Here is an 83,917-nt window from a genome sequence, read left to right as displayed (position 1 = left end):
CCACTTCTCAATTTATTGAGTTAGTGGTTCTTATGCAAGTGCAAAGGCACTTGTAAACCCAAGCTGATACTTCTCAATTTATTGAGATAGTGGTACTTATGCAAGTGCTCTGGCACTTGTAAGCCCAAGCTGATACTTCTCAATTTATTGAGTTAGTGGTTCTTATGCAAGTGCAAAGGCACTTGTAAACCCAAGCTGATACTTCTCAATTTATTGAGATAGTGGTACTTATGCAAGTGCTCTGGCACTTGTAAGCCCAAGCTGATACTTCTCAATTTATTGAGTTAGTGGTTCTTATGCAAGTGCAAAGGCACTTGTAAACCCAAGCTGATACTTCTCAATTTATTGAGTTAGTGGTTCTTATGCAAGTGCAAAGGCACTTGTAAACCCAAGCTGATACTTCTCAATTTATTGAGATAGTGGTACTTATGCAAGTGCAAAGGCACTTGTAAACCCAAGCTGATACTTCTCAATTTATTGAGATAGTGGTACTTATGCAAGTGCTCTGGCACTTGTAAGCCCAAGCTAGAGCTGCTCAATTTATTTTCTTCATATTGCTTAATCTATAAACTTTAATTGCTGAAAGTCATTGATTTCATACTGACATGGCTACTTTTGATTATATTTTTGAGCGCGGCCACATTTATTGAATGATGAAAGTTGTTTATAAAGGTTAACTGCAAAAAAAGTTGACTTTAATTATTTACAAGTCTTTTTGCACTTTGTGTTCAAATTTAATATAATGTAATAATGATTATGGATAAAGTTATAGAACTTAGAACTACGAGGTTGTTAAACAAAATGATGCGAAATCTTTTGAATTACTTGTTCTTAGTTTTTATGATATAGAAAGGATTTTGTAGAGTGAATGAAGAACAAAGAAAAAGTACTTCTATTGATATCTTAGCAGAACGTGAAAAAAAGACTAAAGATTATAGCAAGTATTTTGAACACGTGTATCAGCCCCCGAGTTTAAAAGAAGCACGAAAACGTGGTAAAGCGGAAGTTAATTATAATGACGATTTTCAAATAGATGAAAAGTACCGAAACATGGGACAAGGCAAAACATTTTTGATTAAAACATATGGTTGTCAAATGAATGCGCATGATACAGAAGTCATGGCAGGCATACTTGGAGCATTGGGTTATACACCAACGGAAGATATTAATCATGCAGATGTTATATTAATTAATACATGTGCGATTCGAGAAAACGCTGAGAATAAAGTATTTAGTGAAATAGGTAATTTAAAACATTTGAAAAAAGAAAAACCTGAAACGGTCATTGGTGTATGTGGTTGTATGTCACAGGAAGAGTCTGTGGTCAATAAAATATTAAAATCTTATCAAAATGTTGATATGATATTTGGAACACATAATATTCATCGTTTACCTGAAATTTTGGAAGAAGCTTATCTTTCAAAAGCAATGGTTGTTGAAGTATGGTCTAAAGAAGGAGACGTCATTGAAAATCTTCCTAAAGTAAGAGAAGGTAATATCAAAGCGTGGGTTAATATTATGTACGGTTGTGACAAATTCTGTACATACTGTATAGTGCCTTTTACTAGAGGTAAAGAGCGAAGCAGACGACCAGAAGATATCATAGATGAAGTCCGTGATTTAGCGCGCCAAGGCTATAAGGAAATCACATTATTAGGTCAAAATGTTAATGCTTATGGTAAAGATATTGATGGCTTAGCATATGGTTTAGGAGATTTATTAGAAGACATTTCAAAAATTGATATTCCGAGAGTAAGATTTACGACGAGTCATCCATGGGATTTCACAGACAGAATGATTGAAGTCATTGCAAATGGTGGAAATATTGTGCCACATGTCCATCTTCCTGTACAATCTGGTAATAATGCAGTGCTTAAGATTATGGGACGTAAATATACACGTGAAAGTTATTTAGATCTCGTTAACAGAATTAAGACACATATTCCTAATGTTGCACTTACAACTGATATTATAGTTGGTTATCCAAATGAAACAGATGAACAGTTTGAGGAAACTTTAACATTATACGACGAAGTTGAGTTTGAACACGCATATACGTATATATACTCACAAAGAGATGGCACCCCTGCAGCTAAGATGAATGATAATGTGCCATTGGATGTAAAAAAAGATAGATTACAGCAATTAAATAAAAAAGTTGCGTATTATTCTGAACGTGCAATGCAACAATATGAAGGACAAACAGTTCAAGTATTATGTGAAGGTGTAAGTAAAAAAGATGATACGGTCTTATCTGGTTATACCTCAAAAAATAAATTAGTGAATTTTAAAGCTCCTAAATCAATGACTGGAAAAATAGTTAATGTATATATTGACGAAGCTAAACAATTTTCACTTAATGGTACGTTTATCAGTGTGAATGATAAAACGGTGGTGACACAATAATGTATGAAAAAGATGATATTTTAGCTGAAGCAGAACGTTTGAGTGAACGTATTAAATCTCTAGATACTGTCAAAGAATATCATAAAGTAGAATCACAAATTCATCATAATGAAAATTTAGAACAACGAATGAAAGAATTAAAGAAAAATCAAAAGCAATCGGTCAATTTGCAAAATTACGGTAAAACACATGCGTTACAGGCCTCGGAAGAAAAGATTCAAGACATCGAAGAAGATATCAATATACTGCCAATTGTAGAAGAATTTAGAGAATCACAAGCAGAAGCCAATGATTTATTACAAATGATGATTCACACAATGTCCGATAGATTAAATAAACACCAAGAATAAGCAATTTTTTATTGCACTTATGGAAAGGGTTTGAACACTATGAAGACTAAAAAGTTAACATTAACAGCAATTTTTATTGCTATAAATGTTGTGTTAAGCAGTATAATTGTGATTCCACTAGGTCCTATAAAAGCAGCACCTATGCAGCATTTAATTAACGTACTTTGCGCTGTATTTGTAGGTCCTTGGTTTGGACTTGCTCAAGCTTTCATTTCATCAATCTTGCGCATGATTTTTGGTACCGGTAGTTTCTTTGCCTTTCCAGGTAGTATGATTGGTGTATTACTCGCTAGTGGTTTTTATTATTATAGAAAGCACCTATTTATGGCAGCTGTGGGAGAAGTGATTGGCACTGGAATTATCGGTAGCATCATGTGTATACCACTTGCTTGGGTCCTTGGTTTTTCAAATCTTGCAATTAAACCATTAATGCTCGCTTTTATTGTTTCAAGTGTAATTGGGGCAATTATTAGTTATATCATTTTAATGATATTGAAGCGAAAAGGCATTTTAAAACGCTACTTATAAAACACTATTATTATGAGATTGAGACATATTATTTTAATCAATAAGTAAATTTATGAAGTTAACTTGTAATCGTTAAGGTCATTTATTACTTAAAGATAAAATAAAGTGTCTTAATCTCTTTTGTTATATATGGGAGTTGGATTATGAAATCTCTATTAGAAAATTTGATTTCTGTCCCGCTCCCATTGAATTTTTAATATGATGAGAAATGTTTAAATTTAATAAACAGGCGTAAATTGAAAACTTATGTTAAAATTTAAGAGTTAAATTAGCTAGAAAAGCTGAAAATCGTGTGGTTATTAAAACAAATTTCAAACAATATAACGAGATAGTAAAATGATATTAGATGTAAGTACATCTCTTATAATCAATGTAGGATGAGATGCAAAAAGACAAAACTTACTTTCTATGACTAAATCAATGAACTAAGTGAAAATAAGAAAAATAAAAGGATTGTGAAATATATTTATGACAAACCAAACCCCAATGATGCAGCAATATTTAAAAATAAAATCACAATATCAAGATTGCCTATTGTTTTTTAGATTGGGTGACTTCTATGAAATGTTTTTTGAAGATGCTAAAGTAGCATCGAGAGTACTAGAAATTACTTTGACAAAACGTGATGCAAAAAAAGAAGACCCGATTCCAATGTGTGGTGTGCCATATCATTCAGCTGATGGCTACATTGAGACATTAATAAGTAACGGTTATAAAGTAGCCATTTGTGAACAAATGGAAGACCCTAGACAAACTAAAGGCATGGTTCGACGTGAAGTTGTTCGTATTGTCACCCCTGGTACAGTAATGGATCAAGGCGGTGTAGATGAAAAACAAAACAATTATATTCTGAGTTTTGTTCAAAGTGCATCAATGTATGCATTGAGTTATTGTGATGTTTCAACAGGTGAATTAAAAGTAACTCATTTTGAAGATGAAGCAACTTTAATTAATGAAATTACGACAATAAATCCAAATGAGATTGTTGTTAAAGAAGCCATTGGTGAATCGCTAAAACGACAAATTAGTCTAACGACAGAGACTATCACGGTGCTTCCAGATATTTCTGATGTAAAATATGATGTTAATACAACGAATGATAGCCATTTATATCACGTAACACAATTATTATTAGATTATATTTATCATACGCAAAAAAGAGATCTTTCTCATATTGAATCTGTGATTACATATGAAGCAGTAGACTTTATGAAAATGGACTTTTACGCAAAACGTAATCTTGAATTAACAGAAAGTATACGTTTAAAATCAAAAAAAGGAACGTTACTTTGGCTAATGGATGAAACGAAAACACCTATGGGTGCCAGACGTTTAAAACAATGGATCGATAGACCGCTTATTCAAAAAAAGCAAATTGAATCACGTCTTGATACAGTAGATCAATTTATCAATCATTTTATTGAGAGAGATACATTGAGAGGCTATTTAGATCAAGTGTATGATATTGAACGTCTAGTTGGTCGTGTGAGTTACGGCAATGTTAACGCACGTGATTTAATTCAGCTAAAACATTCTATTTCAGAAATACCCAATATAAAAAATCTCTTACAAGCTTTTGATGAACAAATGACAGCACAGTTTGAGGCGTTAGAACCACTAGATGATTTGCTGAATTTATTAGAAGAAAGTTTAAAAGAAGAACCACCCATTTCAGTTAAAGAAGGCGGTTTATTTAAAACTGGATTTAATGAAACGCTTGATAGCTATTTAGAAGCTTCAAAAAATGGAAAAAATTGGTTAGCAGAATTACAAACAAAAGAAAGACAACGAACTGGAATTAAGTCATTAAAAATTAGTTTTAATAAGGTTTTTGGTTATTTCATAGAAATTACTAGAGCTAATTTACAAGGGTTTGATCCCACTGAATTTGGATATCATAGAAAGCAAACACTTTCAAATGCAGAACGTTTCATTACCGATGAATTAAAAGAGAAAGAAGATATCATTCTAGGTGCAGAAGATAAAGCTATTGAATTAGAATATCAATTGTTTGTGCAACTTAGAGAACAAATTAAAGCATATACGGAAAGATTACAAAAACAAGCAAAAGTAATCTCTGAACTGGATTGCCTGCAGAGTTTTGCTGAAATAGCTCAAAAATATAATTATGCTCGCCCGACTTTTAGTGAAGATAAGACATTAGAACTTGTTAATTCACGACACCCAGTTGTAGAACGGGTTATGGATCATAATGATTATGTGCCTAACGATTGTGAATTAGATAAGGAAACGTTTATATATTTAATTACTGGCCCTAATATGTCGGGTAAATCAACATATATGAGACAAGTCGCAATTATTAGTATCATGGCTCAAATGGGTGCTTATGTACCATGTGAATCGGCAATATTACCTGTGTTTGACCAGATTTTCACTAGAATAGGTGCAGCGGATGATTTAGTTTCTGGGAAAAGTACTTTCATGGTAGAAATGTTAGAAGCTCAAAAAGCACTTGCACATGCTACAGAACACAGTTTAATCATATTTGATGAAATCGGTAGGGGTACATCGACATACGATGGTTTGGCTTTAGCTCAAGCAATGATTGAATATGTCGCACATACGTCGCATGCTAAGACTTTATTCTCAACACATTATCATGAATTAACTACGCTAGATCAATCATTGGCATGTTTGAAAAATGTGCATGTTGCTGCAAATGAATACAATGGTGAATTGATTTTCTTACACAAAGTTAAAGATGGCGCCGTAGATGATAGTTACGGTATACAAGTAGCTAAATTAGCGCATTTACCAGAGGAAGTGATTAATCGAGCGCAAGTGATATTGGATGCATTTGAACAATCGAATAATCAAACAAACAATAAGAATACCATGAATCATGTTGATATTCCTACTGATAAAAATCTAAATGCTTCAAGTGATGAAGTGACAGAAACAAAAGCTACGTATTATGTTGATAATGAACAGTCAGCTGCAACACAACATGCAAAAAGTGATGGACAATTTGAGCAAGCTGCCTTTGATTTATTTGATTCGCCTGCAAAACAAAGTGAAATAGAAAATGAAATTAAAACATTAAATTTATCAAATATGACGCCAATTGAAGCATTAGTAAAACTAAGTGAATTACAAAAACAATTGAAATAGAGGTGAAGTCATATGGGTAAAATTAAAGAACTACAGACATCCTTAGCGAATAAAATTGCTGCTGGCGAAGTTGTAGAACGACCTGGATCAGTAGTGAAGGAATTGTTAGAAAATGCGATTGATGCCCAAGCGACTGAAATCAATATAGAAGTTGAACAATCCGGCGTAGCATCTATACGAGTTGTGGATAATGGCACAGGTATCCACATAGACGATTTAGGCCTCGTCTTCCACAGACATGCTACGAGTAAATTGGATGCAGATGATGACTTATTCCATATACGTACACTCGGTTTCCGAGGTGAAGCTTTAGCAAGTATCTCTTCAGTAGCAAAGGTTACATTAAGTACATGTACAGATAATGAAGAAGGACAACAGATTTATGTGGAAAATGGTGTAATATTAGATCAAAAACCTGCTAAAGCGAAACGTGGTACAGATATCTTAGTAGAATCGTTATTCTATAATACGCCAGCGCGTTTGAAATATATTAAGAGTTTGTATACGGAATTAGGCAAAATTACAGATATTGTTAATCGTATGGCAATGAGTCATCCAGATATTCGTATTTCATTAATATCAGATGGCAAAACGATTATGAAAACAAATGGTTCGGGCCGTACAAATGAAGTAATGTCAGAAATTTATGGTATGAAAGTGGCAAAAGATTTAGTGCATATTTCTGGTGACACGAGCGATTACCATTTAGAAGGTTTTGTTGCAAAACCAGAACATTCACGTAGTAACAAACATTATATATCGATTTTTATCAATGGGAGATATATTAAAAATTTCTTGTTAAATAAAGCCATTTTAGAAGGTTATCACACCTTGCTCATGATAGGTCGTTACCCAATATGCTATATCAATATTGAGATGGATCCAATTCTAGTTGATGTCAACGTTCATCCGACTAAATTAGAAGTAAGACTGTCCAAAGAGGATCAATTATTTAATTTAATAGTTGAAAAAATACGTGAAGCTTTTAAAGATCGTATTTTAATTCCGCAAAATGATATGGATAAAATTACCAAAAAGAATAAAGTGTTGGATCAATTTGAGCAACAGAAATTAGATTTTGAAAAGAAACAACAACAAGAGAATCATTCACAACCTGTAAATAGCCATGATGAAGATGAAAAGAATGATGACAAAGCATATCATTCCAGTCAAACTCATTACGAACCTACAGACTATATACTGAAAGAGGAAAACAACACATCAGTTTCTACATCGCCTAATAGTGATGATGACTATACCCAAACGCAAAAATCTGTTTTATATGATTTAGAAAATGAAAATCAATCTGAATTTATAAATGAAGCTGATTTTGATTCAGATATAAGCAATCACTCAGATTCTGATATTAAAGGAAGTGTCAGTAAAGACCCTTCACGTCGTGTGCCTTATATGGAAGTGGTCGGACAAGTTCATGGCACATACATTATCGCTCAAAATGAAAATGGTATGTATATGATTGATCAACATGCGGCACAAGAACGTATCAAATATGAATATTTTAGAGAGAAAATTGGTGAAGTGACGAATGAAATTCAAAATTTGTTAATTCCGTTAACTTTCCACTTTTCAACTGATGAATTAATGATTATTAATCAGCACAAAGAAGAGTTAGATAAAGTAGGCGTTCATCTTGAACCATTTGGGGGTAATGACTATATTGTAGATAGTTATCCGGTTTGGTTTCCCACAGCTGAAGCAGAAGAAATTATAAAAGATATGATTGAATATGTTTTAGAGCATAAGAAAGTAAATGTAAAAAAAATTCGAGAAGACGCTGCCATAATGATGAGTTGCAAAAAATCAATTAAAGCAAATCACTATTTAAAAAATAATGAAATGGCAGATCTAGTCAACCAATTGAGAGAAACTGAAGATCCTTTTACTTGTCCACATGGTAGACCAATTATTATTAATTTCTCAAACTACGAATTAGAAAGATTGTTCAAAAGAACTATCTAGGAGGTAAGTGGATGAAACCATATATTTTACCAGCAATTAGATCAATGAAAGATTTAGAAAAAATGACGCAAACAGATTATAAAGAATGCGTATTGCTCGATACACATATTGGTCATATTAAAAGTATAATGGATTTATTAAATAAGCATCACATTGAAACATATATGCATATTGATTTAATTAAGGGCATGAGTCACGATGAATTTGCCTGTGAATATATTATTCAAAATTATCATCCTAAAGGTATTGTCTCTACTAAGACTAAAGTGATCAACAAAGCCAAAGCATTGAATACGACGACTGTGTTCCGTGTTTTTGTATTAGATAGTCATGCATTACGTAGAAGTATTGAATTAATCAAACGTGTAGAACCAGACTATGTTGAAGTATTACCGGGAGTTGCAACTAAAGCAATACAAATTATCAACGAGGAAACGAACACGTCTGTAATTGCAGGTGGATTAATCAATACGGTAGAAGAAGTTGATATCGCAGTTAAAAATGGTGCTAAATATATAACGACAAGTGATCGCCATTTATGGTAACCATCATGAAGAAAACATCAATTCTATTTAAACAAAATTTAAGATAAAAGCTAGGCTAGCCAAACACAGAGATAATATTGCTATTTGACAAAGATATTAGCGATACTCTGTTAGCGCTAGCCTTTTTTTCTGATATTGTTAAAGGATTCAATATATATGTTATGATTAGTGAAATTTTATTAGATTGTGTTAAGGGGTGATTTGATGATTAAACCAAAACAATTAAAGCGTGGCGATACGGTAGCAATTGTTTCTTTATCATCAGGACTAGCTGGTGAAACTGACATGTTATGGCGTACGTATCAAGGTATTAATCGATTGAAATATGTATTTGGTTTAAATGTGAAGGTAATGCCAAATGCTTTAAAAGGAAGAACTTATATTAGCCAACATCCCGAAGCGCGGGCTGAAGATTTTAATAATGCCGTTAAAGATCCCACAATAAAGGGTATTATCAGCTGTATTGGTGGTGATGATGCTATTAAAATATTGCCATTTGTGAATCTAGAAGCACTACGGGAGCACCCAAAAATTTTTTCGGGCTATTCTGATTCAACCACGGTTCATATGATGTTTTATAAAATGGGTGTTGTCAGTTTTTATGGGCCTGCATTACTGACAGATTTTGCAGAAAATATTGCTATGGACGATTATACGGTTCGAGATATAGAGAAATTTTGGTTTAATACTAATATAATAGGTGAGATTCTTTCAGCAAAGTATATTAGACCATTTGGATTAGCGTGGCATATAGAAAATAAAATGATTGCTAGACAAACGATACAACAACAAGGTTATGAGTTGATTCAAGGATATGGTATTCAACAAGGACACTTAATTGGTGGGAATTTGGAAACATTGACTAGTTTAATAAACACGGACTTATTTCCAAATAAGACAGATTTTGAAGATGCTATTTTATTTTTAGAAACATCTGAAGATACACCAGATCCTCAAGCATTTGAAGCGATGTTGGTCCAATTAATTCAACAAGATGCATTAAAACAGTGCAATGGAATGATTATAGGTAAACCATTTGATAATGTGTATTACACAGCTTATAAAGAAAAAATATTAGATGTATTGAAACAATACAATTACACAAATATACCAGTATTATACAACATGTCTTTTGGTCATAATGAGCCTAAGCACATGCTACCGTATGGTTTACAAGCAAAAATAGATTGTAATAAAAAACAATTTAAAATCAAGGAAAATGCTGTCAATATCACTTGAAATGTGACAAGATTTTTACAAAAAGATTGACAACGCTTACAAAATCGGTGTAAGATGAACACAAGTTAATAAATAGAACAGAGATGGGAGATTTCTACAGTAATTAAACCGGTGGTTCGCAACTGGCTATAATTGTAGGAATCTCTCTATCTTTTTTTAGGAGGAGTCTCTATGAGTGTGTATTTTGCTGAATTTTTGGGAACAGCAATACTAGTATTATTTGGGGGTGGCGTTTGTGCCAACGTCAATTTGAAAAAAAGTGCCGGTAACGGTGCAGATTGGATTGTTATTGCATTAGGTTGGGGGCTTGCAGTTTCAATGGGTGTATATGCGGTTGGAAATATTTCCGGAGCGCATTTAAATCCCGCAGTTACATTAGCGTTTGCTATGGACGGCGCGTTAAGTTGGAGTATGGTACCAGGCTATATCGTTTGTCAAATGCTCGGCGGTATTTTCGGTGGTGTTTTAGTTTGGTTAATGTATTTAGCACATTGGAAACAAACAGAAGATCAAGGCGCAAAATTAGGTGTATTCTCTACAGCACCAGCAATTAAAAATTATTTTGCCAACTTTTTAAGTGAAATCATTGGTACTGCTACACTTACTTTAGGATTACTATTTATTGGGATGAATAAAATTGCTGATGGATTAAATCCATTAATCGTTGGCGGTTTAATTGTAGCGATTGGTTTAAGTTTAGGTGGACCAACTGGCTATGCCATTAATCCCGCGCGTGATTTAGGACCTCGTATTGCACATGCGATATTACCAATTGCTGGGAAAGGGAAATCTAATTGGAGCTATGCGATTGTGCCAGTTTTAGGCCCAATTACTGGAGGAATGATTGGTGCAGTCATTTATAGATTATTCTATAAAGGCGCGTTTGATACAATGTCAGTTGTAGCGATTGTATTACTAATTGTTACTATTGCGCTTGGTGTAGTGTTAAATAAAGCTAAAAGTGCAAAAGGTATCGAATCTGTATATTGATTAAGTTTTAAACAGTCCTGTTTATAAGTTAAACTATAAGTAGGCTTTATATTATAACAATTTATGATTTAGATTAATGTTTGTAAAAATGAATATATGGCAATGTGTATAATAACGTGTAAAAACGAGTTACATATATATAGCCGCGATAAACGAGATAAGAGGGAGATTTTAATTATGGAAAAATATATTTTATCAATTGACCAAGGAACAACAAGTTCAAGAGCAATTCTTTTTGATAAAGAAGGTAAAATTAAAGGTGTCGCACAACGTGAATTCAAACAATTCTTTCCAAAATCTGGTTGGGTAGAACATGATGCTAATGAAATTTGGACATCTGTTTTAGCTGTTATGGCAGAAGTATTAAATGAAAGCAATGTAGGAGCAGAACAAATTGCTAGTATTGGCATCACAAACCAACGTGAAACAACAGTTGTGTGGGATAAACATACGTCACGTCCTATATATCATGCAATTGTATGGCAATCTCGTCAAACACAAGGTATTTGTCAAGACTTAAAAGAACAAGGCCTTGAAGATAAATTCCGCAATAAAACTGGTTTGCTTTTAGATCCTTATTTTGCAGGTACAAAAGTGAAATGGATTTTAGATAATGTGGAAGGTGCAAGAGAAAAAGCAGATAACGGTGATTTATTATTTGGTACGATTGATTCATGGCTTGTTTGGAAATTATCAGGTGGACAAGCGCATATTACAGATTATACAAATGCAAGTCGTACATTAATTTATAATATTTATGATTTAGAATGGGATCAAGAATTATTAGATATTTTAGAAATTCCTAATACAATGTTACCTGAAGTCAAAGCATCAAGTGAAGTTTATGCACACACAATTGATTATCATTTCTTTGGTGAAGAAGTACCTATTTCAGGTATTGCTGGCGACCAACAAGCAGCATTATTCGGACAAGCTTGTTTCGACCGTGGAGATGTAAAAAATACTTACGGTACGGGTGGATTCATGTTGATGAATACAGGTGAAGAAGCTGTTTCATCTAAGAGTGGTTTATTAACTACGATTGCTTATGGTTTGGACGGTAAAGTGAATTATGCTTTAGAAGGTTCAATATTTGTTTCAGGTTCTGCAATTCAATGGCTAAGAGATGGATTAAGAATGATTAATTCAGCGCCACAATCTGAAAATTATGCTGAACGTATTGAATCAACAGAGGGTGTATATGTCGTGCCTGCATTTGTAGGTCTTGGTACACCATACTGGGACGCAGATGCACGTGGTGCAATCTTTGGATTAACACGCGGTACAGAAAAAGAGCATTTCATCCGTGCAACATTGGAATCACTTTGTTACCAAACACGTGATGTATTAGAAGCAATGGAAAAAGATTCTGGCATCAAAGTAAATAATTTACGTGTTGATGGTGGCGCGGTAAAAAATAATTTTATTATGCAATTCCAAGCTGATTTATTAAACGTAGGTGTTGAGCGTCCAGAAATTAATGAAACAACAGCATTAGGTGCAGCGTATTTAGCAGGTTTAGCTGTAGGTTTCTGGGATAGTAAAGATGAAATTGCTAATCGTTGGAACTTAGAAAAAGAATTCCAACCAGATATGATTGAAAAAGATAGACAAAGATTTTATAAAGGTTGGAAGAAAGCTGTAGAAGCAACACAAGTATTTAAATTAGAAGATGAGTAAAAAATTAGACTTAATATTGTTATATATGCTACAATACGGGTAAGTTAATAATATCGAGATGAGAAATGAGAGATTCAATTCGTACAATTATATATGTATGGGATTAATCTCTCTTTTTTTAATACTTTAGGAGGCGCTTGTTTATTATGAGTTTATCAACGTTGAAAAGAGAACAAATAAAAAAAGATTTAAAAGATCAAGAATTTGATGTCGTTATCATTGGCGGAGGTATCACTGGTGCTGGTATTGCTTTAGATGCAAGTGAAAGAGGTATGAAAGTTGCACTTGTTGAAATGCAAGACTTTGCACAAGGAACAAGCTCACGTTCTACGAAATTGGTACATGGTGGGTTACGTTACTTAAAACAACTTCAAGTTGGAGTGGTAGCTGAAACTGGTCGTGAACGTGCGATTGTTTATGAAAATGGACCGCATGTTACTACACCAGAACGTATGCTTTTACCAATGCATAAAGGCGGTTCAATGGGCAAATTCACTACTTCTATTGGATTAGCAATGTATGATAGATTAGCAGGTGTTAAGAAAGCTGAACGTAAAACAATGTTAAATGCTAAAGAAACATTAGAAAAAGAACCATTAGTTAAAAAAGCTGGTCTAAAAGGTGGCGGTTCTTATGTTGAATATCGTACAGATGACGCGCGTCTAACTATTGAAGTTATGAAACGTGCAGAAGAAAAAGGTGCGAAAGTTATTAATCATACAAAATCAGTACATTTCACTTATGATTCAAATGAAAAAGTCAACGGTATACAAGTTGAAGATCAAATCAATAATGAAACGTATCCAATCAAAGCTAAAAAAGTCATTAATGCAAGTGGCCCATGGGTAGATGAAGTTCGCAGTGGAGACTATGCACGTAACAATAAACAATTACGTTTAACAAAAGGTGTTCACATTGTTATTGATCAATCTAAATTCCCATTAGGTCAAGCAGTTTATTTCGATACTGAAAAAGATGGACGTATGATTTTCGCTATTCCTCGTGAAGGTAAAGCATATGTTGGTACGACTGATACGTTCTATGACAACAATAAAACTTCACCATTAGCTAACCAAGAAGATAGAGACTATCTCATCGATGCTATTAATTACATGTTCCCAGATGTAAATGTAGCTGATGAAGATATTGAATCTTCATGGGCAGGTGTCAGACCGTTAATCTTAGAAGAAGGTAAAGATCCATCTGAAATTTCACGTAAAGATGAAGTATGGGAAGGAAAATCTGGTTTATTAACAATTGCCGGTGGTAAATTAACTGGTTATCGTCATATGGCACTTGAAATTGTGGATTTACTATCTAAACGCTTGAAATCAGAATTCGGTCTTAAATTTGATAAATGTGCGACGAAACACTTAACTATCTCAGGAGGAGATGTTGGTGGTAGTGCGAACTTCGATAAGTTTATTGAACAAAAAGTTGAAGAAGCAAAATCTTATCAAATTGATGAGTCAACTGCACGTCACTTTGCTTCAAAATACGGTTCAAATGCTGAAGAACTATTCAAGATTGCACAAACAGCACAATATCAAGAAACTGGTTTACCTTTAGACATTTATACTGAATTAGTTTATTCAATCCAAAACGAAATGGTATATCGTCCAACAGACTTCTTTATTCGTCGTACAGGTAAACTATACTTCAAAATTGATGACGTCTTAAATTATAAAGAACAAGTTATTGATGTCATGGCTGGCTTATTAGGATACACAAATATTGAAAAAGAAGCTTATACAAAAGAATTACAAATTGCAATTGATGAAGCACAAACTGGTAATCATCAACCAGCAGTAAAAGAATAATTTAAAGTACTTTTTCAATAATATAATTTAAATAGAAATAGCTGCTAACTTTGCGAGGTTGGCAGCTGTTTTTTTAACCCAAAATGGTAATTTAAAGCATGATTAAAATTTGAAAATACTTTTATTAAAACAATGTTTGTACATACTGAGCTGATTGCGTACTATTTGATAACATGCTCATTTGAAGGTATATTGTATAATATACAAAAATATAAGTCGTAAAGTATGGGAGGCCTATAACATGAGTAAAAATGAATTTAAAATTACAGTTGCAGATGGCACAATGATAGAAGTTAAATTGAATAAAGCTAAAAAAACAACTATCGGTGTCGTGCATATACTTCATGGAATGGCAGAGCATATGGATCGATATGATCAGCTTGTGAAATCATTAAACCAACAAGGTTATGATGTGTTACGACATAATCATCGGGGCCATGGCAAAGATATAAATGAAGATGAACGTGGACAAATTGATGACCTGTCTCAAGTTGCGGAAGATGCATATGAAATTGCTGAAACGGTGTGTTCACATTATCAACATATCCCATATATTATTATAGGACATTCAATGGGATCAATTGTGGGACGTATATTCGCTCAAAGATATCCAGATGCAGCTCAAGGTATGATATTAACCGGAACAACGCAATATCCAACCTTTTTGAGCATTTCCATTTGTACATTACTAAAAATAATTACATTGGTGTTAGGAAAACATCGTAGATTAGATTGGTTAAACAAAATAATGTATAAATCGTTTAATAAAAATATTAATAACCAAAAAACGGCAAGTGACTGGCTCTCTAGTGATGCGAATGAAGTAGAACAATTTATAAAAGATCCATATACAGGATTTTTAGTCTCAAATCAGTTGATTTATCAAGTTATGAAACAAATGGTATCAACAAGTCGAATGAAAAATATAAAACAAATGAACGCCAATCTTCCTGTATTGTTAATTTCAGGTAAAGATGATCCTCTAGGAGACTATGGTAAAGGGATTAGGAAACTGGGTAGATTATATAAAAAAGCAGGTATTAAACATATCACAGTACAACTGTATAAAAATAAAAGACATGAAGTACTTTTTGAAAAAGGCTATGTTGAAACATGGCATCATATGTATGAATGGATAGAAAAACAAATTTTAAAAAAGAAAAAGTAAATAGCAAATAAATAAAGAGAGATGATACACGTGGAAAACGACAAGCCCTTTATAGTTGTTCTTGTTGGACCAACTGCAGTAGGTAAGACTGAATTTAGTATTGAATTAGCCAAAAAATATAACGGTGAAATTATCAGTGGAGATTCAATGCAAGTTTATAAAAATATGGACATCGGCACAGCAAAAATAACACTTGATGAGATGTCTGGCATACCACATCATATGATAGACATATTAGAACCCGATGAACCTTTTTCGGCTTATGAATTCAAAAACAGAGCACAAAAATTAATCAAAGAAATTACTCATAGAGGCCGTGTGCCAATCATTGCAGGTGGCACAGGTTTATACATACAATCACTTATTTATGATTATGCCTTCGAAGATGAAACTATTTCAGAAGCGCATAGCGAAAGTGTAGAAACGCAGCTAGCGGAACTTGATCAACTATCAAATGATGAATTACATCAGTATTTGGCATCGTTTGATGAAATTTCTGCGCAAGATATTCATCCCAATAATCGAAAAAGAGTTAGACGTGCTATACAATATTATTTAAAAACAAAAAAACTTTTGAGTTCACGTAAGAAAGTACAACAATTTACAGAAAATTATGATACATTATTATTAGGGATAGAAATGTCGCGTGACATATTATATCAAAGAATTAATACACGTGTTGATATAATGTTGGAACGTGGATTATTAAGTGAAGTGAAACAACTCGTTGAAAATGGTTATGAAACAAGTCAAAGTATGCAAGCAATTGGCTATAAAGAGATTGTACCCGTTATTAACGGACAAATTAGTCTAGATGAGGCAACTAATAAATTAAAGCAACATTCTAGAAATTATGCTAAACGACAAATGACTTGGTTTAAGAACAAATTAGACGTCTTGTGGTTAGATAGAGAGAAAATGTCACTTTCACTAATGTTAGATGAAGTTTCAGTCCAAATACAGAAAAGGAGAACATAAAATGAATACAACAGAAAACATCCAAGACAAATTCCTAGGACAATTTAAGGCTGATCAAACAAAAATAATTGTATTTTTAGTGAATGGTTTTCAAATGAAAGGTACGATTGAAGATTACGATAAATACATCGTATGTTTATTATCTCAAGGAAAACAACACCTTATTTATAAGCACGCCATAAGTACCTTCACTATTGACGAAGCAGCCACAACTGAAGAAAGTTAATTTACATTTAAAAATTATGAAAAATACTTAAGTAAAACCGAGGTTGGAACAAATAAATGTTTCAACCTCGGTTTTTTGTATAAAAAAGCATTGCCGTGTTTAAGTAAGGATACGACAATGCTTTTTAATATCATATATAAAATTGTATTTTCAGTTATAGTAATGCTTCAATTTCTGATTCCAATTGACTTGGTTTTTTCTGTGGTGAAAAACGTTGAACCACATCGCCATTTTTATCCACTAAAAATTTAGTGAAATTCCATTTTATTTTTTCATTGAAAAATCCATTTTGAGCTTCAGTTAAAAATTTAAATAGAGGATGTTGTTGTTCACCTTTAACATCAATTTTTTCATGCATTGGGAAAGAAACACCGTAATTGATTTTACAGTTTTGAGTAGCTTCCTCACCTGTACCAGGTTCTTGGCCACCAAATTGATTACAAGGGAATCCTAAAATGATGAAATCTTGCTCTTTATACTTATCATATAATGCTTGTAGCCCTTCAAATTGTGGTGTAAATCCACATTCACTAGCCGTGTTTACAATTAACATCACTTTGTTTTTATAAGCATCTAATTTATAAGCATCTCCATTTGGTTTTTGCACTTCTATGTCGTAAATAGTCATAATACTTCACCTCTTTTTATTAATTTAACATAATTTAAGTTTATAGTCTTTATTTTGGCACTATGATAGAATGGCAAAGAATACTTTGAAAAGAGGTGCATGTTATGACCCAACAACAAACATATACAACGGAACAGAGTTTAGAAACAGCAATATTAGTTGGAGTACATGCTCAAACGGATGAAGACTTTAACTTTGAGTCAACAATGGAAGAATTAGCGTCTTTATCTCAGACATGCCAATTAAACGTAAAAGCACAGTTTAGCCAAAATAGAACTAACGTAGACAATAAATTTTATGTTGGTAAAGGTAAATTGGATGAAATTAAAGCATATGTTGAATTTCATGACATAGACGTTGTTGTAGCCAATGATGAGCTTACAACTGCACAATCCAAAACTTTAAATGGTAATTTAAACGTCAAAATAATTGATAGAACGCAGCTTATATTAGAAATATTTGCTCTACGCGCACGTAGTAAAGAAGGTAAACTACAAGTAGAATTAGCGCAATTAGATTATCTTATGCCCAGATTGCAGGGTCATGGCCGAAGTTTGTCTCGACTAGGTGGCGGCATCGGAACAAGAGGTCCTGGTGAAACGAAATTAGAAATGGACCGTAGACACATCAGAACGAGAATGAATGAGATTAAACACCAATTAGAAACGGTAGTAGAACACCGTGAACGCTATCGTAATAAAAGAGAACAAAATCATGTATTTCAAGTAGCATTGGTAGGTTATACTAATGCTGGGAAATCGTCTTGGTTTAATGCATTAGCAAAGGAATCTACTTATGAAAAAAAACTGCTTTTCGCCACACTTGATCCCAAAACGAGACAGATACAGATAAACGACGGCTTTAATCTCATCATTTCAGATACAGTAGGATTTATTCAAAAACTACCAACAACGCTTATAGCGGCTTTTAAATCAACTTTAGAAGAAGCAAAAAATGCAGATTTATTATTACATGTTGTCGATAGTAGTCATCCTGAATATCGCGCGCAATATGATACCGTTAATCAAATTGTAAATGATTTAGATATGGGACAAATACCTCAGGCCATCATTTTTAACAAGAAAGATTTGCATGATGGCTCATTACCAGCTACAAACAAACCTCATGTATTTGTTTCTAGTAAAGATGAAAAAGATATAGAGAAAGTAAAATCATTGTTATTTAATCAAATTAAACAAGTGCTTACTTATTATGAAGAAAGTGTACCGAGTGCAAATGCAGATCGCTTATACTTTTTAAAACAACATACGCTGATATCAGAATTAGTATTTGACGAGATAAATGCTAATTATCAAGTTAAAGGATACAAAAAAGAATAGAAGGAAGTTATGAAAATGGAAGAGATGAAACAACTGATTGCGGACACAGAGGCTACATTAGCGCCATATTTTAAAGCAATAGAAGAAACCGCCTTTGTTAATCAGGAAAAAGTACTTAATGCGTTTCATGAAGTGAAAGCTACTGAAAGTGATTTACAAGGGACGACAGGTTACGGGTATGATGATTTTGGTAGAGATCATCTTGAAGAAATTTATGCACACACGTTTAAAGCAGAAGATGCTTTAGTTAGACCTCAAATCATCTCTGGTACACATGCAATCACGATTGCGCTGCAAAGTACTTTGAAACATGGTGATGAGTTATTATATATCACTGGCAATCCTTATGATACTTTATTAGAGGTCATTGGTATCAATGGCAATGGTATTGAAAGTCTTAAAGAACATGGCGTCCAATATAATAAAGTGGATTTGAAACATGGTGATATAGATATAGAAACGGTAATGCAACAAATTCATAGTCGAACAAAAGTCATCGCTATCCAACGTTCCAAAGGCTATGACCAACGTCCTTCTATCAATTTAAATTTAATCGAAAAGGCCATACAACAAATTAAGGCGCAATATCCAGAAATCATTATTTTTGTCGATAATTGCTATGGTGAATTTGTAGAAGAACGTGAACCTATTGAATGTGGAGCGGATTTAATTGCAGGCTCATTAATTAAAAATCCAGGTGGCGGTTTAGCAAAAATCGGCGGTTATATTGCAGGAAAAAAAGATTTAATTGCACGTTGTGGTTATCGTCTAACTGCGCCTGGTATAGGTAAAGAAGCAGGTGCATCACTCAATTCGTTACAAGAAATGTATCAAGGGTTCTTTTTGGCACCACATGTTGTTAGTCAAAGTTTGAAAGGGGCTTTATTTACAAGTCTTCTTCTAGAGAAGATGGATATGCGAACAAGTCCAAGATACGATGAAGCGCGAACAGATTTAATTCAAACGGTTTCTTTTGAGAATAAAGAACAAATGATTCAGTTTTGTCAAAGTATACAACAAGCCTCTCCCATTAATGCACATTTCAGTCCTGAGCCAGCTTATATGCCAGGATATGAAGACGATGTAATCATGGCGGCAGGGACATTTGTACAAGGATCTTCTATTGAACTTTCTGCTGATGGGCCAATTAGACCGCCATTTGAAGCCTATGTTCAAGGCGGATTAACATATGAACACGTAAAATTAGCTGTCTCAAGAGCAGCGAGAAATCTAAAATCACAACAATTGATTTGATTTTTGAATGAACTTCCATATATGTTTTGTAAAAAGAGATAGTATATACATGCTATTTTAATTTATAATCCCATATATGGATTTTTTTTGAATAAATTTAAGGAAATTTCTAAAAATTATAGATTTAAGACGACGAATTAACAGATGAAAGTAGTCATATCAAGGGATGAGAACTTAATGTTAGAAAACCTTACATATCTTTGAATTAATCTGATTATTATGCTAAATTTATTACAAGTTCAAAAGTAGAGGTGATCGGATTGAAGTCAAATGATACATTACGACGAAGTATGCCCGTTTTCCCTATGAGTGTTGTAACAAAATTAAGTGAATTGTCTGCTAGGCAAATTCGTTATTATGAAACACATGAACTCGTTAAGCCACAACGATCAGAAGGAAACAAAAGACTTTTTTCATTAAATGATTTAGAACGCTTACTTGAAATTAAGAAGTTAATTGAAAAAGGGTTCAATATTAAAGGTATTAAACAAATTATTAATGATGAACAAGATCACCTTACTGATGATGAACAAGAGACAAGAAAACAAATGATAGTTGAAGCTACACAGAAACCACAGCGAGAAGCAATTCCAATAAATCGTGGTGACTTATCACGTTTTATTAAATAAAAATACGGGGGACATATATTATGCCAAAACGTTCATTTACAAAAGAAGATATTCATAAGTTTGCTAAAGAGGAAAATGTAAGATACTTACGACTACAATTTACAGATATATTAGGCGTTATTAAAAACGTTGAAGTACCAGTAAGTCAATTAGAGAAAGTATTAGATAACGAAATGATGTTTGACGGATCTTCAATTGAAGGGTTCGTACGTATTGAAGAATCTGATATGTACTTATATCCAGATTTAGATACTTGGGTTATTTTCCCATGGACTGCTGGTCAAGGAAAAGTTGCACGACTTATTTGTGATATTTACAAAACAGATGGTACACCATTTGAAGGGGATCCACGTGCAAACTTAAAACGTGTCTTAAATGATATGAGAGAATTAGGTTTTTCTGAATTGAACTTAGGACCTGAACCAGAATTCTTCTTATTCAAATTAGATGAAAAAGGAGAGCCAACATTAGAATTAAATGATGATGGTGGTTACTTTGACCTTGCACCAACGGATTTAGGTGAAAATTGTCGTCGTGATATTGTATTAGAATTAGAAGATATGGGCTTTGATATTGAAGCGAGTCACCATGAAGTTGCACCTGGACAACATGAAATTGATTTCAAATATGCAGATGCAATTACAGCATGTGATAATATTCAAACATTTAAGCTTGTAGTTAAAACAATTGCGCGTCAACATAACTTACATGCAACATTTATGCCAAAACCATTATTTGGCGTTAACGGAAGCGGTATGCATTTTAATATGTCATTATTCAAAGGTAAAGAGAATGCGTTCTTTGATCCAAATGGTGATATGCAAATGACTAAAGATGCTTTCCATTTCGTAGCAGGTATCTTAAAAAATGCACGTGGATTTACAGGCGTATGTAATCCATTAGTTAACTCATATAAACGTCTTGTTCCTGGCTATGAAGCACCGTGTTATATTGCATGGAGTGGTAAGAACCGTTCACCATTAATTCGTGTGCCATCATCTCGTGGACTATCAACACGTGTTGAGGTGCGTTCAGTAGACCCGGCTGCCAATCCTTACTTAGCATTAGCAGCAATATTACAAGCTGGCTTAGATGGTATTAAAAATAAACTTGAAGTACCAGAACCAGTGAATCAAAATATCTATGAAATGAACCGTGAAGAACGTGAAGCGGTTGGTATACAAGATTTACCTTCAACTTTATATACTGCAATTAAAGCAATGAGAGACAACGAACCAATCAAACAAGCACTTGGTAATCACATCTATCACCAATTTATTAACTCTAAATCAATTGAGTGGGATTACTACAGAACTCAAGTTTCTGAATGGGAAAGAGAACAATACATCAAGCTTTACTAGGTGCTAAACAAAGGGGTTAAACACTAGGAATATAAGCAATCCATTTATTCTTTATGAATAGATTGGGTTGCTTTTTTGCGCCCACTCATTAAAAATAACCAACTATACCTTTAGCGAGTTATAGATGGTCATAAAATAAAATAATCATAAAACTGTATCGCTTTTTAAAGCATGTAATTAACCGATACACACAGTGTGTTACCAATTTGTATGTATCAATAAGAATAATAAAAAATGATCAAATATTTGAGTTATTCAAGCTATATTAGATTTATCAGATTTAATAAAAAAGATAGAATGCACTCGTAAAAGTTAACGAGCCATTCTATCTTTAAACATTAGTGATGAAACTAATGCTTAACCAAATATTGCGTGCGAAAATGGTATTAAATATAAGACGATTAATGTAAGACTTACTAAAAAGTATATAATAAACGCACGCACTTCTTTTGACTTAAAGAAGATAATCACCTCACTCATGTTTAGTGAACTTTAATTGTAGAAGAAGCGAATTTATCAGTCAACTTTGACTTATTAATGGGAAGAAGATTGACTAATTACCTTTAAAATTTGTGTGCAATATAACCCCATAGTATAATATACTTAATAAAATTTACTTATCATAAGGGGATGGAATCATGCAAGAAGTAAAATTAGTAACATTAAAAGCACTTTCACTAGATGATTTAGAAAAAGAAATTAATAACTATTTAAAAACAGACGAAATATCTGGTTATAAATTATTAAATTCTACTGTACGTGAAGTTGAAGAACGTACATTTTCAGCTAACGAGCAAGAATTTCATGCATTTTTAACATTTACAAAAGATATTTAAATGGCATATCATTAATTGAAAATACTGCGTAGAAAGATTAATTTCTTTCTGCGCAGTATTTTTTTGTGCCAAAGCTAATATATAAACAACTATAATAATATTATGTAAACTTTATAATTTCATGATATTCATTTTACTTAATGACATTTGTCATATGTAATTTATGACAATATTCACTACTGCCTTTCTATTAGATTCGTCATACTTAAAGTAGGAAATGAAAGGAGTGTATAAAATGATTAAAATAAAACATTTAACTAAAACTTATAAACGAGTAAAAGTCGTTGATGATGTGACGTTTGATATAAATGAAGGTCATTGTACTGCATTAATAGGACCGAATGGCGCTGGTAAATCTACGCTTATAGACATGATTATAGGTGATCGACATGCAAATAAAGGCGAAATACTAGATACGGCACAATTATTGGATTCTAAAAATTTAGGGATTATGTTTCAAAAAACAAATTTTCCAGATTTAATAAAAGTAAAGGAACTTTACCAACTGTTTGCTCATTTATATACGGATGCCATTACTTTAAAAGAGTTTAGTGAAATTACACTTTTTAATGAAAGTCAATTAAATCAATATGCTAATAAATTATCGGGTGGGCAAAAGCGGATTCTTGATTTTGCACTCGCACTTATAGGTAAACCCCAATGTATATTTTTAGATGAACCGACGAGTGCCATGGATGTACAAATGCGTGGCCATTTTTGGGAAGTTGTAACGAAGCTGAAGGACGACGGGGTAACGATATTTTACACCTCCCATTATATAGAAGAAGTAGAGCGTATGGCTGACCGAGTAATTGTTTTGGAAAAAGGACGTGTGATTTTAAATGACAATCCGGAAACGATAAGAACACGTCAACATACATCAATCATTAGTTTACCAAGCAAATACCAAGACAAAGTTGAAACGAATTTATCTAGTAAGCACTTCGAATATACATTAGAGAATCATAAAATACGGATAACTACGACAGATGTACAAATGATCATTGAATATCTCATTTCGATACATGTCGATTTGAATGAAATAGAGATCAATAAAGCAAGTCTGTTAGAAACCGTATTTAATAAAGAAGAGGTGAAGTAGTATGTTAACTTATTACTTAAAGACAGAAATTCAATTATTATTTAGAAAGAAAGTGTATTTGGTGCTATCTATACTGGTACCACTTGCTTTATATTTATTATTTACATCTATACTGGATTTGCCTGAAGAAGCGAAAAAACCATTTTATAAAGAATATATGTATAGTATGATGGCATTTAGTTTATCGAGTTTTTGTTTAATGCAATTCCCGATAGATTTAATTAATGAAAAGACGACAGGCTGGTATAAAAATTTAATGCGTACACCACTACAGTCACATCAATATTATATGGCTAAAGTCTTTAAAATGATGTTCCAGTTTATTTTAGCCATCTTACTTATTTTTATTGTCGCACACTTTATGAAAGGTGTTGAAATGTCAACTTCAGATTGGTTACTTTCCGGTTTAATATTATGGATTGGGGCGAGTACTTTTTTATCTGTTGGGGTATTGATATCACAAATCAATGAAATTCAAAAAGCAAGTAGTATTGGTAATATTTTGTATTTAAGTTTAGCTATTCTTGGCGGTCTATGGTTTCCTGTAAGTCAATTTCCTGAATGGATGCGCAAGATTGCTTATGTCACACCGACTTACCATTTGAAGCAAGTCGCTTATGAAATTGGTAAAGGAGGGACGCTAGACTATTTATCACTTTTTGTTTTAGTTGGTTATAGTATACTCTTTTTAGTAGTTGCACTTATTATTCAAAAGAGAAGAGACGTGGATATATGATTAAAAGATTGAAAGTCAATGTAATTGATTTATCGAGTTTAGTATATCTCATATTTGCAGTGATACCATTGTTTACATTTGACTTAAAAGGGTCATATTGGATGTATGTTATTATATTTATTATTTTTACAATTTCATATACTGCTTTGGCCATATTTACGGAAGTGTTATCAACAAAAATGATATATACTTTTCTAATTTTACATTATATTGGTATCACTTATTTTGTTTATAGTGTCGGGCCAGCGACGAGTTTATTCTTTTTCTTTAGTTCATTTATTTTACCATATGTATTGAAAGTGAAAATGAAATCTATAGCCTTTTTAATTTTCATTGTTGTCATGCTTATTAATTTTATTTTAATTTATGTCACAGATCCGCTAAGTTTAGGCTTTATAGCAGTCATGCATATCGCTATATTACTTATAACTGTTGGAAACTTCAAACAGAGTGAAACAATAAAAATGAAAAATGCACTGGAAGAAAAGAATAAGCATATCAATGTACTCATTGCCGAACAAGAACGAAATCGCATTGGACAAGACTTACATGATACGTTAGGTCATGTTTTTGCAAGTTTAAGCATAAAATCAGAACTAGCAATCAAACTGATTGATAGCGATTCAGAAAAAGCAAAATTACAAATGATTGAAGTTAACAATATATCTAAGGAATCATTAAATAAAGTTCGCAGTATCGTGAATGATTTGAAAATACAGTCATTTGAAGAAGAAGTAGCTTCGATGGAAACGTTGTTAAAAAATGCAAATTTAAATTTTGAATTTTTTAATGCCGAACTAGCAAAAGGTATTAGTCCAGCTAAACAAGCTATTTTGGCGATGATTTTGAGAGAGGCAATTAATAATGTGTTGAAACATGCTCATGCAACATCGGTAACTGGTTCATTAACAGAGACACAAAATGATATTACATTGACTATTATTGACAATGGGATTGGCATGGATGATTTAAAAGAGCATGATTTGAAGAGTATTAAAGAACGTGTAGCCCTTATGAATGGATCGATTGAAATACAATCGAATCATGGCTTATGTATATCCATTAAAATATCTCGAGGTGACGCATGATGATAAATATCATACTAGCAGAAGATCAAACGATGTTAAGAGAAGCAATGGTTCAGCTTATTAATTTAAATGAACAGTTAGAAGTAGTTGGAAGTTCAGGTAACGGAAAAGAAGCGTATGAATTAATTAAAGTAAGACAACCACAGGTTGCTATCTTAGATATTGAAATGCCTGGCATGACAGGTTTAGAAATATTGAGAAATATTAAAGAACAACAACTTGATGTGAAAGTAATTATAGTTACAACATTCAAGAGACCCGGTTATTTTGAATCAGCGGTAGCGAACGATGTAGATGCTTATGTATTGAAAGAACGCTCTATAGATGAATTAGTCACAACGATTTATAAAGTATTGAATAACGAAAAAGAATATAGTGAAGCACTGATGACGTCGCTATTTAAAGAAAAAAATCCATTAACGCCTAAAGAACAATTGGTTTTAAGAGAGATAGGTGAGGGCCATACGAGTAAAGAGATTTCCAAGCATCTCTTTTTATCTTATGGAACAATTAGAAATTATACATCTACGATTATTGATAAACTTGATGCCGAAAATCGATTTGAAGCATGGAATATTGCTAGAAATAAAGGATGGATTTAAATGATTTAGCACTTGCTAAATATGTTGTATGGTTCAAATTAAATAATAAAAACTGCCGATAAGTCTATAACGGCAGTTTTTATTATTTACGTTTATTTTTGGATGCGATAGATTGGATAATGAAAATGATAAATCCGATTAATATGCCTAATAAAACTGCTACAACGGCAGAAACCATTAGCGGTAGTTGAAATTGGTTTTGTAAGATTAGACCTACGATGACGGCAATGACAACTGCAATAATCGTTATCATGTTTTCTTTGAAAATGCTCAATTTGTTCACTCCTATTCAAGATTATTATAGCACGAGTTATTTACATAGATAAACAATATCATGTTATTTAAAACATCAGCTAATTTATGAGTTAGTGTATAATGTGGTCTTGACGATAGTTTGCTTTTTCTATATGATAATTTGGAATATTTAAAAGAAGTGGGTGCAACAATGAAATCTAAGAAAAAAATGACTAGTTTAGTCGTTATCGTAGTAGTGTTAGGTGTATTAGCTTTTCAATATATTAATCAAACAGGACCATTTCAAAATAATGGTGCAGATACGTCAACAGGACCACAAGATTCTGAAAAAGTTCATGTGTCACGTGTTGTAGATGGAGATACATTCGTTGCTGAAAATGACAATAATGAGCAATTGAAAGTTAGACTGATTGGCGTTGATACGCCCGAAACAGTTAAACCCAATACACCGGTACAACCTTATGGGAAAGAGGCTTCTGATTATACTAAAAAGCATTTAACAAATAAAGACGTGTATTTAGAGTACGATAAAGAAAAAGAAGACCGATACGGTAGAACATTAGCTTATGTTTGGCTTGATAATAAGACAATGTATAATGAGCAATTAGTCAAACAAGGCTTAGCTAGAGAAAAATATTATTCTCCAAATGGAAAATATAGAGAAGCCTTTGAAAAGTCTGAAGACATTGCTAAAGAGAAAAAATTAAATATTTGGAGTTAAACTTTGAATTTATAATGTGAAAAAAAGCCGAGACGTATATTAATGTCTCGGCTTTATAATATTATATTTTTCATAACGTATTGGCAGTAATTTGGGCCGACTCCTGTGGAAAAGCACTGGCCGAAGACTACAGGCTAAGGTTGTGTCCACGGAAAGCGTGCACAAAAAACTGCCCACAAAGACGGAGGCTTTAGCTAAAGTTTGAAGAGTCTGAGACATCTATTTTTGTCCCAGACTCTTCTTTCCTATATAGTATATTAATTTAATAAAAACGTGCTACTAATTTATCATATTGCTCTTTAGTCAATGCCTGATCTGTTGATTGAACAGTATCTCCAATAATTTGTTGTAAGGAAGATTTAGATGAGACTGTTTCAACGTAATCACCTCTTGTAGACGGGCCGTCAATAATATTTACGCTACCATCAGTGAAATAAACAAGTCCAATATTCTTGATTTGTTGATTGAGTTTCTCATATATCTTAGCCTCTAAAGCCTGTGTATTGATAGATGATTGTTCAAAAGGATCATAATTATAAAAATCATAGGTTACAGAATTATTTTTAATACGTTCAATGAATGTATACGTTGTCGAACGTGTTGATTGAAACTGACTATGAAATTGATTAGCAATATAACGTCCTACAGTTTGGTCTATATTATCATTCACTTTAGATTCATTGCTGTTTGTTGTATCTGCAGTGAAATGATAAAATGTTTTTTGCTTCCAATTTTTAACATTGATATTAAAAATGCCTTTTTCTGTAATTACAACATAATCGAAAGTTCTAGCGTACTCAAAAAGGGGATGTTTTACAGCTAAGTTACCAGTAGCTATAATATCAAAATGTTGAATGACACCTTCGTTTTTATATTGATTTAAGATACTATTTAAATCTTGCTTCGCTTTTCTTAAACCATGATGGTGCGTATCATTGTTTCCATCTATATTCAGCATTTGATTTTTTAATTGTGTATTTTCTCGAGTTACTGTACTTATTTTTGTAACTAATTGATCTTTTGAATACGTTTCAGTTTCAAGTTTATTTTGCATTACTCGATGGTCAATTATTACAATAACAATTAATAGTATTATAATTACAATTAATATTAACGGGAAAAACATATGTATCATCCTAATCTTATTTAATTTTTTATTATATCTTATTTTACGCTTTTATTTAGTTTAGCACAAATTCTATAATTTTAAATTAGTATATTAGTGCTATGACAATAGAAAGACCATTACTTACAAAAGCAATATTTTGATGTAATATTACTAAATAAATTTTATTGGTTCTTTAAAACTGTTGTGGAATTTGTATAATTCAAGTCATTAAACAGTTATAATGAATTACGCACAATATCTTTCAATGAAGAAGGTGAATAGCAAGTTGAGCAATATAAAACAATATTTTGAACATATCATAGAAACGATCCAGTGGGACGATATTATTGCATTTGATAATCATCCGTTTGCTTATAAAATGATAGATGAACTATATAAAGCAAATATAAAAATATCAGTAATAAGTTATTCTACAGATATTATAAGGTATGTATCAAAATATACAGATTTTAATATAATCATTCCAAATGGTATAGTTGATAGCGCTAGTCATGTGATAATAGGCAAAGGTGTATTAGAAACCTTTTCAAAATACCAAATTCGCTTTTATTTTGTTTCAGCACCTTTTATGAATGAAGATAAGTTATATCAAACCGTACCTGCAATAGCAGAAATACAAAATACGATAAAGAACTGTACTCATAGTGTGCTCCTAATGAATAGACCAGATCCTATTATTGGAGATTCAAATGGTCAATACATAGAAATTGGTGATTTTTAAAATTATTTGTGCTTTATTTCACATTTTTGCGCTTAATGCATTGAAAAATGCGCATACAAATTATATAATATGTATTATTGAAAACGCTTACTTTTATAGGAGGTGCACTTTTGGATAATGAAAATAATGAAAAAGTTAAAGACATTGTAAAATCTTTAAATGAAAATGTACCTAACTTATTTAAATTTAATGGTGAAGTTGCCAAACAACTATTTTTACGTGACGAATTTAACCTGAATGGTAAAGTTGATATCAGCGTTGAAAGAAAATTTTTAGGTGAGGTCTTAAAATATATTCCTAATGACAATCGTAAGGTGCTCCACGATACCAATCACGCATCATCTAATTATGACGAATTAAATTTCGAAAATATTACACATGCAGAAATATTTGATGGTGAAAAATTAATTATGACTATCATTGTCTATGATGTTGAAGATGAAGAATGGATGTTTAGATGGAATCATAATATTCGATTGCCAGAAAAAAATATTTATTTTCACTCTATTAAATGGGATGTAGACTATATTAAGCCAGAAATCGTTTTAATGTATGAATTATTAGATCCTATTGATTATCATCAATTACCAAATTATAGAAGTGTTATAGATTCATTGAGTTATTATCAATTTGTAATACTACGTTTAGTAGTGGGCGATGAAAGAATTAATCAAGTGCTTATATCAGAGAAAAAAGCCATATAAAATCCTTCAAATCATTGGAAAGTTTAACCAACAGATACAATGAATTTGAAGGATTTTTGTTTGGCTTGATTTATGAAATATTATTTAAAGCGAGTTTGAATTTGTATGACTTCAATCATATCATTAAAACTACTTTAAGTATCTTTTGATTTATATAACGATAATAAAAGCTACTTAAGATTTTAAACATATGCCATTATAACAATATTCATAAGTGGATTTGACTGCTTTATCGGCATCAGAGACATGTATACCAAACATGATTGATATCTCTGATGCCCCTTGATTCATCATTTTTAAATTGATATTCGATTCAGCTAACGCGTGCGTAATTGTATTTGCAGTACCGACAATTCTATGCATACCTTCACCAACAATCATTAAGATAGCTAAATCATGTTCCACACTTAACTCATCAACATCGCAATTTTTTCGAATGTCATTTAAGACTTGTTCTTCTCTATTTTGGATTTCTTTGGAGCGCATAATAATACTAATATTATCTATACCTGATGGCATATGATCAAATGAAATATCATAATCCTCTAAGACAGCTAATATTTTTCTTGTAAAACCAACTTGTCTATTCATTAAATATTTTTTAATGTTTAAAACTGTAAACCCTTTATCACAACTAATACCACTGACAATGTTATTAGAATTTATTTCTCTATCATGGCGAATATATGTACCAATATCATCAGGTCTATTTGTATTTTTTATGACAACTGGAATTCTATCTTTGTGTAAAGGTTGTAAAGCTTCATCGTGAAACACTCCAAATCCAGCATAAGAAAGTTCACGCATTTCTCGATAGGTAATTTCATCGATGACTTCAGGATTTTTAACAATCGTAGGATTTGCTCTAAAAATACCAGAGACATCAGTGAAATTTTCATATAAGTCTGCCCGTACACCTCTAGCTACTATAGCACCTGTGATGTCAGAGCCACCTCTTGGAAATGTAACAATATAATTTTGTCGTGAAACCCCAAAGAATCCAGGAATTATGAGTTTTTCATTATATTCACGTAATTTATATAGCGTATTATAAGATTGCTCTAAGATTTGTGCATTTTGTGGTAAATCAGTAACTTGAATGCCTGCCTCACCAGGAGATACATATCTTGTAGGAATACCTTGGCTATTGTTATATTCTGCAATGAGTTGCGCATTAAAATCTTCTCCACAGGATAGTAATGCGTCTAATAAACGAGAAGGTTTATCTTTTAATGTAGCAATGTATGACTCTAATGTTTCATCAATTGAAGTTAGTAAATGATAATCCATGTTTAATTCATCTATGATATCTGCGTATCTTTGAATGATTTCTTTCTTTTTAGACGTGTAATCTAATCTATCAATCACTTTTTCATACAAACGAATTAGTAAGTCCGTTGTTTTTACATCTTCGCTGTGACGTTTACCCGGTGCTGATACGATGATAATTTTCCGATCAACATCTGAATTTACGATATTTAATACTTTTTTTATCTGTTCTGCATTAGAAACAGAACTTCCTCCAAATTTAGCTACTTTCATTGTAAATACCAACCTTTCTAAAAAATCAGAAAATTTTGTTTAGTTTTTATCACGGGAGTGATAGGATAGATATACGATTAAATATTGAACCTTTACAAAAATAATGAATGAATTTATACTATACCATATTCAAGTATTTTTCAACTGTACAATTGTATTTTTAAGAAGAACAACGGAGGAATGAAGTTATGAGAGAATTAAACGTAGCCTTACTTGGTTTAGGAACTGTAGGTTCTGGTGTAGTTAAAATTATAGAAGAGAATAGAGAACAAATTAAAGAAACAATGAATAAAGATATCAATATTCGACACATTTTAGTTAGAGATAAATCAAGACAAAGACCAATAAATGTGTCGAGTTATCATTTAACAGAAGATATTGATGAAATATTAAATGATGATTCAATTGATATCATTGTAGAAGTTATGGGTGGTATTGAACCAACTGTGGATTGGCTAAAACGTGCATTAAGTCAGAAGAAACACGTCGTAACAGCAAATAAAGACTTATTAGCAGTCCATTTAAATGTATTAGAAGATTTAGCGCAAGAAAATGATGTTGCGTTGAAATATGAAGCAAGTGTTGCAGGTGGTATTCCTATTGTAAATGCTATAAATAATGGGTTGAATGCAAACAACATTAGCAAATTTATGGGCATACTGAATGGTACGTCTAATTTTATTTTAAGTAAAATGACTAAAGAGCAAACAAGTTTTGAAGCTGCCTTAGACGAGGCTAAAGCATTAGGTTTTGCAGAAGCAGATCCTACAGATGATGTAGAAGGTATTGATGCGGCAAGAAAAGTGGTCATTACTTCTTATTTATCATTTAACCAGGTTATTAATTTAAATGATGTCGATAGACGTGGTATCAGTGATGTTGAATCTGAAGACATTCAAGTTGCAGATCAATTAGGTTACAAAATTAAATTAATCGGTAAAGGTACATATGAAAATGGACAGGTACAAGCTTCAGTTGCACCGACGTTCATTAATAAAGCGCACCAACTTGCAGCGGTAGAAGATGAATTTAATGCAATTTATGTTATTGGCGATGCTGTTGGAGAAACAATGTTTTACGGAAAAGGTGCAGGCAGTTTAGCAACTGGTAGTGCTGTAGTCAGTGATTTATTAAATGTCACATTGAATTTTGAAACTAACTTGCATACATTACCGCCTCACTTTGAATTAAAAACTGAAAAAACCAAAGAACTGATGGATGAATCAGAAACTGTTTCACTTAAAGAGAAAGAAAGTTATTATGTTGTAGTTCAAACTGATGGTGAAGAAGTAAATAAAGTTGAAACGTTACTTAAAGGTCAATTACCGTTTCATAAATCATTGGCCGTAACTGAGCGAGATGCTCATACGGCTGGTGTTGTAATTGTTGGTATAGATGAAAATCCTGAAGCATCCATCACAGAATCTGGATATATCGTTAAGAAAATTTATCCAGTAGAAGGAGTTTAATAACTATGAAAAACTGGCAAGGTTTAGTTGAAGAATTTAAAACATATTTACCTGTAAATGAAGCAACACCATCACTAACATTAAATGAAGGACATACGCCACTCATATATTGTGAACGGATGTCTGAAAAATTAGGCATTGAACTCCATGTGAAATATGAAGGTTCGAATCCTACAGGCTCTTTTAAAGACAGAGGTATGGTTATGGCGATGGCCAAAGCCAAAGAAGAAGGGAAAAAAATCGTAATCTGTGCATCGACAGGTAATACGTCAGCATCTGCAGCTGCATACGCTGCTCGAGCTGGCTTAAAAGCAATCGTAGTAATTCCTGAAGGTAAGATTGCACTAGGTAAATTATCACAAGCTGTTATGTATGGCGCAGAAATTGTTTCAATCGAAGGTAATTTTGATGAAGCATTAGAAATCGTGCAAGAAGTTGCAAAAAATGGAGAAATCGCATTAGTTAATTCAGTCAATCCTTATCGACTTGAAGGTCAAAAAACTGGCGCATTTGAAGTTATTCAACAATTGGGTGGTTCGGCGCCTGATATACTCTCTATACCGGTTGGTAATGCAGGAAATATTTCTGCATATTGGAAAGGTTTTAAAGAATATAGGGATAAAAATGGCACTCAATTGCCTAACATGTATGGTTTTCAAGCAGAAGGTGCCTCTCCTATCGTTCAAAATAAAGTTGTTAAAAATCCTGATACAGTGGCAACAGCAATTAGAATTGGTAATCCAGCAAGTTGGGATAAAGCGACGAATGCACTAGAAGAATCAAATGGTTATATTGATAGTGTGACAGATGAAGAAATTTTAGAAGCATACCAATTAATGGCTCGCAATGAAGGTGTATTTAGTGAACCAGCAAGTAATGCATCAATTGCAGGATTGATAAAGTTACATCGCGCTGGTAAATTGCCTCAAGGCAAAAAAGTTGTTGCAGTTCTAACAGGTAATGGACTGAAAGACCCTGATACAGCCATTTCACTATTAGATAATCCAATTAAATCATTACCAAATGATAGACAGAGTATTTTAGATTACATCAAAGGGGCACTATAGCATGAAAGAAGCGTTACATTTAAAAATTCCGGCATCTACAGCTAACTTAGGTGTCGGATTTGATTCTATAGGAATGGCTTTAAATAAATTCTTATATTTAGACGTTACTGTGAACGATGAAGATCAATGGTCTTTTAATCATATTGGACCTAATGTAGATGAACTGCCTAATGATGAGAGCCACTACATTTACCAAATCGCACAAAAAGTTGCTGAAACATATGAAGTTGAATTGCCAAATTTAAATGTAGAAATGAGAAGTGAAATTCCTTTAGCAAGAGGATTAGGTTCATCTGCTTCGGCTTTAGTGGGTGCATTGTATATCGCTAACTACTTTGGAGATATTGAACTATCTAAATATGAACTATTACAACTTGCGACGGATTTTGAAGGGCATCCAGATAATGTAGCGCCAACAATTTATGGTGGTCTTGTGCTTGGTTATTATAACGGTGATACAAAAGTTACAGATGTCTCCTACATTGATACACCTAAAATTGATATTATTATAACGATACCAAGTTATAAATTAAAAACAATTGATGCAAGAAACGCATTACCTGATACATTTTCTCATGAAAAGGCAGTTCAAAATAGTGCAATTAGTAATACGATGATTAGTGCATTAATTCAACATAATTATGAATTAGCTGGAAAAATGATGGAACAAGACGGTTTCCATGAACCTTATAGACAACATTTGATTCCAGAATTTCAAACAATTAAAGGTATTGCGAAACAACATCTAGCATACGCAACAGTAATTAGTGGTGCCGGCCCAACAGTACTCACATTAATAGCACCTGAACGAAGCGGCGAATTAGTACGTGCACTAAAGCGTGAATTTAAAGATTGTAGATCAGAACTTGTTACAATCAATGAAACAGGTGTAACGACTAAAGTATTGTACCAACGTTAATAATCTGTTGTAATATAGAATATAGACGTTGAAGGGAGATTAGCAACATGGGTAAGTATAAAATGGTAGTCATGGACATGGATGACACATTGATGAATAATGAAAATCAAATGAGTCCAGAGACAGAATCTTATTTATTAGATATACAAAAACAAGGATATAAAGTCGTATTAGCATCTGGTAGACCTACTGAAGGCATGTTACCAACTGCTAAAAAATTAAAACTTGATACATATCAAAGTTATGTAATTAGCTATAATGGTGGTAAAACTGTCAATGTGAATACTGAAATTGTAGAAAAAAGTCGAACGGTAACTAAGGAAAATTTCGATTTAATTGTGGATTATTGTCGCAAAAATAATTTATTCATTTTAACATATGAAGATGGTCATATTGTTTACGAAGGTGAACATGAATATATGAATATAGAATCGGAATTAACTGGGTTACCTATGGAACATGTAAATGATTTAAAGGATTTCATCCAGGATGACGTGCCTAAAGTAATGGGTGTAGATTATGTATCAACTATCTCAAAACTTAACACTGACTTAGCTGGTCACTTTAATGAAGATATAGATGTGACAACAAGTAAGCCGTATTTCTTAGAATTTATGGCACAGGGTGTTTCTAAAGGTAATGCAGTAACAGATTTATCTAAAAAATTAGATATTGCATTATCTGAAGTAGTTGCATTCGGAGATAGTTCAAACGATATTTCTATGCTGCAAGTGGTCGGTCATGCTGTTGCTATGGGCAATGCCAATGACCAGGTGAAAGCAGTTGCTGATGAAATTACATTGAGCAATAGTGACAATGGCATTCCACATACATTGAGACAGATTTTATAAAAGTTAAAGCGTTTAATGTATTAATATCGTTTTTGTAATTATTTGTTTGTATGCGCACTGAAATTACGATTTGTAGTAGTTAATAAAAAAGAGATTAGAACTTTAAATTGATATGCTCCCTTCAAAGTAGACATTTAGAAAATGAAAACTTTGAAGGGAGTTTTTCTATGTCTAAAAAAATCGTTGATCTAGATTTATTAGAATTGATTTTTGCTAAATATGAAAATGGTATGAGTTTCGAAAATATTGTAGATGTAGTTGATATTGATATCTCTCCAGGCCATCTCCGATACATGTACAACAAATATTTAACCAACGGTATACAATCTTTTATACGCAATTCACAAAATAATAAGTATACACTTCAATTTAAAAAGAATGTGGTTCAAGAGTATTTGAATGATGGCATATCTTATAAAAAATTTAGCCATTAAATATAATATTTCTGCTCATGAAACTGTACGTAGATGGGTAAATCGTTATACTGGAAGAAAAGAGAATATCAATTCTTCTCCTAAAAATGAGGTGTATACGATGAAGGGTAAAAAAACAACATTCCAAGAACGTCTTAAAATTGTAGAATACTATTTAGCTAATGAAATTAATTATAAAGACTGTGCTGAAAAATACGGTATCAGTTATGGTCAATTGTACCAATGGGTACAAAAATATAAAGTACATGGCCGCGATGGCCTTCAAGATGGTCGAGGCAAAGGCAAACCTAAATATATATTAACACCAGAAGAACAGAAAGAAGCTGAAATTCAAGCTCTAAAAGATCGGAATAAAATACTAGAAATGGAAAATAAAGTACTAAAAAAATATCAAGAAATAGAAAGAGAGATGATAAACCAAAAAACAAGCAAATCGTCGCATACGAAACGATTGAAACGCTAAAAAATGAATTTCCTATTAAGCATTTATGCCAAATTTTAAAGATTTCCCGTGCAAGTTTTTATAAATGGTTACATCGTAATCCCACACAAAAAGAAATTGAAAACCAAGTATTGTTAGAAGAAATAAAACATATTTATAAAAAATATAAAGGTATTTATGGATATAGGAGGATTTATATTTATATTCGCCTATATTTACAGAAAGAAGTAAACCATAAACGTGTTTATCGGTTGATGAATCAACTGAATTTAAAAGCATTTATTCGCCGAAAACGTAAGCGCTATAAACCTAGCAACCCACAAACCATAGCCGAAAACGAATTAAATCGTAAATTTCAAGAAAGTAAGGCTAATAAAAAATGGCTAACAGATGTAACTGAATTACAACTTAAAAATGGAAATAAAATATATCTTAGTGCGATATATGATTTGGGATCAGGTAAAATTGTAAGTCATGTATTAGGAAGCTCAAATAACAATCAACTCGTATTTGAAACATTTGATAAGGCAGTTAATACTGTAACTGATACCGAAGGTATTATATTTCATAGCGATCGTGGTTTTCAGTATACATCCAGATTATTTAAAAATAAGTTAAATCAACATAATATGATACAAAGTATGTCTCGAGTTGGAAGATGCATTGATAATGGACCTATGGAAGGCGTTTGGGGAATTATTAAATCTGAAATTTATAGGGGTTATAAAAACTTTAAATTTGAAACTATAGAACAAGCGTTTCAAGTTATCAATGAGGATATAACATTCTTTAATAATGAAAGAATTACATTAAAAATGGCTAATCTCGTATAAACCGAGATTAACCGATAATTTAATTATTTATTTGTCTACTTGACGGGGTGCAATTCAAATAAAAGTCCTAACCTCTTTTTTAATAGATGTATTTATTTTGCAGTATGTGTCCATTCATTTTTACCTCGATGTCGTTTTACATGTGCATAGACATGGTCTGCAGCATAATCTAGGTTTGTATAAACAGTGATTGAAAATGCGGACTGATCCTCCTCAAATGTTTCTTCTAAAAATAGGTCTTTTAAATGTTCAAAGAGGCTTTCCATTTGTGAATGCTCTAAACTACTGTATTCTCTTAGTGTGCGTTTAATTAAGCGTTGATGCTTTTCCTCAAGTGATTGCACAACTATAACGAAACGTTCTTCAGTCTCTAATATGTCATCAAATAAATTCGTTTGTCCAACCATAGTTTCCACCTCTAGGTTAAGTCATTATTATATGTTATTATACTACACTTCTTGACCAGTGAAAATATCCTTACTTCTATAATTAAATTGTTAGCAAATTAAAAAACATCGGAATAAACACATAACAGTTTATTCCGATGTTTTAATTTTAATTATAATCGTGTCTCTTCAAATCCATCTCACTGAGTTTGACGATTTTAGTTTTCTTAATAAATTTGTGAACGATATAAATTACAAATAAAATAATCATAGGTGCTAAATTTCTAAATAGTGCGGCAAAATCTCCAGATAAAGCAGCATCTAACGAGTTACCAACAAATAAGAATAATAACGCTATAATGACAATAATTGGTCCAAATGGATAAAACGGTGCTTTGTAAGGCAACACTTCATTTGGATCTTTATTTTGTTTCTTAATAGCAGAGCGTAACCTAATTTGTGATAAGATACTAGACGCCCAAATCACAATAACGAGTGATCCTATAATATTTAATAACGAGAACACTATATCTGATTTGAATTGCGCTAGTATTATGATGAACAATACAATTACAAATGTAGCAATTAATGCAGTCATTGGTAATTTTGTAGTCTTGTTTAATTTAGATAAGAACTTAGGTGCTTGTCTATCTTCTGCCATAGAGAATAACATTCTACTTGTAGTATAAATCCCAGAATTAGCTGCTGATAATAAAGAAGTTAAAATAACTGCATTTATTACTGAAGCTGCAAATGCAATGCCAACACGATCAAACACAATGGTAAAAGGGCTTTGAGAAACCGATTCGTTTTTATTCAATAACATTGGGTCTGTATAAGGAATAATTGCTGATATAACTGCGATTGATAATACATAAAAGAGTAAAATTCTCCAGAAAACTTGTCTGATAGCTTTTGGCATTGAGCGATCAGGGTTAGAAGATTCGCCTGCAGTAACAGCAACGACTTCTGTACCTCCAACTGAAAAGCCTGCTACCAAGAGGACGCCTAGAAAACCTGAAATACCACCAACAAATGGTGCCTCACCAGTTGTGTAATTCGATAATCCATAAGTTTTCCCACCTAATATTCCTACAATCGTTAATACACCAATGAGAATAAACACGATGATGGTTACAACTTTGATGAGAGATAACCAAAATTCTGTTTCACCGAATGCTTTAACAGAAAATATATTTAATAAGAACAGTAAGCATAAGAATATAATGCTCCATGTGACAGGACTGAAAAATTGAAAAGCATCCCAGTAATAAAGTACACTTGAAGAAATAATAATATCAACGCTCGTTACAAGTAGCCATATTGCCCAATATAGCCAACCCATGGTAAACCCTAATGATTTATCTACAAACCTTGTAGAATAAGAACTAAACGATCCAGAAACAGGATAGAAAGTTGCTAGCTCCCCGATTGATGACATTAAGAAATACAACATAATTCCAATAATTAAATAAGCTAATATAGCGCCACCAGGTCCTGCTTGAGAAATGACATTCCCAGTTGCAACAAAAAGTCCAGTACCAATGGCACCACCAATTGCAATCATTGAAATATGACGAGAATTTAGACCGCGATTCATATTGTTTTGTGCCATAAAAAGTCTCCTATATTCGATTGAAATTTTATATATACAATCCATTTTAATGCTTTTACTGAATACAAGCAATGCTTTTTGTGAGTAATAATTACAAAATGTTTAAATATTGCGAAAATTGTCAATAAAATTAGTGAGCCAATGTTTGCTTTTACGTGGAGGATACATTAAAATAAATACTAGATAATAATTATTATTATCTAGATGAAGTAAGGGGGAAGTAAAATGAGCAATAATAAAAAATTGACAAGCCTTTTCGGTGCGCCAGTCTCAGATAGAGAGAACAGTATGACAGCGGGTCCAAGAGGACCGTTATTAATGCAAGATTGGTACTTTTTAGAACAAATGGCACACTTCGATAGAGAAGTGATTCCGGAGCGCCGTATGCACGCTAAGGGTTCAGGTGCTTTTGGTACTTTTACGGTAACAAATGATATTACACAATATACTTCAGCAAGTATTTTCTCTGAAGTAGGTAAACAAACAGAAATGTTCGCACGTTTTTCAACAGTAGCTGGTGAACGTGGTGCAGCTGATGCAGAACGTGATATTCGTGGTTTTGCATTGAAATTCTATACGGATGAAGGTAACTGGGACTTAGTTGGTAATAACACACCAGTATTCTTCTTTAGAGATCCGAAATTATTCGCAAGTTTAAACCACGCAGTTAAACGTGATCCTAGAACAAATATGCGTAGTGCTCAAAACAATTGGGACTTTTGGACATCATTACCAGAAGCTTTACATCAAGTAACAATCTTGATGACAGATCGTGGTATTCCAAAAGGCTTTAGAAATATGCATGGCTTTGGTTCACATACGTACTCAATGTACAATGATAAAGGTGAACGTGTTTGGGTTAAATTCCATCATAGAACACAACAAGGTATTGAAAACTTACAACCGGAGGAAGCGGCACGAACAATTGCAGAAGATAGAGAATCTTCACAAAGAGATTTATTCGAAGCAATTGAAAATAAAGATTATCCAAAATGGAAAACGTATATCCAAGTAATGACTGAAGAACAAGCAAGAAATCATAAAGATAATCCTTTTGACTTAACTAAAGTATGGTATAAAGGCGACTATCCACTAATCGAAGTTGGAGAATGGGAACTTAATCGCAATCCAGATAACTATTTCCAAGATGTAGAACAAGCAGCATTTGCACCAACTAACATTGTACCTGGTATTGACTTCTCTCCAGATAGAATGTTACAAGGACGTTTATTCTCATATGGTGATGCACAACGTTATAGATTAGGTGTGAACCATTGGCAAATTCCAGTAAACCAACCTAAAGGTGTAGGGATTGAAAATATCTGTCCATTTAGTAGAGATGGTCAAATGAGAATTCTGGATAACAATCAAGGTGGTAGTACACACTATTATCCAAACAGTGAAGGTGCATTTGAAGATCAACCTGAATTTAAAAAACCTGGATTAAAAGTAGAAGGCGAAGCTTACGAATATGATTTCCGTGAAGATGACGATAACTACTTCGAACAGCCAGGACGTTTATTCAGATTACAATCTAAAGAACAACAAGAGCGTATTTTTGAAAATACAGCGAATGAAATGCAAGGTACAACATTAGAAGTACAACACCGTCATATTCGTCATTGTTATAAAGCGGATAGTGAATATGGTAAAGGTGTAGCTAAAGCATTAGGCATTGACATTAATGATGTTGATCTTGAAGTTAAAGACTAATTTAACACAATTTAAGAATAAAATAAGCACAAGTTGAATAAACATCATATTTAAAGCCAACGAAATTTATTTCGCTGGCTTTTTTGAGGTAAGGCTTAATTTTATTAACAAAAGTAGGATGACTAGGATTGAAAAGTTTTGAGAGCTGAAGCGCATGTATAAGTCTACTAGCATTTTTATACATAAGAACTACTAATTTTCATAAATAGAAGTAGTAATTCTTTAAAGCAGTGGGACTTTACATTTTCTATTCAGTCATCTACTGCCTAAACGAAAAAGAGTCTGAGACATCTATTTTTGTCCCAGACTCTATTGTTCAAAACTCAGAACATTAGACTAATATGCTGCTTTTTAAATTAAAAAAACAACATATATTACAAATTCCAATTTTTAAATGTCGTATTTAAAAGATAAGTAATGAAATGTACTACTTAGTTTCACGATGTAACGTATATTTATTTAATCTTGGACAAAACTTTTTAAGTTCAATACGTTCAGGATGATTACGTTTGTTTTTTGTAGAAATATAATTACGATCGCCACATTCAGTACATGCTAATGTAATATTTACGCGCAAAGTTAACACCTCTTTCTTAATAGTAATGATTACGTTTTATAATATTACCACATAAAATTTAATCTTTCAACATTTTAATAATGTGCAATTTGAAGGATTACATTAAAATACATATCCACTAAAAATTAATTAAAGATTAAAGATTGAATAGATAGAAAAATATGTTATGATATAAAACGTAATAATTTCGATTTGTAAAAAGGAGAGGAAAATAGATGGCAAAAAAATCTAAAATAGCAAAAGAGCAGAAAAGAGAAAAGTTGGTTGCACAGTTTTACGAATTGAGAAAAGAACTAAAAGATAAGGGCGATTATGAAGCTTTAAGAAAATTGCCAAGAGATAGTTCTCCTACGAGATTAACAAGAAGATGTAAAGTAACTGGCAGACCTAGAGGTGTTTATCGTAAATTTGGTATGTCACGCATTGCATTAAGAGATTATGCACATAAAGGGCAAATTCCAGGAGTGAAAAAATCTAGTTGGTAATTTACGACTAAAGTCAGTTTACATTTGATATAAAACAATGTATATTATCTATTGGAAAAGATAAATAAAAAAGTTATTGTTCGGAAAAATGATAAAATTATCAATTATTTCAATAATAATGCTCATTAACATCATGAAAATCTTACCATTATATAAAAGTTTTATTAAAAATGTTAGGGGTTTGTTAAAATGAAAATTTTTGATTATGAAGATATACAACTTGTACCAAATAAATGTATTGTAAACAGTCGTTCGGAATGTGATACAACAATTCAATTTGGACCTAGAAGTTTTAAACTACCTGTAGTACCGGCAAATATGCAAACAGTAATGAATGAAACATTAGCGGAATGGTTCGCTGAGAATGATTATTTCTATATTATGCATAGATTTGATGAAGAAGGTCGTATTCCTTTTATTAAAAAGATGCAAGAAAAAGGTTTATTTGCTTCAATTTCAGTTGGTGTTAAAGAACGCGAATTTGGTTTTGTTGAATCATTAGCTGCTGAAAACGTGATTCCTGAGTATATTACGATTGATATCGCTCATGGACATTCTGATTCAGTTATCAATATGATTAAACATATTAAAAAACATATTCCAGAAGTATTTGTAATTGCTGGAAATGTAGGTACACCAGAAGGCGTACGTGAATTAGAAAATGCAGGCGCTGATGCAACAAAAGTAGGTATTGGACCAGGTAGAGTATGTATTACTAAAATTAAAACTGGATTTGGTACAGGTGGTTGGCAATTATCTGCTTTAAATCATTGTAGTAAAGCAGCGCGTAAACCAATAATAGCTGATGGTGGTATTAGAACACATGGTGATATTGCAAAATCAATTCGTTTTGGTGCATCAATGGTTATGGTAGGATCATTATTTGCTGCACATGAAGAATCACCAGGTGAAACAGTGGAATTAGATGGCAAAATGTATAAAGAATATTTTGGTAGCGCATCTGAATTCCAAAAAGGTGAACATAAAAACGTTGAAGGTAAAAAAATGTTTGTTGAACATAAAGGCTCACTTTTTAATACTTTAACTGAAATGCAACAAGATTTACAAAGTTCAATTTCATATGCAGGTGGCAAAGACTTAAATTCATTAAGAAAAGTAGATTACGTTATCGTAAGAAACTCAATTTTTAATGGTGATAGAGACCAAAAATTATAGTAGGTGTTTAAAATCAGAAGACTTTTATTATATATAGTCATTTTTTTGATTATTGTATTAGTCGTCCCTATCAAAGAAACGGCACCTATGACATCGTTACAGCAGCAACTCAAATCGAGTGTTGATAGTTGGACTTCAAGCGAAACAGCAACGAACGATGAACTGAAAGTACCTAATAAACAAGATTTTGCTGTGAATAATATTCAAATGAATATGTCAAAACAGGACGTCGATAACAAACTTGGCAAAGCTAAACGAGTGACATCAAATGAATATGGCACACAGTGGCATACGTATTATTCTGATGATTATAGAGCATTTGTAATGGTAAGTTATATTGATGATAGAGTGAATGCACTTTATAGTAATCAAAATCTAATTTCTTCTAAATCGAAAATTAAATACGGTACACCTAAACAAATTGTGCGAGATAGACTTGGCGAACCAATTAAAGATAAACAAAAAGGTAACGTAAAATTTGATGTTCAAGACGATGAATATGATAATTTTCATAAAGACAGTATTTATACAACGGCATTTTATGATAAACATGAGAACAATAACTTAACTGCGCTTTTACAGGTTAGTGACAAAATGGAAAATCGTTTACAACAACAATATGGTGCACCTTCTGATAATTTAGCCCAAAGTTTCGAACTACAAAACTTTGATTTAGTAAATGCTGAAAGGGTTCAACATAATTTAAATACATTAAGCTATTCATCTAGTATTTCAGATACTGCCAGAAAACACAGTAAAGATATGGCTGATAATAACTATTTTGATCATAACAATTTATCAGGAGAATCTCCTTTTGATAGATTGGAGGCAGATGGACAGGATTTCAATGTAGCAGGAGAAAATTTAGCATATGGTCAAGCAAATAGTATTTATGCACACCAAGGTTTAATGAATTCATTAGGTCATAGAAAAAATATACTTAAAAAAGAATTTAATACTCTTGGTGTGGGTGTCGATTTTAATAAAAATAGGCAACCTTACTGGACAGAAAATTATACAGGCTAATGTTTTATTATAGTTGTATACGGGTATCCATGATTTGTGAGGATGGATAAGTTATGACAACAAATAAAAAAGATAAAACAGAAGATATACTTGAAAAAGTTAAAGAAGTTTTAGAAAAGAATAGAAAAAAATAGGCGAATGCGCAATTGCGCATTCGCCTATTTTTTTGAGAGTGTCTTAAATTGCTCTAAATTACCAATTACATTTCTCTAAATAATCCGACCACTTTTCCTAAGACAGTAACTTGATCTAAATAAATAGGGTCCATTGAATTATTTTCTGGTTGTAGACGGTAATGTGCTTTTTCCTTAAAGAAGCGTTTGACTGTAGCTTCATTTTCTTCAGTCATAGCGACAATAATATCACCATTTTCGGCAATTGTTTGGCTTCTAACAATGACTTTGTCTCCATCAAGAATACCTGCTTCAATCATACTATCTCCAACTACATTTAAAATAAAAATATCACTATTGTGTGTAGATGTGAAATGTTCTGGTAATGGGAAGTACTCTTCAACATTTTCAACAGCAGTTATTGGTATACCTGCTGTTACTTTACCAATTACAGGAACATGAATTGTTTCTTCCATATTAATAGGTTCACCTAATTGTTCAGTTACTATTTCAATGGCACGTGGTTTAGTAGGATCTCTTCTAATATAACCTTTTTCTTCTAATCTAGATAAATGACCATGAACTGTTGAGCTAGATGCGAGACCAACAGCTTCACCGATTTCTCTAACACTTGGTGGGTATCCTTTAGCGTGAACAGTTTGTTTTATATATTCAAAAATCTCATTTTGTCGTTTAGTTAACTCTCTCATAATAGGCACTCCCTAATCTAATTTAACCTAATTATAGCATGTGTATATCTGTTTTACAAACGTTTGTTCGTTCCGGTGTTGACATAGAACAAATGTTCTGATAAAGTAACTATACAAACAAACGTTCTAGGAGTGACTATAAATGATAAAAATATATAAATCTCAAATAAAAGCTTATACAACGGTGTTAATTGCAACTATGGTTCTTTGCGCAATTTTTATATTAAGTGCTTATAATAATGCTAATTCAGAACAGACGTACGAAATGACAGATCACCAAATGACGCAACAATCTAACAATAGCGAACAAAACAATACTAAATTGGAGCAGAAAAGCGAACAAGATTCACAACCCGTAATGGCATCAATGTATTAAAATATATATAAAAGATAATGATTAATGATGATAATAAGGTTGGGTTAAGGTGAGCGAAACAATTTAGTTTCGTTCACTTTTTTGTTATATTTTTTATATTAATAATAACGGAGGTTTATAATGTCTCAAAAAGATGGTGTAGATATAAAAAGAATTAATAAATTAGCAAAAAAGAAAAAGGAACAAGGACTTACAGAAAATGAAGCTAAAGAGCAATCGAAATTGCGAAAAGCTTATTTAGAATCTTTTAGAAAAAACTTTAAACAACAAATTGAAAGTACAAGAGTCATTGATCCTGAAGGTAATGATGTCACTCCAGATAAAGTGAAGAAAATTTTAGATGAGAAAGAGAAAGAAGATAAATAGAAAATCAATATTTTGTTAAATAGATATTAAATAAGGTATAATGATATAGAATCTTGTTAGAAGAAAGGAAGTCATTTAGATGAATAAAGAAAAAGATCAATTAGCGGTTGATACGATTAGAGCATTGAGTATCGATGCTGTTGAACAAGCCAATTCAGGACACCCTGGATTACCAATGGGTGCTGCTCCAATGGCATATACACTATGGACACGCCATTTAAATTTTAACCCCCAATCAAAAGATTTCTTTGATAGAGATCGCTTTGTATTATCTGCTGGACATGGTTCTGCTTTATTATATAGTTTATTACATGTTTCAGGTAGTTTAGAATTAGAAGAGTTAAAACAATTTAGACAATGGGATTCTAAAACACCAGGACACCCAGAATTTAAACATACAGATGGAATTGAAGTAACAACTGGTCCACTTGGACAAGGTTTTGCTATGTCTGTAGGTATGGCGATGGCTGAAAAACATTTAGCTGGTAAATTTAATAAAGAAAATGCTAACGTTGTTGATCATTACACATATGTTCTTGCTTCTGACGGTGACTTAATGGAAGGTATTTCTCATGAAGCAGCTTCTTTAGCAGGTCATAATCAATTAGATAAATTAATCGTTTTATATGATTCAAATGATATCTCGTTAGATGGAGATTTAGATAAAGCATTCTCTGAAGATGTAAAAGGTCGTTTCGAAGCTTACGGTTGGAAACACATTTTAGTTAAAGATGGCAATGATTTAGATGCAATTGATAAAGCTATTGAAGAAGCTAAATCACAAGATGTTCCAACAATTATAGAAATTAAAACTGTAATCGGTTTCGGTGCGCCTAATAAAGAAGGTTCTCACGGTGTGCACGGTGCGCCACTTGGAGAAGATGAAAGAAAATTAGCGTTAGAAAACTATGGTTTAGATCCAGAAAAACGCTTTAATGTACCAGAAGAAGTTTATGAAATCTTCCAACAAAGCATGTTAAAACGTGCAAATGAAAAAGAAGAAGCATGGAATAAACTTGTAGAAACTTACAGTAAAGATTATCCTGAGCTTGCAGAAGAATTTAAATTAGCAATCAGTGGTAAATTGCCTGTCAATTATAGTGAAGCATTACCTCATTTTGAAGCTGGACACAGTGGCGCGTCACGTGCAGACTCAGGTGAAGTGATTCAAGCATTAAGTAAAACAGTGCCTTCATTCTTTGGTGGATCAGCAGATTTAGCTGGTTCAAATAAATCAAATGTTAAAGATGCACCTGATTTCGATAAAGAAACGCCAGAAGGTAAAAATATTTGGTTTGGTGTACGTGAATTTGCAATGGGTGCCGCTGTAAATGGTATGGCTGCTCACGGCGGATTACATCCATATGGCGCAACATTCTTTGTATTTAGCGACTACTTAAAACCAGCATTACGCTTATCATCAATTATGGGTCTAAATTCAACATTTATCTTTACACATGACTCAATCGCTGTTGGTGAAGATGGTCCAACTCATGAACCAATCGAACAATTAGCTGGTTTACGTGCAATTCCAAATATGAACGTTATTCGTCCAGCAGATGGTAACGAAACACGTGTTGCTTGGGAAGTTGCTTTAGAATCAGAAGGCACACCAACTTCATTAGTATTAACACGTCAAAATCTTACAACTATGGATCTTTCTAAAGAAACTGTAGAAGAAGGTGTTCGTAAAGGTGCTTATGTAGTATTTGAATCAGATAATGCACCAGAATTCTTACTATTAGCTACTGGTTCTGAAGTTAACTTAGCTATAGAAGCTGCTAAAGATTTAGAAGCTCAAGGTAAAGGTGTACGTGTTGTTTCTATGCCAAACTGGAACGCTTTTGACCAACAAGCTGATGAATATAAAGAATCTGTATTACCATCATCAATTACTAAACGTGTTGCTATTGAAATGGCATCACCACTTGGTTGGCACAAATATGTAGGTACAGAAGGTAAAGTAATTGGTATCGACGGATTTGGTGCTAGTGCTCCTGGAGACTTAGTTGTTGAAAAATATGGCTTTACTAAAGAAAATGTATTAAATCAAATTCAAACATTTTAATTAGTGTAGTGAAAATTGATTTTGTTGGTATGAGAACTTAAGTTCTCATACCATTTTTTATTTTATAATTAAAATAAGCTTATATTTACAAATTGATTTTGAAATTGATATAATACATGAGTCGATAATTTATATAAATAGAGTTGCTCTTGAAAATGAGCACTAATTTTAGTAAAATTCATTAGGATAGGAAAGTGGGTGAAACAATGGCAACTTGGTTAGCAATCGTATTAATCGTGTTAGCATTAATTTTAGGTTTAGTAGGTGGATTTTTCCTTGCAAGAAAATATATGATGGATTATCTTAAAAAGAACCCACCAATCAATGAAGAAATGCTACGAATGATGATGATGCAAATGGGTCAAAAACCTTCTCAAAAGAAAATAAATCAAATGATGACAATGATGAACAAGAACCAACAGGAACAATTGAAGAAGTCTAAATAGAACATCATTAAAGGGCTGGGAGCTACTTGTAAAAAGTAACTTTCAGCCCTTTATTTTTTGCTCTGGCAACACAGTGGCAAAATGACTATGAATTTTTAAATCGCATTTATAAATACATTGTTTAGTATTTCATAACTTCTTTTTCATTATTCGGGTACAAAATTATGAATTAAAAGCATTTGGAATGTTTTTGAAAATAATAATTTCAGATGATGAAAATATACCTTTTCTTAATACTACAAATGTAGATAATAAAGGGTATGAAAGTGCATCAAAAAATCAAAGGAAGTGGTTGATCGATGGTAACACTCAATTCCCAAATTCGATTCAAGTTGCAAAGGTTACCTTCACAGCTGTAACTGATGAAAAAGATAAAATTCACTACCTAACAGATAGTGTAAGTCAAAAGTTATAAGATTAATATATGAATGAGGATATTGAGAATTTTAAAAATAAGTTATATAACATTCTTTTTGAAAAATAAGAATACAATAATCAATTTACAATATATTCTTATAGGTAATTTATAGAATGAATACGTAATTAGTGTAGGAGAGTATAACAATAAAAATTGGAATATTCAGAAAAATAATTGATTATAGATTGTAATTTGTTATAATATGAATATAAGGGAGGTAGTAATAAGTGAAGGATGCTTATGCCATGGAAGATAAAGAAGTACTTGATCGACTAGCAAATATGCATATTAACTTTCAGACCGACGAAGCATTTAAGAAATATCATAACGCGATGCAATTACATGATATGAATTATCTTAGATACACTTTAAACGATGCATTGTCCGCATGTACACAAACAAATGCAATATAAATAAACATGTAGTAAAATCAGCTTAAATATAAGCTGGTTTTATTTTGTGTATATTGTGAATAAGCATTTGACTATGTCGTTTTCTACATAACTAAAAGACATGATATGAACATTAAGCCTTAAATTTTGAAGATTAAATAATAAATTAGGCTATAAATACTGATTATTAATTTATTAAGTGATATACTATCCAAGGTAAATATCATCTTGTAGAAACGCAAAGAAGGTGTAAGCATGTTGTATTTAGTATTTTCAATAGTTTTCGCATTTTTAATGGGTATTGGTGTCATTATAGTCAGAATGAAAGCACAACAATTTCCCGTAAATGAAAAGAAAATTATACTACCTCCATTTTTTATGGCAACAGGTGCATTGATGTACGTGGTACCTTATTTTAGATTAACTGGAACTGAGATTTTAGAATGTATCATTATGGGGTTATTATTTTCTACCATATTAATTTGGACATCTAGATTCGAAACACAGGGTAGTGAAATTTACATGAAACGTTCAAAAGCGTTTCCAATTATTCTTATATCATTGTTGTTAATTCGTACAGTAATCAAAATATTTATAAGTAACCAAATTGATCCAGGGGAAATTGCAGGTATGTTTTTCTTATTAGCATTTTGCATGATTGTACCTTGGAGAATAGCAATGTTATATAAATTCAAAAAAGTTAAAAGTAATTTAATTCAATAAATTATTGCCGTTTATCTATAAAGGTAAACGGCTCTTTTAATATACTTGAAGCGTTATGAAAAATATAATAAACTATTAATACGAACAAACGTTCTAAGAGAGGGCGATATAATGAAAATCATACATACTGCGGATTGGCATTTAGGGCGAATATTAAATGGGAAGTCGTTACTAGAAGACCAAGCGTATATACTAGATAAATTTATTGAGGCAATGAAATTAGAACAACCCGACGTTATTGTCATTGCGGGTGATCTATATGACACAAGTTATCCAAATAAAGATGCGATTCAATTACTTGAACAGACAATTGATATATTAAATTTAGAAATGAGTATTCCTTTAATTATGATTAATGGTAACCATGATAGTAAGGAAAGATTAAATTATGGCTCAAAATGGTTTGAAAAATCACATATGTACATACGTACTGACCTTAATGATATGAATAAACCAGTAACGATTGGGAACGTTGATTTTTACACAATGCCTTTTGCCACTATAAATGAAATGCAATATTTCTTTGATGACAAAGCTATAGAAACACACCAACAGGCTTTAAACAGAGTGTTGGTATATATGCATGAAGTCATAGATGAGAATAAAGTGAATATTTTTGTTGGTCATTTAACAGTACAAGGTGGAATTCGCTCTGAATCTGAAAGGCCGTTGACTATAGGTACAGTTGAGTCAGTTGATGAGAATCTATTTAATCAGTTTGATAGAGTTATGCTTGGACATTTACATCATCCTTTCAGTATTGAATCTAATTTTATAAATTACAGTGGTTCATTGTTACAATATTCATTTTCAGAAACGAAACAACCAAAAGGTTATAAAATAGTAGAAATTAAAAATCAAAAAATAACAGACAAATTTATACCATTAAAGCCTCTAAGACAATTAGAAGTGATTGAAGGTAATTATGAAGATGCAATACAAGAAAAGTTAGAAGTAAAACATAAAGAAAATTATTTACATTTTAAATTAAAGCATATGTCACATGTGAGTGATCCTATGATGCATTTGAAGCAAATTTATCCTAATACTTTAGCGTTAACCAATCAGACGTTTGATTTTAATACATCTATACACCATGAAAATATTGAAATTCAAAAATTAGATGATGAAACAATAATTGATAATTTTTATAATAGTATAACGGATGAACATTTAACTACGAATCAAAGTAAAAAAATAGAAAAAATTATGACAGCATTACTTGAGGAGGGTTCTAAATAAATGAGACCCATTAAACTGAATTTAACTAATTTCGGTCCCTTTTTAAATGAAACAATTGATTTTAATAATGTAGAAAATAACCAACTCTTTTTAATCAGTGGAAAAACTGGTTCAGGCAAGACGATGATATTTGATGCTATTGTGTTTGCATTATTTGGTGAAGCTTCCACAAAAGATAGAAAAGAAAGCGATTTAAGGAGTCATTTTGCTGAAAGTAAAAAACCAATGGTTGTCGAATTTGAATTTAAATTAAGAAATCAATATTTTAAAATTCAAAGACAAGGTGCATTTATAAAGGAAGGTAATAAAAATAAAACACTAGGGCAACTAGCAGTTTATCAATATGAACAAGATGATTATGCACTTAGAGAAAGTAAAATTAATAGTGGTAATCAATTTATCAAAGCGCTACTAGGTGTGAATGCTGAACAATTTCGACAACTGTTTATATTACCACAGGGTGAATTTAAACGATTTTTACTCTCGAAAAGTGTGGAAAAACAAGATATATTAAGAACACTGTTTAACAGTCAGAGATTTGAAGAAATTCAAAAAAAATTATCTGATGATGTAAAAGAAGTAAGAGAGCAAATAGAAAAAAGGTACAACGATTTAGAAAATCATTGGAAAGAATTGGAAACTTTTGATGATGAAACATTATGCGAGCATAAAGTAATAAGTGCTAGACAAACGAACAATATCATTAAGGTATTACCAGATTTTAAAATGAAAGCACAAATAATACGAGATGACTTTGAACAGAAAAAAGAAATATTAAAAAATAAAGTCAACAGTACAGAAAATGCTTTAAATAATAATATTAAATTAGAGGATGCTTTAAATAAGCTCAATGAAAATCAACAAAAATATGAAGCATTATTAGTTAATGAACACGAAATCCAAGAAAAAGTTAAGCGTGTAACAGAAATCAACGAAGTAAGACCCATTACGAATTTATTAGAAGTAAAAGAAAATACAATTTCCAAAAAAGGTAAAGTAGCGCAAAGTATTGAAGAAAAATCTAAAAGTATCTTTGATTTGGAGGATAAGATAAAACAAAGTAACCTTGAAGCGGATAACCTTAAAGAGAAGCAAGATGATATTGAGGAACTAAGGCGTTTTATTGAACAGACGCAATTGTTTTTTGAAAAAGCAAATAAATATAAAGATGCCTACAACAATTATCAGTTCACGAAAACAGCATTTACAGATTTAGAAGCGTATTTAACTCAAAAAAATGAGGAAATCAAAGATACTACAGCTAAATTAAATCAACGTCAGCCTGATTATCGAAAGATAGAACAAATTACGGAAGCAATATACAACCTTAATAATGATATTAAACAATTGAAGCAAAATGAAAAAGATAAAATTGAGTATGATGCATTACAGAAAAGAAAAATGCAAAAGCAACGTAATCTTAAAGATTTAAGTCAAAAGCGTGTGCAACTCAATGAGGAATATAATAATATTGATAAATCTAAATTAGATTTAAACAACAAACAAGATGTAATTGCAACAGTACAAGCAGCTCTACATACTGGTGAAACTTGCCCAATCTGTGGTAATGAAATTCATACATTATCGAGTCACGTGGATTTTGATGAAATAATGGAAAGACATCAACAGCTCACGCTATTAGAAGAAAAAATAGCTACTGTAAAAGGAGATATTATTAAATGTGAAAGTGAATTGTCACACATTGAGGAGCAATTATCAAAATATACTATAGCTTCATTGGAAAATATAAATTATGAAGCTATAGAAGATGAAGTTGAGAAGAAATATCAAGAAAAGAAAAAAATAGATGAAGAAAATAATGAAATAGAAAAATTAAAAGACCAATTACAACAATATGAAAAAAGTTCACACGATTTACAGATGAATATTCAAAAAAAAGAACACATATTAAAAGAAAATGAAACTGCGATAAACGATTTTGAAAATACAACAGGTTATAAACGGGTTGATGAATTTTTAACAAAATTTGAAGATGCTTATAATCAAATACGCCAATTTGATCAAACGCTAAATGAAATTGAACAAAAAATACAAAATTATAAGAGTACTTTAGCAATAGAAAAAAATAGTGTAACTTATTTAAAAAATAACCTTGCTGAAATAGAAACTGAAATCAATGAGACTGATATGAAAATCAATGAGGAAATGCAACGTATTGGTTTTACATCATTAGAACAAGTTGAAAAAGTAACAGCACAAGCATCAGAAAAGCAAAATTTAGAAAAAGAAATTGAAACTTTCAAAAAAGAGAAACAATCTTACGAATTATATATAGCGCAACTAAAAGCTGAAACAAATAATAAGAAGCTAGATGATACACAACAACTAAAAGAACGATTTGAAGAAATGCAACAAGCATATGAAACAGCTTCAACTGAATTAAGTCAACATGACTATAAAATGGAGTTTAATTCTAAAAAAACAACTGAAATAAATAAAATTATAGATGAGTTAAATAGTGAATTGCAATCTCAACAAGAAGTATTTCAATTAGCAGAAATTTTAGCAGGGAAAAATGAACAAAAATTAACGTTGGAAAATTATGTATTAATATATTACTTGGAGCGTATTCTTACTCAAGCTAATCAGCGCTTAGCAATTATGACGGGACAGAGATACCAATTAACGAGACGAGCTCAAATATCTCAAGGCTATAGTGGACTAGAAATAGATGTGTTCGATGCACATTCAAATCAATCACGCCACATTACATCGTTATCTGGTGGAGAAACATTTCAGGCATCATTAGCATTAGCATTGGGATTAAGTGAAATTGTGCAACAAGAATCAGGTGGGATTTCACTTGATTCAATGTTTGTAGATGAAGGATTTGGTACTTTAGATCAGGAAACACTAGAAACTGCACTAGATACATTGCTAAGTTTAAAATCAACGGGTCGCATGGTTGGGATTATTTCTCACGTAAGTGAACTCAAGCAAAGAATACCGCTTATATTGGAAGTAACCACAGAACAATATCAAAGTACAACGCATTTTAAAAAACAATAGAGTATAAAAAAATATATTTAAATAAGAAAAAAGCCAAGACATTTTGAAATGTCTTGGCTTTTTTGATTTAAACTAGAGCGAACTATGAAAATTTTAAAAAAGCTTAATTTTTTTCGCTTTATACTAATTAAATCGAATTAATTTTTTTCACGTAATAAGTCGCGGATTTCCGTTAATAATACAGTGTTTTCTTCGATTTCTTCTTCCTCTTCTTTCTTCATTAACGTATTAGCAATTTTAACGAAAAGGAATAAAGCGAATGCAATGATGATGAAATCAATAATTGATTGAACGAACATACCATATTTAATACCCATAAATGACCAGCTTTCAGCAAAGTCAACAGTACCGAAAATTAAACCAATTAATGGCATGATAATGTATGAAACTAAAGCAGTAACAATTTTATTAAATGCTGCGCCCATAACTACAGCAACTGCTAAATCTAAAACATTACCTTTAAGTGCAAACTCTTTGAATTCCTTTAACATATAATTAACTCCTCTTAATTAAATTTAAAGTTTATTATACATTATATGTAAAGTTTAGAAAATAGTTTATTTAATGAAATTTGATATTAACTCATTGTTTTGTTATTGTAATACGTGGCTATTACATAAAATAGTAGTGTTTAGAAATTCTAATCATTCTATTTTAGATTCGAAAATTTAATATGATAAGAAAGGGAGTAATTAATTATGAATTCTTCTAGTAACCAACCTAATGGTAAGAAGATATCTCCAGTTTTTATCTATAGTGCGATTATCGTAGCGATTGTTGTTATTATCGGCGCAGTGTTACCGGAACAATTTGATCATGTTACGAATACAATTAAACTATGGATTACAGATAAACTAGGATGGTATTACTTAATTCTTACAACGTTTATTGTATTCTTCTGTATTTTCCTAATCTTTAGCCCGATTGGTAAATTGAAGTTAGGTAAACCGAACGACAAACCTGAATTTAATACAATTTCATGGTTTGCTATGTTGTTCAGTGCTGGTATGGGTATTGGGCTTGTATTCTATGGTGCAGCAGAACCAATGGCTGACTTTGCAGCGCCGCCAAATGCGGATCCGAAAACTGCAGCAGCTTATACCGAGGCCTTACGTTCAACATTTTTCCATTGGGGATTCCATGCGTGGGCAATTTATGGCGTAGTTGCATTAGCGCTCGCTTATGCCCAATTTAGAAAAGGCGAACCTGGATTAATTTCTAGAACATTACGTCCTATCTTAGGAAATAAAGTTGAAGGCCCAATTGGGACAATCATTGATGTGCTTGCTGTATTCGCTACAGTAGTAGGTGTTGCCGTATCACTAGGTATGGGCGCATTGCAAATCAATGGTGGGCTTCACTATTTATTTGGCATACCAAATAATGTTTGGGTACAAGCAATTATTATTGTAGTTGTAACTATTCTATTTATTATGAGTGCTTGGTCTGGTTTAAGTAAAGGCATCCAATATTTAAGTAATTTAAATATTAGTTTAGGTGCAATTTTAATGATTGCTGTTTTAATCATTGGACCGACAGTATTGATTTTAAATATGATGACAAGTTCTACAGGTAGTTTGTTGAACTCATTCTTATTAAATACGTTTGACACTGCAGCTTTAAACCCTCAAAAACGTGAATGGATGTCTAGTTGGACACTTTACTATTGGGGTTGGTGGTTAAGTTGGAGCCCATTCGTAGGTATTTTCATTGCACGTGTATCTAAAGGACGTTCTATTCGTGAATTTATTGCTGGGGTACTTTTAGTACCAGCGTTAGTAAGTTTCGTTTGGTTCAGTGTATTCGGTGTACTTGGAATTGAAACTGGTAAGAAAAATCCAGAATTATTCGATATGACTGCTGAAACACAACTCTTTGGTGTGTTCAATGAAATTCCACTAGGTATTATACTATCTATTATTGCATTAGTATTAATCGCATCATTCTTTATTACCTCTGCTGACTCAGCAACATTTGTATTAGGTATGCAAACGACAAATGGTTCATTAGAGCCTTCTATTATGATTAAAGTTACATGGGGTATCGCACAATCATTAATTGCATTCGTATTATTATTTGCTGGTGGAGGTAATGGTGCTGAAGCATTGAATGCGATTCAAAGTGCCGCCATTATAAGTGCCTTACCGTTCTCCTTTGTAGTGATCATGATGATGATTTCATTCTACAAAGATGCGAACCAAGAGCGTAAGTTCTTAGGACTTACTTTGACACCAAATAAACATAGATTGCAAGATTATGTACAACATCAACAAGAAGATTATGAAGATGATATTATTGAAAAACGTACACCATTAAGAGATGCAGAAAAAGCAGAAAAATAATATTGATTAATAGTCAAAAACTGAGAATCCAATTGGGTTCTCAGTTTTTTTGTAGGATAATGAAATTAGCTGATAATGATTCTCAATTGATAATAATAACTTATTACACCTGCATTTAGCAATAAGTTTTGCTTATGTATACTGATTGAAAAATCAAATCTAATTTAGCCATGTTTCTGGCTCTATCTAGTTGTTTTAAACTACATATAATTATACAATTTAACTAACGGCATATATTAAAAAAATTCAAGGGGGATTTATATGGCTTCTAATATTAAACAGCAAGCGAAAAAATCGTTTGACTTAAATGGGAAATCATACACGTATTATGATTTAAACACTTTAGAAGAACAAGGTTTAACTAAAGTAGCGAAACTGCCATATTCAATTAGAGTATTACTAGAATCTGTTTTAAGACAAGAAGATGGTTTTGTAATTACAGATGAACACATCAAAGCGTTATCTGATTTTACTGAAGGTGCAAAAGGAGAAGTGCCTTTCAAACCTTCACGTGTAATTCTACAAGATTTCACAGGTGTACCTGCTGTCGTAGACTTAGCTTCATTACGTAAAGCCATGAATGATGTAGGTGGCGACTTAAATAAGATCAATCCAGAAGTGCCTGTTGATTTAGTTATCGACCACTCAGTACAAGTAGATAGCTATGCTAATCCAGAAGCACTAGAACGAAATATGAAATTAGAGTTTGAAAGAAACTATGAACGTTACCAGTTCTTAAATTGGGCAACTAAAGCATTTAATAATTATAGTGCTGTTCCACCAGCAACGGGTATCGTACACCAAGTTAACTTAGAATACCTAGCTAACGTTGTGCATGCACGTGAAGTTGATGGTGAAACTGTTGCATTCCCAGATACATTAGTTGGTACCGATTCACATACGACAATGATTAACGGTCTTGGCGTATTAGGTTGGGGTGTCGGTGGTATTGAAGCCGAAGCTGGTATGTTAGGTCAACCTTCATACTTCCCAATTCCTGAAGTTATTGGTGTTAGACTATCAAATGCTTTACCACAAGGTGCTACTGCAACGGACTTAGCATTACGTGTAACACAAGAGTTACGTAAAAAAGGCGTTGTAGGCAAATTTGTTGAGTTCTTCGGTCCAGGTGTACAACATTTACCATTAGCTGACCGTGCAACAATTGCTAATATGGCTCCTGAATACGGTGCTACTTGTGGTTTCTTCCCAGTAGATGAAGAAGCATTAAAATATATGCGTTTAACAGGTCGTTCTGAAGAACAAATTGACTTAGTTAAAACATATTTAGAAGAAAATAGCATGTTCTTTACTGTAGAAAAAGAAGATCCTGAGTACACAGATGTTGTAGAACTTGATTTAGCTACTGTTGAAGCTTCATTATCAGGTCCTAAACGTCCACAAGATTTAATCTTCTTGAGTGACATGAAAAAAGAATTCGAAAAATCAGTAACTGCACCAGCGGGTAACCAAGGTCATGGTTTTGATAAGAGTGAATTTGATAAAACTGCAACAATTGAATTTAAAGATGGCACTTCAACAACTATGAAGACGGGTGATTTAGCGATCGCTGCGATTACTTCATGTACGAATACATCTAACCCATATGTTATGTTAGGTGCTGGGCTTGTTGCTAAAAAAGCAGTTGAAAAAGGTCTTAAAGTACCTGAATATGTTAAAACATCATTAGCTCCAGGTTCAAAAGTTGTTACTGGTTATTTAAGAGATTCTGGTTTAAATGAATATCTTGATGACTTAGGATTCAACCTTGTTGGTTATGGTTGTACAACATGTATCGGTAACTCTGGTCCATTATTAGAAGAAATTGAAAAAGCGATTGCTGAAGAAGATTTACTTGTTACTTCTGTTTTATCAGGTAACCGTAACTTTGAAGGTCGTATTCATCCATTAGTTAAAGCTAACTATTTAGCATCACCACAATTAGTGGTTGCTTATGCTTTAGCTGGTACAGTAGATATTGACTTACAAAATGAACCACTTGGTAAAGGTAAAGATGGCGAAGATGTATATCTAAAAGATATTTGGCCATCAATCAAAGAAGTTTCAGACACAGTTGATACTGTTGTTACACCAGATTTATTTAAAGAAGAGTACGAAACTGTATATAACAATAACGAAATGTGGAATGAAATTGATGTAACAGATCAACCTTTATATGATTTTGATCCAGAATCAACTTATATCCAAAATCCTTCATTTTTCCAAGGTTTATCTAAAGAACCAGGAACAATTGATTCATTAAATAATTTACGAGTAATGGGTAAATTTGGTGATTCTGTAACGACAGACCATATTTCTCCAGCAGGTGCGATTGGTAAAGATACACCAGCAGGTAAATATTTAATTGAACATGGCGTGCCAATTCGTCAATTTAACTCATATGGTTCTCGTCGTGGTAACCATGAAGTTATGGTGCGGGGTACATTTGCGAATATTCGTATTAAAAACCAACTTGCACCTGGTACTGAAGGTGGCTATACTACTTACTGGCCTACAGGTGAACAAATGTCTATATTTGATGCAGCTATGAAATATAAGGAAAACGGTACTGGATTAGTTGTATTAGCAGGTAACGACTACGGTATGGGTTCTTCACGTGACTGGGCAGCCAAAGGTACAAACTTATTAGGCGTTAAAACAGTTATTGCGCAGAGTTACGAACGTATTCACCGTTCAAACTTAGTAATGATGGGCGTATTGCCGCTACAATTCCAAGAGGGCGAATCAGCTGATAGTTTAGGTATCGATGGTACTGAAGTTATCTCTGTAGACATTGATGAAAATGTTAAGCCACACGACTTAGTTAAAGTCCAAGCTAAAAAAGACAATGGTGAGGTAATTGAATTTAAAGCTATTGCTCGTTTCGACTCAAATGTAGAAATGGATTACTATCGTCATGGTGGTATCTTACAACTTGTATTAAGAAATAAACTAGCTGGACAACAATAAAAAAACAAACCTGTATAATAAGTTTACTGATGGACTGGCCATATGCTAGTCCATCTTTTTTATGTTAATATTTAAGGTATGATATGTATCAGTAGAAATATTGAAAAGAGGATGCAAAAATGATTTACAGTATGACACAAATTGAAGCACGTTATTCAGAAACTGATCAAATGGGTGTAATCTATCATGGTAATTATCCTACGTGGTTTGAAGTAGCAAGAACAGATTATATTTCTAAACTAGGTTTTAGTTATAAGGATATGGAAGATAGTGGTATTATTTCGCCAGTAATCGATTTAGATATCAAGTATATTAAATCGATCTTTTATCCGGAAAAAGTAACAATAAAAACATGGGTTGAAAGATATTCACGTTTGCGATCCATATATAAATATGAAATCTATAATGAAGCAGGGGAACTTGCAACAACAGGTTCAACGGCATTGACTTGTATAAAAAAAGAAGATTTCAAACCAATTAGATTAGATAAATATTTCCCTGAGTGGCATGCAACTTATAGTGAAGTTGATAAAAGAAACAAGGCTGGAGAGTGCTTAGAGGTCATAAACGGCTTATAAAACGAAGTGGTTAATATCTATATCTATATATAATAAAAAGCGTCTGACACTTGAGCCAGGCGCTTTTTATTATATAGGTTATTTTGTAGCATATGAAATTTCATCAATGCCATCATTTACGTCAATAAATAAATTATGGTCTTCAAAATACCATAAATCTTTTTCAGCAATTACGACATCTAAACCGTCGTAATGATTTTCATAACCAATTTCAACATCCTCTTTTTTGTCAACGCTAAATGCAGGACTGAATCCTTGTTTTAATTGGAATTCGCCACCATAACGTACAAAGAATTGTAAGACTTTGTCACCTTCAGGTAATTCAAGTTCTTCTTTAAACCAAGACACGGCATTATTTGAAAGTTCTATTTCCATAATAAAAGTCTCCTTTCGGTTCACAAGTACTTAACTTATGACTATTGGCAACCAAATTGAATTAGTATTTTTATATATTACCCACTTTCAGTAATATTAAAAGTAGTATAACATAATTTTTCAATTAGTTATGTCAAATCATTCTACAATGCGGAGAAATATATATAACGCATGATAATGATACATATAAGTAGTATAATAGAATTAATGATCATAAAGCTGTGTTTAAATCTTACGATTCAATATGTGATATAAAAAAGCTGGAGGCATTAACGCCCCAGCTCAAATTTTGTTTACAACATATTATTTTGTAGAAAGACTATTGTAATAGTTACATCCATTTAATTTTAGGTTCTTCACCCTTAAATATCCTTACAATATTAGTTCGATGTCTAATAATGAGCAATACACCGACACCAATACTAACAATAAATAGGATATAGTCTCGAATTAATAATGCACCAATGACGCAACAAATAGATGCAATGATACTTGATAACGATACATATTTTGTTAAATATAATATTCCAAAGAAAATTGCTGCTAATATTAATAATAAGACAGGATTGACACCTAGTATGACACCAGCACTTGTTGCAACGGCTTTTCCGCCTTTGAATCCAAGATAAACTGGATATACATGGCCTAAAATTGCAAAAGCACCAACAATAAGTCCATTTGTGAAAAATGTAGTTATTGGGCCTTCAGCTTGGACAGGTAACCATAGTGGAAAGAACACTACAATGAACCCTTTAAATATGTCTAGGAAAGTTACAAGAAATCCAGCAGGTTTTCCTAATACTCTAAAGCTGTTTGTTGCCCCAGTGTTACCACTTCCGAATTGACGGATATCTTTTTTGAAAAATAGTTTACCTATTACATAGCCACTTGGGAAAGCACCGATAAGGTAACTTAGTATTAACATGATTACAATCATCATATATAATCCACATCCTTTAATGACATTAAAATTATTTTACCATATAAGCATAGGATAATACGAATGAAAATTTAAAATGGGTATTATTTCTCAATTGAAAATTCATTTGATACTTGCATTTTATCAAGATTTATATAAGAATAACTAATGTATAGTTTTAAAAACGAACGTACGTTTGTAGGAGGGCGAAACGATTGGCAATGAATAAGAAAAATAATTATTCGGATGATTCCATTCAGGTACTTGAGGGATTAGAGGCCGTAAGAAAAAGACCTGGGATGTATATTGGTTCTACCGATAAACGTGGATTACATCATCTAGTATATGAAGTTGTCGATAATTCCGTCGATGAAGTATTAAATGGTTTTGGTAGCGAAATCCAAGTTACAATTAATAAAGATGAAAGCATTACAATTGAAGATAATGGTCGTGGGATGCCAACAGGTATACATACATCTGGAAAACCTACAGTACAAGTCATTTTCACAATACTTCATGCTGGTGGAAAATTTGGACAAGGCGGATATAAAACATCAGGTGGATTACATGGTGTTGGTGCATCCGTTGTTAATGCATTAAGTGAATGGTTAGAAGTAGAAATATACAGAGATGGCAATATCTATACTCAAAGTTTTGCACAAGGTGGTAAACCAACAACTGGTTTGGTTAAACACGGGAAGACTAAAAAGACTGGAACTAAGGTGACATTTAAACCAGATCCAGAGATATTTAAATCAGCAACATCTTTTAATTATGATGTTTTAAGTGAGCGACTTCAGGAGTCAGCTTTTTTACTTAAGCGTCTTAAAATAACATTGAAAGACTTAAGAGCTGGAAAAGAACGTGAAGATGTTTTTCACTATGAAGATGGTATTAAAGAATTCGTTGCTTATGTTAATGAAGGAAAAGAAGTTTTACATGATGTAGCCGACTTTTCTGGGGAAGCTAATAATATCGAAGTTGAAGTTGCATTCCAATACAATGATCAATATTCAGAAGGTATTTTGAGCTTCGTTAATAATGTGCGTACAAAAGACGGGGGTACACATGAAGTTGGCTTCAAATCTGCAATGACACGTGTATTTAATGATTATGCACGCCGTATTAATGAACTAAAAGAAAAAGATAAAAATTTAGATGGAAATGATATTAGAGAAGGGTTAACAGCTATTATTTCCATCCGTATTCCGGAAGAGTTACTTCAATTTGAAGGACAAACAAAGTCTAAATTGGGTACACCAGAAGCTAGAAGTGCAGTGGATTCTGTAGTAGCAGACAAACTTCCATATTATTTAGAAGAAAAAGGTCAGTTATCAAAATCACTTGTTAAAAAAGCGCTGAAAGCACAACAAGTTAGAGAAGCTGCGCGTAAAGCTCGTGAAGATGCACGTTCCGGTAAGAAAAATAAACGTAAAGATACTTTACTTTCAGGTAAATTAACGCCAGCTCAAAGTAAAAATACTGAGAAGAAAGAACTTTATCTTGTTGAGGGTGACTCAGCAGGTGGTTCAGCAAAATTAGGTAGAGATCGTAAATACCAGGCTATTCTGCCTTTAAGAGGTAAAGTCATTAACACAGAAAAAGCACGTCTAGATGACATATTTAAAAATGAAGAAATTAATACGATTATTCATACTATTGGTGCTGGTGTTGGAAATGAATTTAAAATTGAAGATAGTAATTATAACAGAATAATTATTATGACTGATGCGGATACGGATGGTGCACATATACAAGTACTGTTATTAACATTTTTCTTTAAATATATGAAATCACTTGTAGAAGCTGGAAGGGTATTTATTGCCTTACCCCCCCTCTATAAATTAGAAAAAGGGAAAGGCCCCTCAAGAAAAATCGAATACGCATGGACTGATGAAGAATTAGAAAAATTACAAAAAAAATTAGGCAAAGGTTTCTCATTACAACGTTATAAAGGTTTAGGTGAAATGAACGCTGATCAATTATGGGAAACGACAATGAACCCAGATACAAGAACACTCATCAGAGTTCAAGTTGAAGATGAATTACGTTCTTCTAAACGTGTAACAACATTAATGGGTGACAAAGTTGCGCCTAGACGTGAATGGATAGAAAACCATGTTGAATTTGGATTACAAGAAGAACAAAGTATATTAGACAATAATGAAATCCAAATTTTAGAACAGGAACATCCTAATGAGGAGGAAATCAATTGAGTGAAATAATTCAAGATTTATCGCTAGAAGATGTTATTGGCGATCGTTTTGGTAGATATAGTAAATACATCATTCAAGAGCGTGCATTGCCAGACGTTCGTGATGGGCTCAAACCTGTTCAAAGACGTATTTTGTATGCTATGTATTCTAGTGGTAACACATATGATAAAAATTTCCGTAAAAGTGCTAAAACAGTCGGTGACGTAATTGGACAGTATCACCCTCATGGCGACTCATCTGTGTATGATGCTATGGTAAGACTCAGTCAGGGATGGAAGCTGCGTCATGTGCTCATAGAAATGCAAGGGAATAACGGTAGTATCGACAATGACCCGGCTGCAGCAATGCGTTATACAGAAGCTAAGTTAAGTCGTATTTCTGAAGAACTTTTAAGAGATATTAATAAAGAAACAGTACCATTCATGCCAAACTATGATGATACTACTTTGGAACCGATGGTATTACCAGCAAGGTTACCTAATTTATTAATTAACGGAAGTACGGGTATTTCTGCTGGTTATGCAACAGATATTCCACCACATAATTTGGGTGAGGTGATTCAGGCTACACTTAAATTTATCGATAATCCTGATATCACAGTAGCTCAGTTGATGAAGTATGTTAAAGGACCAGATTTCCCAACAGGTGGCATTATACAAGGTATAGATGGTATAAAAAAAGCTTATGAAACTGGTAAAGGTAAAATTATTGTTCGTTCAAAAGTCGAAGATGAAGAATTAAGAAATGGCAGAAAGCAATTAATTGTTACTGAAGTCCCATATGAAGTGAATAAGAGTTCACTTGTTAAAAAGATGGATGAATTACGTGCTGATAAAAAAGTGGATGGTATTGTTGAGGTAAGAGATGAGACAGACCGTACTGGATTACGTATTGCCATTGAATTGAAAAAGGACGTAAATAGTGAAGCTGTATTAAATTACTTATACAAAAATACAGATTTACAAGTTGCTTATAACTTTAATATGGTTGCTATTAGTGAAGGTAGACCAGTATTAATGGGGATTCGTCAATTTATTGATAGTTATTTAAATCATCAAATTGATGTTGTGACTAAACGTACACGTTATGAATTAGATCATGCTGAAAGCAGAATGCATATTGTTGAAGGTCTTATGAAAGCATTATCTATTTTAGATGAAGTTATCAAGTTAATTAGAGCTTCTAAGAATAAAAAAGATGCTAAAGACAACTTAGTCGCTGAATTTGATTTTACAGAGGCACAGGCCGAAGCGATCGTAACACTACAATTATATCGTTTAACGAACACAGATATTGTGCAACTACAAGAAGAGCACGATGAATTAAAATCACTAATTGGACGTTTAAAAAATATTTTAGATGATCATAGTGCACTTTTAAATGTAATAAAAGAAGAATTAACAGAAATTCGCAATCGTTTTAAACAAGGGCGTTTGTCTTCAATAGAAGCAGAGATTTCTGAAATTAAAATTGATAGAGAAGTTATGATTCCTAGTGAAACGGTTATTATGAGTGTTACAAAACACGGTTATATAAAACGCACTTCATTACGTAGTTATAATGCCAGTGGCGTAAATGAAATTGGTGTAAAAGACGGTGATGTACTTATGAAACATCAAGAAGTCAATACACTTGATACTGCATTGGTCTTTACTAATAAAGGGCGTTATCTATTTATTCCAGTACATAAATTAGCTGAAATTAAATGGAAAGAATTAGGTCAACATGTTTCTCAAATTGTGCCACTTGATGAAGGTGAATTTATCATCGATGCGTATTGTGAAAGTGATTTTAAACCAGACGCATTTTATATTTTAGCTACGCGTCATGGAATGATTAAACGCAGTAATGTTTCTATGTTTAAAACATCACGATTCAATAAACCTCTCGTTGCAATGAAAGTGAAAGATGATGACGAAATTATTAATGTCATGCGCATAGACTCTACTCAATTAATTACTGTTATTACAAACAAAGGTATGTCATTAACCTATAGTAGTGATGAACTCTCTGATACAGGATTGAGAGCAGCTGGCGTTAAATCAATTAATCTAAAAGATGAAGACTTCGCCGTGTTAACACAGGTCATTAGTGCAAACAACTCAATTTTAATGGCAACACAACGAGGATCACTAAAACGTATTGGTTTCAAAGTACTACAAACAGCCAAACGTGCACAACGTGGAATTACATTACTGAAAGAATTGAAAAAATCACCGCATCGTATTGTAGCGGCTGACGTAATTCAACCTGAGCACACGACTTACACGATTTATTCTGATAAACAACAAGAATCTGGCGCCATTAAAGATATTCATTTGTCTGAACAATATACAAATGGCAGCTTTATTGTAGATACAAGTGAATTTGGTGAAATTATTGACTTAGAAGTTAATTAGGGGTAATTTTTTAAAAATTATTAGTAAATACAGCTATATGGTGATAAAATACCAGTTAGGTGCAATAAATTATTAAAAAAGAGGTTTATAGCAGTGTGAAAAGTATCGTATTAGGCGTATGACTAGGGCGTACTTTTTCATCATTTTATAAGTGGCATGTAATGAAATGTTACAATTACTTATAAGACTGTCTATAAATCTCTTGCTCTAATTTGAAATTAAATATTACATAGATGAGAGGGATTAAATTGAAAGATTTTGATAGTTTAATTCCAGATTGGTTCAAAGCTTTTGTTCAAGTCGGGAATGATTTAATCTGGTCACAATATCTAATTGGACTTTTAATAACAGCGGGTATATTCTTTACTATCGGCTCTAAATTTGTGCAATTAAGATGGATTCCAGAAATGTTTCGTGCTATTGGTGAAAAACCTGAAACATTAGATAACGGTAAAAAAGGTATTTCTCCATTCCAAGCATTTGCGATAAGTGCTGGTTCTAGGGTTGGTACTGGTAATATAGCGGGTGTTGCTACAGCTATAGTACTTGGTGGTCCTGGTGCAGTCTTTTGGATGTGGGTTATTGCATTTATAGGTGCAGCGAGTGCGTTTATTGAAGCAACTTTAGCACAAGTATACAAAGTGCCTGATGAAGAAGGCGGTTACCGTGGTGGACCAGCTTATTACATAACTAAAGGTTTAAATCAAAAATGGTTAGGTATCGTGTTTGCTGTATTAATTACGGTTACTTTTGCTTTTGTATTTAATACAGTTCAATCTAATACAATTGCTGAATCATTGAAAACACAATATAATGTAGATCCTATAATAACAGGCATTATTTTAGCGGTACTTACTGCTATCATTATATTTGGTGGTGTACGTAGTATCGCCAATTTATCTTCAGTTATTGTACCTGTTATGGCTATTATTTATATCGGTTTAGTTCTAGTGATTCTTATCATGAACTATGATCAAATTATTCCAATGATTTCTACAATTATTAAAAGTGCATTTGGATTTGAACAAGTAACAGGTGGTGCAGTTGGTGCTGCCATACTACAAGGTGTAAAACGTGGTCTATTTTCTAATGAAGCTGGTATGGGTTCTGCGCCTAACGCAGCAGCGACAGCAGCACCACCACACCCTGTTAAACAAGGTTTAATTCAAGCACTCGGTGTATTCTTTGACACGATGCTAGTTTGTACAGCAACGGCTATTATGATATTGCTTTATAGCGGTTTAGAGTTTGGTGAAAATGCATCACAAGGTGTTGCCGTAACGCAATCAGCTTTAAATGAGCATCTTGGTAGTGCTGGTGGTATATTCTTAACGATTGCCATTACACTCTTTGCATTTTCTTCAGTAGTTGGTAATTATTACTACGGCCAATCTAATATTGAGTTCTTATCAAAAAATAGAACAATATTATTTATCTTTAGATGTTTAGTTGTCGTATTAGTGTTTGTTGGTGCAGTAATTAAGACAGAAACTGTTTGGAGTACTGCAGATGTATTTATGGGATTGATGGCGATTGTCAACTTAGTAGCAATCATAGGTCTTTCAAACATTGCATTTGCTGTTATGAACGATTACCAACATCAACGTAAAGCTGGCAAAAAACCAGTTTTCAAACCAGAAGAATTAGAAATCAATTTATTTGGTATTGAAAGTTGGGGCATGAAAAAATAATCAAATTGATAATTAGTTCATAAATATCAAAGCTTAAAGCGTCTTTTAAGATTGTCACGATAAAGTGACATCTTAGAGGCGTTTTTTGTTTTTTTAATCAACTCGTAAGGCATATTTATTAATTAGAATAGAATAATTCTTTCATTTTATAATTAGTCACTATATAATATTGAGTAAGATAAAGATAAGGATGATTGATGTGAATGATTTCTTAATAACTAAGGTTCTCAATAATAATGTGATTATTTGTACAAAAGCACAAGCGGAATATGTATTAATTGCAAAAGGCATTGGGTTTAATAAAAAAAGTGGCATGATTTTACAAGAGAATCAAACGATAGAAAAAATATACATATTGGATCAAAAATCACAGCAAGACCATTATAAAACATTAATGGAGCTAGCAAATGATACTTTAATTCAAGCAGTGATAGAAGCAGTTAATATTATTACGAATTCGGAAATGAAGGTAGATAACCAAAAATTAGTCATTTCATTAACCGATCATATTATTTTTGCTTATAAGCGGTTGAAGCAAAATCAGTTGATTAATAATCCTTTTATTGTAGAAACTAAACAGTTGTATAGCAAAGAATACAAAATAGCTGAAAAAGTAATTGAACGTTTAAATCACGTATTGGAGGTTCACTTTCCTGAAGATGAAATTGGTTTTATTGCATTACATATTGCTTCGAATACTGAATCATTGTCCATGCGTGAGATGGATTTAATCAACGAACTGATTAATAAGAGTGTTTTTATTTTAGAAAATGATTTGAAACAAACGATAGATAAGGATACTATTCAATATCAACGTTTTATAAGACATATTCAATTCTTAATTAAACGATTACGAAATGGTGAATCATTAAAGAAAACCAATGCTTTTGAAGCACTACTCAAAGAACAATATCCATTATGTTTTAATATTGCATTGAAAATCATGCGACTTTTACAACAAGAATTGAAAATAAAAGTGTATGAGGCAGAGGTTATCTATTTAACGCTACATGTCTACCACTTTATGGAAAACCATAAATCTTAACAAGATAGTAGTTAAACAGAAAGTCATATATAAAGTGGATTGATAATTGAATGTATAATAAAAACAAACCAGATGCTATATTTGCCATCTGGTTTGTTTTTTGTATTTGTGAATCATATCCATAAATGATAGGCGTCATAGGATATAACAATTTAATTATTTATTAGTTAGCGCTGGCGTGAAGACTGATATGAATGTTTTTGCCATAATATTGTTGGTCATATGTATTTATAGGTTTATTTAGTACAATTTCTATTTGTTTTGGTTGTTTTTGTGAATCTAATTTAGTGAATGCATAGCCACGTTTCTTAGTACCTGAGTCTAACTCATCTACTAGAGTGGTTGATTTTGGCATATTTAATTTTGTTTTTTTATCTAATATGATTTTTACATCACCAGTATATTTTATAGGTACTGGTGTTTCATTTATAACGTCACCAAAATATCCTAAATAAAGGTCATGTGTCTTTGTATTTTCAATTAGTAAATAGGAAAATGCTGTTCTAAAAGTTTTGTTATTTGTTGATGTTATACCTGTTTTAGATGAATGGTTATTTGTATATTTTTGAACTGATTTATAAGTAGTATCATTATTTTTAGAATAAAATGTGCTACCTATCTCAGCTTTAGCAAATATCAGTGGATCTGTCATTTGCTTTTTTGAACTTTTGGTATAACTGTAACCAGCTAAACCGATTAGAAGAATTAATATAATGACTATTGTCTTTTTCAATGAAATGCTCCTATTTTAAGTCGTGTATTATATGTGTAATTATATTATACGATTATAAAATGAATAAATAAAGATGATTAATGAAAAATAATATATTAATTGGTGTAAAACTAAAAGAAAATGATTAATGTTTGTTAATTGTGTGTAATGTAATTATTAAGATTTATAATTTGATTGTAAATTCTATTTACAAGTATATTGAATCATCTTATACTTGGTGTTCTGTCTGATTTGAATTTAGGGGGACGTACGTGTATGAAGTATTATGATGAGGTACCGATAATAAGATCTGTTGCCGCTATGTTAGTTGTGGCGATACATACAGTTAATAGTATAGCTTTGTCAGGAGGGACATTTACATCAGATGGCTTAGGTTACGTTAACCAAATAGCAAGGTTAGGAACGCCTATATTTGCTGTAATAAGTGCGTTTTTATTAACAATCTCAGTAGTGAATAAAGGGTTTAATTTAGATTATTTTGTTAAATCACGTTTTAGTAAAATATTTATTCCTTATATCATTTGGACAGTATTTTACTTATTATATAGAGCCTTTTATTTACATAATCTTGAAGATGATGGGAAATTATTGAATTACTTTGTGTATGGAAAAGCAAATTTCCACTTGTATTTTATTTTGACTGTTATTCAGTTTTACTTTTTATTTCCGTTATTACAGAAAATCAAAAAAGGTTGGCCTATTATTATAGTGTATATATTAGCGACAATCGCTAATATCATTTGGATTAGAATGGGGCCAGTTTCATTAGGTGGCGGTGGTGTCGAACGTTTTGTGAATGATAAATTATTCATTATGAATTGGATATCATTCTTTATGTTAGGTATTGTATATGCTAAATTTTACAATGAAATTAGAATCCTCATCTTTAAGCACAAAGCCATATTATCTACTATTATAGGTATATTATTTATCGATTTCCTATTGAGTATTGATTTGGATCATTTACAAAGTTCAATTACTGTGTCGAATATGATTTATATTCCATTTTTCATTGTGTTTCTAAATTATTTATATGAACATGTTAAAAAGAATCACACCATTTTAAAAACCTTAACCTTAATTGGTAATTATTCTATGGGAATTTATTTAGTGCATTACGTTGCAATTCAATTCGTAAAACGTTTGCCTATAATTGAAGATATCGTGCCACAAAGTAAATTTATGGGCGTATTTATATTAACAGTAGCAGTATCTGTATTGATTGTTTATCTAATAGGTAAAATCCCCTATGGTAACTATATTGTTCCAATTCCAAAGAAAAAAGCAACGCAAACCACAGATGTAGACAAAAAGAAAGTTACTCAAAGCAAAAACACACCTAATTATAATTCATGAGCATATTATAAAATAAAGTCTGAAGCATTGATGATAAATGTTTCAGGCTTTTTTATGCGAAAAAGAGTATGACAATGGTTTTATATTATTGGGGATATATTTAAACTAGAATTATTAAGACGTATGAATTAGGGTACATATATGTTATAAAAATAGATATGTGAAATGTTAATAATGTGATATGATGAGGATTAGTAATTAAGACGATTAAAGCATTCTATGATATAATTTTGTACAGTATTTTTTATCTGGTAGATTATATGATTATAATTTTTAAGAATTAAGTTAAGGTATGGTGAGTTATATATGTCGAATGAAGACAATGTTAGACAAGAAACAAAAAATAAAAAAGAAAAATTGAGACTTAGTTTTCCAGAGACCCGCTTCATGAAATTTATGGGAGGCAAAGATTTATTATTCGCCTTAATCATGCTGATACTCATTGGTATTGCGATATTTATATTTGATCAAGTATCCTATATATTTAAACCATTTATCATTGTATTTAATACGATTGTAGCACCGATTATTGTATCCATCATTCTATACTATTTATTCAATCCATTAGTCAATTTGATGGAACGCTATAATATATCACGTCTTTGGGGCGTTATTATTTTATTCCTAGTTATTATTGGGGTTATCGCGTTAGCAATTAATTTATTGATACCAGTCATTGGTACTCAATTTAAAAGTTTCGGTAATAATTTTCCGCATTATGTAGATAAAGTGAATCAATTTATTGATAATCTTACTAGAAATTCCTTGATTTCTAACTTTTATGGACAAATACAAGAACAATTAGATGCTTTAGCTAACAAGGTACCATCAATGGTTTCTGATTATTTTAATGGTTTCGGTTCAAAAGTGAAAAACTTTGCTGAAGCTATTGTAAATGTAGGGGTAGTCATTGCCACAACACCATTTGTCTTATTCTTTATGTTAAAAGATGGCCATCATTTCAAAGAATATTCTACGAAATTAATGCCACCAAAATTCAGAAAAGATTATCATGATTTATTAGACAAAATGAGTGTACAAGTTGGATCTTATATCCAAGGACAGATTATTGTTTCATTTTGTATCGGTATTTTACTATTTATTGGTTATAGTATTATCGGATTAGATTATAGTTTAATTTTAGCATCTATAGCTGCTGTGACGAGTGTTGTACCATATTTAGGGCCTACAATTGCAATTTCTCCAGCTATCATTATTGCTTTAATTACTTCTCCAATTATGCTCTTGAAATTAATCATAGTATGGACTGCAGTTCAATTTATAGAAGGTCACTTCATATCGCCTAATATTATGGGTAAAACGCTGAAGATTCACCCACTCACAATTATCTTTATCTTATTGAGTGCAGGTAATGTTTTAGGTGTTGTTGGTGTCATCTTAGGTATTCCAGCCTACGCTATATTAAAAGTTTTAGTGTCACATTTATATTCAATGTATAAACGCAGATATAATAAATATTATGGCGATGATGCAGGTGAATATGAAATTACAAACGATGAACAAATACGCTAGAATTTACAACTGAATACTTCATTATTCATCATACATGTAAGAGATTGATAAATGAGTCTGGGACAAAAATAGGTGTCTCGGACTCTTTTTCATTTAGGAAATAGCTAACGGAATTAAAAATGTAAAGTTTCACTTGTTTAAAGAAACGATTTTTCATTTTTACGGGCCTAACAATTATGTTAGAAGTTATTATTAAAATTTTATTTCTTATATATTATTATTGTGCTATATTTTTTATTGAGCTTAGATTATTAAAAAGTGAAGTGAAAACATGTCTAAAGAAATGAGAAGTAGATTATTTTCTATTTTAAAAGTTGTGTTTGCGGTGGCCTTATTTAGTATCGTAGTGTTTACTTTATATAAGGAATTGTCGCATATTAATATTAAAGAAACGATTCAGTCGTTTGGAAAAATTAATCGTGTATGGTTAGTCGCCTTATTTGTAATTGGCGGGGCATCCATTATTGTACTTTCGATGTATGATGTCATATTAGCGAAATCATTAAATTTAAAGATTTCTTTATTAAAAACGATACGTGTTGGGTATATTGTCAATGCGCTTAATGCTGTCGTAGGTTTTGGTGGTTTTATTGGCGCAAGCGTGCGTTTTTTATTTTACAAAAATGCCACCGATGATAAAAGAGCGTTACTGCATACGATTTCTATTGTATTGATTTCTATGTTAACAGGGTTAAGTTTATTATCCATTTTAGTAGTCATCCATGTATTTGATGTATCACATCTATTTACACCATACCCATGGATTAAATGGCTAATGTATGTTGTAGCCTTGTTCTTACCGGTGTTTGTAATTTTTACGATTTTACGACCAGTACAAGAAAATCAAAAGTTATTAGGTGTTTATTGTACGATTGTATCAAGTGTTGAATGGCTTGTTGCGGCACTCGTTTTATATATGGCTTTAACAATAGTAGGAGTTCATGTACCAATCTCAATATTTATGGGCATATTTATCATTGCAGCTTTATCAGGACTTATCAGTTTTATACCTGGTGGATTTGGTACATTTGATTTAGTAGTATTACTTGGGCTTAAGCATTTGAATATAGATGAAGAATCTATAGTTTTAGGGTTATTACTTTATCGTTTTGCGTATTATCTATTTCCTGTGCTCGTTGCTTTAATTTTATCTACATTTGAATTTCGTGGTACAGCTAAACGCTACTGGGAAGATGCAAGAATACTTGTTCCGGTGAGAGATATGACATCATTATTATCATCTTACCAAAAGGATATTATTGCACGTGCACCCTCGTTTTCAATTGCTATTTTATTAATGTTTACGAGTCTATTATTTTTCTTGAATAATCTAACTATTATCTACGATGGACTATATGATCCGAATCACTATATCTATTACATTATCGTATCGGTTCACACATGTGCATGCTTATTATTACTTTTAAATGTGGTAGGTGTATATCGCTTATCTAAACGTGCCATTTTATTTTCGATTATTTCTATTATATTAATTTTTATTGTAACAGCCTATACGTATGCTTCATTTATATTACTTAGTTGGCTTGTTGTAATGTTAATTTTATTGTTCATTTTTTACAGAAGAGCACGAGTTATAAAACGTCCATTTAGATATTTAAAATTATGCTTAAGTTTTATAATGGGTGCGCTCGTACTTTATATTAATCATATTGTTATTGCGAGTACGTTTTATACATTAGACATTTATCACATTGAGATAGACACCTCTATTTTGAGATATTATTTCTGGTTTACTATCTTATTGGTAGCGGTTATTGTTGGTCTGATTGTTTGGTGGTTTGAATATCGTTATAGAATATCTAATACACGAGAAGATACTAAAATATGTGCGTCTATTGTAAAACAATACGGTGGTAATTATTTAAGTCATCTTATGTATAGTGGCGATAAAAAATTTTTTATTAATGAAAATGAAGATGCCTTTATAATGTATCGTTATCAACGCAATGCATACATTGTACTTGGAGATCCTATAGGTAATCCCCAATCTTTCTATAGTTTACTAGAGTCTTTCTATCAAGAAGCAGAGTATCTTGGCTATGATATTATTTTTTATCAAGTAACGGATAGAAATATGTCTCTTTATCACAGTTTCGGTAATCAATTCTTTAAATTAGGTGAAGAAGCGGTTATCGATTTGAATGAATTTACGATTTCTGGTAAGAAAAAACGTGGTTTACGGGCAACTTTAAATAAGTTAGATGATTTAAAATATACTTTTGAAGTTATAGAACCTCCATTTACGCAAGCTTTAATTACGGATTTGAAAACAATTAGTGATGAATGGCTCGCCGATAAAAAAGAAATGCATTTTTCAGTAGGTAGTTTCAATGAATCGTACTTATCAAAAGCACCCATTGCAATTATAAAAGACAGTGATGGACTTATTATTGCATTTTGTACGTTGATGCCAACTTATTATAAAGGAACGATTTCTGTTGATCTCATACGTTGGAAACCAGATTGCACATTGCCATTAATGGATGGTTTATATTTAAATATGTTGTTATGGTCACAAAAACAAAATTATCAACATTTTAATATGGGAATGGCTACGTTATCGAATGTAGGTCAATTACCTTATTCATTTTATGGAGAACGTATTGCAGGTCGTGTTTTCGAACATTTTAATGGTTTATATAGATTTCAAGGTTTGAGAAAATATAAAGAGAAATTTAATCCAAATTGGGAGCCAAGGTTTCTTGTTTATAGAAAACGTCATTCCTTATGGCTTAGTATGATAAAAGTAATGCGTGTCATTAGAAAACATAAATAATATGAATGACAAAACACCCCACATGTGCTCAGCATGTGGGGTGTTTTTAGGAGTTGATAGTGCTTAATGGTTTTTGTGTAATTAATTACTGGAGAAGTTATTAATTACATTAATAAACTAACTATAAAATTTCTAAATATCATTTTGACTCTAACTATGAATTTAACATTACCTTGTTACTTAAGGTATAACCATAATATACCACCAATAGAAAACGCTTTCAACAAGGTATTACCATATTATTTCTTTTCTTTTTAACATATTATCTCTATATATTCTTTTTAAATATTAAAGGTATTATTACACTATGAATCTAATGTTATCTATTCGAAATGATTTTTATTGTAGCTAAATAGCTATCCTAATTATTTATGTTATATCAATAATAACAATTTTAAGCATTATAATTATAGTGTGAAAAAATAATTAAATAACAAGTTTATGAAAATAGACTATTAAATAGTAAAATCTTATGTTAACATGAAAACGGTTACATAAAAGAGGTGAAACATGGCAACGATTAAAGATGTAGCGACTTTAGCAGGATGTTCTGTAGCAACTGTCTCAAGGGCAATTAATAACAATGGTTATGTTAAGGCAAAAACACGACTTCATATAGAAGAAGCAATTGCCGAATTAAACTACCAACCAAATGAAGCAGCACGCACATTATATAAAAGAAAGTCTAAACTAATAGGTTTATTACTGCCGGATATGAGTAATCCTTTTTTTACACTTATCGCTCGTGGCGTTGAAGATGTTGCTTTAGCACATGGTTACCAAGTACTTATTGGTAATAGTGAGAATGATATAAAAAAAGCACAAGACTACTTAGCAACATTCGTATCACACAATTGTACAGGCATGATATCTACAGCATTTAATGAAAATATTATCGAGAACACACTGACTGATCATCACATTCCATTTGTTTTTATAGATCGTATTAATAATGAGCATAATGGGATTTCAACGAATCACTTTAAAGGTGGTCAACTTCAGGCAGAGGTAGTACGAAAAGGTAAGGGTAAAAACGTTTTAATCGTACATGAAAATTTATTAATCGATGCATTTCATCAACGCGTCCAAGGTATTAAGTACATATTAGATCAACAGCGTATCGATTATAAAATGTTAGAAGCAACGTTATTAGATAATGATAAAAAATTTATTGACTTAATTAAGGAACTTAGCATCGACAGTATTATTTGTAGTAATGATTTATTAGCGATAAACGTTTTAGGCATTGTACAAAGATATCATTTTAAAGTTCCAGCAGAAATACAAATTATTGGATATGATAATATTCCATTTTCAGAAATGACCTATCCACAAATTACTACTATAGATCAATCAGCATATCATTTAGGTGAAATTGCCGTTTCCCAACTATTAGGTTTGAATACGGATAATTTAACAAACAACCATAAGCAATTGGCACTTGCAGTTAAACATAGAGGAAGTACACGTAATTAAATGACATTATGTAACGGGTTACATATAAGGAGGTAAATTTTATGTATAAAACAGGGATATTAAATAGCGATATTTCAAAATTACTTAGTGATTTAGGTCATACAGATGAAATTATGATTGCTGATTGTGGTCTTCCAATTCCAAACGGTGTTAAAAAAATAGATTTAGCATTGGATTTTGGTAAACCATCATTCTTAGATGTATTTCATATTGTGAAATCGCATATGGCCATCGAAAAAATGACTTTAGCAAGTGAAATGAAAACTGAAAATGAATCACTTTATAACGTTTTAAAAGAAGAAGAAATTAAATTGACTACTGAATCCCATGAATTATTAAAGCAACATAGTAAGCATGTAAAAGCTATCATTCGTACGGGTGAAGCGAAACCTTATGCGAATGTCATATTAGCTAGTGACGTTTTATTTTAAAGGAGGGATCAATGGATGATTGAAATGAAGAATATTTATAAATCTTTTGGTCAGAATGATGTTCTTAGAGGTGTGGATTTTGATATTGCGGATGCCGAAGTTCATGCATTGATGGGGGAGAATGGTGCCGGCAAAAGTACGTTAATGAAAATTTTAACCGGCGTTTATGAAGCAAATGGTGGACAAATTTTAGAAGATGGTAAACCACTTCAATTTAAAAATACAAAAGACGCTGAGCAACATGGTGTGTCATTTATTCAACAAGAATTAAATATTTGGCCTAATTTAACGGTTTTAGAAAACCTATTTTTAGGTAAAGAACCAACGAAGTTTTTAGGGATAATTGATCATAAAGTGATGAGAAAGCAAGCGTTGGAAATATTTAACAATTTAAATATACAGCTTGATTTGAATCAAATGGCTGGGACGTTATCAGTAGGTATGCGACAAATGTTAGAAATTAGTAAAGCATTAATGCAAGATTCTAAAGTCATTATTATGGACGAACCAACGGCAGCTTTAACGACTAGTGAGATTGAAGTGTTATTCACACAAATTAATAAATTAAAATCTAAAGGTGTTTCATTTATTTATATTTCACATAGAATGGAAGAAATTTTTAATATTGCAGACCGTATTACAGTGATGAGAGACGGCCGGTCTATATTAACTTCGAACACGCAAGAGACCTCTAATGCAAAAATTGTAAAAGCCATGATTGGTAGAGATTTGTATAACCAGTATCCAGAAAGAAATTATAAGCAAGATGAATTAGTGCTGTCAGTTAATCAGTTAAGTTCTACGGTATATGACTTAAATGATGTACATTTTGAGTTACACAAGGGTGAGATTTTAGGATTCAGTGGACTTATGGGTGCTGGTAGATCTGAAATCATGCGCGTGTTATTTGGCCTAGACAAAGGACAAATGCAAGTAACACTTAATGGTAAAACCATTCACATGAATAATCCTAAGACGGCCATAAAGCACGGGTTAGCGTTTATTACTGAAAATAGAAAAGAAGAAGGTTTAGTTTTACAAGATTCTATTATAGAAAATATTTCATTACCTGCATTGAAAAGTTTTTCAAAGGGTGTTTTTTTAACACCAACAGCGATGAACAATTATACAGAACAGATGATTCAGCGTTTGAATATCAAAGGTGGAAAAGATGATATTTGTATGGATTTATCTGGAGGAAATCAACAAAAGGTTGTTTTGGCTAAATGGATTGCTACTGCACCACACGTTTTGATTTTAGACGAACCAACTAGGGGAATTGACGTTGGCGCAAAACGTGAAATTTATCAATTAATGAATGAACTGACAGAACGTGGTATGTCTATCATTATGATTTCATCAGAATTACCAGAAGTGATAGGAATGAGTGATAGAGTTGCCGTTGTACATGAAGGTAATATTGCAGGTGTTTTAAATAAAAAAGATCTAACTGAGGAACGTATTATGACATTAGCTACAGGAGGGAATATCAATGAAACAATCTAGCTTATCATTTTCATATTTAGAAAAAATTATTCCATTTATTGGTTTAATATTATTAGTCATTATCATTAGTGTATTAAATAGTGCATTTTTAGAACCATCTAATCTGTTTAACTTATTGAGACAAGTTTCTATAAATGGATTAATTGCATTTGGTATGACATTTGTAATTTTAACGGGCGGCATAGACTTATCTGTTGGTTCTACACTAGCGTTATCCAGTGCGCTTATAGCTATTTTAATGGTCTCAGGTGTAGATTCTATGATTGCGCTATTAGTAGGCTGTATTTTTGGTGCGATTTTAGGTGCTATTAACGGGCTTTTAATTACGCTTGGTAAGATGGCACCATTTATAGCGACTTTGGCTACAATGACTGTCTTTAGAGGTTTGACACTGGTTATTACAGATGGCAATCCAATTACTAATTTAAATGGCAGCTATGCCTTTCAATTATTTGGACGAGGTTATTTTTTAGGTATTCCAGTTCCAGCAGTGACAATGTTTATTACTTTCATTATTTTGTATATCATTTTACATAAAACAATATTTGGTAGACAAACTTATGCTATGGGTGGTAATGAAAAGGCAGCTTTTATCTCTGGTATTAAAGTGAATAAATTAAAAATCATGATTTATAGTCTAGCTGGTTTAATGTCTGCAATGGCTGGTGCGATTCTCACATCTCGTTTAAACTCAGCGCAGCCAACTGCAGGTATGTCATATGAATTGGATGCAATCGCTGCTGTTGTATTGGGTGGTACATCTTTAACAGGTGGTAAGGGACGTATACTTGGCACATTAATAGGTGTATTAATTATAGGTGTGTTGAATAATGGACTAAATTTATTAGGGGTTTCTTCATTTTACCAACAAGTAGTTAAAGGAGTTGTCATTATTATTGCAGTACTCATTGATAGAAAGAATAAATAAAGTAGGAGGTTTATCATGAAAAAATTATTTTTAAGTATGATGGCAATGATACTGTTGTTAGCTGGTTGTTCTTTAGAGTCTCCTCTAGAAAAGCAAGATAGTGGTAAATCAGACAAGAAAAAATCAGATATTGTGGTTGGTGTAAGTATTTCTACATTGAATAATCCATTTTTTGTGAAAATTAAAGATGGTATATCAGCTGAGGCGAAGAAACAAGGTATTAAGGTTCAATTTGCAGATGCTCAAGACGATGCAGCAAAGCAATCTAATGATATTGATGATTTAATACAGCAAAATGTAGATTATCTTATCGTGAATCCAACTGACTCAGATGCTATTTCGGGTAGTGTTCAAATTGCGAATGATCAAAATATTCCTGTTATCACATTAGATAGAGAGGTTGCTAAAGGAAAAGTTGCTTCGTTTATTGCTTCAGATAATGTTAAAGGTGGAGAAATGGGTGGCAAGCTCATTGTTGATAAATTTGGTAAAGGTACAAAAGTAGTAGAGCTTGAAGGCATACCAGGTGCTAGTGCAACTCGTGAGCGTGGTAAGGGATTCCACAACGTTGCTGATGATGAGTTAGATGTCGTATCAAAACAAAGTGCCAAATTTAATAGAACAGAAGGTCTAAATGTAACGCAAAATATGATTCAAGCGCATCCTGATATTAAAGCAATATTTGCACAAAATGACGAAATGGCTTTAGGGGCTGTTGAAGCGGTTGGTAATAAAGATATTAAAGTTGTTGGATTTGATGGTAATGAAGATGCAATAAAATCTGTTGAAAACAACAAACTATTTGCAACAGTCGCACAACAACCCAATTTAATGGGAGAAGAAAGTATTAAAACGGTTATGGATTTATTTAATGGTAAAAAGTTCAAGAAAAAAATAAGATACCTTTAGAAATGAAAAAATAAAAAATAGGATTTATGAGAAAAAGCCGGATACAGTGATCATCGTACTGTTTCCGGCTTTTTGTTTATTTATCTGTCTGTTGCTTATAATTTTGACGGTCTTGTTGTTCTTTGGCGTAACGTTCTGGATTTTTTTTATAAAAATCTTGATGTTCTGGCTCTGCTTCATAAAATGTAGCAGCAGGTAATACTTGTGTTGCAATAGCTTTATCTTTATCGATTGTTTCTTTGAGTTGTTCAATATATTCTTCGGCAACATTTTTTTGGTCTTCATTGGTATAGAAGATAGCAGTTTTGTACTGTGCACCTCTATCTTGAAATTGTCCGCCTTCATCTGATGGGTCTATTACTGAAAAGAAAATTTCTAATAATTTATTGTATGAAAACAGTGCTACATCATATTCGATTTCAACAGTTTCCAAATGTCCAGTGTTGCCTGTCTTAACTTGCTCATATGAAGGATTATCCACATGTCCTCCCATATAGCCAGAGGTTACGCTTTCAATACCTTCAAATGTGTCGAAGGGTTTAACCATACACCAAAAGCAACCTCCTGCGAAGTAGGCTTTGTTTATATTCATGCTTAACATCCTTTCCGTATTAGACCTTAGTACCATATATTAAGATATTACTTGATTTTTATACACTTTTTATATAACTTTAATATATGTTAATTATAGTACATAGAAGTGCAATTTTGAAGATATAAGGTTGATACTAATGAATGAAGACAAACTAAGAAGTAGTAAGAACACACAAGGCAATACTAATCCTCCGCCAATGCGTAGGGGGAAAAAGAAGCGGTTTAGGAAACTACCATTTATTATTTTGATTGGTATTATTATTTTAGCAATTATCATAGGCTATTCCGTACATGGTTATAATTCCGGCATAAAATATGCTAAAGATCATGGTAAAACGTTGAAACAGCATAAATTTAATGGTGCCATAAAGAATGATGGTAAAATTACGGTTATGGTACTAGGTGCGGATAAAGAACAAGGCGGAATTTCTAGAACGGATTCTATTATGATAGCGCAATACGATTATATTCACAAAAAGATGAAAATGATGTCTGTGATGCGTGACATTTATGCTGATATTCCTGGAAACGGACAGCATAAAATAAATTCTGCATATTCTATCGGTGGACCAGAATTGTTAAGACAAACATTGAAGAAAAATCTTGGCATTGATCCTGAATATTATGCGATTTTAGATTTTACTGGATTTGAAAAAATGATAGATGAACTAGAACCTAATGGTGTGCCAATTGATGTTGAGAAAGATATGTCAAAAAATATTGGCGTGTCATTGAAAAAAGGACATCATCGTCTGAATGGTAAAGAATTATTAGGTTATGCTAGATTTAGACATGATCCAGAAGGCGATTTTGGTCGTGTACGTAGACAACAGCAAGTAATGCAGTCTCTTAAGCAAGAACTCGCAAGTTTGGATACATTACCGAAGTTACCAAAAGTTGCTGGTATTTTAAGAGGTTATTTAAATACTAATATGCCAGATTCTGCATTAATACAATCAGGTTTAAACTTTGGTATCCGTGGTGATAAGAAAGTCGACTCTGTTACATTACCTATTAAAGGTACTTATCAGGATATTCAAACACCAATGGACGGTAGTGCTTTAGAAATTGATAAAGCCAAAAATAAAGCTGAAGTTAAAAAATTCCTTGAAGAAGATTAAGATAGTTTCGACATAAATAAAAAGCGTACGTTACCCTATGGATAGCGTACGCTTTTTTTATATAGAAAATTTTTCATTTGTAATCAGGTGGGTTAGGTGATGAACTTGATTACATTTTTGATCATTAATTCTGTTTTTATTGATCAGATTTTCTCACACCAGCTACGCCATAGTGAGATGCTTTCATTTCTTCTATGACAACTTTTATCGCCTCTTTATTAGCACCTGTTGTTTTTTCTACAGCATTTGTAACCTCAGTTACCAAATTTTTAAGTTGTTCATCTGAACGTCCTTCTAATAACTTTACATTTACGATTGGCATATGTAATTCCTCCTTTAATAATTTAAAGATATTATAGCATGAAAATTCGGAAAATTATAAATATATCAAATCGAAACATTTGTTCTTATCGCTATTGAAATAGAACATTTGTTCGTATATAATAAAATTAATTGAGGGAGGCATGAGATATGTATGATTATAATCTGGTGGAAGAGAGAGATGTATTGTGTATAGATCAAAAAAGTTTTTTTGCTAGCGTTTCTTGCATACAAAAAGGATTAGACCCAATGAAAGAAAAATTAGCTGTTGTTGCTGATACTAAAAGACAAGGTTCAGTTGTGTTAGCAGCAACGGGACCTTTGAAAGCATTAGGTGTAAAAACGGGATCTAGATTATTTGAAATACCACATAGAAATGACATATATATTATTAATCCAAGTATGAGAAAGTATTTAGAAGTTTCTGTAGCAATATCAAAAATTGCATTGCGCTATATTGCTCCTGAAGATTTACATCAGTATAGTGTAGATGAGTTTTTTATGGATGTGACCAATAGTTATCATAGGTTTAGTAGTACGGTTCAATCTTTTTGTCAAAAATTGCAATTTGAAATCAAAGAAGAAACAGGCATCAATTGTTCTATAGGTATAGGATCTAATATGTTATTGAGTAAGATTGCCATGGATGTAGAAGCAAAGCATACTAAAAGTCTAATTGCAGAATGGCGTTATCAAGATGTTCCAAAAAAACTTTGGCCAATCCAACCATTAAGAGAATTTTGGGGAATTAGTAGAAAAATTGAAGCGAAATTGAATAAAAGAGGTATTTTTACGATAGGCGATTTAGCACATTATCCTCACCAATACTTAAAAAGAGATTTAGGTGTTATAGGTGTGGATTTACATTTACATGCGAATGGTATCGATCAAAGTAGAGTGAGAGATAAATATAGAGTAATGAATCCATCTATTTGTAAGAGTCAGATACTGATGCGTGATTATCGTTATGAAGAATCTAAAGTAGTGATGCGAGAATTAATTGAAGATGTGGCGAGTCGTGTTAGAGGGCGAAATCAATTGGCAAGAACAATTCATTTTTCATTTGGTTATAGTGATGAGGGTGGCATAAATAAACAGTATACATTAGAA

Annotated in this window: 72 protein-coding genes and 2 pseudogenes (1 of these 74 running past the window's edge); 60 read left to right on the top strand and 14 right to left on the bottom strand. The window is 32.2% G+C overall.

The window, feature by feature from the left end; all coding sequences use genetic code 11:
- Window positions 1-864 precede the first annotated feature (864 nt).
- The 13 genes and pseudogenes from miaB to hfq all read left to right on the top strand — a co-directional run bounded on the left by miaB (window position 865) and on the right by hfq (window position 17,042).
- Window positions 865-2,406, top strand: coding sequence for a tRNA (N6-isopentenyl adenosine(37)-C2)-methylthiotransferase MiaB (gene miaB, locus ACP7BT_RS02765; protein ID WP_069821942.1), 1,542 nt, complete (start codon window positions 865-867; stop codon window positions 2,404-2,406).
- Window positions 2,406-2,756: a RicAFT regulatory complex protein RicA family protein gene (locus ACP7BT_RS02760; protein WP_041080475.1), complete on the top strand. Its 351-nt coding sequence runs from the start codon at window positions 2,406-2,408 to the stop codon at window positions 2,754-2,756. Before miaB ends, ACP7BT_RS02760 begins: the two co-directional genes overlap by 1 nt.
- A 39-nt stretch (window positions 2,757-2,795) precedes the next feature.
- Window positions 2,796-3,284: an energy coupling factor transporter S component ThiW gene (thiW, locus tag ACP7BT_RS02755; RefSeq protein WP_002483424.1), complete on the top strand. Its 489-nt coding sequence runs from the start codon at window positions 2,796-2,798 to the stop codon at window positions 3,282-3,284.
- 468 nt (window positions 3,285-3,752) lie between these two features.
- Window positions 3,753-6,123 (top strand): annotated as a pseudogene (gene mutS / locus ACP7BT_RS02750) (DNA mismatch repair protein MutS); the annotation flags it as partial.
- Window positions 6,124-6,428: 305 nt separating this feature from the next.
- Window positions 6,429-8,396, top strand: coding sequence for a DNA mismatch repair endonuclease MutL (gene mutL / locus ACP7BT_RS02745; RefSeq protein ID WP_426303721.1), 1,968 nt, complete (start codon window positions 6,429-6,431; stop codon window positions 8,394-8,396).
- A gap of 11 nt (window positions 8,397-8,407) precedes the next feature.
- Window positions 8,408-8,941 carry a glycerol-3-phosphate responsive antiterminator gene (locus ACP7BT_RS02740; protein ID WP_002483421.1) on the top strand — a complete coding sequence of 178 codons (534 nt, stop codon included), beginning with the start codon at window positions 8,408-8,410 and terminating at the stop codon, window positions 8,939-8,941.
- A gap of 204 nt (window positions 8,942-9,145) precedes the next feature.
- Window positions 9,146-10,180, top strand: coding sequence for a S66 family peptidase (locus tag ACP7BT_RS02735; RefSeq protein ID WP_426303720.1), 1,035 nt, complete (start codon window positions 9,146-9,148; stop codon window positions 10,178-10,180).
- 171 nt (window positions 10,181-10,351) lie between these two features.
- Entirely contained in the window at window positions 10,352-11,170 is an 819-nt protein-coding gene (locus tag ACP7BT_RS02730; protein WP_002483419.1) for an MIP/aquaporin family protein, read from the top strand.
- Window positions 11,171-11,347: 177 nt separating this feature from the next.
- The gene (gene glpK / locus ACP7BT_RS02725) at window positions 11,348-12,850 is read left to right on the top strand and encodes a glycerol kinase GlpK (protein ID WP_426303719.1); all 1,503 of its coding nucleotides are present in this window, start codon (window positions 11,348-11,350) and stop codon (window positions 12,848-12,850) included.
- Window positions 12,851-12,996: 146 nt separating this feature from the next.
- The gene (locus ACP7BT_RS02720; RefSeq protein WP_002483417.1) at window positions 12,997-14,670 is read left to right on the top strand and encodes a glycerol-3-phosphate dehydrogenase/oxidase; all 1,674 of its coding nucleotides are present in this window, start codon (window positions 12,997-12,999) and stop codon (window positions 14,668-14,670) included.
- A gap of 241 nt (window positions 14,671-14,911) precedes the next feature.
- Window positions 14,912-15,838 carry an alpha/beta hydrolase gene (locus tag ACP7BT_RS02715; protein WP_037538506.1) on the top strand — a complete coding sequence of 309 codons (927 nt, stop codon included), beginning with the start codon at window positions 14,912-14,914 and terminating at the stop codon, window positions 15,836-15,838.
- 21 nt (window positions 15,839-15,859) lie between these two features.
- Window positions 15,860-16,816 carry a tRNA (adenosine(37)-N6)-dimethylallyltransferase MiaA gene (miaA, locus tag ACP7BT_RS02710; RefSeq protein WP_041080479.1) on the top strand — a complete coding sequence of 319 codons (957 nt, stop codon included), beginning with the start codon at window positions 15,860-15,862 and terminating at the stop codon, window positions 16,814-16,816.
- A gap of 1 nt (window position 16,817) precedes the next feature.
- Window positions 16,818-17,042, top strand: coding sequence for an RNA chaperone Hfq (gene hfq / locus ACP7BT_RS02705; protein WP_002483414.1), 225 nt, complete (start codon window positions 16,818-16,820; stop codon window positions 17,040-17,042).
- A gap of 154 nt (window positions 17,043-17,196) precedes the next feature.
- Here the strand turns inward: hfq and ACP7BT_RS02700 are convergent, their stop codons facing one another.
- Window positions 17,197-17,673 (bottom strand): glutathione peroxidase, encoded by a 477-nt coding sequence (locus ACP7BT_RS02700; protein ID WP_370874426.1) that lies wholly within the window; start codon window positions 17,671-17,673, stop codon window positions 17,197-17,199.
- A gap of 101 nt (window positions 17,674-17,774) precedes the next feature.
- Between ACP7BT_RS02700 and hflX the strand changes: the two genes are divergently transcribed.
- From hflX to ACP7BT_RS02655, 9 genes are all read left to right on the top strand, one after another.
- Complete coding sequence (hflX, locus tag ACP7BT_RS02695; protein ID WP_047503666.1) at window positions 17,775-19,010, top strand: GTPase HflX; 1,236 nt, start codon at window positions 17,775-17,777, stop codon at window positions 19,008-19,010.
- Between the two features lie 15 nt (window positions 19,011-19,025).
- The gene (locus ACP7BT_RS02690; RefSeq protein ID WP_011303221.1) at window positions 19,026-20,264 is read left to right on the top strand and encodes an aminotransferase class I/II-fold pyridoxal phosphate-dependent enzyme; all 1,239 of its coding nucleotides are present in this window, start codon (window positions 19,026-19,028) and stop codon (window positions 20,262-20,264) included.
- A 260-nt stretch (window positions 20,265-20,524) separates the two neighbouring features.
- Window positions 20,525-20,893 carry a MerR family transcriptional regulator gene (locus tag ACP7BT_RS02685; protein WP_041080483.1) on the top strand — a complete coding sequence of 123 codons (369 nt, stop codon included), beginning with the start codon at window positions 20,525-20,527 and terminating at the stop codon, window positions 20,891-20,893.
- A gap of 20 nt (window positions 20,894-20,913) precedes the next feature.
- Window positions 20,914-22,254, top strand: coding sequence for a type I glutamate--ammonia ligase (gene glnA / locus ACP7BT_RS02680; RefSeq protein ID WP_002483409.1), 1,341 nt, complete (start codon window positions 20,914-20,916; stop codon window positions 22,252-22,254).
- Window positions 22,255-22,892: 638 nt separating this feature from the next.
- On the top strand, window positions 22,893-23,090 hold the full coding sequence (locus ACP7BT_RS02675; RefSeq protein WP_002483408.1) for a hypothetical protein: 198 nt from the start codon (window positions 22,893-22,895) through the stop codon (window positions 23,088-23,090).
- Between the two features lie 235 nt (window positions 23,091-23,325).
- Window positions 23,326-24,192: an ABC transporter ATP-binding protein gene (locus ACP7BT_RS02670; RefSeq protein WP_048787413.1), complete on the top strand. Its 867-nt coding sequence runs from the start codon at window positions 23,326-23,328 to the stop codon at window positions 24,190-24,192.
- 1 nt (window position 24,193) lies between these two features.
- Window positions 24,194-24,928, top strand: coding sequence for an ABC transporter permease (locus ACP7BT_RS02665; RefSeq protein WP_115343853.1), 735 nt, complete (start codon window positions 24,194-24,196; stop codon window positions 24,926-24,928).
- Window positions 24,925-26,016 (top strand): sensor histidine kinase, encoded by a 1,092-nt coding sequence (locus ACP7BT_RS02660; RefSeq protein ID WP_002483405.1) that lies wholly within the window; start codon window positions 24,925-24,927, stop codon window positions 26,014-26,016. The genes ACP7BT_RS02665 and ACP7BT_RS02660 overlap by 4 nt, the downstream gene beginning before the upstream one ends.
- Window positions 26,016-26,618, top strand: coding sequence for a response regulator transcription factor (locus ACP7BT_RS02655; RefSeq protein WP_037538489.1), 603 nt, complete (start codon window positions 26,016-26,018; stop codon window positions 26,616-26,618). Before ACP7BT_RS02660 ends, ACP7BT_RS02655 begins: the two co-directional genes overlap by 1 nt.
- Window positions 26,619-26,700: 82 nt before the next feature.
- Here ACP7BT_RS02655 and ACP7BT_RS02650 read toward each other — a convergent pair whose 3' ends face one another.
- Entirely contained in the window at window positions 26,701-26,892 is a 192-nt protein-coding gene (locus ACP7BT_RS02650) for a hypothetical protein (protein WP_011303215.1), read from the bottom strand.
- Between the two features lie 171 nt (window positions 26,893-27,063).
- Here ACP7BT_RS02650 and nucI point away from each other — a divergent pair, with 171 nt between their 5' ends.
- Entirely contained in the window at window positions 27,064-27,594 is a 531-nt protein-coding gene (gene nucI, locus ACP7BT_RS02645) for a thermonuclease NucI (RefSeq protein WP_041080486.1), read from the top strand.
- A 262-nt stretch (window positions 27,595-27,856) separates the two neighbouring features.
- On the opposite strand, the gene ACP7BT_RS02640 is transcribed toward nucI, so the two are convergent.
- Entirely contained in the window at window positions 27,857-28,720 is an 864-nt protein-coding gene (locus tag ACP7BT_RS02640) for an NERD domain-containing protein (RefSeq protein WP_037538486.1), read from the bottom strand.
- 268 nt (window positions 28,721-28,988) lie between these two features.
- Here ACP7BT_RS02640 and ACP7BT_RS02635 point away from each other — a divergent pair, with 268 nt between their 5' ends.
- Together ACP7BT_RS02635 and ACP7BT_RS02630 are read left to right on the top strand one after the other, a co-directional pair.
- Entirely contained in the window at window positions 28,989-29,444 is a 456-nt protein-coding gene (locus tag ACP7BT_RS02635; protein ID WP_041080488.1) for a hypothetical protein, read from the top strand.
- A 110-nt stretch (window positions 29,445-29,554) separates the two neighbouring features.
- On the top strand, window positions 29,555-30,148 hold the full coding sequence (locus ACP7BT_RS02630) for a hypothetical protein (protein WP_041080489.1): 594 nt from the start codon (window positions 29,555-29,557) through the stop codon (window positions 30,146-30,148).
- Between the two features lie 174 nt (window positions 30,149-30,322).
- Here the strand turns inward: ACP7BT_RS02630 and ACP7BT_RS02625 are convergent, their stop codons facing one another.
- The gene (locus ACP7BT_RS02625; protein ID WP_069821953.1) at window positions 30,323-31,690 is read right to left on the bottom strand and encodes an aspartate kinase; all 1,368 of its coding nucleotides are present in this window, start codon (window positions 31,688-31,690) and stop codon (window positions 30,323-30,325) included.
- Between the two features lie 188 nt (window positions 31,691-31,878).
- On the opposite strand from ACP7BT_RS02625, the gene ACP7BT_RS02620 reads away from it, so the two are divergent.
- From ACP7BT_RS02620 to ACP7BT_RS02600, 5 genes and pseudogenes are all read left to right on the top strand, one after another.
- Window positions 31,879-33,159 carry a homoserine dehydrogenase gene (locus ACP7BT_RS02620; RefSeq protein WP_041080491.1) on the top strand — a complete coding sequence of 427 codons (1,281 nt, stop codon included), beginning with the start codon at window positions 31,879-31,881 and terminating at the stop codon, window positions 33,157-33,159.
- Between the two features lie 5 nt (window positions 33,160-33,164).
- Complete coding sequence (gene thrC / locus ACP7BT_RS02615) at window positions 33,165-34,226, top strand: threonine synthase (protein WP_126424487.1); 1,062 nt, start codon at window positions 33,165-33,167, stop codon at window positions 34,224-34,226.
- 1 nt (window position 34,227) lies between these two features.
- Window positions 34,228-35,145 (top strand): homoserine kinase, encoded by a 918-nt coding sequence (thrB, locus tag ACP7BT_RS02610; RefSeq protein ID WP_126424486.1) that lies wholly within the window; start codon window positions 34,228-34,230, stop codon window positions 35,143-35,145.
- A gap of 47 nt (window positions 35,146-35,192) precedes the next feature.
- On the top strand, window positions 35,193-35,996 hold the full coding sequence (locus ACP7BT_RS02605; protein WP_126424485.1) for a Cof-type HAD-IIB family hydrolase: 804 nt from the start codon (window positions 35,193-35,195) through the stop codon (window positions 35,994-35,996).
- A 141-nt stretch (window positions 35,997-36,137) separates the two neighbouring features.
- Window positions 36,138-37,705, top strand: a pseudogene (locus ACP7BT_RS02600) (IS3 family transposase).
- 92 nt (window positions 37,706-37,797) lie between these two features.
- Here the strand turns inward: ACP7BT_RS02600 and ACP7BT_RS02595 are convergent.
- Complete coding sequence (locus ACP7BT_RS02595; RefSeq protein WP_011303205.1) at window positions 37,798-38,112, bottom strand: hypothetical protein; 315 nt, start codon at window positions 38,110-38,112, stop codon at window positions 37,798-37,800.
- Between the two features lie 148 nt (window positions 38,113-38,260).
- Complete coding sequence (locus ACP7BT_RS02590; protein ID WP_037538480.1) at window positions 38,261-39,706, bottom strand: amino acid permease; 1,446 nt, start codon at window positions 39,704-39,706, stop codon at window positions 38,261-38,263.
- Window positions 39,707-39,931: 225 nt separating this feature from the next.
- Here ACP7BT_RS02590 and ACP7BT_RS02585 point away from each other — a divergent pair, with 225 nt between their 5' ends.
- Window positions 39,932-41,419 carry a catalase gene (locus ACP7BT_RS02585; RefSeq protein WP_002483391.1) on the top strand — a complete coding sequence of 496 codons (1,488 nt, stop codon included), beginning with the start codon at window positions 39,932-39,934 and terminating at the stop codon, window positions 41,417-41,419.
- Between the two features lie 427 nt (window positions 41,420-41,846).
- On the opposite strand, the gene rpmG is transcribed toward ACP7BT_RS02585, so the two are convergent.
- Window positions 41,847-41,996, bottom strand: coding sequence for a 50S ribosomal protein L33 (gene rpmG / locus ACP7BT_RS02580; protein WP_011303194.1), 150 nt, complete (start codon window positions 41,994-41,996; stop codon window positions 41,847-41,849).
- Between the two features lie 215 nt (window positions 41,997-42,211).
- Here rpmG and rpsN point away from each other — a divergent pair, with 215 nt between their 5' ends.
- From rpsN to ACP7BT_RS02565, 3 genes are all read left to right on the top strand, one after another.
- Complete coding sequence (gene rpsN / locus ACP7BT_RS02575; RefSeq protein WP_002483389.1) at window positions 42,212-42,481, top strand: 30S ribosomal protein S14; 270 nt, start codon at window positions 42,212-42,214, stop codon at window positions 42,479-42,481.
- 189 nt (window positions 42,482-42,670) lie between these two features.
- Window positions 42,671-43,657, top strand: a complete 987-nt coding sequence (gene guaC / locus ACP7BT_RS02570; RefSeq protein ID WP_041080496.1) for a GMP reductase — start codon at window positions 42,671-42,673, stop codon at window positions 43,655-43,657.
- Window positions 43,658-43,660: 3 nt separating this feature from the next.
- Window positions 43,661-44,683: a CAP-associated domain-containing protein gene (locus tag ACP7BT_RS02565; RefSeq protein ID WP_194379237.1), complete on the top strand. Its 1,023-nt coding sequence runs from the start codon at window positions 43,661-43,663 to the stop codon at window positions 44,681-44,683.
- A 199-nt stretch (window positions 44,684-44,882) separates the two neighbouring features.
- Here the strand turns inward: ACP7BT_RS02565 and lexA are convergent, their stop codons facing one another.
- Window positions 44,883-45,506: a transcriptional repressor LexA gene (lexA, locus tag ACP7BT_RS02560; RefSeq protein WP_002483386.1), complete on the bottom strand. Its 624-nt coding sequence runs from the start codon at window positions 45,504-45,506 to the stop codon at window positions 44,883-44,885.
- Window positions 45,507-45,648: 142 nt separating this feature from the next.
- Between lexA and sosA the strand changes: the two genes are divergently transcribed.
- From sosA to sbcC, 9 genes are all read left to right on the top strand, one after another.
- Window positions 45,649-45,882, top strand: a complete 234-nt coding sequence (sosA, locus tag ACP7BT_RS02555) for a DNA damage-induced cell division inhibitor SosA (RefSeq protein ID WP_037538473.1) — start codon at window positions 45,649-45,651, stop codon at window positions 45,880-45,882.
- A 120-nt stretch (window positions 45,883-46,002) separates the two neighbouring features.
- Window positions 46,003-46,248 (top strand): DUF896 domain-containing protein, encoded by a 246-nt coding sequence (locus ACP7BT_RS02550; protein WP_002483384.1) that lies wholly within the window; start codon window positions 46,003-46,005, stop codon window positions 46,246-46,248.
- A gap of 79 nt (window positions 46,249-46,327) precedes the next feature.
- On the top strand, window positions 46,328-48,316 hold the full coding sequence (tkt, locus tag ACP7BT_RS02545) for a transketolase (RefSeq protein ID WP_002483383.1): 1,989 nt from the start codon (window positions 46,328-46,330) through the stop codon (window positions 48,314-48,316).
- Window positions 48,317-48,522: 206 nt separating this feature from the next.
- Entirely contained in the window at window positions 48,523-48,762 is a 240-nt protein-coding gene (locus ACP7BT_RS02540; protein WP_041080499.1) for a YneF family protein, read from the top strand.
- Between the two features lie 190 nt (window positions 48,763-48,952).
- On the top strand, window positions 48,953-49,177 hold the full coding sequence (locus tag ACP7BT_RS02535) for a hypothetical protein (RefSeq protein WP_142758801.1): 225 nt from the start codon (window positions 48,953-48,955) through the stop codon (window positions 49,175-49,177).
- Between the two features lie 230 nt (window positions 49,178-49,407).
- On the top strand, window positions 49,408-49,593 hold the full coding sequence (locus tag ACP7BT_RS02530; protein ID WP_002483380.1) for a hypothetical protein: 186 nt from the start codon (window positions 49,408-49,410) through the stop codon (window positions 49,591-49,593).
- Window positions 49,594-49,827: 234 nt separating this feature from the next.
- A complete protein-coding gene (locus ACP7BT_RS02525) occupies window positions 49,828-50,295 on the top strand; it encodes a CcdC family protein (protein ID WP_002483379.1) in 468 nt (155 codons plus the stop codon).
- Between the two features lie 111 nt (window positions 50,296-50,406).
- Complete coding sequence (gene sbcD / locus ACP7BT_RS02520) at window positions 50,407-51,537, top strand: exonuclease subunit SbcD (RefSeq protein WP_037538469.1); 1,131 nt, start codon at window positions 50,407-50,409, stop codon at window positions 51,535-51,537.
- Complete coding sequence (gene sbcC, locus ACP7BT_RS02515) at window positions 51,538-54,567, top strand: exonuclease subunit SbcC (protein WP_041080502.1); 3,030 nt, start codon at window positions 51,538-51,540, stop codon at window positions 54,565-54,567.
- Between the two features lie 137 nt (window positions 54,568-54,704).
- Here the strand turns inward: sbcC and mscL are convergent, their stop codons facing one another.
- Window positions 54,705-55,058: a large conductance mechanosensitive channel protein MscL gene (mscL, locus tag ACP7BT_RS02510; protein ID WP_002483376.1), complete on the bottom strand. Its 354-nt coding sequence runs from the start codon at window positions 55,056-55,058 to the stop codon at window positions 54,705-54,707.
- Between the two features lie 207 nt (window positions 55,059-55,265).
- On the opposite strand from mscL, the gene ACP7BT_RS02505 reads away from it, so the two are divergent.
- The 3 genes from ACP7BT_RS02505 (at window position 55,266) to menI (ending at window position 60,457) form a co-directional block, all read left to right on the top strand.
- Window positions 55,266-56,909: a BCCT family transporter gene (locus ACP7BT_RS02505; protein ID WP_002483375.1), complete on the top strand. Its 1,644-nt coding sequence runs from the start codon at window positions 55,266-55,268 to the stop codon at window positions 56,907-56,909.
- A 261-nt stretch (window positions 56,910-57,170) separates the two neighbouring features.
- Complete coding sequence (gene acnA / locus ACP7BT_RS02500) at window positions 57,171-59,879, top strand: aconitate hydratase AcnA (protein ID WP_002483374.1); 2,709 nt, start codon at window positions 57,171-57,173, stop codon at window positions 59,877-59,879.
- A gap of 119 nt (window positions 59,880-59,998) precedes the next feature.
- Entirely contained in the window at window positions 59,999-60,457 is a 459-nt protein-coding gene (menI, locus tag ACP7BT_RS02495; RefSeq protein ID WP_011303179.1) for a 1,4-dihydroxy-2-naphthoyl-CoA hydrolase MenI, read from the top strand.
- 78 nt (window positions 60,458-60,535) lie between these two features.
- On the opposite strand, the gene ACP7BT_RS02490 is transcribed toward menI, so the two are convergent.
- Together ACP7BT_RS02490 and plsY are read right to left on the bottom strand one after the other, a co-directional pair.
- The gene (locus tag ACP7BT_RS02490) at window positions 60,536-60,832 is read right to left on the bottom strand and encodes a HesB/YadR/YfhF family protein (protein WP_002483372.1); all 297 of its coding nucleotides are present in this window, start codon (window positions 60,830-60,832) and stop codon (window positions 60,536-60,538) included.
- A gap of 331 nt (window positions 60,833-61,163) precedes the next feature.
- Window positions 61,164-61,772, bottom strand: a complete 609-nt coding sequence (gene plsY / locus ACP7BT_RS02485; RefSeq protein WP_002483371.1) for a glycerol-3-phosphate 1-O-acyltransferase PlsY — start codon at window positions 61,770-61,772, stop codon at window positions 61,164-61,166.
- 200 nt (window positions 61,773-61,972) lie between these two features.
- On the opposite strand from plsY, the gene parE reads away from it, so the two are divergent.
- From parE to glcT, 4 genes are all read left to right on the top strand, one after another.
- Window positions 61,973-63,967 (top strand): DNA topoisomerase IV subunit B, encoded by a 1,995-nt coding sequence (gene parE, locus ACP7BT_RS02480; RefSeq protein ID WP_426303754.1) that lies wholly within the window; start codon window positions 61,973-61,975, stop codon window positions 63,965-63,967.
- Window positions 63,964-66,366 (top strand): DNA topoisomerase IV subunit A, encoded by a 2,403-nt coding sequence (gene parC, locus ACP7BT_RS02475; RefSeq protein WP_041080505.1) that lies wholly within the window; start codon window positions 63,964-63,966, stop codon window positions 66,364-66,366. Before parE ends, parC begins: the two co-directional genes overlap by 4 nt.
- Window positions 66,367-66,614: 248 nt before the next feature.
- Window positions 66,615-68,057 (top strand): alanine/glycine:cation symporter family protein, encoded by a 1,443-nt coding sequence (locus ACP7BT_RS02470; RefSeq protein ID WP_037538464.1) that lies wholly within the window; start codon window positions 66,615-66,617, stop codon window positions 68,055-68,057.
- A gap of 199 nt (window positions 68,058-68,256) precedes the next feature.
- The gene (gene glcT, locus ACP7BT_RS02465; RefSeq protein ID WP_011303175.1) at window positions 68,257-69,102 is read left to right on the top strand and encodes a glucose PTS transporter transcription antiterminator GlcT; all 846 of its coding nucleotides are present in this window, start codon (window positions 68,257-68,259) and stop codon (window positions 69,100-69,102) included.
- Window positions 69,103-69,265: 163 nt separating this feature from the next.
- Here glcT and ACP7BT_RS02460 read toward each other — a convergent pair whose 3' ends face one another.
- Window positions 69,266-69,835 carry a hypothetical protein gene (locus ACP7BT_RS02460; RefSeq protein WP_002483366.1) on the bottom strand — a complete coding sequence of 190 codons (570 nt, stop codon included), beginning with the start codon at window positions 69,833-69,835 and terminating at the stop codon, window positions 69,266-69,268.
- 255 nt (window positions 69,836-70,090) lie between these two features.
- Between ACP7BT_RS02460 and ACP7BT_RS02455 the strand changes: the two genes are divergently transcribed.
- The 8 genes from ACP7BT_RS02455 to ACP7BT_RS02420 all read left to right on the top strand — a co-directional run bounded on the left by ACP7BT_RS02455 (window position 70,091) and on the right by ACP7BT_RS02420 (window position 80,771).
- On the top strand, window positions 70,091-71,191 hold the full coding sequence (locus ACP7BT_RS02455) for an acyltransferase (RefSeq protein ID WP_041080508.1): 1,101 nt from the start codon (window positions 70,091-70,093) through the stop codon (window positions 71,189-71,191).
- Between the two features lie 306 nt (window positions 71,192-71,497).
- Entirely contained in the window at window positions 71,498-72,724 is a 1,227-nt protein-coding gene (locus ACP7BT_RS02450) for an AI-2E family transporter (RefSeq protein WP_041080509.1), read from the top strand.
- A 271-nt stretch (window positions 72,725-72,995) separates the two neighbouring features.
- Window positions 72,996-75,521: a bifunctional lysylphosphatidylglycerol flippase/synthetase MprF gene (gene mprF, locus ACP7BT_RS02445; protein WP_069825866.1), complete on the top strand. Its 2,526-nt coding sequence runs from the start codon at window positions 72,996-72,998 to the stop codon at window positions 75,519-75,521.
- Window positions 75,522-76,031: 510 nt separating this feature from the next.
- Window positions 76,032-76,997 (top strand): LacI family DNA-binding transcriptional regulator, encoded by a 966-nt coding sequence (locus tag ACP7BT_RS02440; protein WP_069821963.1) that lies wholly within the window; start codon window positions 76,032-76,034, stop codon window positions 76,995-76,997.
- A 41-nt stretch (window positions 76,998-77,038) separates the two neighbouring features.
- Window positions 77,039-77,428, top strand: a complete 390-nt coding sequence (rbsD, locus tag ACP7BT_RS02435) for a D-ribose pyranase (RefSeq protein ID WP_002483361.1) — start codon at window positions 77,039-77,041, stop codon at window positions 77,426-77,428.
- A 15-nt stretch (window positions 77,429-77,443) separates the two neighbouring features.
- The gene (locus ACP7BT_RS02430) at window positions 77,444-78,934 is read left to right on the top strand and encodes a sugar ABC transporter ATP-binding protein (protein ID WP_069821964.1); all 1,491 of its coding nucleotides are present in this window, start codon (window positions 77,444-77,446) and stop codon (window positions 78,932-78,934) included.
- Entirely contained in the window at window positions 78,921-79,862 is a 942-nt protein-coding gene (locus ACP7BT_RS02425; RefSeq protein WP_069821965.1) for an ABC transporter permease, read from the top strand. The genes ACP7BT_RS02430 and ACP7BT_RS02425 overlap by 14 nt, the downstream gene beginning before the upstream one ends.
- Window positions 79,863-79,877: 15 nt before the next feature.
- On the top strand, window positions 79,878-80,771 hold the full coding sequence (locus tag ACP7BT_RS02420) for a substrate-binding domain-containing protein (RefSeq protein ID WP_210124563.1): 894 nt from the start codon (window positions 79,878-79,880) through the stop codon (window positions 80,769-80,771).
- Window positions 80,772-80,847: 76 nt separating this feature from the next.
- Here the strand turns inward: ACP7BT_RS02420 and msrA are convergent, their stop codons facing one another.
- Window positions 80,848-81,363 carry a peptide-methionine (S)-S-oxide reductase MsrA gene (gene msrA / locus ACP7BT_RS02415; RefSeq protein ID WP_011303165.1) on the bottom strand — a complete coding sequence of 172 codons (516 nt, stop codon included), beginning with the start codon at window positions 81,361-81,363 and terminating at the stop codon, window positions 80,848-80,850.
- Between the two features lie 139 nt (window positions 81,364-81,502).
- On the opposite strand from msrA, the gene ACP7BT_RS02410 reads away from it, so the two are divergent.
- The gene (locus ACP7BT_RS02410) at window positions 81,503-82,486 is read left to right on the top strand and encodes an LCP family protein (protein WP_194379240.1); all 984 of its coding nucleotides are present in this window, start codon (window positions 81,503-81,505) and stop codon (window positions 82,484-82,486) included.
- A 136-nt stretch (window positions 82,487-82,622) separates the two neighbouring features.
- Here the strand turns inward: ACP7BT_RS02410 and ACP7BT_RS02405 are convergent, their stop codons facing one another.
- Entirely contained in the window at window positions 82,623-82,808 is a 186-nt protein-coding gene (locus ACP7BT_RS02405) for a 2-hydroxymuconate tautomerase (protein ID WP_002483355.1), read from the bottom strand.
- Window positions 82,809-82,957: 149 nt separating this feature from the next.
- Here ACP7BT_RS02405 and ACP7BT_RS02400 point away from each other — a divergent pair, with 149 nt between their 5' ends.
- Window positions 82,958-83,917, top strand: partial view of a Y-family DNA polymerase gene (locus tag ACP7BT_RS02400; protein WP_002483354.1) — the 5' portion only. 303 nt of this gene lie beyond the right edge of the window; only the first 960 of its 1,263 coding nucleotides appear in the window; its start codon is at window positions 82,958-82,960; its stop codon lies beyond the right edge, outside the window.

The sequence above is a fragment of the Staphylococcus sp. Y174-1 genome (assembly GCF_049897865.1).
Lineage (GTDB): Bacteria > Bacillota > Bacilli > Staphylococcales > Staphylococcaceae > Staphylococcus > Staphylococcus saprophyticus.
The sequence above is the reverse complement of the archived record's forward strand: the minus strand, read 5'-3'. Positions and strand labels throughout refer to the sequence as shown.

Bases quoted from the DNA above. Each gene is read 5' to 3' on its own strand.
- ACP7BT_RS02760 (WP_041080475.1), top strand. From the start codon at position 2,406: ATGTATGAAAAAGATGATATTTTAGCTGAAGCAGAACGTTTGAGTGAA.
- thiW (WP_002483424.1), top strand. From the start codon at position 2,796: ATGAAGACTAAAAAGTTAACATTAACAGCAATTTTTATTGCTATAAAT.
- mutL (WP_426303721.1), top strand. From the start codon at position 6,429: ATGGGTAAAATTAAAGAACTACAGACATCCTTAGCGAATAAAATTGCT.
- ACP7BT_RS02740 (WP_002483421.1), top strand. From the start codon at position 8,408: ATGAAACCATATATTTTACCAGCAATTAGATCAATGAAAGATTTAGAA.
- ACP7BT_RS02735 (WP_426303720.1), top strand. From the start codon at position 9,146: ATGATTAAACCAAAACAATTAAAGCGTGGCGATACGGTAGCAATTGTT.
- ACP7BT_RS02730 (WP_002483419.1), top strand. From the start codon at position 10,352: ATGAGTGTGTATTTTGCTGAATTTTTGGGAACAGCAATACTAGTATTA.
- glpK (WP_426303719.1), top strand. From the start codon at position 11,348: ATGGAAAAATATATTTTATCAATTGACCAAGGAACAACAAGTTCAAGA.
- ACP7BT_RS02720 (WP_002483417.1), top strand. From the start codon at position 12,997: ATGAGTTTATCAACGTTGAAAAGAGAACAAATAAAAAAAGATTTAAAA.
- ACP7BT_RS02715 (WP_037538506.1), top strand. From the start codon at position 14,912: ATGAGTAAAAATGAATTTAAAATTACAGTTGCAGATGGCACAATGATA.
- miaA (WP_041080479.1), top strand. From the start codon at position 15,860: ATGATACACGTGGAAAACGACAAGCCCTTTATAGTTGTTCTTGTTGGA.
- hfq (WP_002483414.1), top strand. From the start codon at position 16,818: ATGAATACAACAGAAAACATCCAAGACAAATTCCTAGGACAATTTAAG.
- hflX (WP_047503666.1), top strand. From the start codon at position 17,775: ATGACCCAACAACAAACATATACAACGGAACAGAGTTTAGAAACAGCA.
- ACP7BT_RS02690 (WP_011303221.1), top strand. From the start codon at position 19,026: ATGGAAGAGATGAAACAACTGATTGCGGACACAGAGGCTACATTAGCG.
- glnA (WP_002483409.1), top strand. From the start codon at position 20,914: ATGCCAAAACGTTCATTTACAAAAGAAGATATTCATAAGTTTGCTAAA.
- ACP7BT_RS02675 (WP_002483408.1), top strand. From the start codon at position 22,893: ATGCAAGAAGTAAAATTAGTAACATTAAAAGCACTTTCACTAGATGAT.
- ACP7BT_RS02670 (WP_048787413.1), top strand. From the start codon at position 23,326: ATGATTAAAATAAAACATTTAACTAAAACTTATAAACGAGTAAAAGTC.
- ACP7BT_RS02665 (WP_115343853.1), top strand. From the start codon at position 24,194: ATGTTAACTTATTACTTAAAGACAGAAATTCAATTATTATTTAGAAAG.
- ACP7BT_RS02660 (WP_002483405.1), top strand. From the start codon at position 24,925: ATGATTAAAAGATTGAAAGTCAATGTAATTGATTTATCGAGTTTAGTA.
- ACP7BT_RS02655 (WP_037538489.1), top strand. From the start codon at position 26,016: ATGATAAATATCATACTAGCAGAAGATCAAACGATGTTAAGAGAAGCA.
- nucI (WP_041080486.1), top strand. From the start codon at position 27,064: ATGAAATCTAAGAAAAAAATGACTAGTTTAGTCGTTATCGTAGTAGTG.
- ACP7BT_RS02640 (WP_037538486.1), bottom strand. From the start codon at position 28,720: ATGTTTTTCCCGTTAATATTAATTGTAATTATAATACTATTAATTGTT.
- ACP7BT_RS02625 (WP_069821953.1), bottom strand. From the start codon at position 31,690: ATGAAAGTAGCTAAATTTGGAGGAAGTTCTGTTTCTAATGCAGAACAG.
- ACP7BT_RS02620 (WP_041080491.1), top strand. From the start codon at position 31,879: ATGAGAGAATTAAACGTAGCCTTACTTGGTTTAGGAACTGTAGGTTCT.
- thrC (WP_126424487.1), top strand. From the start codon at position 33,165: ATGAAAAACTGGCAAGGTTTAGTTGAAGAATTTAAAACATATTTACCT.
- thrB (WP_126424486.1), top strand. From the start codon at position 34,228: ATGAAAGAAGCGTTACATTTAAAAATTCCGGCATCTACAGCTAACTTA.
- ACP7BT_RS02605 (WP_126424485.1), top strand. From the start codon at position 35,193: ATGGGTAAGTATAAAATGGTAGTCATGGACATGGATGACACATTGATG.
- ACP7BT_RS02595 (WP_011303205.1), bottom strand. From the start codon at position 38,112: ATGGTTGGACAAACGAATTTATTTGATGACATATTAGAGACTGAAGAA.
- ACP7BT_RS02590 (WP_037538480.1), bottom strand. From the start codon at position 39,706: ATGGCACAAAACAATATGAATCGCGGTCTAAATTCTCGTCATATTTCA.
- ACP7BT_RS02585 (WP_002483391.1), top strand. From the start codon at position 39,932: ATGAGCAATAATAAAAAATTGACAAGCCTTTTCGGTGCGCCAGTCTCA.
- rpsN (WP_002483389.1), top strand. From the start codon at position 42,212: ATGGCAAAAAAATCTAAAATAGCAAAAGAGCAGAAAAGAGAAAAGTTG.
- guaC (WP_041080496.1), top strand. From the start codon at position 42,671: ATGAAAATTTTTGATTATGAAGATATACAACTTGTACCAAATAAATGT.
- lexA (WP_002483386.1), bottom strand. From the start codon at position 45,506: ATGAGAGAGTTAACTAAACGACAAAATGAGATTTTTGAATATATAAAA.
- sosA (WP_037538473.1), top strand. From the start codon at position 45,649: ATGATAAAAATATATAAATCTCAAATAAAAGCTTATACAACGGTGTTA.
- ACP7BT_RS02550 (WP_002483384.1), top strand. From the start codon at position 46,003: ATGTCTCAAAAAGATGGTGTAGATATAAAAAGAATTAATAAATTAGCA.
- tkt (WP_002483383.1), top strand. From the start codon at position 46,328: ATGAATAAAGAAAAAGATCAATTAGCGGTTGATACGATTAGAGCATTG.
- ACP7BT_RS02540 (WP_041080499.1), top strand. From the start codon at position 48,523: ATGGCAACTTGGTTAGCAATCGTATTAATCGTGTTAGCATTAATTTTA.
- ACP7BT_RS02525 (WP_002483379.1), top strand. From the start codon at position 49,828: ATGTTGTATTTAGTATTTTCAATAGTTTTCGCATTTTTAATGGGTATT.
- sbcD (WP_037538469.1), top strand. From the start codon at position 50,407: ATGAAAATCATACATACTGCGGATTGGCATTTAGGGCGAATATTAAAT.
- sbcC (WP_041080502.1), top strand. From the start codon at position 51,538: ATGAGACCCATTAAACTGAATTTAACTAATTTCGGTCCCTTTTTAAAT.
- mscL (WP_002483376.1), bottom strand. From the start codon at position 55,058: ATGTTAAAGGAATTCAAAGAGTTTGCACTTAAAGGTAATGTTTTAGAT.
- ACP7BT_RS02505 (WP_002483375.1), top strand. From the start codon at position 55,266: ATGAATTCTTCTAGTAACCAACCTAATGGTAAGAAGATATCTCCAGTT.
- acnA (WP_002483374.1), top strand. From the start codon at position 57,171: ATGGCTTCTAATATTAAACAGCAAGCGAAAAAATCGTTTGACTTAAAT.
- menI (WP_011303179.1), top strand. From the start codon at position 59,999: ATGATTTACAGTATGACACAAATTGAAGCACGTTATTCAGAAACTGAT.
- ACP7BT_RS02490 (WP_002483372.1), bottom strand. From the start codon at position 60,832: ATGGAAATAGAACTTTCAAATAATGCCGTGTCTTGGTTTAAAGAAGAA.
- plsY (WP_002483371.1), bottom strand. From the start codon at position 61,772: ATGATGATTGTAATCATGTTAATACTAAGTTACCTTATCGGTGCTTTC.
- parE (WP_426303754.1), top strand. From the start codon at position 61,973: ATGAATAAGAAAAATAATTATTCGGATGATTCCATTCAGGTACTTGAG.
- ACP7BT_RS02455 (WP_041080508.1), top strand. From the start codon at position 70,091: ATGAAGTATTATGATGAGGTACCGATAATAAGATCTGTTGCCGCTATG.
- ACP7BT_RS02450 (WP_041080509.1), top strand. From the start codon at position 71,498: ATGTCGAATGAAGACAATGTTAGACAAGAAACAAAAAATAAAAAAGAA.
- mprF (WP_069825866.1), top strand. From the start codon at position 72,996: ATGTCTAAAGAAATGAGAAGTAGATTATTTTCTATTTTAAAAGTTGTG.
- ACP7BT_RS02440 (WP_069821963.1), top strand. From the start codon at position 76,032: ATGGCAACGATTAAAGATGTAGCGACTTTAGCAGGATGTTCTGTAGCA.
- rbsD (WP_002483361.1), top strand. From the start codon at position 77,039: ATGTATAAAACAGGGATATTAAATAGCGATATTTCAAAATTACTTAGT.
- ACP7BT_RS02430 (WP_069821964.1), top strand. From the start codon at position 77,444: ATGATTGAAATGAAGAATATTTATAAATCTTTTGGTCAGAATGATGTT.
- ACP7BT_RS02425 (WP_069821965.1), top strand. From the start codon at position 78,921: ATGAAACAATCTAGCTTATCATTTTCATATTTAGAAAAAATTATTCCA.
- ACP7BT_RS02420 (WP_210124563.1), top strand. From the start codon at position 79,878: ATGAAAAAATTATTTTTAAGTATGATGGCAATGATACTGTTGTTAGCT.
- msrA (WP_011303165.1), bottom strand. From the start codon at position 81,363: ATGAATATAAACAAAGCCTACTTCGCAGGAGGTTGCTTTTGGTGTATG.
- ACP7BT_RS02410 (WP_194379240.1), top strand. From the start codon at position 81,503: ATGAATGAAGACAAACTAAGAAGTAGTAAGAACACACAAGGCAATACT.
- ACP7BT_RS02405 (WP_002483355.1), bottom strand. From the start codon at position 82,808: ATGCCAATCGTAAATGTAAAGTTATTAGAAGGACGTTCAGATGAACAA.